Raw genomic sequence first — 115343 nt, forward strand, 5'->3', positions numbered from 1 at the left:
TGATAAAGCGCTAATTCCGTCACACCTTTTGCTTTTAACAGAGCAAAAAGATCATCGAAATGGAAACGGAAATGTCCAAGGTAATGCCCATCTGATCCAACACTAAACAAGGTATCACCACGTGAAAGATATAAATCGATGACATATTCATATAACGCTAAATTGTCATACAAGTAAGCGCTCTTAGCATTTAATTCGAATGCCAATTTATTTTTGATTACTTGATCTAGAATCGGTAAAAACTGCGCTTCATATTGTTTAAATTCAGCAACGGATAGACCAAATACCCGAAAACCATAGTCAAAATGAGCAAAGACATCTGCTTCTATAACAACTAGTGCTTCTGAAAGTTGTTCAAAATACTGAGGAATCACAATAGCAGGATCCATATCTTTGACTTCGTCATCTAAATAATCAAATTGACCATTATGATGCACACTGAGTAATTTTAAATCGTAATCTTTATCGGCTAAATAGTCGATGATCCGATCCTTTTCAGAAGCGATGTAACCGATTTCGATGCCTTTTAAAACACGATTGCCAAAACGCTTATTTAAGTTATCGATTGTTTGACTGTACATTTCATAATCGGGGATATCATCGACTTTAGTAACAGGATTGGCTAAGTCAAAATGTTCAGTTGTCACGACGTAACCATCGTAGTTTGTTAAATAGTCCTCATTTCTTGGGAGTTTTGAGACTACTATATGCGTTTTTTGTTGATTTACCAACATGTTTAGACATTTTCCTCTAGGAAAAAATTAACTAGCATCACGGGTATACTAGTAATTAGTTGAAGCGTTGAACACAGACTGGTTCGGGGCAGGCAACGTCCTTTTGCAGGAGGGTTAGCTTGCCGGTTTCGGCATCCCGACGGTAGAGAGTCAGGTTATCGGTGTTCTGGTTGGAAGCCAGCAGGTAGGATTCATCAGCATTGAGGTTGAAATCCCGGGGGAAGTCGCCCTCGGTGGAGATGGATTGGACGTGCTTGACCGTAAAGTCCGGTTGAACCGCAAAGACGGCAATGGTGTTTTCACCCCGGTTAGAGGTGTAGATGAACTTGCCGTCCTTAGACATCCGGATGGCGGCAGCCCCGTTGTGGGCGGTCCAGTCAGCCGGAATGGTCTTAATTGTTTGGAGGTGGTCAAAACTAGCGTCGGCGGCGTTATACTTCAGGACCGCAAGCTTGCTGGACAGTTCGCCGAGGACGTAGACGTACTTGCCATTCGGGTGGAAGATCAAATGGCGGGTCCCGAAGCCGGGTTCAAACTTGAAGCGGGAAACGGCCGTCAGCTTGCCGTCGGCGCTCACGTCGTAAACAACGATCAGGTCCATTCCCAAGTCGCAAACGATTAACCGCTGGTCGGGGGTCAGGTCGGCGTAGTGGACGTGCGGCGCCTCCTGTTCAGGTTCGGGGCCGGTTTCACCCTGGTGGGTTACCACGTCGGTCCGGGTCAGGGTCCCGTCAGCAGCAACTTTGAACACTTCCACGTTGGCGGTGTGGTAGTTGGCGCTGTACAGCAGGTGCCGTTGTTCGTCAAGGCCAACGTAGGCCGGCGCCGGGCCTTCTTCCATGAAGGTACTTAGAGTTTCAGCCTGGCCACCGTTAAGGTCGTAGCTTGCTACTCCGGCCTGGTCGCCATCCTGCTTAACGGCGTAGACCCGCTGGTCGGCGCCAACTTGCAGGTAGGCGGGCTTTTGTGAAGGGATGGCGAGCTTGACGTCGGTCAGCTTGCCATTGTCCAGGGTTGCCATGTAAGCACCCTTGCTATCTTTTTTAGTATACGTTCCAATCAAAAACTGTTCACTCAAAATCAGTTCCTCCTTTGAAAATGCTTACTGCTATCATAACAATTCAGATTGATTAATTCTAGTTAGTATTCGGTCACCAGCACTAATAAAGGCTGCGGGTAAGAATCATCCTGAGATTTGATATACAAAACCCGGGTCAGCAGTTATATAATGAAATAGTCAAATCTACTATAATTGGAGGAGTATAAATTTGAAAGAACATAAGAAGATGTATAAGGCGGGGAAACTCTGGCTGACGGCCACCCTGGCTACCGTGACGGGTGCAATGCTGTTGACGAGCCCAGCCTTCGCAGATGAAATAAACTCAACGCAGAGTATGCCACAGGCAACGACAAGCACCAGCAGCACGACTACCGTAGCCGGTAACGCCGCTCTAGCACCTGCCGGAACGGTAAGCAACCAGGGACAAACCAACCTGGGGGGGGGCAGAACCGGCGCCTAGTCAACCTAGTAAGCAGGGCCAGCCAAGTACTTTTGTCGCTCAGCAAAATGCCCCAGTTAAATTAGCGACGAGCACACTGGAATGGGAGTACCGCCTTAGTGCAGATTCAGGGGTGATTCAAGATTATACTGGTCATTTTTCGCTGCAGACTTTTGATGCGTCGCAGATTCACGTTGATTTAGGATGGGGTAATCAGTCTTGTGTGTTGGACCGGGACTGTTATTCATTTTTTGATATGATGACTGGCCAGGAGTTACCAATCGTAAATCCGATGAAGGCTGGTCCTTATTACATTAACCTTAATGCAAGGGGGCTTGCACGGCTAAATGCTCGCGGTGACGGCATTTACAAATTTAACAACACGAGTTATATTGCTGTGTACCTGTCGGATTTGGACCAGGCATATATCAAGACTAAATTTATCGATGGTGCCGGTAGCAAGCAGTACGCTAAGAGCGACCAACCGCTTCCGGTAGATGACCAAAATGTTCAGGTGACGGTCAGTGATTATTCTAATCAGCTGGGAACCTATGTGCCAAGACCAGGTGACCTTGAATATCTCGACAAACACGGGAAGCTGGTTGACCCCCAAGTGGTGGGAACCATCGGTGATTCGTTCGGACAGGCATATTATATTTACCTGAGCCCCCAGGGGATGCGTAATTTGCAGGCAGCACTCCCGTATGTTAAGGGCTTTGCGTCACCCTCAACGATTGATTTAGCTAAAATTACAGTCATTGGACCAGCAAAACCGGTGACCCTGGGACGGATTGTGATTAGCGATGACGAGAATCATTGGTCGAGCTTTGTGGGGGAAGACACCACGAATAACCTGGCGCACTTTAAGGTCCAACGGATGGATGAAAACCGCAATTGGTCGACGGTGGAGCTCCAACCGGGAGACTTAGTGTTTTATGACTTGCAGGGCAACCGCGTTACGCCAGACCACGTCAGCTGGTACAATGTAAACGTCAGCCCGCAGTTGCTTAACCGTTTAAACTCGACGATGCCTTATGCAAATTTTTACAGCCTCCAACGCTCATCAGGCTGCCTGTACTACGTCATGGGACGGGCGACCGCACAAGTGGTGGGGCCGCAGCGGATTAGCTGGCGTGATGCCCGCCACCTGGAAAAAATGGGCTATCAGGTAAACGTGACCTACAATGGGCGGACCATTATTTCTGACTACCATCCGATTAAATGGGACCTCGAATTAGTTGACGACGCTGGTAACGTCGTCACTGACCCACATACCAGCGGTAACTACCGGGTGCGGCTCAGTAAGCAGGGGTACCTTAGTGTGGGATTGAGTAAGAAGGACTTTGCAACGCATTACAAGGTGACCGCGGACATTCCGCAAGCCGTCCAACTCTACCAGCCATACGACCCGACCCCGGCGGACTACCAGCAAAACTATGGCAACTTGGATAGTTATTCACTGCGGCCGGTTTCAGACAGCCAGGCGGCCCTTCACGTTGCCGGCTGGCATGCCAGCGGGGCATCGGCGGTCCTTTCGAATGGCTACTTGATTGTCTTTGATAACACCTTGGGAAATGAAATCAAGCGGGTGGCAATCAAGCCGGTCAACCGGCCAGACGTCCGGGCGGCCTACCAAAACGTTTATGGCAGCCTGGAATCTGGTTTCGACCAGGATATTCTCATCCCGCTCGCTAACGCTGGCGATGACCTGACCGTGATTGCCCGCTACTCTGATGATCCCGTCGGTGGTGAAGGCCAGCGGATTGATCACTGGTTTGCGCGGATCAACGCCGACCACGGTAACCACGCCTGGATTGACAGTGTGCAGTACGTCGACGGTCACTTCCGGGTTAACGGCTGGCACGCGACAAACCAGGCCCTGGGCAAGGGCCACCACACCCTGATTGTCTGGGATGCCAGTCAGGGCAAGGAGTTAACCCGGATCACTGAGCTTCCGGCGGTTGCCCGGCCCGACCTGGTCAAGGCCTTCCCGACAATTCTGGGGGCGGACCACGCCGGCTTTAGTGTTGATATTCCTCTCCTGACGGCGATGACTACGGATAAGATTCAGTTCATTAGCCGCTACTCCAGCATGGCGGACGCCAACCGGGACTACATCGACTACTGGTTTGCCCCACAGCAGTTATTCAGCGACTTAGCTAACCGGGCGAACCTCGATAGTTGGGGTGTCCAAGGGCGGACGCTGCACGCGGCTGGCTGGCACGCTACCAGCCAGTCGGCTGGGCGGCCGTACCACTACCTAATCCTCTTCGACCAGACGACCCAGCGAGAAATCAAGCGGGTCCGGGTGACCGCCAACAGTGCCCGGCCTGACGTTGCCGGGGCCTTTCCGGGAGTCTACAATGCTGGTGATGCGGGCTTTGATGTTAGCTTCAAGTTAAATTCAAGGACCAATGGTCACCGTTTGACGATCCTGAGCCGGTGGACCAGTGATCCGGCCGGCAATGGAAACGCAATCGACTACTGGTTCGGCAGCATGCTGGCGCCGGAACTCTCACTGGTACCGACGTCAGGGAAGAATTCACCGGCTGACCACGATGTTGAAAAGGCCTTCCACATTGATAACGTTAGCGTTGTTAGGACAAAACAGGATCCTCAAATTCAAATTAGCGGGTGGGCGGCAAGCAACTACTGCGCAGACTGGAACCGACAAATGACGGGGGATCCACAAGTTGATTCCGAGATTCTACAGCAAGCTCGAACCGTGGAAGTAATCTTTGGTGGCTTTGAGGGTAATCAGGGCTGGGCGGCTGGTTACCAGTACGGTAATGGAAACGGTGACGTTAATGGAATGAGTCAAATTATACGTCCAGACGTGGCAGCGGCGTACCCAGAAATCTGGGGAAGTCGGTACAGTGGCTTTACGTTTATTGTTGACTCTAGCATAGAGCCGAGCGAGGACTGCCGATTTACCATCAGCTTTTATGCTCCCGATGGAAAACAACACGATGCCATGGTAAGCCCGGTTTACCACTTTGATGTCGAAAATCAAACCTACACGGTGGAAGCAGCGGAGTAGTTGACATCCATAAAAATAAGTGAGGTCAGCTGTGCTATTTGCAATCAAATAGCACAGCTGGCTTTTTTATTACCCAGCGAAGCAGTCGCGGCTGCTTTGTGCTAAACTGAAGGGAGCATAGACGGAGGGAAAATTAAATGAAAAAGAGTGAACGTCAACGCCAGTTTGTCCGGGAGCACCTGGAGTTATTCCGCTGTCCCAGCTGTCAGGCCCCGATGACGGCGGTGGTTGACAATAGTATCAGTTGTGCCAATGGGCATCGAATCGACTTCAACCGCCATGGCTACCTGCATTTTCTAAACGGGGCCGCGGATACTGAGTACGGTCGAGAAATGTTTCTGGCCCGGCGGCAGCTGCTCGCCGCGGGATTGTTTAAACCCATTGTTGCGGCAGTGGCTGACCGTCTGCCGGCCCAGCCGCAGAATATTTTGGACGTCGGTACCGGTGAGGGGACGCCCCTGCTCCAACTAGCGGTACAGCGCCAGCAGGCTCATGATACCTTGATCGGCTTTGACATTTCCAAGGCCGGCGTAACCCTTGCCACCCAGCTGGACTTGACCGCCTTTTTCTGCGTGGCCGATTTGCGCCAGCTGCCGTTCAACGACGAGAGTTTTGATAGCCTGATTGAGCTCTTTTCGCCGTCGGACTATGGGGAATTCAAGCGGGTATTAAAATCCGGCGGGCGGTTGATCAAGGTTGTCCCCAACAGTGACTACTTAGTTGAACTCCGCCGCCTCCTGTATGGGCGGGACCAGGTCCGCTCCCACTATGATAACCAGCAGGTGGTCGACCTCTTCCGCCGTCACTACCCGGACACCCGCGTTGACCGGGTGCGCTACCAATTTGCGATTCCGGACGGGCTCCAGGCACCGTTGGTGGAAATGACGCCACTCCATTGGGGCAGGGGAGCAAAGCGGCTGACCGCCCGGGATTTACAAACGTTGACCGCCATCACGGTCGATGTAAGTGTCCTAACCGGGACGAAGGCAAAATAATATTTGCACTTTCTTAATATTCGTGCTAAATTATTATTCAGAAATCGTTTAGCAATTGATATCGAACAGCGTCGTTAGTAATTGCTAAGGAGTACTTCACTAAAGCAGCGTTTCGCCGTGCCCACACCGAGACCCTGCTTTTTTATTTTTGTGAGGAGAATTAATCATGACTAACCACATTGTCTTATTTGAACCCCTTTTTCCGGCCAATACTGGCAACATTGCCCGAACCTGTGCGGGAACCAATACCGAATTACACCTGATTAAACCGCTGGGCTTTTCCACCGATGACAAGCATATGAAGCGGGCGGGCCTTGATTACTGGGATAAGGTCAAAATTACCTATCACGATGACCTGCCAGCCTTTTTGGCGACGATTCCAGACATGAAGAAGCTCTACATTGTGTCGAAGTTTGCCAGCCGTGACTATACCGACGTGGACTACACCGGGACGGGCGACCACTACTTCTTGTTCGGCAAGGAAACCACCGGCCTGCCGGAAGCCTTTATGCGCAAGTATCCGGAAAATGCCGTCCGGATCCCGCAAAATGATGACAACATCCGGGCCCTGAACTTGTCAAACAGTGCGGCCATTGTTATCTACGAAGCCCTGCGGCAGCAAAGTTTCCCGAACCTGGCGCGGGTTCATACCTACCAGCACGATAAGCTGAAGTAAGGGGGATTAATAATGGGGCGAAGAAAACGGTCGACGAGCCGGCGCACGGCGAAGACGAAGGGCCGGCGCAGCAGCCAGGCAAAGAAAGAAGCCCGTCTGGTGAATAACTTGGTCGGGCTGATCGTTAGTTTACTGATGCTCCTTGGCTTAACCAGCCTGGGCAGTCTGGGAACTTTTATTGCGAACTGCTTCCGGGTCCTGGTGGGCGCAAGCTACCCGCTCGCCATCATTACCGTAATGCTGTTCTCACTCTCCTATACTTTGTATGCTCAGGCGCCGCGGTTTAAACTGCGCTGGATCCTCGGCTACCTGGTAACGTATGCCGGTCTCTTGTTATGGCTCCATGTTTTGATGGTTAGCCGGCAAAACGTCCATGCTAACTTTATCCCGGTCACCTGGAGCAACCTCAGCCGGGTCCTCTTCAATGGGGACAGTACGGTTCCGATTGGCGGGGGGATGCTCGGGGCCTACCTATATAACGGGAGCGATTTCCTGGTCTCTCGGGTAGGCACGGGGATCCTCGCCTGGCTGTTAATGGTGGCGGGGCTAGTAATCTTTTTTGCCCTGCCGTGGCGGCAGTTTTTGGCGCTCACCGGCCGTGGAATTCAGCAGCTGGGCCGGGGGATCCGGGCAATGGGGCAAAAAGTGCGCGATTACGCTGACCGGCCCGCGGTTACGGCGACAACTAGCAAGTCTCCGGCTGCCGCGGTGCCACCGGAAGAAGAAAAACCGGCAGCACCGGTCGAACCAGCGCTGCCAGCCCAAACGGCGACTCCTCCGGTGGTTGAAGCAGCCCAGCCCCAGCCAGCACCGAAGATTACCGTGGCCAGCAGCAAGCAGGAGGACGAGCCGGCGCCAAGTGAGCAGGCCGATGGCGAACTGCCAATGACGGGAATTACGGCGCAGGAGGATAAGGACTACCGGTTGCCGCCATTAGACCTGCTGACGAAGGTCCCCGCGATGGACCAGCAGGGGGACCTGAAAAACATTCAGCAGAATACGAAGACCCTGCAGACGACCCTGCAGTCATTTGGGGTCGAAGCGACGGTGGAAAACGTCAACCTTGGCCCGTCCGTCACCAAGTACGAGCTGCGGCCCGCGGTTGGGGTCAAGGTGAGCCGGATTACCCACCTGGCGGACGACCTTGCCCTCGCTCTCGCCGCGAAGGATATTCGGATTGAGGCGCCGATTCCGGGTAAGTCGTTGATTGGGATCGAGGTCCCGAATAAGCAGGTGGCGACCGTCGGCTTCCGCAATATGTTTGAAGCGGCGCCCGCGGACGACCACCCCCTGAACGTGCCATTAGGGCGAACGGTGACCGGCGACGTCGAGATGGCGGACTTGACCAAGATGCCCCACCTCCTGATTGCCGGGGCGACCGGGAGTGGGAAGTCGGTGGCCATCAACGTTATTTTGACCAGCATCCTCCTCAAGGCCAAGCCCCACCAGGTCAAGTTGCTGCTGATCGACCCGAAAAAGGTGGAGCTGAGCGTTTATAACGGAATTCCCCACCTGCTCAGCCCGGTCGTTTCGGAACCGAAGAAGGCGGCCCGGGCCCTGGGCAAGGTGGTGGCCGAAATGGAACGCCGTTATGAGCTATTTGCGAAGTTCGGCGTGCGGAACCTGGCCGGTTACAACAAGCTGGTCCAGGATCACAACAGCCAGGAGGACAGTACGGACCAGCCGAGTCTGCCCCTGATCCTGGTGGTCGTCGACGAACTGGCCGACCTGATGATGACTGTTTCCAATGATGTTGAAGACGCGATTGTCCGGATTGCCCAAATGGGCCGGGCCGCTGGAATTCACATGATTCTTGCTACCCAGCGGCCGTCGGTGGATGTCATTACCGGCCTGATCAAGGCCAACGTTCCCTCCCGGATTGCCTTTGCCGTTTCTAGTGGTATCGATTCCCGGACGATCATTGACACTAACGGGGCCGAAAAACTGCTGGGGCGGGGTGATATGCTCTTTGAACCGATTGACCAAAACAAGCCGACTCGGGTCCAGGGGGCCTTCATCTCTGACCACGATGTCGAAGCGGTGGTTGACTACATCAAGCAGGAACAGCCAGCGGAATATGACGAAAGCATGGTGGTAACTGACCAGGAGATGGCAGCTGAAGAGGAGCAGGAAGATGAGGACGAACTGTTCCCAGAAGCCCTTAAATTCGTGGCGGCGGAGCAAAAAGCCTCGACTTCATTGATTCAGCGGCGTTTTCGGATTGGTTATAACCGGGCGGCCCGGATCATCGACGACTTGGAGCAGCGGGGCTACATTGGGCCCGCGAACGGCTCCAAGCCCCGGGAAGTGTTTAAGCAGCCGGATGATGAACAGCAGCCGCCAGCAGAATAGAACTAAAAAACTCGCAACCCAACTACCGGCTCAAAAGGCCGACAAGTTGATTGCGAGTTTTTAATTTGTATTGATTGCTGTTTGGACCCTAGTTTCCCATTAGCGAAACGACCGCGCTGAAAATCAGCGAGCCGAGCATGGCAATCAGCATCAGCCAAATCGCCACCATCGTTATTTTTTGAAACCGGGTTTTCTTTTTGTGTTGCATGAAATTTCCGCCTTTCGCTATCTAAACTCCTTGTAGTTTACCTCAATTCCCTGGTCAATTTCAAACGAACCGCCGGCCGTTATGGTAAACTGGAACAAAATGACATAATGGGGAAGGAATGCAGTGTGACGATTAATTACCAGCGGACCCTTTTGCAGGTCCTAATAATCCTAATTTTTATCGGGGTGAAGTACCTGAGCAGCCGGTTTGCCCAGGGGAAGAAGCACCCAACGTTCTGGTGGGCCCTCACCGCCATCCTGTTCTGGCTGCTGGCCTGGTGGAATTTTGGTCTCTATTGGAGCGCCTATCCGGTTGCGGTGTGGATGGTCCTGGCACTCGTGCTGATTGTTATCCAGTTGGTGCACAATCACGAGTTCTTGTACCGCCGCTACTGGCCGCCGTTTTGGCGCGGTTCGGCCTGGCTAGCGATTATTTCATTTGGCTTATCCTTGTTTGCCGGGATGCTGCCTCTGGTTTGATCCATTATTTGCATAAGGAACTTTGTTGACGATAATCGCGGTCCGCCCGGTTATCGTTTTTTATTTGAATTCACGTGGTGAGAAGTGGGGGAATGTGGTAGACTATTCCTATAAAGTGGTAAAAGGGGGGATCGGCCGTGCTGATGGGTGAATATAATCACGTGATTGACGCCAAGGGACGCCTGATTATCCCCGCCAAATTTCGTGACCAGCTCGGCGCCGCCTTCGTTATCACCCGTGGCCTGGATGGTTGCCTTTTTGGCTACCCGCAAGCGGAGTGGCAGCGGCTCGAAGCGAAGCTAACCAGCCTGCCGCTGACGAAGCGGGACGCCCGGGCCTTTGTCCGTTTCTTGTATTCGGCAGCAACGGAGTGCGAGCTTGACCGCCAGGGACGGGTTAACATTCCCGCAATTTTACGACAGCACGCGGCTCTGCAAAAGGACTGCGTGATTATTGGCGTTTCCAACCGTTTTGAAATTTGGAGTGCCGACCGGTGGAACGATTACTCAACGACCACCGCGGATAACTTTGATGAAATTGCCGAAGACCTGCAGATTGACTTTTAGGGAAAGGGGGCTTAAATGGCGATGGCCGAGTTTAACCACGTAACAGTGCTATTAAAAGAAGCCGTAGCCGGACTGAATATCCGGCCAACGGGAACCTACGTTGATGGGACCCTTGGTGGTGGCGGCCACACTAGCGCCATCTTGGGCCAGCTCACCACCGGTCATTTGTATTCCTTTGACCAGGATGAAACCGCGATTGATTACAACCGCGACCAGCTTAACGACGCAATTGCGGCTGGCAAGTTGACCCTGGTCGAGGATAATTTCCGGCACCTCCAGCAGGCGTTAGCCGCGCACGGGGTCCGAAGGGTCGACGGGGTCTTGTACGACTTGGGGGTTTCGTCGCCACAGTTTGATGATGCCCAGCGGGGCTTTAGCTACAAACTCGATGCCCCGCTGGATATGCGGATGAACCAGGACCAATCCCTATCGGCGATGGAAGTGGTGAACGAGTGGCCCTACGAACGGCTCGTCCGGATCCTCTATCGTTACGGTGAGGAACGGTTTGCCAAGCAGATTGCTCGCAAAATCGAGCAGCGGCGCCAACGGGAACCAATCCGGACGACCTTTGAACTGGTTGACGTCATTAAGGAGGCCATCCCGGCGGCAGCCCGCCGCCACGGCGGGCACCCGGCCAAGAAGAGTTTTCAAGCGGTTCGAATCGCGGTCAACGATGAACTGGGGGCGCTTGAAGAATCTTTGGAGCAGGCATTGGCAATGCTGACCGTCGGCGGGCGGATCAGCGTCATTACCTTTCAGTCACTGGAGGACCGCCTCGTTAAGACGCTCTTTAGGGAAAAGTCATCGCTCAGCGCGGACTTGCCCCAGGGACTTCCGGTAATTCCGGCGGGGATGAGCCCGGACTTTAAGCTAATTAACCGGAAACCAATTCTGCCCAGCGCACAGGAATTGGCGGCTAACCACCGTGCGCACAGTGCCAAGTTACGGATTATTGAAAAGATTAAATAGAGTAAGGTAGTGTTTTAATAATGGTTTCTAATGCAGCAAGGAAATACGAAGAAGAACAAGCGCAGGTGCTGCCTGCAGACCAGCCCGGGACAGTTGTTCAACCGGTTCGCTGGTCACGGTTTGAACGGTTATTAATGGTTGTCGGGAGTGCGGTAACCCTATTGTTGATTATTGCCCTGCTTTCCACTAAAATTTCAATTAATACGCGTCAGCATAACTTGCAGGACCTACAATCCAAGGTTGCCCAAGTAAAGAATAATAACGCCAGCGACCGGCAGGAGATTGCCGATTTAACCAGTCAGGGCAACTTAAAAAAGGTTGCTCACCAGTATGGCCTCTCTGACAAAAATTCAAACGTAAGGAACGTTAATAAATAATGAACAACGAGTCACAACGAGCGAAAACTAAGAAAAATAATAGCAATCGGGGGAATTTCGGTAAGTGGTTATTCTTCATCACGGTTGGATTGTTTCTCTTATTTTTCGTTCGTTTTGCTTATATTGCGATTAACCGGGATATTCAGCACGTTAACCTGCAATCACAGGCGGAACAAATCTATACCCAGCGCCGGACGATCCAGGCCAAGCGGGGGAACATTTACGATAACAAGGGTGGCGTGATAGCCACCGACACCAGCAAGTATACGGTCTATGCGGTCGTGGACAAGACGCAGCATTCGACCAGCGGGAAGCCGCTCTACGTGCAAAATAAGCAAAAGACTGCCCGAGTCCTGGCCCGCTACATCAACCTGCCGGAAGATAAAATCCTCAAGCAGCTTAAGACCAAGAGTCAGGTGTACCAAGTTGAATTTGGTCCTGCCGGGAGCAACCTCTCAGTCGCGACCATGCAGAAAATCAAAAAGGAGCACCTGCAGGGAATCGGCTTTATGGCAACGCCGGCCCGGCAATATCCGGAAGGCGAATTTGCCTCCCAGATTATTGGTTTGGCGTCACCGATTACTAACCAGCGGGGCCAGACCAACCTGAAGGGACAGGTCGGTTTGGAAAGCTACTTTGACAAGCGCTTGACCGGGACCAACGGGATGCGGCAGGACAAGCGGGACCTTTATGGCTACCGTTTAGCCAATTCCAAGGCCGTGACCAAGCCGGCCGTCAACGGGGATAATGTCTACACGACAATTGACCCCCAGACCCAGCAGCTGCTGGAAAACAAGGTCAACCACGTCTACAAGGACGGGAAGCCCAATTCGGTAACCGCGATTGTCATGGATGCCAAGACTGGCCGGATTGTTGCGGCCACCCAGCGGCCGACCCTAAATTCCAGCCAGCCCGTCTGGCGGAATATGTTTGTGCAGGATGCCTATGAACCCGGGTCAACGATGAAGATTTTGGCCCTGAGCGCGGCAATTGACACCGGCCACTTTGACCCGAAGGCAACTTTCCAGTCGGGGACCTGGTCAATGGGCGGCGGTAAGATTGTCGATTGGTCAAGTACCGGTTGGGGAACCATCAGCTATAAAGATGCCTTTGATATGTCCAGTAACGTCGGGTTCGCCCACGTGGAGCAGAATATGGGGGCCAAGACCTGGATGAAGTATATCCGGCGCTTCGGCCTGCTGAAAAAAGTCAACGTGGTCGGGATGGACAATGAGGTCTCCGGATTCACCCAGTTTAAGGGAATCCTAGAACAGGCCAATACGGCCTTTGGTCAGGGGATTACCGTCAACGAAATGCAGATGCTGCGGGCCATCGGGGCCGTGGCCAATAACGGAAAAATGATGCAGCCATACATCATTAAAAAGGTTGAAACGGCTAACGGAAAGGTGGTCAAGGCCACCCAGCCGACTGCGGTTGGCCAGCCGATTAAAGCCAGCACCGCCAAACAGGTTCGCAAGTATATGGAAGGGGTGGTTTACGACCAGAAGGGGCTCGGCCACGACTTCCAAATCAAGGGCTACCGGGTTGCCGGGAAGACCGGGACGGCCCAGATTGGTGGAGCGAATGGTTACAGCAAGGGTGATACCAACTACCTGTATTCCTTTGCTGGAATGGCGCCGGCGAAGAACCCGCGCTACGTGATGTACGTAACGCTGCGCCAGCCCCAAAATTTGAGCACTTCGGCGACTAAGCAGATGGCCTCAATCTTTAATCCGGTAATGGAGATGCTCCTAGAGAAGAACCAGCCGGCTGGCTCGAGCGTTGCCAAAATGCCCGAACTGGTCGGGCAAAACCGGGATGACGCGGCAAAACAGCTCAGCGGGCTGAAGATTCAACCGGTAGTAATTGGCAATGGCAAGACGATCCGGAGCCAATCGATTCCGGCGGGGGACCAACTCTTGAGAAACCAGCGGGTAATTCTAGACGCCGGGGGCAGCTACCAGATGCCGGATCTCAACGGTTGGAGTTCTGCAGACGTCCAAGAACTGGCAACCCTGCTCCACTTGAAGCTTAAAGAGCAGGGCAGCGGCTATGTTAACAAGCAGAGCATTAGCGCCAACAGCAAGCTTAGCAAGGGCCAGACCCTAACGGTTACCTATGCGCAACACTAAAACAGGAGGAAAACAATGCACATTGCGGCGATTATTTTAACGTTAATCAGTTCATTTCTTATTACCTTTTTGCTGATGCCGGGTTTAATTCGGTATTTTCGCGCCAAAAAGGAGGGCCAGCAGATTCGGGAAGAAGGCCCTAAGTGGCACGCTAAAAAGGCGGGGACGCCGACGATGGGCGGCCTGCTCTTCATTATCTCGGCGGTCATTACCGTTTTATGGGTCGCGGCCTGGCAGGGCTTATTAAATAATACCCTCTGGGCGTTGCTCTTTGTCCTCGTTGTGTATGGTCTGATTGGAATGTGGGACGACAGCATTAAGATTTTTCACCACCAAAACGAAGGGTTTAAGGCCTGGCAAAAAGCGCTTTGCCAGGTTATCGCGGCAATGGTCTTTACCGTAATTTACCAACACGAAGGCTATCAAATGGGCTTTGGCAGCAATCAGTACGGCTGGCTGTACGGCCTCTTTATCATTTTCTGGATTGTCGGCTTTTCTAACGCGGTCAACCTGACTGACGGTCTGGATGGTTTGGTCAGCGGGCTGGGAATTATCTCCTTTTTGGCCTACTTCATCATTGCCCTCTGGAGCGGCTACGCCGAAGTGGCCCTCTTCTGCTTGGCGATGATCGGGACCCTGGCCGGGTTCTTCCCGTATAACCACAAGCCGGCGAAGATTTTCATGGGCGATATGGGCTCGTTAGCGATCGGGGCGTCACTAGCGGCGGTGTCCCTCTTGCTGCACCACGAATGGTCGCTGCTGGTGATCGGGATTGTCTACGTTTGTGAAACGGCCAGTGTAATGCTGCAGGTGGCCTCGTTTAAGCTGACGGGGAAGCGGATTTTTAAGATGAGTCCGATCCATCACCACTTTGAGATGTGCGGCTGGAGCGAGTGGAAGATTGACATTGTCTTCTGGAGCGTCGGCCTGGTCGCAGCCATTATTGCAGTAGCAACGATTATCCTGGCATAGTCCGTTGAGGAAAGGTTCGAGCATGATGAAAAAGATTACGAAGTATCAAGGAAAAGACGTATTGGTGATTGGCTTTGGCATTAGCGGGCTGAACGCTGCCCGTCTGCTGGTCAAGCTTGGGGCGCGGGTCACCGCAAATGATCTGAAGGCCCCCAAGGACCCAGCGGTGGTCGCCGGCTTAAAGGAAGCTGGGATTGAAGTAATTACCGGCAGTAACCCCTTAAGCCTGGCCGACCGGGACTTTGCTGTTGTTGTTAAGAACCCGGGGATTCCCTACGATAACCCCCTGGTGGCGAAGTTTGTGGAAAAGGGTACCCCAATTATCACCGAGGCGGAACTGGGCTGGGAAATTTTTGCCGGGCACCTGGTCAGCGTTACCGGGAGCAACGGGAAGACCACCACGACCACTTTGACCCAGTTGATGCTGGCGAAGAGTTCGACCCATAACGTAAAGTATGCCGGCAACATCGGGGTATCGTTCAGCAAGGTGGCAGAAGACCTGGGGCCGGACGATACGCTGGTGACGGAGCTGTCTAGTTTCCAGCTGCTGGGGGCACCGACGATCCACCCGCATATTGCAATTATTACTAATATTTTTTCCAACCACCTCGACTATCACAAGACGCGGGAAAACTACATCAATGCCAAGCTCAATATTACCCGCAACCAGACGCCTGATGACTTTTTGATTATGAACTGGGACCGGGACGAGTGGCAAGAAATCGCTCGGCGGACCCGGGCCACGGTGGTCCCGTTCTCCCGGCAGAACAAGAGCCAGGCGGGCGCCTATGAAGAAGACGGTGTGATTTATTGGCGCGGGGAACGGATCATGGCGGCGAAGGATATCCGCCTGATCGGCCCGCAAAACGTGGAAAATGCCCTGGCGGCCGTTGCAGCGGCTAAGCTGAGCGGGGTCAGCAACGCGGATATTGTGAGCGTACTGACGACCTTTAGTGGGGTCCGCCACCGCTTGCAATACGTGCTGGATTACCAGGGGCGGCGCTTCTACAATGATTCAAAGTCGACCGACATCGAAGCGACAGAGGTGGCCCTGCAAGGCTTTGAGCAACCGGTAATCCTGCTGGCCGGCGGTCTGGACCGTGGCTACACCTTTGAACGGCTGGTGCCGTACTTTAAGCAGCACGTAAAGGGGATTATCGTCTTTGGCCAATGCAAGGATAAGATGAAGAATGCGGCTGAACAGGCCGGCATTCCTACCATCATTGAGAGTGAGAATGCCGTGACGGCGGTTCCGGAAGCCTGGAAGATCAGTGCACCGGGTGACGTTATCCTGCTGTCTCCAGCTAACGCCAGCTGGGACCAGTTCCCGAGCTTTGAGGTGCGGGGCGACCGGTTTATCGAAGCAGTTGAAAAGTTAACGGGTAAAAAGGAGAAGGATTAATGCGGTTATTAGTTTCTGGTGGCGGGACTGGCGGTCATATCTACCCAGCCCTGGCCTTAATTGAACGTTTGAAACAGGTTGAACCGGATACGGAGGTCCTCTACGTTGGGACCACCCGGGGCTTGGAAAATAAGATTGTCCCGGATGCCGGGATCAAGCTGGAAACGATGAAAATGCAGGGCTTTAAGCGTTCCCTTTCTTTGGAAAACGTGAAGACGGTGTACCTTTTCTTAAACTCGGTTCACCGGGCCAAGAAAATTATCCGGGACTTCAAGCCGGACGTGGTGTTGGGAACCGGGGGCTACGTCAGTGGGGCCGTCCTGTACGCGGCTGCCAAGCACCATGTTCCAACGGTCATTCATGAGCAGAACAGCGTGGTCGGGATCACCAACAAGTTTTTAAGCCGCTACGTGGACCAGATTGCGATCGCCTTTGAAGCGGCCCGGGCCCAGTTCCCCGCTGAGAAGGTGACGATGGTCGGCAACCCGCGGGCCCAGCAAGTGGCCGCCCAGGCGGACAGCGACTTTTCCTGGTCAACCTACGGCCTGAAAGATGACGTGCCAACACTGATGATTTTTGGCGGCAGCCAGGGCGCACCCAAGATCAACCAAACGGTTGTAGACGCGCTCCCGGAGTTTAACCGCCGCCATTACCAGGTACTGTTTGCAACCGGTCAGAAGCGCTATGACCACATCAAGCAGGAACTAGCGGATGTGAAGATTGGCGACAACGTCAAAGTGGTTCCCTACATCAAGGATATGCCGGCAAAGATGCCCAAGGTAGCGGCGCTGGTTTCACGGGCGGGGGCAACCACCATTGCCGAAGTAACCGCTTTGGGAGTTCCCACCATCCTGATCCCCAGCCCGTACGTGACGGCTAACCACCAGGTGAAAAATGCCCAGGCACTGGTCCGGAAGAACGCTGCGGTGATGATTACGGAAGACCACCTCGATGCCCGGACACTGCTTTTGCAGGCGGATAAGATTATGGAGAATAACGAATTACGTGGTGAAATGGCAACGGCTGCCAAGCAGCTCGGCAAGCCGGACGCAGCGGACCACCTGATTAAGGTCCTTCACCAGGCAATTGATGAGCACCGTTAAAGCGGAAAGGGGGGGCAGCCTTGGCACAAGATGATTTGTTTTCTGAACATCAGCGCTATTCACAGCGGTTGTCGGAAGTGGAAGAGCGCCGGGCCAAAAGTGCGCAGCCGGATCAGCCGCAAGAACGGATTGGGCACAAGAACCGGGGAATTAAAGTCTACCGGTACCTAACCAATGGCGAACGGGTGCTCAAGCTGATCCTCTTGTTTGGCGGCGTGCTGCTCCTGATGCTTTACGTGATTTCACCGCTGAGCAAAATTGACCGGGTGACGGTCAGGGGCAACCATGACCTCAGTGCAGCTGCGGTTGAGCAGGCGACCCGGGTCCAGCCGGGCCGGTACATCTGGGGCGTGATGCTGTCCCAACGGTCAGCCAGCCGGCAGGCCAACCGGCGGAATCCCCAGGTGGCCACGGTCAGTTATCACCTGCGCGGGCCGCGGGCGGTCCAGATTGTGGTTCGGGAGAACCCCGTCGTGGGCACGGTTGAGATTGGCCAGCGCGATTATAACGTTTTGGCGAATGGTCAGCTGAAGGCTGCTAAGGGTGACCAGAGTAAGATCCAGTATCAGGACTTTGACCACCACCGCCAGCAGCTGAAAACCACGGCCATGCAGCTTGGCCAGCTTAAGCCGGTCGTCCGGAACGGTATTTCCACGGTCTGCTACCGGCCGCAGAAGAATGCGCCGAACCGGCTGGTGATTTATATGCGCGATGGCAATACCGTTTATGCGAACCTCAACACGGTTGGCAAGAAGCTGGCTTACTACCCCGCAATTGCGGCAACGATGAAGGAGCCGGGGGTAGTAGACCTGCAGGTAGGGGCCTTTTCGTACAGCTATAAATCACGTGAACAGTGATTTTCAGAAAAAGCGTTTTTGAACGAGCAAAGATGTGGTAAAATCGATTTTAGATGTAAATAAAACACAATTTTTTTAATTAAGTATAATTGTTGCTTTTAGGAGGGTGCCGTTCAGATGGATAATTCAGAAGTATTTGTCGGGTTAGATATTGGAAGCACCTCGATTAAGGCACTGGTTTGCGAGAATGTAAAGGGCCAGTTAAAAGTCGTTGGCGTAGGGATTGCACCCTCTACCGGACTAAATCATGGCGTAATAGTTGATATTGATAAAACTGCCCACGCGATTTCACAAGCGGTTGCCCAAGCCGAGGAAAAATCAAATCTGACCATTAAAAAACTGATTGTGGGACTACCGGCGAACTACCTGCGGATGCAAAAGGTGCATGGGATGATTACGATTGCGTCGCAAGGTCAGTCACGGGAAATCGTCAACCGGGATGTGATTGACGTCGCTAAGGAAACGCTGACCCAAAACATTCCACCGGAGCGGACCGTCCTGGACCTGGTCCCGACTGAGTTTTCGGTCGATGGCTTTGGCGGGATTAAGGACCCCCGCGGGATGGTGAGTGTTCGGCTGGAGATGAAGGCAACCCTATATACCGGTCCCAAGACGATCATTCACAACACTAAGAAGGCGGTGCAGCGCGCTGGTTACGAGATTAAAGATTTTGTAATCGCCCCGATTGCGACCGATTTTAACCTCCTCAATGACGGGGAGCAGGATTTTGGGACGGTGGTAATCGACCTCGGGGGTGGCCAAACAACGACCAGTATTATCCACGACCACCAGCTCAAGTACACCTTTGTCGACCCTGAAGGTGGCCAATACGTCACCAAGGATATTTCCACGGTCCTCAACACCTCGTTTAAGAATGCCGAGCAGCTCAAACTGAACCATGGCTATGCGGACCATAGTTTAGCCGACGCGGACGCCAACATTAACGTCAACGTTGTCGGTAAAGACGAACCGGAACAGTTTACGGAAGAGTATTTGGCAGAGGTCATCGAGGCGCGGCTGCGGCAGATCTTTGAACGGGTTCACCAGCGTTTGCAGGCGATCCATGCGCCGGAGCTGCCTGGTGGGGTAACCATTATCGGTGGCGGCGCGGCAATGCCCGGTGTCAAGGAGCTGGCCCAGGAATACTTTGCCGGCAGTATCAAGGTTTACTCACCGCAACAGATGGGAATCCGGCACCCGGGCTATGCGACCGGGCTGGCTTTAGCAATGTACGAAAATCAGTTATCGGATGTTGACAAGTTAATAAAGCAAACAATTCAACAACCTGATATAATAGAAAGTCCAAGGGAAGAACCGGCAGCAAAGAACAATAGCCGCCAGTTGGTTCACCAGTGGTCTAATCAGCCACAACAGCGTTCTGGGGAGGATCGTTCCAAGAAGAAACGGTCAGCAGGACCAAAAGAAAACAAGCACTCATTTGGCAATAAACTCAAGGGTATGTTTGATAACCTATTTGACTAATTTCACGGAGGAAAGATTCTATGGACAACGAGACAAGTACAATGGAGAACGAATTTGCTGGTGCACGGATTAAGGTAATCGGTGTCGGCGGCGGTGGCGGCAACGCGGTTAACCGGATGATTACCGAAAAGGTGCAGGGGGTTGACTTTATCGTTGCCAATACTGATTTGCAGGCTTTAAACAGCTCCAAGGCATCCACCAAGATCCAACTGGGACCAAAGCTGACCAAGGGACTGGGCGCCGGCTCAAACCCCGAAGTTGGTGAAAAGGCCGCTCAGGAGAGCGAAGAAGCGATTAAAAAGGTCCTCGAAGGGGCCGACATGGTCTTTATCACTGCTGGAATGGGCGGTGGTACCGGTACTGGTGCCGCTCCAGTGGTTGCTAAACTGGCAAAGGACAGTGGGGCACTGACCGTTGGGGTTGTTACCCGGCCCTTCTCCTTTGAAGGACCACGCCGGGGCAAGTTTGCCATTGAGGGCTTAGACAAGCTCAAGGCCAACGTTGATACCCTGATTATCGTTGCCAACAACCGCCTGCTGGAAATGATTGATAAGAAGACGCCGATGATGGAAGCCTTTAAGGAGGCCGACAACGTTCTCCGTCAGGGTGTGCAGGGGATCTCTGATTTGATTGTGACCCCTGGATACATCAACCTGGACTTTGCGGACATTAAGACGCTGATGTCCAACCAGGGGGCCGCTTTGATGGGGGTTGGTTCTTCCACTGGCGAAAACCGGGCAACGGAAGCAACGAAGAAGGCGATTTCCTCGCCACTGCTGGAACTGTCCATTGACGGGGCTCAGCACGTCCTGATGGACATTACTGGTAGCGAGGATATGGCAATGTACGAAGCCCAAGAGGCGTCTGACGTCATCAAGCAGGCGGCGGGGACCAACGTCGATATCTCCTTTGGGATGTCCCTGGATAAGAACATGGGGGACGAGGTCCGGGTAACGGTAATTGCTACCGGAATCGATAAGCCGAAGAAGAGCCCGGCCCGGCCCGCTGCGCAAGCTAGTCGCCCGGCCCCGCAACAAGCGGCGGCGCCAAGCAGCAGCCAGCAGGAAACTAGTGAAAATCAGCCGGCTAATGACCCGTTTGACGGTTGGAACGACCCGACGGCAGACGTTAATAACAACACTAACGAGAACGTTGATAACCAGTTTTCACACGTTGACAAGCCCGAATTCAATGTCTTCAACGATGATACGGCTAATACAGACGACGGTGATGGTGCTAACTTATCAACCCCACCATTCTTTAAGAATCGGCGGAAATAGTTAATATGCAAAGGGGGAGTGGTTTAACGATCGGTTAGATTACAGCCCCCTTTTTGCGATTAGGAGGGAGAAAGCACAATGGCAGCAAACTTTTTGAAGAGCTTATTTGGTGACGATGACCTGGACCAGCAGGAGGAATACTACGAGAATTCCCAACCAGCGGGTCGCCAGGGGAATAATAAGGTTGTGTCCTTTAGCGAGGGCCAGGCTAGTCGTGCGGGCCAGATGACCAGTAAGATTTCTCTGTACGAACCACGGATGTATGCTGACGTGAAGCAAATTGCCTCCCAGCTGCTCGCTGACCGGGCGATTGTCGTCAACTTTACCCAGATGGATCCCAAAGCCGCGGCTCGGATGGTCGATTTCCTAAACGGGACGGTTTTTGCAATCAAGGGTGAAATGAAACGAATCGGTAAGGAAATCTTTTTATGTGCGCCGAACAACTTTGAGGTTTCCGGCAACCTCTCAAGCAATTTAAAGACCGAGAGCGACCACTTTAACGACTAAGGAGAATGCGATGCTGTTTGTACTCGGGGTGGTCAACACCCTTATCAATGCCTATATTTGGGTAATCGTAATTTGGTGCCTCTTATCATGGTTCCCGAATGCGCGGGGGACGCGCCTGGGCGAAATCATTAACCGCCTGGTGGAACCGTATATGCGCTGGTTTGACTTTATCCCACCCCTGGGTGGGATCAGTTTCTCGCCAGTTGTTGCGATTTTCGTGCTGTACCTTGTACAAAACGGAATTACTGCTCTGGGGCACCTGTTTGGTGTGTAGGATTAGCTGATGGAAGAAAATATTAAGCAACACTTCCGGCCGAATGAAGGGCCCTTCATCGACCAGGTAGCGGACTGGATTAGTACGGCCAGCAGCCAGTACCGGCCCGTGCTCACCGTATTTTTGAATCCGCGGCAGCGCTACATTGCACGGACAATGGCGAACGCAGCCGACGAGGTGAAGATGGCGAGTGCCGGGGGCTGGTCTGGTGCCGAGATGCAGCGGGTCCTGTTTTACCCGGCTTACTACCAGCCGACTGCGGCCGACTTCGAGCTGCGGGTGCTGGAGGTTAACTACCCGACTAAGTTTACGGAGCTCCACCACCGGCAGATTATGGGAACGCTGATTGGCGAAGGACTGGAGCGGTCGGCCTTTGGGGATATCCTCGGCGACCAGGGCCGCTGGCAGGTGGTCGTGACCACGGCGATGGCGAAGTATTTACAGGCGAACGTCAACCATATCGGCCGGGCCAAAATCAAGTGGCGGCCGGTAGAAACGGCGGACGTTCTCCATCCGGTTGAAGATTGGGAAGCCCTGACCACCACCGTTTCGTCCCTGCGTCTGGATGCGGTTGTGGCAGCGGGCTTTAATTATTCACGCAACCGGGCTAAGCAGCTGGTGGAACACGGTCAGGTCCGCCTAAATTGGGAAGAAGTTGACCGGCCGGATGAGCAGGTCGTAGTGCACGACCTGATTTCGGTCCGCCACGGCGGCCGGATCCGCCTGGATGAGACTCATGGCGTAACGCGCAAGGGCAAGGAAAGAGTAAGTTTATCTGTGGTTCATGCATAAAATGGAGGAATAATAATGGGGTTAACTGTCGAACAAATCAACAAGCAAGAGTTTTCAACCAAGATGCGGGGTTACAACCAAAACGAGGTTCAGCAATTTATGGCGACGGTGGCGCAGACCGTCCAAGAATTGACGGAGGAAAACCACGCCCTCAAGGAAACCGTTAAGGCAGACGAGGGCAAGCTGAAGTATTTCAGTGAACTGAAGGATTCCCTGAACAAGTCCATCCTGGTTGCCCAGGAGGCGGCGGATAAGGTCAAAAACAACGCTAAACGGGAAGCGGACATCATGATTCGTGAGGCCCAGAAGCAGGCCACCGACATTGTTTCGGAAGCCAACGAAAAGGCCAACCAGGTGATTGAACACAGCACCGAAGAAACCCGCAAGTTGACGACTGAAACTAATGATTTGAAGAAGCAGACCCGGATTTTCCGCCAGCGGCTCCAGGTAATGCTGGAATCCCAACTTGAGGTTGTCAAGAGCGAAGAATGGGACAAGCTCCTGGCCGATGAGGACATGGACCAGTACAATGAAATCCAAAAGATTTTGGGAAAGAGTCTTGACAAGGATTCCTCTGAAAGTGTAGAATCAACTGCAATTAGTTCAGACACTGATCAAGAGCAAGCGGTGATGGCCCAACAACCCGCAGTTGAACAAGCAGCTGCCGACGGTGATCCGGCTCCCGCTGCACCGGAAGCCGACCAGTCAGTACCGGCTGACGCGGGTAAAACGGTGGTTGTCTTCCCTGACAGTGACCAGAAGAAGGACTAGCAAACAACGAAATTACGCTAATAAAATGTTGAAGAGAAGTGAAGTGCCGGTACGGTACCACAGCGAGTCAGTGCTTGGTGGAAGACTGACGGATCCCCGACGCTTCTAATCATCTCAGAGTGCCAGACTGAAGTTAGTAGGCTGGCCGGCCCATGACCGTTATTCAATGATCTGAGGAGGCCCACCTGTTGGGCCTCGAAAATGGGTGGTACCACGTCAAGCTTCGTCCCTGTTTGGGGATGGAGCTTTTTTATTAGGGTCAAGATTAGTTGTGAACGAGAGAGGAGTAGATGTTATGCGGGTAAAGGATACGTTAAACTTAGGCCGGACCAAGTTTCCCATGCGCGGGAAGCTACCGGTTACTGAAGCGCAGCGTGAACAGCTGTGGGAGGAAAACAAGGTCTATCAGTTACGGCAGAAATTAAACGAGGGGAAGCCGTCGTTCGTGCTTCATGATGGCCCTCCGTACGCCAACGGGAATATTCACATTGGTCACGCGATGAACAAGATTTCCAAGGATTTTATCGTCCGCTACAAGTCAATGTCTGGCTACCGGGCACCTTACGTTCCGGGCTGGGACACCCACGGTCTGCCAATCGAACACCAGCTGACCAAGTCCGGCTATGACCGCAAGAAGATGTCCACGTCGGAATTCCGGGACCTCTGTCGGAAGTATGCCCTGGAGCAGGTTGACAAGCAGCGGACCGACTTCAAGCGGCTCGGGGTTAGCGGCGAGTGGGACCACCCGTACCTGACTCTGGACAAGGAGTTTGAAGCGGCGCAGATCCGGGTCTTTGGCGAGTTTGCCAAGAAGGGCCTGCTCTACCAAGCGAAGAAGCCGGTGTACTGGTCATGGTCTTCCGAGTCCGCCCTGGCGGAAGCCGAAGTTGAATACCATGACGTGGTTGCCAAGACGGCCTTCTTCGCGGAACAGGTTAAGGATGGCAAGGGCCGTCTGGACGACAACACCTACCTGGTAGTCTGGACGACGACCCCGTGGACTGTTCCAGCATCGGAAGCCGTAGCGGTGAACGCCAAGTTTGATTACTCCGTGGTTAAGCCAGCTAATGATGACCGTCAGTTCGTTGTCGCAACCGACCTGCTCGATGGCGTGGCTGACAAGCTGGGCTGGGAAGACTTTGAAGTGGTCGACCACTTCTCCGGGGCCGCCCTGGACGGAATGGTTACCAAGCACCCCTACCTTGACCGCGACATCCTGGTTGGGACGGCGGACTACGTTACGGCAGACGCCGGGACCGGTCTGGTCCACACGGCACCGGGTTATGGGGACGATGACTACCACTTTGGTCTTGAACACAACCTGCCGATTTTTGCACCAATCAACGACCAGGGGGTTCTGTCAAAGGAAAACGGGGCCGACTTCGCCGGCGTCTTCTACCAGGATGCCGATGACATTTCCCTAAAGAAGCTGGAGGAAACGGGTTCCCTGCTCCTGGAAGAACCGTTAAAGCACTCCTACCCATTTGACTGGCGGACCAAGAAGCCGATCATCTTCCGGGCGACCGACCAGTGGTTCGTTTCCATCGACAAGATGCGCCAGGACATCCTCGATGCCTTAGAAGACGTTAAATACCAGCCATCCTGGGGGAAGACGCGCCTGCGCAACATGATTCGGGACCGTGGCGACTGGGTAATTTCCCGGCAACGGGTCTGGGGTGTGCCGCTCCCAATCTTCTATGCCGAAGACGGGACACCAATCATGGAAGAAGAAACCATCAACCACGTGGCCGACCTCTTTGCCAAGTATGGTTCCAACGTCTGGTTTGACCGGGATGCCAAGGACCTCCTGCCAGAAGGCTACACGAATGAACACTCGCCCCACGGCAAGTTTACTAAGGAAACCGACATCATGGACGTTTGGTTCGACTCCGGTTCTTCCCACCAAGGGGTATTAGCCGAACGCGACTACCTGACCTACCCGGCCGACCTCTACCTGGAAGGTTCGGACCAGTACCGGGGCTGGTTTAACTCCAGTCTGATCACCAGTGTCGTTTGTTCCGGCAAGGCGCCGTACAAGGGGATTGTTTCCCAAGGCTTTACCCTCGATAAGAAGGGGAAGAAGATGTCGAAGTCAATGGGGAACGTCATTGATCCGAACAAGGTGGTCAAGCAGATGGGGGCCGAAATTATCCGTCTCTGGGTCATGAGTGCCGATACTTCTGCCGATGTCCGGGTTTCCATGGGAACCTTCCAACAGATTTCGGAAGCTTACCGGAAGCTGCGGAACACCTTCCGTTTCCTGCTGGCGAACACCAGTGACTTCAAGCCGACGGATGACACGGTTTCCTACGAGAAGCTGAACAGCGTTGACCAGTACATGCTGGTCAAGCTCAACCACTTCCTGAAGCAGATGCGGGCCGACTTTGACAATTACGACTTCCTGGACGCTTACAAGCTCCTGATCAACTTCGTCAATAACGACCTGTCCGCCTTCTACATGAACCTGGCCAAGGATGTCCTGTACATCGAACCAGCGGACTCCCACGCCCGCCGGTCCATGCAGACGGTCTTCTACAACATTCTGCTGACGATGGTTAAGCTGCTGACACCGATCCTGCCGCACACTGCCGAAGAGGTATGGGAGTACATGGACGAACCGGAAGACTTCGTTCAGCTGACGGAAATTCCGGATCCACAAAACTTTGCGAACGAAGCGGCCTTGCTGGAACAGTGGGACCGGTTTATGGATGTCCGTTCCCACGTTCTCAAGGGACTGGAAGAGGCCCGGAACGCTAAGCAAATCGGGAAGTCTTTGGAGGCGCAAGTAGACCTCTACCTCGATGACCAGCAGCAACAGCTGTTGACGGACCTTGATGAGGACGTTGCTCTGCTGCTCGGCGTTTCCGCGTTGCATGTTCACCCATTGGATGAAGCACCGGAAGCTGCTGACCACTACGACGATGGGGTTGCTGTCCAGGTAGCTCCGGCGGCTGGTGAGACCTGTGCCCGTTGCCGGATGGTCAAGGAAGACGTTGGCAGTGATGACGCCTACCCAATGCTTTGTGCTCGTTGTGCAAAGATCGTCCGGGAGCACTTCCCCGAAACGGTGGATGAAGGACTGGAAAAGTAAAGTTTATTTATAATCAGTGCTAGAAAGTGGTCAATCGATGACAGGGGAATTCTAGCGGTGTAAAATACCAAGTGACGTTCGTTGCTTGGTATTTTATTTAGTAGGTGAAAACATGCTTGAAGGTAAAGTAAAGAGCTTTGATGAGCAAAAGGGCTGGGGATTCATTACGGTTCCCCAGGAAGGCGAAATTTTTGTTCATTATAGCGGTATTGAGGGCCAGCACCGGCGGGTCCTCCATCCCGGCGATCGGGTTTCCCTGGTCGTGGTTCAGGGGAAGCGGGGCCCCCAGGCGGCCCACGTTCAGGTGATGAGCTAAGGAGGAACGGAAATGCAGTTTGAAGAACGACCGGTAAGCAGTGAGACCGTATTTCGCGGGCACTTAATCGAAGTAGAAGTCCAAACGGTGCTGACCCCCCAAGGCCGGCAGGCTCAGCGGGAAATCGTCCACCACGCCCCAGCGGTTGCCTTGCTAGCCCTGACCGCCGACAAGCAGATGATTTTGGAGAAGCAATGGCGGGCCCCAATTGCCAAGACCACCCTGGAAATTCCGGCCGGCAAGGTTGATTCACGCGACCAGGCGAGTGCAGATCACGCCGCCGTTCGGGAGCTGAATGAGGAAACCCGTTACCAGGCGGACCGGTTGACGAAGATTGCCGGTTTCTATACCTCGGTGGGCTGCATGGACGAATATATGACCCTTTACTTGGCGACCGGTTTGCGGCCGGTTGACCACGAGCTGCCTCAGGATGCCGATGAACAGCTCGCCCTGCAGACGGTGACACTGGACCAGGCCCTGGCGATGATTGACCGGGGCGAGATTGAGGACGCTAAGACCATCATGGCAATTTACTACTGGCGAGGGATGAAAAATGACTGAAGATAAGCAGCAATCATTTAGCGAGCGGCCCCTATCCCGCCGTGAATACCGGGAGCAGCTGGCCCGTCAGCAGCGTCAGGCGGGAAACGACCAGCCGGCAGCTGATGAAACACCGGTGGAGCCGGCGTCAAATATCGGCCGGCAACAGTTTGCAGACGAGCAAAAGCAGCTGACCGCGGAACAGAAAACGGCGGTGCTAAAACGGAAGCTCAATATTGCAATCATTATTTTGCTTGCGGCGATTATTGCCGTGTACTTGATTTTATTTTTTGTAGGCTAAAGAGGAGTGGAAAAATGCGATTTGGAATTATCTGCGCGATGCCCGAAGAAATTAAAGAACTGAAAGCGCAACTGACGAATGAACGGGTCAAGAAGATTGGCGGCAAAGAATATTACTTTGGCCAAATCAGCGGGCAGGACGTGGTACTGGTTGAATCTGGAATCGGCAAGGTCGAAGCCGGGATTACAACCGAACACCTGATTACTGACTGTGGTGCCGATGTGGTTATCAACTCCGGTTCGGCCGGCGGAATTGGCGAAGGGCTTCACGTGGGGGACGTCGTGATTTCAACGGCGACTGCCTATCACGACGTTGACGCGACGGCCTTTGACTACCAGTACGGCCAGCTGCCGGGAAAGGAAGCCCGGTTCACCGCCTCTAAGAAGTGGGGGGCGGCCCTGGCCAAGGCGGGGGAACAAACCGGCTTGACAATCAAGCAGGGCTTGATTGTTTCCGGTGACCAGTTCATCGCCAGCCAGGATGCGATCCAGCGTATTTTACGCCACTTCCCGGATGCCCTCTCCAGTGAGATGGAAGGGGCCGCTGTCGGTCAGGTAGCCACTGACCACCATGTGCCATACGTGGTGGTCCGGGCGATGTCGGATACCGGTGACGAAGGGGCCGGGGTCAGCTTTGACGAGTTTATCATTGACGCCGGAAAGCGGTCGGCGGCCATGCTGCTGCAGCTCTTTAAGGACCTCGCAGCTTAGAGAAAGGAACGGGACTGATGAAGGAAGTATACTTGGATAACGCGGCCACGACGCCGATGACGCCGGCCGTAATTGATGAGATGACCACTCAGATGAAGGAGAGCTGGGGAAACGCCTCGACCGGCTACTCCTATGGTCGGGAAGCAAAGCTAGTTTTGGAAAATAGCCGGCACGTCCTGGCCCAGAGCATCAACGCAGCTGATAACGAGATCGTGCTGACCAGCGGGGGAACGGAGGGCGACAATACCGCGATTATTCAGACGGCCATGACCCGGCAAAATCTGGGTAAGCACATCATCACCACCGCCATTGAACACGAGGCCGTCTTAAAACCACTTCATTTCCTGGAAGAACAGGGCTTTGAGGTCACTTACCTGCCCGTTGACGAGAACGGGAATATTTCATTGGCTGACTTCAAGGCGGCCCTGCGTGACGACACGATCCTGGTCACGATTATGTCCGGCAATAACGAGGTGGGCAGCCGGATGCCAATCCACGAAATCGGCGCAATCTTGCAGGACCACCAGGCCTGGTTCCATACGGACGCGGTGCAGGCGTACGGCTTGCTGCCAATTGACGTTAAGCGGGACCACATTGACCTCCTGTCGACCTCGGCCCATAAGCTTAACGGGCCCAAGATGATGGGCTTCCTCTACCGGCGGGACGGGATCAGCTTCCCGAGCTACCTCAAGGGTGGCGACCAGGAGACCAAACGTCGGGCGGGGACCGAAAACGTCCCGGCGGTCGCGGCCTTTGCCAAGGCAGTGGCTATTGATAACCCGGCAGAAAAGCGACAACGCCAAGAACGGTTCTACCATTTCAAGCAAAAGATTATCCAGGGCTTGCGGGACAACGGAATCGACTTTGCAGTCAACGGGGAAGTCAAGCCGGATAACCTCAACCAAATTTTGAATCTCTGGTTTAAGGGGATTTCCACTTACATCATGCAGACCGACCTGGATCTGGCGGGGATTGCCGTTTCCGGCGGTTCGGCATGTACGGCGGGAAGTATCGAGCCTTCCCACGTCCTGACCGCCATGTTTGGCGCGGACAGTCCGCGGATCAGCGAATCGATCCGGATCAGCTTTGGCGCCGTGAACACTGAAGAGGACATTGACAAGCTGGTTGCGGCCATCGTTAAGATTGTCAACCAGCTCAAGCAAACGAAGAAGGAGGCTGACTAGGATGGAATTTACCAAGAGTGTTCGCCTGCCGGGGGATGCGGATACCTACACCCTGAGTCCAGAAGTTAAGAAGTATACCCTGACCGACCTGGGCTTTGAGGAAACCCGGCGGGGCAACTTTGAATACAAGGGGAGCCTCGACACGGACAACCCCTTTAAGCCGGTGGCCCGCCTGCGGATTTTGGTCAATGCGGACCTGACGGGCTTTAAGATGGAGACGGTAACGGGGAACGGGGCCCGGCGGATTAACATCTTTACCCACCAGCGGGCAGCGGAGTTTGTCGAACAATATCACTTTATTTTAGACGAAATGTTGAAAAGAAACGTCTTTATTAGTAGCCGGGCAGATTAAATTGGTGCAGCTGCTGGTGGACTTTGATACAATAAGCACTACTGGATGCATGCGACCTTCAATCGTAGATTATTCCAGAATCTATTTGAAATGATGGTGATAAATAATGACTGACCACAGCCAGACGCGTGTTGTTGTCGGGATGAGCGGCGGGGTGGATTCCTCCGTGACCGCCCTGCTCTTAAAGCGTCAGGGCTACGACGTAATCGGCGTTTTTATGAAGAATTGGGACGACACTGACGAAAACGGTGTCTGTACGGCGACCGAGGATTACAAGGACGTTGCCAAGGTAGCCGCCAAGATCGGGATTCCTTACTACTCCGTCAACTTTGAAAAGGAGTATTGGGACCGGGTCTTTAAGTACTTCATTGCTGAATACAAGAAGGGCCGCACACCGAACCCGGACGTAATTTGCAACAAGGAGATTAAGTTCAAGGCCTTTATCGAATACGCCAACCAATTGGGGGCGGACTACGTGGCAACCGGCCACTATGCGGACCTCAAGCGGGATGCGGATGGCCGGATGCACCTGATGCGGGCCGCCGACCAGCACAAGGATCAGACCTACTTCCTGAGCCAGCTTGATTACCACCAGTTGGATAAGGTCCTCTTCCCACTGGCCCGCTATACCAAGCCGCAGATTCGCGAAATCGCTAAGGAAGCGGGGTTAGCGACGGCCGAAAAGAAGGACTCGGTGGGGATCTGTTTTATCGGCGAAGACGGCCATTTCCGCGAATTCTTGAGTCAGTACCTTCCTGCCCAGCCCGGCAACATGGAAACCGTCGATGGCAAAGTTGTCGGCCAGCATATGGGCCTGATGTACTACACGATTGGCCAGCGGCGGGGCCTCGGCCTGGGTGGTAATAAGGAGAGCAACGAGCCCTGGTTTGTAATTGGCAAGGACATTAAGAAGAACGTCCTCTACGTCGGTCAGGGCTACCACAACGAGCACCTGTACGCGACCCACCTAGAAGCCAGTGACATTCACTGGGTCGATGACGTAGTGAGCCGTTTTGGCCGTGAATTTCACTGTACGGCCAAGTTCCGTTACCGCCAAAAGGACGTTGGCGTGACCGTTAAAATTGCCGCTGATGACCAGATGGTAACCGTTAACTTTGATGACCCCGCTCGGGCGATTACCCCAGGCCAGGCGGTGGCCTTTTATGACGGCCAGGAGTGCCTGGGCAGTGCCATTATTGACCGGGCTTACAATGCCAGTCGGCAGCTGCAGTATGTTTAACGGCTAGCGACATATTTGATGGGGAGGTTGAAGGCCTCCCGGTTTACATATCTAAAACAAGTATGAACAATTATAATTTTTTCTGGTAAGATATTAAGTAAAAAGGTCTGCGATAAATAATGACAAAAGTGTACTTGATTCGTCACGGAAAAACTGAATGGAACCTTGAATCCCGCTACCAGGGAGCCCATGGCGATTCCCCCCTGCTGGCGGCCAGTTACCAGGAAATCGCCTTGCTTGCAGACTCGCTGCGTGGGACCCAGTTTGCCCACGCCTACGCCAGTCCGTTAAAGCGGGCACGGGTAACCGCCCAAAAGCTGCTGGACCACCTGGAACAACCGGTCCCGCTAACAATTGATAGCCGGTTAATGGAGTTTAACCTGGGGAAGATGGAAGGGATGCACTTTGCGGACGTTGCGGCTAAATGGCCGGAAGCACTGCACAACTTCCGCCACCACCCGGACCGGTACGATGAACGGGTGACCGGGAGTGAGAGCTTTAGCCAGGTGATTGACCGTGTCGGTTCCGCAATTAAGGAGTATTGCCGGCTGAACCCTGCCGCCAATATTCTGGTAGTTTCTCATGGGGCTGCCCTCAACGCCACGATTAACGCCCTCATCGGGACGCCGCTGCCGCACCTAAAGGACCGCGGCGGTCTAAGCAATACTTCCACGACCATCCTGGCGACCAGTGACGCGAACCACTTTGAACTGGAGCGGTGGAACGATACTTCCTATTTGCACAAGACAAAATTAGACCCAACCGATACCATTTAACGAGGTGATTGTGATGAATAACGAAGAATTTCAAGCAAAACAAAAACGGGAAACCGAAAAACTGGTCCACAAACTGATCCGCGCGATTGACGAGCACCCCGAGAAGGTGAATAACTATTACGACCTGGGATCGCTGCTGACCCGGCTAAACGACTACCAGCAGGCCGAAGAACTCTTTATGAAGGCCCTGGGGATTTTTGAAGCCAAGGGTGACCAGGGGGCCATTGACCTCTTGAACTATGGCCTTGGCAACCTGTACTACGAGGTTGGCAAGCCTAACGCGGCCATCAAACTCTATGACAAGATCGGGGATCCAAAGATTAAGGCGGACTCCTATTTGATGCTGGCCCAGAGCTATATGAAGAAGGGCCAGCATAAGCAGGCGGTGGCCTACGGGGTGACGGCTCATGAACTACGGCCAGCAGACCCGGAAATCAACCAGGTCCTGGGCGATTCTTTACTAGCCCTCGGTGAATTTACCGCGGCGAAGAAGTATTATGACGCAATTCTCAAACGGCACCCCGGTCGGGCAGACACCCAGTTTAACCGGGGAATTGTCGCAATGGTCTTAGGGGAGCCTTACCATGACTACCTGACCCAGGCCCAGCAACTGGACCCGGCCTATTACAAGAAGAGCGAACAACGCCTGGCGGAGATTGAAAAGACCCTGCAGGCGACCAAAAAGAAATAAAGTGGGAAGGGATGACTTCAATGGCAACTGAGCTAGACCTATTTAAGACGCCAACGGAGCCGTCTTTTTTTGTTGGTCAGGTCCAGTCGGAAATTTTCTCGAGCCCGGACTCCTTTTTTAAAGTCCTGGTGGTTTCGGTAGAAGAAGCGAACTTTGACTGGCCGGAGGGTGAAATTACGGTGACGGGCAGCTTCGGCGACCTGAGCGACGACCAGACGTACCGCTTTGAGGGAAAGCTGGTTGAGCACCCGCGTTACGGTCAGCAGTTTCAGGCGAGCTCCTACCACGTTAACCAGCCGACCAGCCGGAACGGGCTGGTGGAATTTTTGGCTGGCAAACAGTTTCCGGGCGTCGGCCAAAAAACGGCCGAAAAGGTGGTTGATGCCCTGGGCACGGCGGCAATTGATAAGATTAGCGCGGACCCCCACGTCTTGGATGGGCTAAAGTTGCGTTCTGCAGTAAAAAAGTCAATTATTGATAACCTGCAGGCTAACCAGGGGCTGGACCAGGTGATTATTGGCCTGAACGACTATGGCTTTGGCAGCAACCTGATCAGTACAATTGTTGACCGCTATGGTGAGGATGCGCTCCATATCATCAGTGAAAATCCTTACCAGCTGGCGGCGGAAATTGACGGGATCAGCTTTAAGCGCGCTGATCAGGTCGCCGCTAAACTAGGAATTGCCGGCGATGATCCCCGGCGGATCACGGCGGCGATTATCCAGTCGCTGGATGACCTCACGATGGCAACCGGTGACACTTACACGAGCGCCAAACCGTTGCTGGTAAATGCGCAGCGCCTGCTTAATGAGGGCCGCCATGGCCAGGTCGCCGCACCGGTGATTGCGGACCAGATCGTGACGATGGAAAAGCAGCACCAGATTAGTTATGATGATGAACGCCTTTACCCGACGGCGCTGTACCAGGCTGAATACCAGATTGCTGACCACCTGGACCGGCTGGTAAAGGCAAAAGCGGACCCGGTCCCCCCGGCAACGATTCAAAAGACCCTCGGCCGTGTAGAGCAGGAAACCGGGATTAAGTATGATCGGGTCCAGGTCAGTGCAATTGAAACGGCCCTTAACAATAAACTAATGCTGCTAACCGGGGGCCCGGGAACCGGGAAGACGACGATTATCCGGGGAATTGTGGAGTGTTACGCCAAGGTTCACCAGCTTTCGCTAGATATTGACGACTACCGGGATAAACCCTTTCCGGTACTGTTAGCGGCACCAACGGGACGGGCGGCGAAGCGGATGAGCGAAGCAACCGACCTGCCCGCCAGCACGATTCACCGCCTGCTCGGCTTAAATGGCCGGGAACTGCCAACGGATATTAACGTCCGGGATCTGAAGGGGGCCTTGTTAATTGTCGACGAAATGTCGATGGTCGATACCCTGCTTTTTAAGACCCTCGTTCAGGCAGTCCCGACCGCGATGCAGGTGGTGCTGGTTGGCGATAAGGACCAGCTACCGTCGGTGAGGCCGGGTCAGGTCTTTCATGACCTCCTGGCCTTTGCCGAGCTGCCAAAGGTAGAGCTGACGAATATTCACCGGCAGGCGGCCGACTCTACCATTATCCCGCTCGCCCACGCAGTTAAGGCGGGACGGGTCCCGGCCGACCTAATGGCTAAGAAAGCCGACCGGTCATTTATTCCCTGCCAGGCTTGGCAGGTGCCGGACGTGGTGGAACAAATTATCAGTTTAAGCCGGCAGCGGGGCTATACCGCCCAGGATGTCCAGATTCTCGCGCCGATGTACCGTGGTGCTGCCGGGGTCGACAATCTGAATGAATTGGCCCAGGCGGTTTATAATCCCCCGACCAAGGACAAGCAGGAGGTAGAATTCCGCGGCCAGGTCTTCCGGGTTGGCGATAAGGTGCTGCAGCTGGTTAATAGCCCCGAGAATAACGTTTTTAACGGGGACATTGGCCAAATCACCGCCATCGAAACCAAGAAGGGTGCTAAGGGGGCCACCATCACGATTGACTTTGATGGCAATGAGGTCAACTACCACCGGATGGAGTGGAGCCAAATTCAGTTGGCCTACGCCATTTCAATTCATAAGTCGCAGGGGAGCCAGTTTAAGATGGTCCTGATGCCAGTGGTGCGGCAATTCAGCCGGATGCTCCAGCGGAACTTAGTATATACCGCAATTACCCGGGCGGCCGCCAAGCTGGTCCTGCTGGGGGAGGCCCAGGCAATGGCCCAGGCGGTTCATAACGTGGGGACCAACCGGCGGACGAGCCTGTTGCAACGCTTAAAGGAAAAATGGCAACCAGCGGGAGCGGCGGCTGATACTGACCACGCGCCAGCTGCTGTTGCGGAAGCGGACCCGGCGGCCGTATCCCCAGCTGGGCCCCACGTGCTGACGGCAGCGCTGATTGCCGAGCAGGCGGTGGACCCGCTGATTGGAATGGTGGGAATTAAGCCGCAGGACTTATAAGGACTTGATTGCAGGGGAAAATGTTGCGATAATAAACGGTATACTGCTAGTTAAGATAAAGGAAGTACAATGATGACGCAGATTAAGAATGCTCAAAACGTCCGGTTATTTGCCTTAAACTCAAATCAGCCGTTAGCAAACGCCATTGCCGATAAGGTCGGCTTGCCGCTTAGCAAGGCCTCCGTTAACCACTTCGCTGATGGTGAAATTAAGATCACCATCGACGAAAGTGTCCGGGGGTGTGAAGTATACGTAATTCAGTCCGTTTGTGACCCGGTCAATACCAACCTGATGGAACTATTGATTATGGTGGATGCCCTGCGGCGGGCTAGTGCGGCGAAGATCAACGTGGTAATGCCGTACTACGGTTATGCACGGCAGGACCGCAAGGCGCGGAGCCGGGAACCGATTACCGCTAAGCTGATTGCGAACCTCTTGGAAATGGACCAGATTGATCGCTTGGTAACGATTGACTTGCACGCAGCCCAAGTCCAAGGCTTCTTTGACATTCCGGTCGACCACCTGCAGACGACCAGCTTGTTTGCGGATTACTTTGCCAAGCACAACCTGATTAACGAAGAGACCGTGGTGGTCGCGCCGGACCATGCCGGGGTCAGTTTCGCCCGCAAGTTTGCGGAACGGATCAAGGCGCCCATCGCGATTATCGATAACCGGGCGGACGAGGTCCGGGAACAGACGAACCAAAAGGTGCCTGAATACGTCATTGGGGATGTGAAGTGCAAGACCGCGCTCGTGGTCGATGATATTGTGGATACTGGTGTGCGGATGAAGCTGTCCGCACAGGCCCTGGCCAAGTTTGGTGCCAAAAAGATCTATGGGGTTGCAACTCACCCGGTCTTGTCTGCCAATGCGGTCGAAACATTGCAGAATTCCCTCCTGGAAAAACTGGTGGTCACTGATACGATTCACCTGCCGGAGGAAAAGCAATTTCCTAAGCTGGTCCAGCTCTCGGTTGCTGACCTGCTGAAGGAGGCAATTGTCCGCATCCATAACCACCAATCAATTGACACCCTGTTTAATCGTTAATCGGTACAAATCGGGCCTGCGACAATCTTTGCCGCAGGCCCGATTTGTTGTTATAAAGTTTTTAAGGATATTACGTGACTCCCCAGGTCTAGTTTACGCTTAAATTGAAGTGGGGGAGCTGGTGGACAAAGTTTTGGTAAGCTTCCTGCTCTCCGGTAGCCGTAATCTTCGCGTCATGGGCGGCCACCTTCCCCTGGTGGAGGAGTTCTTCGGCCACTTGAATGCGGTGGGTAAAGGTCGCGTTGCCGATCAATTCAATCCAGTAGTGCTGGTGGGTAAAGTGGGCAATGGTTTTAACCATCCCCCCCGGATTGTAGACAGTGATTGGTTCGTCAAAGGCGGCACTAGCGGGATGGAGCAGGGCAAAGGCCAGGCTGGTGGCTGACATCCCGGTTCCGCAAGCGTTTGTAAAGCCGACGCCCCGTTCGTAGGTTCGGACAAACAGCTTCTGGGGTCCAAGAATTTGGGCGAAGTTGATGTTAACCCCGTCACTGAAGTAGGGGTTATCACCGTTAAGGTAGGGGCCGAGTTCCCCCAGGAGCGGGCCCTCAATGGTCTGCTGACTGACAAAGCTGATCAGGTGGGGGTTGGGAACCGCCAGGGTGGTAAAGGTTAATCCCGGCGCCAGTTCCGGTACCGGGGTGCCCAGCAGACGGTCGTGGCCCAGGTTGTCAAAGGGGAGGGCCGTCTTATCAAAGCGGACCGGTGAGATTTCGACAGCAAAGGCCAGAACACCGGGGGCCAGTTCGGTAGCTTGCCGGACCTGTAAGCTGCTGTCCATGGTGTCAACTTTGAACGTCGTCTGCCCATCGCGCTCCGCTACGTAACGGGCGACGGTCCGTAAACCATTGCCACACATTGAGGCTTCGCTGCCGTCGGCGTTGATTACCCGCATTTGGGCAACGGCTCCCGGACGGGTTGGCCGGTCAACGACGAGCAGGCCGTCCGCACCGCCCAGGAGGCCGTTGTGGCTGTCAGTCAACCCTTGGGCCAGCTGCCGCAGTTCACCATCGGCTAGCGGCTGGGCTAGTTTGGTCTGGTCGAGAATGAAAAAACTGTTTTGCGAACCGTGTACTTTTAGTAGTTGTGCCATATTGATCCTCCTAGTTAGCAAAAAAACGGTGGTAAATTGCGCGGACGGCATTATCCGCATCCCGGTCATAGGTTCCAATCATAATCGAAATCCGTGACGCCCCCTGGTTGATAATCGGGACGGGAATCCCCTGGTCCGCCAGCGGGGCGAGGATGTCGTTGATTACCCCAATCCGGTTGCGCATCCCTTCGCCAACCACCATGGTGATGGCGTAATTATCAATCCACTCCAGCTGGTCGGGGTTGATTTCTTCCTGAATTTCGTTGCAGATGGTGTCCACCAGCTGGTCGTCAACTTGGTTTTTATCCAGGATGATGGTGATATCATCAATCCCCGATGGCATATGTTCGTAAGAAACGTTGTGCCGGGCCAGGATGTTTAGGATCCGCAGGGTAAAGCCGGTTTCCTTGTTGAGCAGGTACTTGTGGAGGTAGATCGCGGCAAAATGCTTGCCACTGACGACCCCGGTCACGATATCAGCGGGCTGAAAATCCTTATCGGGGACGATCAGGGTGCCGGGCTTTTCGGGGTGCTGAGTATTCTTAACGTTAATCGGGACGTTACCCTGGATTGCCGGGATGAGGGCCTCATCATGGAAAACCGAGAAGCCGGCATACGATAACTCCCGCATCTCCCGGTAGGTCATTTTGGCAATCGGCTGGGGATGGTCAACGACCGCCGGGTTGGCCGCGTAGATTGCGTCGACGTCGGTAAAGTTTTCGTAGCATTCGGCATGGAGACCCCGGGCCAGGATCGCTCCGGTAATGTCAGAACCGCCCCGGGAAAAGGTGGCCAGGTGGCCAGCAAGGGTGATGCCGTAAAAGCCGGGGAAAACCAGCAGTTCGCTGTCATTAAAAGCAAACCGGTCCAGGAGCGAATAAGCTTCTGGGGTGACGCTGGCGTTATTCGGAGTTCCGGTGACCCGGAGTCCAACCTGCTCCGGAGTGACAAAGCGCGCTTCGTAGCCCAACTGGCGCAGGATGATCGTCATCAACTGGGCGTTGAGCCGTTCGCCATGAGCCTTAAACGCCGCAAGCAGGTAGTTGTTATTGGGAAAACGCCAGCTGGGAAGCTCGTTAAGCCGCTTGGCCAGCGGCACCAGCTGGTCCTGCGGCACGTTGAAATAGTCGGCGATTGCGGTGTAGCGGTTGATAATTTGGTCAACGGTTTTTTGGAACGGCTGGCCGGCGATCACCTGCTGGGCGTATTTAATCAGGAGGTCGGTTACCTTGGTGTCATCCGCCGTCCGCTTGCCCGGCGCCGAAGTAACGATCACCCGGCGCTGCGGATCGGCGGTAATAATTTTAATCGCCTGGTCAAAGTGTTCGCCGTCCGCTAGCGAACTGCCACCAAATTTAACGACTTTCATTTTTTAAGCACTCCTTTGGGAAAATGCCATTTTCGCTCATTTCCCGTAAATAAATTTAACCGAATTCTAACATGTTTAAGAAATCTTGCAAGCACCGAAATTAAAAATTTGCTTTGGCCGGGGAAGCTAACCGACCGCCGCTCAGCGCTTGCTAGGTGCTGAATTAATTTTGCTATTGACTTTCTAATTGATTTTTTATAAACTAATTACAACAAATCGAAGAGGCGCAGCCAACACCAGTAAGCTGGGGGAGTTCCTGCCGGACGTTGATCCCTCCTGAACAGGGCGGCTGCCGAAGCGCTTAACCGGGCGGCGGTTAGGTAGCTGGGGCGTGGTTGAATAAATCACGGACTGTCGCAGGACGGATCAGAGCCTGCGTTGCGCTATCGACAGATAAAATGGGTATTGCTTCCACTATTTGTTTTTGCGCAAATAGTGGATTTTTTTATCCGGTCGTTTTCCCCTTAGTCGAATTGGAGGAATTAGTGATGAATGAACAAATTTCAGCAAGTCAGCTTAACGCGGCTGGCCACTTGATGATCGGTGGCTGTGACAGCTTAGATCTGGCTCAGCAGTACGGCACGCCCCTGGTGGTTTATGACGTCAGCCGAATCCGCCAGCAGATCCGGGCGTTTAAGCGGGTCTTTGAGGATAACCAGGTTGATTATGCGGTCAGTTACGCCAGCAAGGCCTTTGCGGCAATTGCGATGTACCAGCTTGCTGACCAGGAAGGCGCCCACGTGGACGTGGTTTCCGGCGGGGAGATGTATACAGCATTAAAAGCGGACTTCCCGCTATCACACGCCAGCTTTCATGGCAATAACAAGTCGTATGACGAGTTAGTGTTAGCAGTTAAGAATAATATCGGCGTGGTGGTCGTTGATAACTTTTATGAGATCACGTTGTTAAACCAAGTGCTGGCTGACTTGGACGCCCACGTCAAGGTCATGCTCCGAATCACGCCGGGGATTTCGGCCCACACTAATAAGTACATCCAGACCGGCCAGGTTGACAGCAAGTTTGGCTTCGACTTGGAATCCGGTCAGGCGGACCGGGCACTGGAAGCCGTCCTGGCGTCGCCACGGATGACGATGGTTGGCCTTCACGCCCACATCGGTTCCCAAATTTTTGAACTGGCGGGGTTTGAAGGGGTTGCCAATAAGCTAGTGGCGGTGGCCAGCCATTGGCAGCAGAAGTATGACTACCAGGCTCAGGTGATTAACGTTGGCGGGGGCTTTGGGATCCGTTACACGAAAGCCGACCAGCCGCTGCGCCCCGAAGAGTTTGTTGATGCCATCATCAAAGCAATCAAGGCGGCAGTTACCCCGACCGCCCTGGAGATGCCGGCCATCTGGATCGAGCCGGGACGGTCAATCGTGGGTCCCGCCGGTTTCAACCTCTACACGGTTGGTTCCCGGAAGGACTTGCCCGGCTACCGGCCGTTTGTAACCGTTGACGGGGGGATGGGGGATAACATCCGGCCCGCCCTGTACCAGGCAGAGTATGAAACGGTCCTGGCAAGGGATCCGCAAGCACCATTGACGGAACACGTTCGTCTGGCTGGTAAATATTGCGAAAGCGGCGATATTTTGAGCCAAGACCAGGCGCTGCCGGCGACGAAGCCGGGCGACGTTCTCGCGATGCTGGATACTGGAGCCTATGGTTACGCGATGGCCTCCAATTACAACCGGAACCCCCGGCCAGCGGTCGTCTTTGCCGAAAATGGGCATTCCCAGCTGGTAATCGAACGGGAAAGCTATGAAGACCTGGTTCGCTTAGACCGGCCGTACACCGCAAATAATTAACGTATATTATAGGAAGAAAGAGTGATTAGAATGGCAGAATTAGACGCGCAAGCAATCATTAACTACATTGGCAATGCACCTAAGAAGACCCCGGTGAAGGTGCTGCTAAAGGGGGCCGTTGACCAGTTGAATTTCCCAGCTGATGTCCAGGCCTTTGCGGAAGAAAAGACGGCCACCCTTTACGGTGACTGGGCGGTTATTAAGCCGTTCTTAGCCGCAAACGACGACCGGATTGAAGACTATCACGTTGAAAATGATGCCCGTAATTCGGCAGTGCCCCTGCTGAACCTTAAGGAAATCAACGCGCGGATTGAACCCGGGGCGATTATCCGGGACAAGGTGTTGATCGGCGATAATGCCGTTATCATGATGGGGGCAATTATCAATATCGGTGCGGAAATCGGTGCCGACTCCATGATTGACATGGGGGCGGTCCTCGGCGGCCGGGCGATTGTCGGCAAGCACTGCCACATTGGTGCGGGAACGGTCCTGGCCGGGGTTGTGGAGCCAGCCAGTGCCCAACCGGTGCGGATTGACGACGACGTCCTGATCGGGGCTAATGCGGTGGTTATCGAAGGGGTACACGTTGGTAAAGGGGCCGTAGTGGCGGCCGGAGCAATCGTTACCCACGACGTTGAAGCTGGGACAATGGTCGCCGGGGTTCCCGCCAAGTTTATTAAGCGGGTCGACCAGCAGACCAGTGACAAGACCGCTTTGGAAGACGACTTGAGGAAGTTATAATGGTATTAGATGAAGAACAACTCATTCAGATCCGGCGGCACCTGCACACGATCCCAGAGCTAGCCCTCCACGAAACGATGACCCACGAATACCTGCTCCAGGTGGTCAGGAGTTTTAAGCAGGACTACCTAGAAATTAGGGAAACCCCTGAATTGCCGACTGCCCTATTCGTGCGGGTAAAGGGGACGGCACCCCAGCGGACGATCGGCTACCGGACGGACATTGACGCTTTACCGATTACTGAACAGACGGGCCTGCCCTTTGCGTCGCAGCATCCTGGTGTGATGCACGCGTGCGGCCATGATATTCACATGACGGTGGCCCTGGGGGTTTTAAACTACTTTGCAGAACACCAGCCGCAGGATAACCTGCTCTTCTTCTTCCAGCCGGCTGAAGAGAGTGATTATGGCGGCAAGCGGGCCTACGAAGCCGGCTTGTTTGCTGGTAAGTGGCGGCCGGATGAATTTTATGGCCTGCATGACAACCCGGACTTGCCGGCTGGGGCGATCGGCTGCCGGATGGGGACCCTCTTTGCCGGGACTACGGAGGTCAACATTGACCTTGAGGGTCAGGGCGGCCACGCGGCCTATCCCCAGGATGCTAACGATACGGTGGTTGCGGCGGCGGCACTGATCATGCAGGTGCAGACGGTCATTTCCCGCAGTATTGACCCGATCCAAAGCGGGGTCGTTACCCTCGGCAAGATTCGCGGTGGTGAGATCCGCAACGTCATTGCTGGTCACACCCGGATCGAGGGGACGATTCGCGGCCTTACCCAGGCGATGATTGAAAGCATTGATGACCGTTTGCGGGATCTCTGTGCGGGAATTGGCCGCAGCTTTAATATGAAAGTCAACCTGGAGTTAAACCAGGGGGGCTACTGGCCGGTTGAGAATAATCCGCAATTGACCAAGTTCTTCATTAACTATATGAAGCAGGCCCCGAACGTGGACTTCGTAGAAACCGCGCCCGCAATGACGGGTGAGGACTTTGGCTTCTTACTGGCGAAATTCCCCGGTACGATGTTTTGGCTGGGGGTCGATGACGACTCGCAGCTGCACTCGGCAACGCTGACCCCCCAAGAGTCAGCAATTAAGCGAGGCGTTGACGCCATTACTGGTTTTATGGAAGCAAGGATGAATAAGGAGGAATAGTTATGCGCTTAGCAGATGCGGACCTTTTAACGGCGATTGTCACGCCCTTTGACGACCAGGGGCAAATTGACCTGGCCAGCCTTGAGAAGCTGACCAACTACCTGATTGATCAGGGAAGCAATGGCTTTGTGATCGGTGGGACGACGGGTGAAACGCCAACCCTGACCCACGATGAAAAGATTAAATTATACACGGAGTTTGGAAAGATTGTTGCAGGCCGGGTTCCGGTAATTGCCGGGACGGGGAGCAACAACACTGCCGAAACGATCCGCTTTACCAATGAGGTTGCGGCAATCCCGGGAATCGACTACGCCCTGGTAGTTGTTCCGCCGTACAACAAGCCGAACCAGCGGGGGATGAAAGCGCACTTTACCGCGGTGGCGGACCAGTCCCAGCTGCCGATTGTGATGTATAACATTCCCGGCCGGACGGGGGTCAAGATGACTGCCCAAACAATTGTTGAGCTCTCGCAGCACCCCAACATTGCAGCGGTTAAACAGTGTGCTTCGTTAGAGGAACTGGAAGCGATCGTCGAAGGACGCGCGGACGATTTTGCCGTCTTTACCGGCGAGGATGCCCAAGCCCTGACCGCCCGGGTGCTCGGGGCTAACGGGGTGATTTCGGTGGCGGCTCACAGCTATGCTCCCCAAATGCGGCGGATGTACGATGCCCTTTACCAGGGTGATTACCAGGAGGCTGGCCGGCTGCAACGCTGGCTGACCCCACGGATGGCGGCCCTCTTCATGTACCCATCACCGTCGCCGGTGAAAGCGGTCTTAAATGCCCAGGGCTTTCGGACGGGCACTTGCCGCTTGCCGATTCTGCCGCTGGACGAGGAAGAACAGCGGTCGCTGGCGGCAGCATTATCCCTGCCGGCAGACCAGTTGCTAAAGAAGCAGTTGCCACTTAACTTGGGGGAATAGATGATGAAGAAAGTATTGATTGCGGGTGCCGCTGGTGCGATGGGGCAAAAAGCGGTGGCTCTGGTAAACAGCCTGACGGACGTTGAATTAACCGCGGTCCTGGCGCCCCACGCTACGGCAGACCAGCGCGCCCAGCTCCAACTCGGGCCCCAAGTAAAGCTCTACCAAGACCGCGCTCAAATTGATCCTAAGGTGGCAGACATCTGGCTGGACTTCACCGTTCCGGCGGCCGTTTACGAAAACGTCCGCTTTGCGCTTGATCATGGCATGGCACCGGTGGTCGGCACCACGGGATTAACTGACGAGCAGGAAGCTCAGCTGGTTGCGGAAAGCAAGGAGAAGCACCTTGGCGGGGTAATTGCGCCCAACTTTGGAATGTCGGCGGTCCTGCTAATGAAGTTTGCCCGGGAGGCCGCTAAATACTTCCCGGACGTTGAAATAATTGAAATGCACCACGCTGATAAGAAGGACGCGCCATCAGGGACCGCCCTGAGTACTGCTAAACTGATCGACCAGGTGCGGCCAAAACACGAAAGCAGCCCGGACGAAGTAACCACCCTTGATCACGTGCGCGGTGGCGATTACCACGGGATTAAGGTTCACTCCGTCCGCCTGCCGGGCTACGTTGCCCATGAGCAGGTCCTCTTTGGCGGCACGGGGGAGGCGCTAACGCTTCGCCAGGATTCCTTCGACCGCCAGTCATTTATGAGTGGGGTCAAGGTGGCCCTGGAAAAGGTCCTCGACCTGGATGAATTAGTAATCGGTCTGGAAAACATCTTATAGGAGGCGACACGATGCCAACATTACCAACAGTACTGCAGGGAGTCGTCAATAAGCGGATTGCCGGCTTGCCACCTGCCCAAATTCGGGCCTTTGATGATGAAATCTCCGGGGTACCGGGGATCGTTAAGCTGACCCTTGGGGAACCGGATTTTAACGTTCCAGAGCACGTTAAGCACGCCGCGGTGGAAAGTATTCAACAGGATGATTCCCACTACTCAGCTAGTCGGGGGACAATGGAGCTGCGCCGAGCGATTAGCGACTACCTCAAGGCCAGCCGGCAGGTTAATTACGACCCGGCGACGGAGATCATTGTGACCGTAGGGGCCACAGAAGCAATTACGGCGACGACCTTTGCCCTGTTGAATCCCGGTGATAAGGTGATCGTGCCGACCCCAATTTATTCCCAGTATTTTTCCAGTATTGCCCTAACCGGGGCACAGGCGGTAATCGTTAACACGGCGCCGGATGGTTTCTTGCTGACTGCGGACCGCTTGCGAAAGGCGCTGGCACAAGCGGGTGCTGGGGTCAAGGCGGTCGTCCTTAACTACCCGAATAATCCAACCGGGCGGAGCTATTCCGCAGCTGAAATCGCGGAACTGGCGGCGGTATTGGCGGACCACCAGCTGATTGCAATTGCGGACGAAATTTATAGCGAGCTGGTCTATGACCGCCAGTTTAGCTCCCTGGCTAGTCAGCTACCTGGGCAAACGGTGCTGATTAACGGCCTCTCGAAGTCCCATGCCATGACCGGCTACCGGCTCGGCTACCTGGCTGCCCCAGCTGCCCTGGTGGAACAAATTTCCAAGATGCACTCCTTTATGGTGACGGCGGCCAACGATACCGCCCAAGCGGCGGCACTAGAAGCCTTGACCAACGGGCGGGATGACCCGGCAATCTACCGTCAGCAATATCAGCAGCGCCGGGATCGTTTAGCAGCTGCAATGCGGGCGCTGGGCTTTGAAATTGCAATTCCAGACGGGGCCTTTTACCTGTTTGCAAAGATTCCTGCTCAGTACGGGGATGATGACTTCCGGTTTGCCCGCGACCTTGCCCAGCAGGCCCGGGTAGGGGTCATCCCTGGTAGCGCGTTCGGCCCTGGTGGTGAAGGCCATATCCGCCTGTCTTACGCCGCTTCCGATCGCCAGATTGCGACGGTGATTGAACGCCTGCAGACCTTCATGGCAAAGATTAATAAGTAGTAAAATGGCTGCTCAGCCGCAAGTTTCTTCAAGAAGGTTAAATGAGAAAACTTTCATCGGAAAGTAACCGAGATGTAAAATAGAAAGGGTTAACTTTTGTTTAATTTCGTGATACCTTGGCAGTATGCAATTGATGATTGCTTTAAATATTACTGAAACGGGAGTGTTTAAAGTGAGCAATAAACACGAAATTGAAGAAGAGCTGGCGCAAGCGGAGAGCCAACTGGCGACCCTTTGTCAAAGTGAGCAGCACCCGGTTGCCGATAGTGCGGAGACGGTTACTATTCAGCCGACCTGCGGGGAGCAAATGACTTCGTTGCGGGAAGAATGCAGTCAGCTGCGAATTATCTTAGAAGCGATGGAAGCATCGGAAGACTAACGACTTAAATTTTAATAATGAATGAAAAGGGTGTGTGGCAATTGCCGCGCACCATAAGCATAAACACCCTCCAGCATTCGGCTTTGCCGAGTACTGGAGGGTGTTTGTGTACTGTCCGATTCGCTTCCTTAGTGTTGCTGGCAGAAGGGGTAGCTGGCAGAAGTGATCGTCATGTCGAGAAACCGGTTTCCCAAGTTTTCGCCGTCGACCTGGCAAAATTCCAGTGAGGTTGTGGTCAGGTGAAGTTTTTCTCCTGACTGGTGGAGGGCCCAGCGTGAACCAGCAAGGCGGCCATGATAAAACTGGCGGAGCTGCCACAGAGTGAGGGGCCAACCGTGTCGTTCAGCCACAATTAGGTCTAGGTCGGCCTTCTGAAGGCTGTTCGTAGTGGTCATTTGAATGCGGCTGTCGGTAAAGGAGTGGTTGGCGACCAGCGCAATGTAGGCGGCTGGTGCTAATGTACGGCCAGCCGGCCCGTTGACCATCAGTTTGAAGGGTTGCTGGTTGTAAAGAATGGCACTTGCCTGGCTGAGAAAGGCTAGCCGCCCCCACCGGAATTTTGACCGCTTGGGCTGCTTGCGCTGGTTCAATAGTGCGGCGTCAAAGCCAATTCCGATGCTGTTTAAAAAGTAGCCGTCGTCGCCTTTGATGGCGTCATGGTAATGACCGATGTGGACTCGTTCGACAGCGTCAGCGGCGAGAACCTGCTGCAGGGCTGTGGTGGGCTCGAGGTCAATCCCGTAGGCGCGGGCGAAGCGGCTAAGCTTGCTGACCGGAATGTAGGCTAAGGGGAGCTGCTGGGCAGTTGCTGGTGTATTCTTGATGAGACCGTTCAAGACGTCGTGCAGGGTCCCGTCACCCCCGATTACCAGGACCGTCGTATCCGCTGTGGGGTGGGCAGCAGCCAACCGGCGGGCAAAATAGGCCGCACTGCTTGCATCCTTGGTAGCTTGCATTGAAAAGGCCGTCTGATTTTGCACTAGCTGTTGTTGGATGGCCGGCCAGACCCGGGCACCGTTGCCGTTGCCAGCAGCTGGATTAAGAATAATTGAATAGTGCATAAGCAATGTTCCTCTTTAGATGATGAGCAAGACAAAAAAAGGGGCTGAGTTATTTTCCCAGCCCCTGACAATCCTAATTAAAATGTCGTGATTTTGAAGTTAGGATTTTGCTTCTCGTATTCCAGCGCTTTCGTGTCGAGTTGTTCAACGTATTCAATGTTGTAATCGGTATTGTGCTCAACCATTAATAACGCTTCCGCTTCGGAGTCCGCTTCGACGTAAATCGACCGCGTATTTTCACGAACGGGGCGTTTGGCATTATCTGGTTGGAAGTATACTTTAAAAGTCATTCTACTAAAAACTCCTTAATAGTAATGATGTTATGTTCTGTGATTTACTTAAACTATTTTAGCACATCTCCGGAGGGCTGTCTTAATAATTAGCAACATGGTATTATAATTTTAGTAAAGACAGGAGTGGGGGTCTGGTGGATGAAAGTATTTTTAATTTGTTTGATTGCGGTCGTTTTGGTCGCGGGACTCTATGTGTGGGTGCACCGGATTTTGATTAACCGGGCCACAATCATGCTGCGGAAGCGGGCCCAACAGGTCACGGACCGCGCCGTTAACCAGTGCCTGCAGGACGACCTTGCCTGGAACCGAACGCTACAATCGGAACTGGTGGCCGACGTCTGGGGCAAGGGGGTCCTGGCGTTTGAATACCACTTCCCAGCGGCGGAACTCGCGGCAATGACGAGGGAACGATTGGAGAAGGAGCTCAATGCTTACGCCAGCAGCCACCAGCTGTCCAGCGATGGAAACTGCTTTGTTGTGACCGACTGGTGGCAGTATGAACAGGTTCAGCACGTTGACGTTGCCTACCTTTTAAATGAGGCAACTAAGGAATACGTTGCCGATTTAAAGAAAATTGACCATTAATAAAGGGGATTACGCGTCGTTGTCAGCGCTCGCCCGGGAATCATTTCCGGGTGGCTGCCGCAGACGGGCAATCCCTTTTGCTTTAGCTAATCATAATCGTATCGGCTGGGGCCTCAAAAGGCTGCTGCTTATTAATGTGGTCGTAGAAGAGCATCCCATGCAGGTGGTCAATTTCGTGCTGGCAGACAATTGCTGGGTAGTTCTTCAGGCGTACCTGGTGCTGCTCGCCGTTCGTGTCCTGGTAACGGAGGGTGATCCGGTCGTGTCGGGGAACGTAGCCGGGGACGTCCTTATCTACGGATAAGCAGCCTTCACCCTCCGTTAGCGCACCGTATTGGACTGACTCGCTGACGATTACCGGGTTGATGATTACGTCCTTGAATTCTGGCTTGCCGTCCTCTTCAGTTGCGGGAACCAACACGGCCGCCATCTGCTTGGATACGCCAACCTGGGGTGCCGCTAGCCCGACGCCCGCCCGGAGCTTGTACTTTTCGCAAAGCTGGGGATCCTGGCTGACTTCCAAGTATTCCATCATTTTTTTTGCAAGCGTCTGGTCTTCATCAGAGAGTGGAAAACTGACCTTTGCTGCTCGCTTCCGAAGAACGGGGTCACCGTCACGGACAATATCCTTCATCAAAAACAAACTTTCCGCCTCCAAATAATTTATTCTCATTAGCTAGTCTACCATTAACCACCAATCCGTGCATGAATAATTTACGGCGTCAATTGGTGGTGACAACGTTTACATTTGCGCGTTTTCTAGTCATTATCTGCTCAAAAAGTCTATGAAAGCGCTTGTATTATGGTGAAAAATCGGTATACTAGAAACTGTAAGTAGGCAATCGCTTATATATGATGTTAATTGGATTTGGAAAGGGATGTTTATAATGGCCGATGCCAAAGCTGTAGACTTTGCTAAGATTAAAGCCGAAGAAGGCGCTGCGTTCGCAAAGCCCGTTCAAATTCTGGATAACGATGGAAAAGTCGTTAATAAGGAATTGATGGCTAACTTTACTGATGACCAACTTGTAGACTTGATGAAGAAGATGGTTTGGGAACGCGCTCTGCACGAACAGACCATGAGCTTTTCCCAACAGGGTCGGCTAGGCTTCTACGCACCAACCTGGGGTGAAGAGGCCTCCGAAATGGGGACCGCCGCTGCGTTCAAGAAGCAGGACTTTATGTTCCCGGCATACCGTGACCTGCCACAATTGATCCAACACGGTGCAACCGTTGCGCAGATGTACTTATGGTCCAAGGGCCATGTCAAGGGGAACCTCTTTGATGCCCGTGCACTGCGGCCGCAAATCATTATCGGTGCCCAAATGGTCGAAATGGCCGGGGGTGCTTTGGGAATCAAGAAGAACGGCGAAAAGGACACCGTCGCATATGCCTACACCGGTGAAGGTGGTTCTTCACAGGGTGACACCTACGAAGGGATGAACTTTGCCGGGGTCTTCCAGGCACCCGCTGTCTTTATTATTCAAAACAATGGTTGGGCCATTTCCTACCCACGGAAGCTCCAAACCGAAGCGGAAACCATTGCTCAGAAGGGGGTTGCAGCCGGAATTCCTGCCGTTCAGGTTGACGGGATGGATGTCCTGGCATGTTACGAAGTTGCCAAGGAAGCTCGTGAATTTGCGGCAGCCGGCAATGGCCCTGTCCTGATCGAAACGTTAACTTACCGGTTCGGTGCCCACAGTTCTGCTGGTGATGACCCTAGTCGTTACCGGACCAAGGACGAAGAAAAGCCATGGTTCGACAAAGACCCATTGATTCGGCTTCGCAAGTACTTGACTGAAAAGAAGCTCTGGTCGGAAGACGAAGAGGAAAAGTACGTTGCTGAATGCAAGGATGACTTCAAGAAGGCCATGAAGGAAGCTGATTCCGTAGAACCAGAAAAGGTTTCTGATATGCTTAAGCGGACCTTTGAAGTACCAACCCCAGATATTAAAGAACAAATTAAGAAGTACGAAGCAAAGGAGTCGAAGTAATCATGGCTAAGAAGACTTATATCAAAGCTATTACTGAAGGTATTGACATTGCTTTAGCTGAAGATCCTAAGACCCTGGTTTTTGGTGAAGATGTCGGTAAAAACGGTGGTGTGTTCCGGGCTACTAACGGCCTGCAGGAAAAGTACGGCAAGGACCGGGTCTTCAGTACCCCGCTTGCTGAATCTGGAATTTTAGGGCTGTCGATTGGGTTAGCAGTAACTGGCTGGCGGCCGGTTCCAGAAATCCAATTCAGCGGTTTTATCTTTGAAGCGCTGGACTCGATTGTTTCTCAAATGTCACGGATTCGTTTCCAATACAATGGCACTAAGAACGCGCCAATCACGATTCGGACACCATATGGTGGTGGAACTCACACCGCAGAACTTCACGGGGATAACTTTGAAAACTTTGTCATTGGTGTACCAGGCTTGCGGGTAGTTACCCCAAGTTCCGCTTATGACGCTAAGGGTCTGATTATTTCCGCGATTGAAAACAACGACCCAGTGGTCTTCCTAGAAAACCTGCGTCTATACCGTTCTGTTAAGGGTGAGGTTCCTGACGACAAGTACACGGTTCCGTTGGACAAGGCTAACGTTGTTCAAGAAGGTAGCGACGTCACGATCATCGCCTACGGTGGTGAAGTTTCAGAAGCCCAGAAGGCTGCTAAGAAGCTTGCCAAGGACAATATCTCTGCGGAAATTATCGACTTACGGTCCCTCTATCCGCTGGATACTGACACGATTTTTGAATCCATTAAGAAGACGCACCACGTGGTAATTGTGCAGGAAGCACAAAAGCAGGCGGGAGTCGGTGCTGAAGTTGCTTCGGCAATTTCCGAAGGTGCCATCATGTACCTGGACGCTCCAATTACCCGGGTAGCGGCACCAAACTCTGTTTACCCATTCCCACAAGCAGAAAACGTTTGGATTCCAGCATCTAAGGACATCGAAGATGCAGTTCGTGAAGTAGTTAATTATTAATCGTTAACCAGTTAACGGTTATGAAAGGAAGTTAATACGATATGGCATACAAATTCAAACTACCAGAGATGGGTGAAGGACTGACCGAAGGGGATGTTGCTTCATGGTTGGTTAAGGAAGGCGACCAGATCAAGGCCGACGATCCATTAATCGAAATTCAAACTGATAAGTCAACCACGCAGCTGGTTTCTCCGGTTGACGGGACGGTCAAGACCCTGAACGTTAAGGAAGACGACCACGTTGAAAAGGGTGACGACCTGCTCTTAATTGATGATGGTAAGGACGCCGTCAGCACCAACGTTGAGAGCGACGACGATGACGAGCCAGCTGCTGATGACGGTGCGGAAGAAGCTGCTGCGCCAGCAGATGGCAAAAAGGAAGAAGCCGCGCCTGCTCAAGGCGGGGTTGCTCCATTAGCTGAACCAAACAAGCTGGTTATGGCAATGCCGTCCGTTCGTCAATACGCTCGTGATAAGGGCGTTGATATTTCACTTGTTCAACCAAGTGGTAAGCATGGTCAAGTCCTCAAGGCTGACATTGATAACTTCAATGGTGCGGCCCCGGCTGCTGCCTCTAAGCCAGCCGCTGCTGCTCCAGCTGCTCCTGCCCAGGCTGCTGGCAACTCCATCAAGCCTTACAAGGGAGCTGGTGAAGACGCTGAAACCCGTGAACCATTGTCAGCAATGCGGAAGATCATTGCGAAGAACATGCGGAAGTCCGTTGACATTAGTCCGATGATCACCCTCTTCGATGACGTTGAAGTTTCTGCGCTGATGACGAACCGGAAGAAGTACAAGGCGGTTGCCGCTGACCAGGGAATTCACCTGACCTTCCTGCCGTACGTTGTCAAGGCCTTAGTTGCCACCATGAAGAAGTTCCCAGAACTGAACTGCTCAATTGACGACAGTACGATGGAACTGGTTCAAAAGCACTACTACAACATCGGGATTGCTACCAACACTGACCACGGTTTGTACGTTCCAAACATTAAGAAGGCAGATTCAAAGAGCATGTTTAACATTGCCAAGGAAATTGCCGATAATGCCCAGGCTGCTGAAGATAACAAGCTGAGTCCAGACTCCATGGCGGGGACTTCAATGACCATCAGCAACATTGGCTCAATGCGTGGCAAGTGGTTTACCCCAATTATTAACCAGCCAGAAGTTGCCATCCTTGGGGTGGGAACGATTGCCACTGAACCAATTGTTAATGACAAGGGCGAAATTGTTGTTGGCCACATGATGAAGTTATCATTGACCGTTGATCACCGGTTGATTGATGGTGGTTTGGCACAAAACGCCATGAACTACATGAAGAAGTTATTACACGATCCTGAATTGCTTGCGTTGGAGGCTTAATTAGATATGGCTGAAGTTGAACAAAAAGATACTGTTGTTGTTGGTGGCGGCCCTGGTGGCTATGTAGCTGCGATTCGGGCTTCTGAATTGGGGCAAAAGGTGACCCTGATTGAAAAGGGCGATCCTGGTCTTGGCGGCGTTTGCCTGAACGTCGGCTGTGTGCCGTCGAAAGCCCTGATCGCTGCTGGACACCGGCTCCAGGAAGCGAAGGACTCTTCCACCTACGGGGTTTCTAAGACCGACGCAACCATCGACTTTAAGAAGACCCAGGAATGGAAGAATAAGAAGGTCGTTGAACGGATGACCCGTGGGGTTGAAATGCTCTTGAAGAAGCACAAGGTTGAAATCATTAATGGTGAAGCCATTTTGGATAACGACCACCAGCTCCGGGTAATCAAGCCAGGTCCTAAGCAATTTATGGACAATGATACTGGCCGGACCATTACCTGGAAGAACCTGATTTTGGCTACCGGTTCTCGGCCAGTTGAAATTCCGCACTTTAAGTTTGAAGGTCGGGTCATTGACTCAACTGGTGGCTTGAACTTGCCAGAAATTCCAAAGGAACTGATTGTTATTGGTGGTGGGTACATCGGCTCAGAACTGGCCGGAGCCTACGCTAACCTTGGTTCCCACGTAACGATCCTGGAAGGTCTGCCTTCAATTCTGAATGGCTTTGACGACGACATGGTCAAGGTCGTTGAAAAGAACATGAAGAAGAAGGGGATTGACATCATTACCGGGGCGATGGCGAAGAACTCCGAACAGGACGACTCCAGCGTCACAGTTACCTACGAGGTTGATGGCAAGGAACAGACAATTAAAGCTGATTACTGCATGGTTTCCGTTGGCCGGAAGCCAAACACCGACAACTTTGGCCTGGACATGACCAGCGTTAAGCTGAATGATCACCATCAGGTAATTGTTGACCAGCAAGGCCGGACCAACGTTGATGGCATCTGGGCAATTGGTGACATTGTTCCCGGCCCAGCCCTGGCCCACAAGGCCTTCTTTGAAGCAAAGACGGCTGCAGGTGCCATTGCCGGTAAGAACACCGCTAATGACTGGGTTGGTGTCCCGGCAGTCTGCTTTACCGACCCAGAAATGGCCGAGGTCGGCATGAACAAGGAACAAGCTAAGGAGAAGGGAATTGAAGTGGCTACTGCCCAATTCCCATTTGCCGGGAACGCCCGGGCGGTTTCCTTAGACCAGCCGGATGGTTTTGTTCGCCTCGTTTACACAAAGGACGAGAAGAACGTCGTTGGTGCCCAAATCGTTGGTCCTGGTGCCAGTGATATGGCCGGTGAATTATCGTTAATTGTTAACTGCGGTATGAACGTTGAGGACGTTGACCTGACGATCCACCCGCACCCAACCTTGAATGAACCAATTCAAGAAGCTGCTGATATTGCTTTGGGCTTCCCAACCCATATCTAAGCGTCGGCTTCCCCGCGTCAGTTAGCGGAAAGCCAATCTTTACAATCGCAAAAGCCGTCCAAGCCGCTTGCGTATGCTTGGGCGGCTTTTTTGTGCTTGTACTGGGCGGGGCTGGCCAGACTTAGCTCGCCAATTTGTACTGAGCACGGTATAATAAAAGCAGTGTGAACGAACGGGGGATAATGATGAGAAATCAAAACTATGCTTACCCATTGGAAAGCCACTGGTCAATTTCTGAAATGGACACGGTGATTGCCTTCTGGCGCGCAGTTGAGGATGCGTACGAGACTGGAGTCAGCCGCCAAACAGTGCTGAGCCGCTATCAAGCTTTTAAGGCGGTCGTTCCCAGCAAAATGGAAGAAAAGCAGCTGGGGCGGCAATTTGCCCGGGTATCCGGTTATGAACCATACCCCGTCCTTCAGCAAGCGCGGGAGTCACAAGCAAAATTTATTAAGATGGTTGGCGATGAAAAGTGATTGATGAATTAGATAAACAGGTAATCGAAATGCTCTGGCGGCTTAACCAGCAGACCCTGCACCGGATGCAGGAGCCTTTCCAAGTTGCTACAAAGACCAATTACAACGACCTGGTGACGTCCGTTGACAAGCAGAATGAGCGGGAGATTGACGGCTACTTGCGGCAGATCGACCCTGGCTGCCAGATCCTTAGTGAAGAGGGCTTTGGCAGTCAAGGGATTACTGATCCAGCTGGGCACCTGTGGATTGTTGACCCGATTGATGGCACGCTGAATTTTGTTAAGCAGCGGGACCATTTTGGCATTATGCTGGCCCTTTATGTTGATGGCCAGCCAACATTAGGCTACATTATGGACTGTATGAATAAGCGTTTGTACCATGGCGGTCCTGGCCGGGGCGTTTTTGTTAACGACCAGCGGCTGAGTGCGCCCGCCGACCTTTCACTGCGGGAAGGGCTGGTTTCGATTAGCAGCCCGCTGATCTTGGGAAACGTCAACCAGTTGCCGACGGTTGCCAAGGCGGCCAGCGGCTTGCGGATGTACGGCAGTGCTGCCATGGAAATGATTGGGATGCTGACTGGGGAACTGGTCGGCTACGTTTCTCACCTGCACCCCTGGGACCTAGCGGCGGGCCGGGTGATGGCAGAAGAATTAGGCTTAGTGGTTAAATCGATTGACGGGACGACACCAGATGTGCTATCATCTAACCTTGTATTGATAGCTACAAAACAAGTTAGCCGGGAGATTGCTGAGCTTACTGACTAATTGTTAAAGCTGTGACGAAATGGTCACAGTTTTTTTATGAAATCAACCCGAAATGAGTGTATACTAATTCAGGAGAATGGATTGTAGAAAGGAAGAATCGAACTTTGAAAACACGTGACGACATTCGTAACATTGCGATTATTGCCCACGTTGACCACGGTAAGACGACCCTGGTTAATGAAATGTTAAAGCAGTCTGACACTTTGCCGGAGCACTTCTCAATCGAAGACCGGGCGATGGATACCAACGCGATCGAACGTGAACGGGGAATTACTATTCTCTCCAAGAACACGGCCGTTAAGTATGGCAAGTACCAGATCAATATCCTGGATACTCCAGGACACGCGGACTTCGGTGGTGAAGTTGAGCGGGTGATGAAGATGGTCGATGGGGTCCTCCTGGTTGTGGATGCCTTTGAAGGAACGATGCCGCAGACCCGGTTTGTTTTACAAAAGGCCCTTGAACAACACCTTACCCCCATCGTTGTGATTAACAAGGTTGACCGGAAGGGTGCCCGTCCGGAAGAAGTTGTCGACGAAGTCCTGGACCTCTTTATCGAATTAGGGGCGGACGAAGATCAGCTGGACTTCCCAGTTGTCTACACTTCGGCAATGAACGGGACTTCTAGTTATGATTCTGATATTTCTACGCAGGAACACACGATGAAGCCGCTCTTTGACACCATCGTCAAGACGATTCCGGCACCGGTTGACAACTCCGATGAACCACTGCAATTCCAAGTGGCCATTTTGGATTACAACGACTTTGTTGGCCGGATCGGGATTGGTCGGGTTGTTCGTGGTAAGATCAAGGTCGGCGATAACGTCACCCTGCTCAAGCTGGACGGCTCGAAGAAGAACTTCCGGGTTACCAAGCTGTTTGGTTTCTTCGGACTAAAGCGGTTGGAAATTCAGGAAGCCAAGGCTGGAGACCTAATTGCGGTTTCTGGAATGGAAGACATCAACGTCGGTGAAACGGTTGCTGATTCTGACCACCCTGAAGCCCTGACACCATTGCGGATCGATCCGCCGACGTTGCAAATGACTTTCCGGACTAATGACTCACCGTTCGCGGGCCGGGAAGGAAAATTTGTCACGGCGCGGCAGTTGGAAGACCGGCTGAAGCGGGAAATGCAGACTGACGTTTCCCTGAAAGTTGAAGATACCGACGATCCGGGTGCCTGGACCGTTTCCGGTCGTGGTGAATTGCACCTGTCAATCCTGATTGAAACCTTGCGGCGGGAAGGCTACGAACTGTCCGTTTCCCGGCCACAGGTTATTTACCGGGAAATTGACGGGGTCATGAGCGAACCATTTGAAGAAGTGCAGATTGACACTCCTGATGAATACACTGGTTCCGTCATTGACAGTCTTTCCAAGCGGAAGGGTGAAATGCAAAACATGGAACCAAGTGAAAACGGCCAGACCCGGCTGATTTTCTTGGCACCATCACGGGGCTTGATTGGTTACTCAACCGAGTTTATGACCCTGACCCGGGGATACGGAATCATGAACCATACCTTTGAAAAGTACGCTCCAGTGATTAAGAACTGGAACCCAGGGCGGCAAAAGGGTACGCTTGTATCGATGAACGCCGGCAAGGCAACCACTTACGCTATGATGGGGATTGAAAGTCGTGGCCAGCTCCTGATTGACCCTGGTACGGAAGTTTACGAGGGCATGATCGTTGGTGAAAACAGCCGGGAAAATGATATTACGGTTAACATCACCAAGGGGAAGAACCTGACGAACGTGCGGGCGGCCGGTTCCGATGAAATGGCCCACATTAAGACGCCAACCCACTTCTCCCTGGAAGAGTCACTTGAATTCTTAAACGAAGATGAATACTGTGAAGTTACACCGGAAAACATTCGTTTGCGGAAGCAGATCTTGAACACCAACGCGCGGGAAAAGGCTGCTAAGCGGCGCAAGGCAGCTTCGCGGAAGTAATTGAACAGTTTACTAAAGGCCGCGGTGCGGGATGCTTGCTCTCGTGCGGGCCTTTTTTATTGTCTTTTAAAGCAATGATTAAGTCGATAATGGTATAATGGGCCTTGTATTTTACTGATAGAGTTAGGTGGCAATTATCAACATGAAAAAAATATCGATTCGACCAGTGCCGTTCCGGGCCGCCTGGCACAATCTGCGCTATTGGGACTATTACTTGCTGATCCCCTACCTGTTATTGTGCCTGACCGGGATTGTAATGGTATATTCCGCCAGTGCGGGGATTGAAATGCAAAACGGCGGTAGTCCGCGTGGCTATTTAATCAAACAGACCCTTTATGCGGTCCTGGGCTGTGGCTGTGTCTTCTTTTTTGCCAATTTGGCAATGCGGTATTTGCGAACGCGGCGTTTTCTCAAGTACTCCACCTTCATAATGTTTGGCCTGTTGGCAATTGTGCTGGTAGTCGGTCGTGCGGTTAACGGGGCTAAGGGCTGGTTATCGTTAGGGCCAATCAACATCCAGCCGGCGGAATTTTGCAAGCTTTACTTTATCCTGTACTTAGCCGACCGAATGGCCCGGGCCCGGCAGCGGGGAACCCACTTCCTCGATTCAAGTGCGGCGGTTGGCCCCCTGATGTTTGCGGCCATCTTCCTAATTTTAATCTTGCTGCAGCCAGATACCGGAGGGTTTGCAATCAACCTGGCGATTATTATTGTGATGCTGCTGGCCTGTGATTTTAAATGGGGGTACGGGATTGCCATTATCGTTGGGGGACCAACGATCCTCTACTTCCTGCTGGAAAAGGCAGTCGAGAGCGGCCTCTTCCACGGCGGCTACCGTGCCCAGCGGTTTATTGCCTTCATGAACCCGTTTGGCAACGCCAGCGGGTCGGGGAGCCAGCTGGTCAACTCCTACTACGCGATTAGTAATGGGGGAATCTTTGGCGTGGGCCTCGGCAACAGTATTCAAAAAATGGGCTACCTGCCCGAACCGAATACGGACTTTATCATGTCAATTGCCAGCGAGGAACTGGGCCTCGTCGGGGTCAGCCTCATTTTAGGACTATTGCTATGCCTGATTTGCCGGATTATCTTGGTTGGAGTGCGGAGCCGGTTACTCTACCAGACCCTGATTTGCTACGGAACGGCCACCTTTATGATGGTGGAAACCTTCTTTAACATTGGCGGGGTTCTCGGCCTGCTGCCGATCACCGGGGTGACCTTTCCCTTCATTAGTTACGGGGGCTCCAGTATGCTGGTCCTCTCCAGTGCGGTTGGAATCGTGATGAACATCAGCATTCAGCAAAACAAAGAACAGTTGCAGATGGGTCAGCCGTTCCTCTCAGCCGAAGGGAGTGGTAATTAATGTTTGAGCTAGTTTCCCGGCGGGCACTGATTGTTCGGATCAATAGCAACCGGGTGATTCGGAGCTTGCGGCGCTACGGGCTGGTGCGCTATGTTTCCCGCCATATGCACTATGTGGTGCTGTACGTCAACCAGGACGAGGTAGAAACGGTGACGGGCCAGCTAGAAAAGCTCCGGGCGGTCCGCTACGTCAAACCGTCTTATCGTCCGGACCTGGATCCGACGCTGACGGACCTTGAAATGAGCGGAGTCTACAAATTACATGATGAGGATGATAAGAAATGAGAATTGTCGCGGGTAAATTCGGTGGCCGGCGGTTGAGCGCAGTCCCCGGCATGGCAACCCGGCCCACCACGGATAAGGTTAAGGAGGCCCTATTTAATATTATCGGCCCGTACTTTGATGGTGGCACGAGCCTAGACCTTTTTGCGGGCAGTGGCGGGCTGAGCATCGAGGCCGTATCGCGGGGGATGGCCAATGCTGTCCTGATTGACCGCCAGTACCAAGCAGTCAAGACGATCAAGAAAAACATTGCGGTGACTAAGCACCCGGAGCAGTTTACGGTTTATAAAATGGACGCCCATAAGGCCCTGGGAATACTTGCCAAAAAAGGGTGCCGTTTCCAGCTGGTCTTTTTGGATCCTCCCTATGCCAAGCAGCAAATCGTCAAGGATATGGCGGCAATGGCGGAGCGGGAGTTGCTAGCGGACGGCGCCATCGTGGTTGCCGAAACTGACCAGGCGGCTCAGCTGCCGACTAGTGATTGGGAGCAGTTTAACTTTATCAAACAGCAGACCTACGGGATTACCGTATTGACTATTTATCGTTATCAAAAGGAGTTGTAACTTATGAAAGTGGCATTGTTTCCCGGGACGTTTGATCCCCTGACATTAGGACACCTGGACTTGATTAAGCGGGGGAGCGCCCTGTTTGATCAACTGGCGGTTGCGGTGATGACGAACGAAAACAAAAATCCGCTCTTTACGGTTGACGAACGGGTGGCACAAGTTAAGGAAGCGGTAAGCGGCCTCAGTAATGTTTCGGTGATCACCGCTGAGGGGTTAACCGTCAACTTGATGAATCAAATTGGTGCCGATTACCTGATGCGGGGCTTGCGGAATACGGCTGATTTTCGTTATGAACGTGATATCTCAGCGATGAACAACTTCTTAGATGACCAGTGCGAGACAATCTTCTTCCTCGCCAAGCCAGAGTACCAGCACCTTTCCAGCAGCCTCCTCAAGGAAGTAACGTCGGCTGGCGGAGATATTTCTGCCTATTTGCCGGCGAACATCAATAACGCCTTGAAGAAACGGTTGGAAGAACGTCAGCTAATGCAGGTGAAGAAAGATAATGAAAAGACAAGATAGAAAAGTAGCGCGGTGGATTGGGATTGCCCTGGCGGCAGTCCTTTTTATCGCTTGGGCCTTGCTCTGGCCGCTCAATTCATATGTTGAGGCCCCGGGAAGTGCAAGCAATCTGCGCTCCTTTGTTCAGGTCAAGGGACACCCGGATAAGGGGAAGGGGAGCTTCATGATTACCTCGGTTGCCCTTCAGCAGGCCCGGCCGGCAACCTACGTAATGGCCAAACTGGTGCCCTATATGTCGATCGAGAGCGCAGACGATGTCACCGGTGGGCAAAATAGCGCCACCTTTGACCGGGTCCAAAAGTTCTATATGCAGAGTTCAATTAACGAAGCGATTGCGGTTGCCTACCAGGCGGCCCACCAGCCGGTCAGCAAAAAGTACTTGGGCATCTACGTTTTACAGGTACAGCCCAATTCCCAGTTTAAACGGGCCCTTCAAGTCGGGGATACCATTACGAAGGTTAACGGCCGCCACTTCAACACCGCACAGGGCTACCAGAAGTATATTGGCCGCCAAAAGGTGGGGTCGCCGTTGACCGTCACTTACCAGCGCGATGGCAAGACCCGCACGACGACCCATAAGCTGGTCAAATTGACCGGAAGCCGTGCCGGAATCGGCATCATGCTGACTAATAATATGAAGGTGACGACCGAGACGCCGGTTAAGGTTAACCCCGGCCAGCTGGGGGGACCATCTGGCGGGTTGATGTTTACCCTGCAGATTTACCAGCAAATCAGCGGTCACGACCTGCAGAAGGGGCGGAAGATTGCCGGGACAGGAACGATCGATGCTGATGGGCAGGTAGGCGAGATCGGCGGAATTGACAAGAAGGTAATTGCTGCCCACCGTGCTGGGGCGACGATCTTCTTTGCGCCCTACGTCAAGCCGACAAAACTGCTTCTCAAATATGAAGAGGGGCACCAGACCAACTACCAGCTGGCTAAGAAGACGGCCAAAAAGTACGCGCCGGGAATGAAAGTTGTCCCGGTGACGAGCTTTGACCAGGCCGTGCATTACCTTGAAACAAGTAAATAGGTTCGCTAAAGTCACGATTGCCCAAAAACAATCGTGGCTTTTTTTGCGTATTTAAATAACAGGAGGGGAATTGGATGGAAAAGTTTAAGGAACTCTGGTTAATGTATCGCTATCAGATTATCGTCGGGGCGACGGTCCTTTTCGGTGGACTGCTGCTTGGCTACCATGCCATTAAACCCGCCTCCGCCCCGGAAACACCAAGCTTTTCGTCTGCTGCTGGCTCGTCGCTTGCAACCAGCGTGAGCACGGCGGGTAGTAGTCAGTCAGCGCGGGTCTGTGTCGACGTCAAGGGGGCGGTTCAAAAGCCGGGAGTATATACTTTCAAGCGTGGCGCCCGTGTCCAAGAGGCAATTCGTGCAGCGGGCGGGATCCTGCCCAATGCCGCGATGAAGGATGTAAGCCTCGCCAAGGAGCTGGCTGACCAACAGATAATCTACATCCCGACAGTGGGTGAACAAGTTGCAACGCCGGAAACGGGCAGCCCGGCGAACAGCGACGCCACAGCAGGGAAAGCGCCGGTTAACCTTAACACGGCCACCAAAGAGCAGCTGTGTCAGATTACCGGAATTGGCGATAAAAAGGCCGACTTAATATTAGAGTACCGGCAGCAGCATGGTCAGTTTAAGACCGTCGATGAGTTAATGCAGGTTTCCGGTTTTGGCGAAAAGACCGTTGCCAAGATCAAAGAGCAAGTTGCCGTCTAAATATTTGGCAGTTCATCATTATTTGCTATACTAAAGCTAACGTAAGGGAGTGATTAGATGAAAAAACGAATTGATTGGGACCAGTATTTCATGATTCAGGCGGCCCTGCTAGCATCGCGGAGCACCTGCAAGCGTCTCTCGGTCGGGGCAGTTCTGGTCCGCGATAAGCGAATTATTGCGGGCGGCTATAACGGGTCCGTTTCCGGTGACGACCACTGCATTGATGAAGGCTGCTACCTGCGCGACGGACACTGCGTTCGGACCATCCATGCCGAAATGAACGCCATCCTGCAATGCGCCCGCTTTGGAATATCGACGGATGGCGCGAGTCTTTACGTGACCGACTTTCCCTGTTTGCAATGCACAAAGAGCTTGCTCCAGGCAGGGATTAAGGAAATCAATTATATTCGCAACTACCATAATGATGACTACGCAATGAAGCTGATTAAGCTGAAGCATGTCCGCTTATGCCAAATTAATTTAGACCAAGATATTTTAGGCCAAGTCCACCTGGACCAGTACATTGATCCCCAGGTGGCCCCAGACTAAATTCGTCATTACTGGGTGTTCCCGGCGCTATTTGCCGGGCTCTTGGCAACGGTTATTACCTTTCCGCGTCCGCTCCTGTTACTGCTAACGCTGTGGATGCTGGTGCGGATTATCAGCCTTGCCCAGCCGCGAATATTGCTGGCAACGCTCCTGGTCGCCAGTATGATTGCGGGGGTGGCTGCATTTAACCACCAGTGGGCAGTTCGCCAACGGCTAACACAGGCAGCAGAAGTCCGGCAAACCTTGCTGGTAATGCCGGATGAGGTTCACGTTAATGGCAACCTGGTAACGATGACGGCGGTAGACCAACAGTCGCGGGCAAGGGAAACCGTGATGGTCAGGGCCCGGCAGCCAGCTGAATTGCAGAGGATTGAAGCGGTTGACCGGCCAGCGCTTTGGCAGGTCGCGGGGACCTTGCAGCCGCTGTTGCCAGCAACCAATGACCAGCAGTTTGATCGCCGCTTTTACTACCAGCAGCATCATATTTATAATGAGTTGCGGGTCAAGGAGGTGCAGGACCTTCGACCGCAACCCGTGCGAGGCTGGCGGGCAGGATGTCACGTGCTTCGTTACCGGCTGATTGCGTATTTTAAAACAATGCCCCAGCCACTGGGTGGTTACTGCCAGCAGCTGCTGGTTGGCGATCATGGGAGTGACAATCTAGACTTGACCCAGGCGGTCAAGCGGTTAGGAATTATTCACCTCTTCTGTATCTCGGGGATGCACATCATTTTGCTGACCAGTTTGACCCGTTTGCTGGGCGGCTACTTGTGGCTGGAACGTGAACAGCTTGATTGGATTCTGATTATTGGGTTGCCGCTTTACCTCATTATCGGCGGTGGTTCGGCTAGCTTGATCCGGGCGGTAATTATGGCTGAGGTAACACTAGGCCACCGGCTATTGAAGATGGATGCGCTTGACGGGTGGGCCATTAGTCTAATCGTCGGTTTACTGTGGAACCCCTACCTGCTATTCACCCTTGGCGGCCAGCTGAGCTACCTCCTGTCGCTACTCCTGCAGGTGATGACGGAGCGGGAAGGGGAGCTAAAACGGTGCTGGTTGCTGGGCCTGCTCAGCCTCCCCGCAATCCTCAACCGGACTTTTGAATTTCACCTCTTGAGCCTGGTGGCCAGCTATGTCATGATCCCCTTGTTTTCAGTGGTGATTTTCCCCCTGGTGATTATCAGTGCCGCGTCTTATTGGCTGCTTCCGTTACCGGGGGAGCTGGTAAATACTTTCCTATGTATTTTTCAGCGGATTCTCCACTGGCTGGCTGCCCTTCCGGGGGAGATCCACTTTGGCAAACCGCCGGGCTACTTTGCACTGCTGCTCTTTTTGGCAACCCTGTGGCTGGTTCAACGGCCCCGACCGGCACGTTACGTAGTCTTATTCTCACTGTACGCGTGCTGCTTTTTTCAAATTCACTTTCCACCATTTGGTGAAGTTGTTTTTACTGATATCGGGCAGGGGGACAGTATTATTATCCGCACCCCCTTTAACCGGCAAGTCTTGCTAATTGACACTGGTGGAAAGGTACAATTTGAGCAGCCGCGCTGGGCCCAGGTAGCGAATCACGAGGATCTTGCCCAAAAGACCAGCATTAACTACCTTAAGAGCTGTGGGCTTTCCCGCATCGATACGGTTTACTTGAGCCACCATGATGCCGACCATATCGGCTATTTGCCATCCGTGTTGGAAGCGATGACCGTAAAGCAAATTGTGGTCCCGGCCGGAATGGAAAACCAGCCGGCATTACAGAAACGGCTGGCAGCACAACAATATCAGGGGAAACTGCAAGGGGTCACTGACCGCGCGCAGCCGCCGAGCCAGCAATTGCGGGTTGTGCACCCCTTTGCTCCGGGAGCGGCGAAGAACGAAGATTCGCTGGTCCTGGCGGGGCGGTTCGGAGGGCAGGACTTCCTCTTTACCGGCGACCTTGACCGGGCTGGCGAGCTGGCGGTTGTGGCGCGGTATCCGGGACTGCGTGCAACGGTGTTAAAGCTAGGCCACCACGGTAGCAAGACCGCTAGCGATCCGCGCTTTTTGCGCCAGTTAGGTGTCAAAACAGCGATTATTTCCGCGGGCCGGTTCAACCGCTACCACCACCCGAGCGATGAGGTCGTGGCCGCGTTGAAGCAGGCCCGCATTTCGTCCCTTTCCACTCAGCAGTACGGGATGATAAAATATCATTATTATGGTAGCCATGGCTACTGGCAGACGACATTAAAGGGGGATGAACTTCGGTGGACGTTACCGAACTCGCTAAACAACTAAAAACAAAGGCGCCAGCAATGGTGTACCTGGTCCTTGGTACCCAGCAGGTGTTACAGGAGGCTGCGTTGACCGCTTTTATGTCGCTGATTCCTGAAGACCAGCGGGTCATGAACGTTGGCCGCTACGATATGGAAGTTACCCCGCTAGCAAGTGCACTTGCCGATGCGGTCTCGGCACCGTTCTTTGGCGAGCGGCGGCTGGTGGTGGTTAATAAGCCGTATTTTTTGACGAACGAAAAACGGGGCGGAAAAATCGAGCATGATTTAGCAGCGCTGACTAAGTACCTCCAACACCCAGAACCCACGACGACCCTCGTTTTCTCGGCCCCGTACGAAAAGCTTGACGGACGTAAAAAGCTCGTCAAGGAACTGAAAAAGGTTGCCGTAAATGTTAGTGCAGCCCCGCTGGATGAGCGGAGTGCTCGTCAGCAGGTTGAAAGCGGGCTGCATCAGGACGGTTTTACGATTGATGATGCCGCCTTAGAAACGCTGGTTCAGCGGACGAACGCTGATTATGGACTGATGGTCGCAAACGTTGCCAAGCTTAAGATTCTGGCTTATCAGAATAAGCAAATTACGGCCCGGATGGTTGAAGAATTGGTACCGCAGTCCTTGGATGATAATGTTTTTGATTTGGTGACGGCGGTTCTGCGCCGGGACCAGCCACGTTCACTGGCACTTTACCAGCAACTGCTTGCCAGCCAAAAGCAGCCATTACAGATTAACGCGGTGCTGGTAAGCCAGTTCCGGCTGCTGATTCAGCTAAAGGTCCTGGTTAAACACGGCTTAAGTCAGGGAAGCATTGCCAGCAAGCTAAACGTTCACCCTTACCGGGTCAAACTCGGTTTGCGGACGGTTCGCCAGTTTTCCCTTGAACGGCTCGCCAACGCCTACTTGGGACTGGTAAAAATTGAGCGCACCCTAAAGACTACCCAACGGGACCCTGAACTGCTTTTTCAGCTGTTTATGCTTCAATATACCCGGCAGAACTAATTTAAGTGATAAAAAAGTGGGAGCGTGAAAATAAAGTCATTGATGACTTCGTTTTCACGCTCCCTTTGTATGTTTGTAAGAAAGAAAAGAGGCAACTAGGATCAGTTGCCTCCTTGAACCTCATTACTTGTGGTAACGAGCTGACAGACGAGACTTATCCCGTGCTGCTTTGTTAGCCTTGATAAGGCCCTTTGAGTGGGCACGGTCAATTGCTGAAATAGCACCCTTGTATAATTCTTCAAGGTTGTCTTCACCAGCAAGCTTGGCCTTGTCGAACTTCTTGATCGCAGTCCGCATATGGCTTAATTGGGAAGCGTTCCGTGCTTCGGCCTTTGCACTAGTCTTAACACGTTCGATCGCTGATTTGATGATTGGCATGAGTTTCACCTCCGTTATCCGGTATTCAGTTGACCAGAATTTTCAACATTTGTCATTATACAAAAGACTGGCCAGCATTGCAATAGTTTCGCGATAATAGGATCTTCAGGACGGGAAAGAATTGCAAACTGAGCCAAAATACCGTATATTATTAAAGGTCACAGCTGTGGCAATGCCTCTTCCCAGTTTGACGATCCTCACCGACGTCATACTTAGAACTAGGCAGATTGAATTAATTGAAAGGTGGGAAATTGATCATGGCTCTTTCTAAAGAACGTAAGGATCAAATTATTAAGCAATTCGCAACTCATGAGGGTGACACTGGTTCTACTCAGGTTCAAGTGGCTGTATTAACTGCTGACATTAACGAACTGAACGAACACCTTCGGACGCACAAGCACGACTACCACTCACAACGTGGTTTGATGAAGAAGATTGGTCACCGGCGGAACCTCTTGGCTTACCTGCGTCGGACTGACCTTCCTGCTTATCGTGAGTTGATTAAGGAATTAGGATTACGGCGGTAATCTTATTTTTCCAAACCGGTGCCGTTTGCTTGCAACCGGCACCAAGGCTGAGAATGTTCTCAGTCTTTTTTGTTTTAAAAAATGTTTGGTTTCCATTGTGAATAGTGAATGTGGTAAGATATTAATAGCTATTTATGAACGAATAAATTCTCTGAGCGAATTAATAGCAATCCAGAGAAATCAACTTAATAAAGGAGCCAATCTAATGAGCAAAATCAAAATTATCCCATTTGGTGGGGTTCGCGAAAATGGCAAAAATATGTACGCGGTGGAAGTCGATGACCAGATTTTTATCTTGGACACCGGATTGAAGTACCCAGAAAATGAATTGATGGGGATCGACGTTGTGATTCCAGACTGGGAATACCTGCGTGAGCGCAAGGACAAAATCGTCGGGGTATTTCTGACCCATGGCCATGCCGATTCGATTGGGGCGTTGCCGTACTTCTTAATGGACTTTAACGTTCCCGTCTTCGGTAGTGAGATGACGATTGCCCTGGCAAAATTAGCGGTCAAGAAGCATAAGGAAGTTAAAAAATTCAACGACTTCCACGTGGTTGACGCAAGTACGGCGATTGATTTTAACGACGTCACCGTTTCCTTTTTCCAGACGACCCACACGATTCCAGAAACGCTGGGGGTTGTTTTGGAAACTGCAGAAGGCAACATTGTCTACACCGGTGATTTTAAGTTTGACCAAACGGCCACTAAGGGCTACCAGACTGACCTGGCACGGCTTGCTGAAATCGGTTCGCAGGGGGTACTAGCACTGCTGAGTGATTCCGCTGGTGCGGGCATCACCGGGGCCTCTTCGCGGGAAAAGGACATTGGTGAGTACATCAAGGAAACGTTTAAGTACCAAGATGGCCGGATTATTGTGGCGAGTGTTGCTTCAAACATTATGCGGGTCCAGCAAATTATTGATGCCGCCGTGGCGGTTGACCGGAAGATTGTTCTTTCCGGCAGCGATATTGAGCAAATCATCAATACGGCGATGGACCTGGGCAAGCTGAAGATGCCTAAGGATATCCTAATTAGTCTGAAGGAGGCCGACAAGCTGGACCCCCAGCAGGTGGTAATCCTGGAAACAGGGAAGATGGGGGAACCGATCAAGTCCCTTCAGCAGATTGCCAGCGGTGATAACCCAAAGATCAAACTCAGTGACCAAGACTTGGTATTCGTTACCACCACGCCTTCATACGCCCAGGAAACCGAAGTCCAAAAGACGAAGGACATCATCTACCGGACCGGGGCGGAGGTTAAGTTTATTTCCGATGACCTCAACCCGTCGGGCCACGCTAACCAAAACGACCAGCAATTAATGCTGAACTTCATGAAGCCGAAGAACTTTATCCCGATTCAGGGAGAATACCGGCTTTTGGATCGGCACGCTGAATTAGCGGAGGAGGTTGGGATTGCGCCTGACCGGATTTTCCTGACTAACAAGGGTGACGTCTTGACCTACGACCAGGGTGAGTTCCACGTTGGCGAGCACCTGGATGTCGGCAACACGATGATTGATGGCACCGGGATTGGTGACATTGGAAACATCGTTCTTCGCGACCGGCGGGTCCTGTCCGAAGACGGGATTTTCGTTGTCGTTGCCACAATTGACCGGAAAAAGAAGAAGATTGTTGCCCGTCCGCAAATCACCTCCCGGGGCTTTGTCTTTGTTAAGACCAACCACCAGCTAATGAAGCAGAGTGCTGACCTGGTGGAAAGGGTTGTTCAGGACAACCTGGACCAAAAGGAATTTGACTGGGGCCACCTGAAACAAGACGTTCGGGAAAAACTAAACCGCTTCCTCTTTGATCAAACTAAACGGCACCCGGTAATTTTACCGGTGATTATGGAAATCAACTAGCACGCCAAGAAGAAGTCAAAGGGCAAGGGCGAAGTAAAGAAGACCGATGCCGGCCATAAAAAAGAGGCTCGTCACGGCCGTGGACGGGGCCGTAAGCACCAAGCAGAAAAGAGCAAACAAAGTAACTAGTTAGTAGTGGGGCTGCTGGCAGGAATGCCGCAACCCCTTTATGTATTTAAGGAAAGTTAACATGAACAATGAACAAGAAGAACGCTACCAAAAAGCGTTGCAATTAATGACCGATGAGAAGTGGCTAGCAGCAAGCAGCCTGCTTGAAGACTTGATTAACGAGTCGCCCAGCGACGATGTGACAAAGACGCTGGTCCTGGCCCTTTACCGGGCGAAGCAGTATGCCCGGGCCTTCGTTTACTTTACGGAGCAGCCGGAGGTTTTTACGAGTGATAAGGGACATGCCCGACTAGCGGTCCACCTCCTCTTGCATAACCAATCCTATATTACGGCCCGGCTCTTCATTACGGACCTGCCGCTGGACTGGCAGGCTGAGTTTGAGGGCCTGATTGCGGAAGCTGAGCGAACTGCCGAAGAAAAATTTCAGACGACGATCCAAACCGCGCTCCGTTCCTTTTACCATTTGGGCGACTGTCCGCTCAGCGAGCAGCAGGAACGCCTCGGGGCGGCCCGCCAGTTACCGCTAACGGAGTACCTGACCGGTGCACAGTTCCTGTTGCGGGACCCGTACGCCCACCAATTAATTAAAGCCGCACTGGTGGATACGCTTCGCCAGCTGGGCATTGACCGGTTGATGGCGCTCCGCTGGCTTGACGGCCGGGAATACTCGATTAATCCGGCTAAGCTGCCGGCAATCGAAGAACTGCCGGTCGTTCAGGACTTACACCAAGCCCTGGCGGCCCGGCTGGCTAACCAGAACCCCAGCGAATACCAGCTGGCCAGCCAGGAGCTGCAGCTTCAATTAATGCTGCTGTACCCATTGATTGAAGATAAGGTGATCGACGCCGACGGCTGGATCGATTGCCTGGTTGGTCAGATTCAGGGGGAGCAGGTGAGTGGGCAGCCGGCAATTTTAGCCACCCAGCGTCAATTAAATCGGGTAATTGATGATTTAGGCGAAAAACCTTAGTATTATTATTTACAAATGCGGTCAGAGTTGATATGATATTTAAGAATTCTTCTTCAAGCCTTTGATATAAAAGCTTTCAATTGGCGAAAAGAAGTAGTACAATAACTATTAGAGTGTGTCAGTCATTTCTATGAAAGGACTGGCATTATACTTGTAAATTATCAGGAGGTTTTCATTAATGGCTGAAAAAGAACATTATGAACGTACAAAGCCCCATGTAAACATTGGTACTATTGGCCACGTTGACCATGGGAAGACTACTCTGACCGCTGCTATCACCAAGGTATTGGCAGCTAAGGGTCTTGCAAAGGCAGAAGATTACGCTGATATCGATGCTGCGCCAGAAGAAAAGGAACGTGGTATCACTATCAACACTGCCCACGTTGAATACGAAACTGAAAAGCGTCACTACGCTCACATCGATGCGCCAGGTCACGCCGACTACGTTAAGAACATGATCACTGGTGCCGCACAAATGGATGGTGCGATCCTGGTTGTTGCCGCAACTGATGGTCCAATGCCACAAACCCGTGAACACATTCTGCTTGCTCGCCAGGTTGGTGTTCAATACATCGTTGTCTTCTTGAACAAGACCGACTTGGTTGACGATGACGAATTGGTTGACTTGGTTGAAATGGAAGTACGTGACCTTCTTAGCGAATACGATTTCCCTGGTGACGATATTCCGGTTGTTCGTGGTTCCGCCCTCAAGGCTCTTGAAGGGGACCCAGAACAAGAAAAGGTTATCCTTCACCTGATGGATGTTGTTGACGACTACATCCCAACTCCAAAGCGTCCTACTGACAAGCCATTCATGATGCCTGTCGAAGACGTCTTCACCATCACTGGTCGTGGTACTGTTGCTTCTGGTCGTATCGACCGTGGTACTGTTAAGGTCGGTGACGAAGTTGAAATCGTTGGTTTGACTGAAGATGTTCTGAAGTCAACCGTTACTGGTTTGGAAATGTTCCACAAGACGCTTGACCTTGGTGAAGCCGGGGATAACGTCGGTGTTCTTCTTCGTGGTATCGCCCACGACCAGATCCAACGTGGTCAAGTTCTTGCTGAACCAGGTTCGATCCAAACTCACAAGAACTTCAAGGGTGAAGTTTATGTTATGACCAAGGAAGAAGGGGGCCGTCACACGCCATTCTTCTCCAACTACCGTCCACAATTCTACTTCCACACTACTGATGTTACTGGGACGATCGAATTGCCAGATGGTGTAGAAATGGTTATGCCTGGTGATAACGTAACGTTCACTGTTAACTTACAAAAGCCAGTTGCCCTTGAAAAGGGTCTGAAGTTTACTATCCGTGAAGGTGGACACACTGTTGGTGCCGGTGTGGTATCAGAAGTCTTAGACTAATTTTCAATTAGGCACAATCAAGAGGTTGGGGCTCTGCCCTAACCTCTTTTTTCTTTTAATTTGGGCGGGGAGAAAACCGCCAATTGGTTGCAATTGCCTGGTCCGTAAGGTAAACTAATAAGGTATGTAAAGATCCGCCTGATTAGGCACGGGTCAAATTGATTGTTATTGGAGGAAATAAAATGTCAGCAAAATGGGAACGCGATAGCGATGCCAGCAAAGGGACATTAACGTTTGATATTGATGTCGACACGATTAAAAAGGGGATTGACGAAGCCTTTGTCGAAACCCGGAAGAAGATTACGGTTCCTGGTTTCCGGAAGGGCCGGGTTCCCCGTCAAATCTTCAACCAAATGTACGGTGAAGAATCCCTGTACCAAGATGCGTTAAACAAGGTCTTACCAGATGCTTACAGTGCTGCTGTTAAGGAAACTGGGATTAAGCCGGTAGACCAACCAAGCATCGACATTAAGAGCATGGAAAAGGGCCAACCGTGGACGCTGACTGCTGAAGTGGCGGTTGAACCAGAAGTTAAGCTTGGCGACTACAAGGGAATGGAAGTTCCTGAACAGGACACGACCGTTAGTGATGCTGACGTTGACTCCGAAATCGAAAAGAAGCGTCAACAGCAAGCTGAATTGGTCCTGAAGGATGATGACCAGGCAGCAGCCAACGGCGACACCGTCGTGATTGATTACGAAGGTAGCGTTGATGGTGAGAAGTTTGATGGCGGCTCCGCTAACAACTACTCATTAGAATTAGGCTCCGGCTCATTTATTCCGGGCTTTGAAGATCAACTGGTTGGCCACAAGTCTGGTGATGACGTTGAGGTTAAGGTAACCTTCCCAGAGGACTACCACGCAAAGAACTTGGCGGGTAAGGACGCAATCTTTAAGGTTAAGGTTCACGAAATCAAGGAAAAGCAACTGCCAGAACTTGATGATGACTTTGCTAAGGACGTCGATGAAGATGTTGACACCCTTGACGAGTTAAAGGACAAGACCCGCAAGCAGCTTCAAGAACAAAAGGATAACCAGGCAAAGGGCGCAATTGAAGATGCCGCAATTGAAAAGGCTGTTGCTAACGCTGAAATCGAGGATATCCCACAAGCAATGCTGGACGAAGACACCAACCGGCAAATGCAGCAATACTTAGCCGGAATGCAACAACAGGGGATTAGTCCACAGATGTACTTCCAAATCACTGGGACTAAGGAAGACGACTTGAAGAAGCAATTCGCTAACGACGCTGCTCAACGGGTAAAGACCAACTTAGTACTGGAAGCGATTGTTGACGACGCCAAGCTGGAAGCCAGTGAAGATGAGATCAAGGATGAGATCAAGGACCTGGCTAAGCAATACGGCATGGAAGAAGATGCGGTGGAAAAGGCCCTGTCTAAGGATATGCTGAGCCACGACATCAAGATCAAGAAGGCCGTTGACTTAGTTGCGGACTCCGCAAAGCAGGTTAAGGCCGACGACAAAAAGGCGGACAAGTAATTAGGCGGTCTTTGTAGTGAGAAAAGCTCAATCACGTGGTTGGGCTTTTTTTATTGGGGAACAGAATATTCGAATTCATCCTAAAATTCTGGTATGATTATTCCATAAGTTTAGAGGAGGTTCATGAATGTTGGAAGACACCACGAGAACAGATACCATCCACTGTTCATTTTGCGGCAAGTCGCAAGATGAGGTGAAAAAGATTGTTGCTGGTCCCGGGGTCTACATTTGTAACGAATGTGTTGACCTCTGCCAGGAGATTATCAAGCAGGAATTAGCCGAAGACAGCGCTAAGCAAACTTTCCGTGTGCCAACGCCAGCGGAAATTGTTGGTGAGCTGGACGACTACGTGATTGGTCAGGCGGACGCCAAGAAGACGCTGGCGGTCGCAGTTTACAACCACTATAAGCGGGTTAACGCCATGATGACAGGTGAAAACAACGATACGGAATTGCAGAAGAGCAACATTGCCGTCATTGGTCCAACTGGTTCGGGGAAAACCTACCTGGCCCAATCGCTGGCCCGGATTCTCAACGTGCCCTTTGCCATTGCCGACGCCACGACACTGACTGAAGCCGGGTACGTCGGTGAAGATGTGGAAAACATTATCCTTAAGCTGTTGCAGGCCGCGGACTTCGATGTGGAGCGCGCGGAAAAGGGCATTATCTACATTGATGAAATTGACAAGATTGCTAAGAAGAGTGAGAACGTTTCAATCACCCGTGATGTTTCTGGGGAAGGGGTCCAACAGGCGCTCTTAAAGATCCTTGAGGGGACGGTTGCCAATGTTCCGCCGCAGGGGGGCCGGAAGCACCCGCAACAGGAGTTTATCCAGGTGGACACCAGCAACATCCTCTTTATCGTCGGCGGGGCCTTTGATGGGATTGAGAACATCGTCAAGGAACGAATCGGCGAAAAGACGATCGGTTTTGGTACCAGTAGTTCCGCCCGGGATAACATTACCGAAAAGAACATTTTACAGCACGTCATCCCTGAAGACCTGCTCAAGTTTGGCCTGATTCCTGAATTCATTGGTCGGCTCCCCGTCATGACGGCCTTGCAGAAGCTGGATGAACAGGACCTGATCCGGATCTTGACGGAGCCGAAGAACGCGTTGGTAAAGCAGTACCAAGAGCTGATTAAGCTGGATGGCAGCGAGTTAAGCTTTACTGACGGCGCCCTGCGTGCGATGGCCGAGCTGGCGATTAAACGCAATACCGGTGCCCGGGGCCTGCGTTCGATTATCGAAGAGGTCATGCAGGACGTAATGTTTGACCTGCCGAGCCGTGCCGACGTTGCTAAGGTCGTAATTGGCAAGCGCTGTGTTACCGACCACGCGGAGCCGAAGTATGTCTTAAAGGACCAGCAGGCTTCATAGCCGGGGAGTTGCTTAATGGAAGTACAGAATGTTGATTTAACGATTAGTGCGGTGCGGCTGGACCAGTACCCGAAGACTAACTACCCAGAAATTGCGCTGGTGGGGCGGTCAAATGTTGGGAAGTCGTCGCTGACGAACGTCTTGATTAACCGGCGCAACTTTGCCCATACCTCCAGCCAGCCGGGAAAAACCCAGACCTTGAACTTCTACGTGGTGGAAGACCAGCTGTACTTCGTCGATGTGCCGGGCTACGGCTATGCCAAGGTTTCCAAGAAGGAACGCGAACGGTTTGGGCAAATGATTGAACAATATTTGACCCAACGGGACCAGCTGCGGGGAACCATTTTACTGGTCGATGGCCGGCACGCACCAACGGCGGATGACGTTAGTATGTACCAGTGGCTGCAATACTACCATATTCCGACCTTGGTGGTAGCCACCAAGATCGATAAGGTTAAGGGAAACGCCTGGAACCGCCAGGAAAGTCTGATTAAAAAGACCCTGGGCTTGCCGTCAGCCAATCAGCTGATTCTTTTTTCGGCGGTCAAGAAAACGGGAAAGGATGCCGTTTGGCAATGGATTGATGAACGAACGGGGATGAAGTAACGGTGGATTTTAATGAATACCAAAATGCGGCCAAGCGAACCTTATACGGGAATGAACAGGTTTTAACCAATTGCGCCCTCGGACTGGCCGGGGAGTCCGGTCAGGTGGTTGACCTGGTAAAGAATTACGCTTTCCGGGGACAGAAGCTGAGCCGGCAGGAACTGGTCCACGAGATGGGCGATGTTTTGTGGTACCTGTCGCAAATTGCGGAATGGGCGGACATCCCATTTGAGGAGGTTGCCAAGGCAAACATTGCCGAGTTAAACCGCCGCTACCCAACCGGGTTTAAGAAATAGGAAAAACAGGGGGAACCGTGCCTAGTGGTTCCCCTCTTTTGCGATTCGCAAGTGGGCGCCCAGCGTTAACTGATTTTCCAGCCGTACACGTTGTTGTGCGCCGGCTGACGGTTGAATTGCTGCAGGGCGGTAGTAAAGCCGGCGCTTGCATTGACAAATCAAGACATTCAGATAAAATTATATTTGTTGCACCGGTAGCATAATGGCTGCTAACAAGTTACTAAAGGAGAATCAAAATAATGGATCAAAAGGTCAGAGTTCGGTATGCACCAAGTCCAACCGGCTTCCTGCATATTGGAAATGCCCAATCAGCATTATTTAACTATTTATTTGCACGTCACTTTAACGGAACGATGGTTCTGCGGATTGAGGACACGGATACTAAGCGGAACGTCCAGACCGGCGAAGACAGCCAGCGGGAAAACCTGCACTGGCTGGGCATCGACTGGGACGAAGGACCGAATAAGCCGAACCCGAAGTATGCGCCGTACCGGCAAAGCGAACGGAACGCCCAGGGAATTTACCACAAGTATGTCCAAGAATTACTGGACAAGGGGATTGCCTACAAGGATTACACGACTGAAGAGGAACTTCAGGAAATGCGTGAACGCCAGCGGGCCAACAAGGAAGCGCCGCACTACGATGGCCGTTGGTACGGCAAGAGTGAGGAAGAACAGAAGGCGGCCGAAGCCAAGGGACTGAAGCCAACGATTCGCTTCCACTTCCCAAAGGACCACGAATACCAATGGGACGACATCGCTCGGGGGCACGTTTCCTTTAACTCTGACAACCTCGGTGGGGACTTCATCATTGAAAAGAGTGATGGGATGCCAACCTACAACTTTGCCGTCGTTGTTGACGATCACACGATGGACATCACCCACGTTTTGCGGGGGGCTGACCACATCTCCAATACGCCAAAGCAGATGGCAATTTACGAAGCGTTGGGCTGGGAACACCCGGTCTTCTGCCACATTCCGTTAATCTTTAACCCGAAGACGCGGAAGAAGCTCAGCAAGCGGGACAAGGATACCCTGCAGTTCATCAACGAATACAAGAAGCACGGTTACCTGCCAGAAGCCATCTTTAACTTCATCGCCTTCTTAGGCTGGTCACCAAAGGGCGAACGGGAAATCTACTCCAAGGACGAGCTGATTAAGGTTTACGATCCGGAACGGATGTCCAAGGCGCCGGCGTACTTTGACCAAAAGAAGCTGGACTGGATGAACGCTCAATACATCAAGCAGATGGATATTGATGAACTAGCTGACCGGACGATGGAATTAGTTAAGGAAGGCGAAACTGAAGAAGCACAACGTCTGCAGTCAATTCCTGAAGACGAACTCCGGGAATTGCTCAAGAAGACCATCCATGTTCACCAGCGCGACGTTAACAAGCTGCTGGAAGTCATTGAATACGCCTGGAGCTACTACACGGTCCTGGACGAACACTTCAACTACGACCAGCTCATTGATAATGAGGACTTTACCAAGGAAGACCTGCTGGCCGTGCTGAATGGTTTGAAGGACAAGCTGGTTAACGGCGGTGCTGACCTCGATTACAGCCAGGCAATTAAGGAAGTCGGCAAGGAAACCGGCGTTAAGGGACGGAACCTGTACTTCCCATTAAACTTGGCCTTTACTGGTTCGACGTCTGCTCCCCAGATTTATGAAATTATGGACATCTACTCCCGCAAGACCGATCTTGAATTACTCGACCGAATGATTGCGGCGGTAGAAGCCTAAGCACTAATGAAGAGGCTGGAATTTTTCGGCCTTTTTTGTTTTTAAACTAAAAAAAGCGGCTGACAAATTGAACACTTGTCGGTCGCTTTACTTTGGATTGCTTCAAAAAGCTTAGTCACTCAGTTTCTTGGCTTCTTCGTCAAGCTTTGCAAAACCAGAGCCATTAGGCTTCTTGCTGCCACGCTTTTCCATGGCTTTCCGTGCCATTTCCTTACGTTCTTGCTTACTTAATGCCATAGTTAACTTCGCCTCTTTTCGAAACGCTCCATCAAAGCAGGTATTAGGCCTGCTTACCTCATTATAGTGCAGTTCTTAATAAAAGCAAATTGGGCAGCAAACGGGGAAGGGCGGTTCGGCCAAAGGCGTGTCGTGAGGATTTCCCCGCCGCCTATTGAAAAACGGGCAAAATATGTGAAAATAGTTTTAGGTTTACGATTGCTTAACTAATTATAAAGTTTTTGACAAAAATGACGGAAATTTAATCGTTCGGGATTAATTTCGGCTACTATATAAATTAGTGATGTAGACAAGGAGTTAGTGCTTTATGGCGAATGAAGAACACGAAAACAGAGCAGTGGAAATCGGTCGCTTGATTGAACAGCAAGTGGCCACGAAGATTAAATATTTGCAGGAATTAAACGAAGCCCTCGCTGCCCACCAGGACCGGCGAGTTTACCAATTGCTGGATAACCAACGGTACGCGAAGGAAATTGAACACCGGGAGCAGCAGCCCAACGACCAGGGAGTCATGAGTTTAGTCGATGACCTGGCTGACCAGTTAAGCAACTACCTGAGCGTTAAGCTGATCAAGTACCTGGGCCAGGCATACCCGTTCTTTTACTATGAGGAGTACCAGACCGGCCATTACCGGATTTACTTTGGTAACTGGTGGGACCGGCGGCAGTTTGGTGAACTGGACGTTTTAAACGTGCGCTTCTCCTTTGACCCGACTGAGTACCAAAAGTTGCAAAAATCCTTTGAATTATCACGGGAAAACAAACGCTTTAACAGCGACCGGATTGCGGAAATTTCGCGGCACAATGACCACCTGCAGGACTTGATTGACCACCAGCGGGAACGCGAGGAGCGCCGGCAGCAGGTTGAAACGCAATTGGAAGATATTAACTCGCGTTCGGGGCTGTTTGAGTCCAGTAAAAACAAGGAAAATCGTCAAGAGCTCGTCGATCAGTTGCAAAAGATCGAGGATGAAGAACAGGAAGCCCGGACTGCCAATAAGACAATTAAGGAAAATGACCAGCTGGTGCTTTCCCTGTCGAAGGAAAACACAATCTTAAGCTACGAACAAAAGAGTATTGTGGATACGTTTGGCAGCTTCGAGGACTTTGAGCTGGCGAACCGCAACCTCTATGCCAACTACTTGGCTAACCTTGCCGGCGACCGTCATGAAGAAAAGCAGGTGAGCGAAGATGAACAATAATAAGCTGATTAACTCACCGCAGGGCCGGTTGACGACCCTCTCCGCCTCCTTTAAGGACGTCCTCAAAATGGGGCAGCGCTACGTTCAACTGCTGGACCAGTTGGCAGAAACTACTGACGCTAAGGAGATGCTGGCAGCAACGACCCAGCTGGCTGAGCTGGACTTGCAAAATGACTTGGTCGATTTTCCCCGGCACTACCAGGCGGCAGACTACTACCTGATCTTTATGGGGCGGTTGCTGGAGAAGCACGGAATTGATGCCGTGCAGATTACCGAAAATTCGCAGCGGCAGTTCATCGCCCGAATTGAACCAATTGCTGACAGTGATTCCTTTAAGTTTCAGATTAACGAGGATGGCGAAGCGGCCTTTACGGAACAGGGCGAACAAGAGCCGCTCTTTTACCTGGATTTGGCAAACCGCTTTTTCCAGTTTAATAACCAGGCCCTAGTCAATTACTTTATTGTCCGGGCCCTCAAGAAGCATACCGACCTGGAACTGCGCGACGCGGTAAAGCCGCTGATTGCTTTCGCGCAGGAACTGGCGGCGGACCTCGACTTTACGATCAACCTGGGGATTCTCAATACTGATAATGCCGAACGGTTTGCCCTCGCCCGGCCAGACCTTGATTTGACCGTGATTGACCGTTTATTTGTGGCCACCGCGGAAAACGATTATATGCTGATGAACCTGCCGCATAACAATGGGGCGGAACTGGTGTTGGACCAGGGCATCAAGCTGGACATTGCTTTTGACCCGGATGATTACAGCCAGCAGTGGTTCTTTGCGGTCCAGGATCCGGAGTCCCGGGTATCCTTCTTCGATACCCTGCTGCATTATAACTTGATTCGGCAGTGGTACTTGAATAACCGGGATGAACTGGCGGTCCGTTCTGATAAGCTGGTGGTTGCGACAGCCGCTGCGGCGGAATCCTTTGACCAGCCGACCGAAGTGTTCCAGCCAAACGGCGAGCAGGCAGTGGAGGAGGATGGTGACCCCGATGACCACGAATGAACAGTTAGACATTACCAAGCTGCTGCACGAGGCAATTGACCTTGAGCTGGCGGCCGACGATGCCTATGAGTTGCTGATCGGCCCAGAAACGCGTCAGCAGACGGTGTACCTCCAGCTTGACTTGCAGCTGAGCCGGTTTGCGGATCTTGCCGGGTGGGCGGACGTCTTGCAAACGGGCCAGCCAGCGAGTCACCGCCAGCTGACGGCGCAATATGTAAAGGTGCTGGCGCTGTTCCTCCTGTTTAGCGCTAAGCGGCAGTGGACGCACCTGGTGGTTCTCAGTGCGGAGCAGTGGCAGCGGATTGTGGACGCTAAGAAGCAGGACCAGTTGGCGGAGCTTAATCGTGAGTATTTGGCGATTAAGAACCTGCTAAACGGTGCGTACGTTAGCCGCCACCAGGAAGACCTCCGCCATGCCTGGCACCTGTTACTCAAGCTGGGGATCGTCGACTTCGGGATCAGCCCGGCAGAAATTACCAGTGCTTATCAGCAACTGGTCACCACGGCTAACCAACAATTTAATCAGCACTAAAAGAAGTCCCCCACGATTCATGGCTAAGATGAATCGTGGGGGACTTTTGTTGAACGAAAAAGATTAAGCTTTTCGCTTGGCACTGTGTTTACCAACCGGTTCTTCACTGCGGTTGCTTGTAAGGATTTGACCAACCAAAGCGCCGGCTAGGATTAATACAATGATAAAGAATGGTAACATATGCAATCACCTCAAAGCTAATCTTGAGTTCAGTTTAGTATAGGCTGATCATCATTTGCAATAATGGTGGCGCAATCTTGGTTAATTCTTTACTTTTGCTGGGGAACTAGCCGCCAGTTGCTGTTTTCAAATAGCAAAGCGACTGGGAATTAACTCAGTCGCTCCATTGATAATTTACTTTTCCTGGTCGTCCTGTTCTTTAGTCGGCGTTTTTGCGTCCTGATCCGCCTTTTTCGGTTGCTTCTTCTTTGGATCGATCGCAAATTGGTCGAACAGGCGGTCCAACTGTTCACTTCTTCTGGTTACTAAGCCCATTTTAATCGCTCCCTTGTTAATGTTCAGAATATGATAGCATAGCACACCAGCGGTTTGCAAGAAAAAGCCCGGGGAAGGCGATCGGATTCTTTGCGTTGCCGTCGCGTTTTCCGCTATAATACTATACTAGCATTTATTACGGAGGGTTACGATGGCAAGCGAATACCTTGAACATAAGTTAGCATTATTGCCGGATAAGCCCGGCTGTTATTTGATGAAGAACATTAACGGGCAGATTATTTATGTCGGCAAGGCCAAGAGCCTCAAAAACCGGGTCCGTTCTTACTTTAAAAGCACGCATACCGGCAAGGTAGCAAAGATGGTGTCAGAGGTGGCGGATTTTGAAACGATTGTGACTTCGACCAATAAGGAGTCGTTTTTGCTTGAAATCACCCTGATCCAAAAGCACCAGCCCTACTTCAACATCAAGTTAAAACGGGGGACTGGCTATCCCTACATTAAGATCACCAATGAACGGGATCCCCAGATCAAAATCACGGGGAAAATCAAGAAGGATGGTGCCTATTACTTTGGCCCCTATCCGAACGTCTATGCCGCAGAAGAGACTGTGCACTTCATTCAAAAGGTATACCCCTTGCGGCGGTGCAATGGCTTCCAGGGGCGGCCCTGCCTGTATTACCATATGGGCCAGTGCCTGGGCGCCTGCTTCAAGGAGGTCCCGCCAGCGGAGTACACAGCCCAGATTAAGCGGATCAAGTCATTTTTAAATGGCAATACTGCCAACGTTAAGAAGCACCTGCGCGCCAAAATGAACCAGGCCGCTAGCGAACTGGAATACGAACGGGCGGCGGAAATTCGCGACCAGCTCCACTATATTGAAGTAACGGTGGAGAAACAGAAGATTATTTCCAACGATAAAACCCCACGGGACCTCTTTAACTTTTATATGGACAAGGGCTGGCTGTCAATCCAGGTGTTCTTTATCCGTCAAGCCCGCCTGATGAAGCGGGAAAAACGGCTGTTCCCAATTGTGGATACGGCGGTCGAAGAGATGACCAGCTTCATCCTTCAGTTTTATAACCGGCGCAACAACATCCTCCCCCGGGAACTCCTGCTGCCCGCGGGTCTCCCCAATAAGGAAATCAGTGAGATCTTAGGGATCCCGGTCCGGACGCCGGAGCGGGGCGAAAAGCGGGACTTGCTGGCGATGGCGGCCGAAAATGCCCGGCTGACCCTGGACGAGAAGTTCCGGCTACTGGAGATGGATAAGGGCAAGACCACGGGCGCAATGAAGGAGATCACTGACGCCCTGGGTCTGCCAGTGGGCCACAAGATCGAGGCCTTTGACCATTCCCACATCCAAGGTGCCGACCCGGTCAGTGCGATGGTCGTCTTCGTTGACGGGGAACCGGCCAAAAAACTGTACCGGAAGTATAAGCTCAAGACGGTGGTTGACCACGCTGATGAAGCCGCCAGCACTCGGGAAGTCATTCGCCGGCGGTATGGACGCCTTTTGAAGGAGAACAAGCCGATGCCGGACATGATTTTTATGGACGGGGGCGACATCCAGATGAACGCGGTCAAGGACGTTTTGGAAAACGAACTGGGGCTGGATATTCCAGTCGTCGGGATGGTCAAGAATGATAAGCATAAGACGGCAGACCTCTTATTTGGCAATGATGACGCCCACGTGAACCTTGATCCCCGTAGCCAGGGCTTTTACCTTGTCCAACGGATTCAAGACGAGGTGCACCGCTTTGCGATTACCTATCACCGGAGCGTGCATACCAAACACTCCCTCAGTTCCCGTCTGGACGAGATCAAGGGGGTCGGGCCACGGACGCGGACAAAGCTGCTCAAAAAGTATGGTTCGGTGACCAAGATCGCCCAGGCGCCGGTTGAGGAAATTCATGCTCTGGGGATCAACCGGCCGACTGCCCAGCTGATTAAGGTTTCCCTCCAAAAGAACGCCGAACTCGCCAAGGGGAGCAGTCATGATTGATTTTGACGCCCCTCCGGTTTTCCAATATACTAGAGATAAGCTAACAGAACGGAGAAAGCAACATGAATACCTTTGTTGATCAAATTAAAATTGAAGCACATGCTGGAAAGGGCGGCGACGGGATGGTCGCTTTTCGGCGGGAAAAGTACGTCCCGAACGGCGGCCCAGCTGGCGGTGACGGTGGCCGCGGCGGCAGCATTATTTTGAAAGTTGATGAGGGCTTGCGAACACTAATGGACTTCCGCTACCACCGGATTTTCAAGGCGAAAAACGGCGGCAACGGGATGAATAAGCAGATGACCGGTCCGAGTGCACCGGATACGGTGATTGCGGTTCCCCAGGGGACGACGGTTCGCGACCTCGATACCGGCGCTATTATCGGTGACCTGGTTGAAAACGGCCAGGAGCTGGTCGTGGCCCAGGGTGGTCGTGGTGGCCGCGGCAACATCCACTTTGCAAGTGCCAAAAACCCGGCCCCTGAAATCGCCGAAAATGGCGAGCCGGGGGCGGACCGCTACCTGGAATTAGAACTGAAAATGCTGGCTGACGTGGGCCTCATCGGTTTCCCTTCCGTCGGCAAGTCGACCTTGCTGTCGGTGGTCACGGGGGCTAAACCTAAAATCGCGGCCTACGAGTTTACGACTTTGGTACCCAACCTGGGGATGGTGATGCTCCCCGACGGGCGGGACTTCGCAATGGCTGATATGCCCGGCCTGATTGAGGGGGCTTCTAAAGGGATTGGCCTCGGCCTTAAATTCCTCCGGCACATCGAGCGGACCCGGGTGCTGCTCCACCTGGTCGACATGAGCAGTGAAGATGAAAATCAGGCTATTGAGCGCTACCGGCAAATTAATCAGGAACTGGCCAACTATGATCCAGAGCTCCTGAAACGGCCGCAAATTATTGTCGCAACCAAGATGGACCTGCCGAATGCCGAAAAGAACCTGGCAGCGTTTAAAAAGCAGCTGGCGGCGGATTCCAGCCTGGCGGAGCAGCCGACGATTTTTCCGATTTCTGCGGTTACCCACCAGGGGGTTCAGCAATTGATGCAGCTGACGGCGAACCTGCTTGACCAGACGCCCGTGTTTGACAGTGAAAGTCATGATGAGCAATTAACGCCCGAATATGAAGAAGCGGGGAAGCAGTTCCACGATGAGCAGGGCCCTGACTTTACCATCAACCGGGACGAAGACGGCACGTGGGTCTTGGGCGGCGCAAAGCTGTTGCGCCTCTTTGACATGACCGACCTGACCCATGAACAGAGCCAGCTGCGCTTTGCCCGCCAGCTGCGCCAGATGGGGGTCGATGATGCCTTGCGCAAACAGGGGGTTCAGGATGGCGACATGGTCCGGATCCGGAAGTTCGTCTTTGAATTCATCCAGTAATTGAAGGAAAAAGGTAGGGAATTTTAATAATGCAACTTGAATTTTTAGGAACCGGTGCCGGTTCGCCGAGCAAGCAGCGGAATGTTTCCAGCATTGCCCTGCGCTTGCTGGAGGAACGGAATGCCATCTGGCTGTTTGACGTTGGTGAGGCCACCCAGCACCAAATTTTAAATACCACCATTCGGCCCCGGAAGATTGAAAAAATCTTCATTACCCACCTCCATGGCGACCATATTTTCGGTCTGCCAGGACTACTGAGTTCGCGGTCTTTTCAGGGGGGCAATGAACCCCTAACGATTTACGGCCCGGTGGGGATTAAACGTTTTGTTACCACGGCCCTCCAGGTTAGTGAATCCCGGTTGAGCTACCCGCTTCACTTTGTGGAAATTGACCATGAGGGGGAAGTTTTTCATGACCAGGGGTTCACGGTTACCGCGAAAAAACTGGATCATAAAATTGCCTGCTACGGTTACCGGGTAGTTGAAGCTGACCATCCTGGCGAGTTGCAGGTAGATAAGCTGCGGGCGCTCAACATTCCGTCGGGCCCGGTCTATGGCCAGTTAAAGGCCGGCAAAGAGGTTACTTTAGCCGATGGCCGGACGGTTAACGGCCGGGACTTTATCGGGGCACCACAAAAGGGCCGCATTGTGACAATCTGCGGTGACACCCGCAAAACGGCAAATGCGGTTGAATTGGCAAGGGATGCGGATATCTTAGTCCATGAAAGCACCTTTGCTAAGGACGAGGCCAAGCTGGCCCGCAGCTATTACCATTCGACCAGTTTGCAGGCGGCTGAGATTGCCAAGCGGGCCGGAGCGAAGCGGTTGCTATTGAACCATATTTCCGCCCGCTATGCCGGCCGTGCAGCTTACCAGCTGGCCTACCAGGTTCGCGACGTTTTTCCTGCAACCCGGGTAGTCAATGATTTTGATGTAGTTGAGATTCCGTTTAAAAAATAAGGAGTGGTCATAATGATGAGGCGAGTAAAAACGTTGCGCTTCTTACGCAATGAGGTAGTGCTGATTACGGGCGGCTCTAGTGGGATTGGCAAGGCGTTAGCACTAGAGGCCGCACGCCGGGGGGCAATTGTGGTCGTGACCGCCCGGAATGAGGAAAAGCTGGAGCGGGTAGCCAAGCAGTGTCTCCTGTTATCCGGCCGGCCCGCCTTTGCTTACCGCATGGACGCCACTTCACCGGATGAAATTGACCTGGTACTGGACAAGATCCAGCACCAGGTTGGTGGAATTGACGTACTGGTTAATTCCGCTGGGTTAGGGGAGTTTACACCAGCAGCTAGCCAGTCTTACAAGACGATGAAGCAGATGACCGATGTGAACCTCCTGGCGTTGATGTACATTAGTCGTTGCGTAGCCCGGCAGATGATGGATCAGGGTTACGGAGCAATTATTAACCTGGGTTCGGCAGACGGTAAGATCCCGACCCCAAATAGCGCGGCCTATTCAGCCAGCAAGGCCGGGGTCATCCAGTTCGACAATGTTTTGCGGATGGAAGTCGCCGATTATGGCGTTCAGGTCCTGACGGTTAACCCGGGTCCGGTCAGCACCCCGTTCTTTGATAAGGCTGACGGGGATGGCAGCTACCGGTCGCACTTGCCAAAGTGGATGTTTATCTCAGCTGATGAGCTCGCGCGCCGGGTGTGGAATAACGTTGGCTATAAGACGCGGGAAATCAACGTACCGGGCTACGTGGCCTACTTAGGCTGGGCCTACCAGGTCTTTCCTGGATTGGGAGACTGGGCGATCAAGAAGTTCTTTGATTTCCAGCAGAATAAAAAGGAATTGTAGACGAGCAGGGGTGGCTTTGTGGTCACGCCTTTCTTATTTTAGAAGAATGTGGGGAAGAAAATGATCGAAGCACATTACAATTGGCAGGACCAGAGTGCCAAGGTTGATCAGCAGGTGGTTCAAGCCCTCCAGAAGGAATTGTCCATCTCAGAAACGTTGGCGACCCTGTTGGCAGAGCGGGGGATTACCGATGCGCAGGCGGCCGAGGACTTCCTGAAGCCCAGCTTGGCAGCCATCCACGATCCGCGGCTGCTTCACGATATGGATAAGGCGGTTGAACGGATTCAAACTGCGGTTGCCAATGGTGAGAAAATTACGGTTTACGGGGACTACGACGCGGACGGCATTACCAGTACCGCGGTGATGTACGAAGCCCTAAACGGGATCGGTGCCGACGTTGATTACTACGTTCCCGACCGCTTCAAAGACGGCTACGGGCCCAACCAGGACGCTTACGAGCGGATCATCGCCAGCGGGACCAAGCTGATCGTCACGGTGGATAATGGGGTGAGCGGAAAGCAGGTAGTAGAGTCAGCAATTGCACAGGGGGTCGACGTTATAATCACGGACCACCACGAGCTGCCTGCCGAACTACCGCAAGCAACGGCAATTGTTCACCCCCGCTACCCCGGGAGTGACTACCCATTTCCCGACCTTTCGGGGGTGGGGGTCGCATTTAAGCTTGTCTGGGCCCTCCAGGAAGAATTTCCCGAAGAGATGTTAGACCTGCTGGCGATCGGTGAAATTGCCGATGTAGTCAGTGTTACCGATGAAAACCGGGCCTTGATCTCGCTGGGAATTCAAGAGCTAAGGCAGGGAATGCGGCCAGGCTTGCACGCGCTGGTTAACCTAGCGGGGGTAAACGAAGGCCAGCTGACGGACCAGGAGATTGGCTTTACCATTGCTCCCCGGTTGAACGCCCTTGGCCGCGTGACCAATGCTAACGCCGGCGTAGAATTATTAACGACCCTTGACGAAAGTCGGGGGAGAAAACTAGCTGAACAGGTGGAAGCTGCTAACCAGGAACGGCGCCAGCTGGTTGACCAGATAATGGAAGCTGCCAGCAAGCAGGCGGTGAGCCCGGCCAACCAGAAGCGGCCCGTGCTTGTTTTGGCGGGACACAACTGGCACCAGGGAGTTCTGGGGATTGTAGCGAGCCGGATCATGGACGAAACTGGCAAACCGACGATTGTTGCCGGAATTAATGACGGGGAGGAAGTTGCCAAGGCCTCGGGGCGGAGCGTGCCGGGCTTTGACCTCTTTCGCGCCTTGGATGGGCATCGGGACTTATTTACCGCATTTGGTGGGCACCCGGCAGCCTGTGGCCTGTCCCTGCCGGAGGATCAGTTGGGGCCCTTGCAAGAAGCACTAGTGGCGGAAGCGGCTGACCAGGGCTTTACGGGCAAGCAAAAGCAACCGTTGGCGATTGCCGCCAAGTTAGCAGCTGGCGACGTAACGGAGCAGCTTTATCAGCAGCTCCAGCAACTGGGGCCGTTTGGGCCGGGGAACCCGCAGCCGGTCTTTTTGCTCCGTGACGTTCAACCGACGAATGTGAAAACGATGGGGAAGGATAACAGCCACCTTAAATTTAACCTCAGCCCCCAATTGGCAGTAGTGGCCTTTAACCAGGGAAAACTTGCGCCATTGCTGAGCGGGCAGGGGATGACGGTGGATATCGTGGCGAAAATCAGTATTAATGAGTGGCAGGGGAAGCGGCAGGTCCAATTGCTGCTGGAGGATCTTCAAATTGCGGGCACGGTGATCTTGGACCGCCGGACAAACCATTTGACCCCGCACCACTTTGAAATGCCAGGCTATTACCTGGTTTACAGTGACCGGTTGCGGCAGAATATCGCCCCGCACCTGCCGGCCGGGACCGCAATTTCACCAGCAGAGGCTGGGCAGATTGACTTTGCCGGCCGCCAATTGACGGTGGTTGACTGTCCGGCTGACCTGGCCGCTTTCAAGACGGTCTTTGACAATGACAGTGCGGCGCCGGCACTGGTCCGTCTCCTGCTCTATGAGGCCAACAGTATTTACCTGGCGGGACTGCCGACCCGGACGGACTTTGCTAGCCTCTACCGCTTCCTGGCCCGGCAGCCCAACGTCCGGTGGCCTCAGCAGCGTGCCGCGGTTAGCCGCCATCTGCGGATTAATGAAGTCCGCTTAAATTTAATGATAAGTGTGTTTTCTGAGGCAGGATTTGTTACAATAAAAGATGGTGTTTTAAACCTCGTTGCGGATGTCCAAAAGACGGATTTAAAACAAACGGATCACTATCGAGCCCGCTTAGCCCAATATCAGGCTGAACAGACGCTCCTGTTTAGTGATGCGGGGACGATGGCTGCATGGGTCAGCCAGTGCCTGAAGAAGAATTAAAGGAGAAAATTTCTGGTATGACTTTAGACCTTTACAAATACGTTGCCAGTATTCCTGACTATCCCGAAAAGGGCATTATTTTTCGGGACATTTTGCCACTGATGGCGAATGGTGAAGCTTATAAGCAGGCAACTGATGAGTTGGTTGATTACGCTAAAAATAAGAATGTCGACATGGTAGTGGGCCCTGAAGCCCGGGGCTTTATCGTGGGCTGTCCGATTGCCCGTGAATTAGGCGTGGGCTTTGCGCCAGCACGGAAGAAGGGAAAGCTCCCCCGCAAGGCAATCAGTGCCAGCTACACGCTAGAATACAGTACCGCAACCCTGCAGATGGAGGAAGATTCCATTAAGCCGGGGCAACGGGTATTGGTCGTGGATGATCTGCTGGCAACTGGCGGTACGATCTCCGCGACGATTGAAATGGTCGAAAAGATGGGCGGCGTCGTGGTCGGCTGTGCATTCTTAATTGAGCTGAAAGACTTAAACGGTCGTGAAAAGATTAAGGATTACGACGTCAAAGCGTTGATGGAGTTTTAGTGATGAGGGCCGGGAAAACTCGGCCCTTTTCTGTTATAGCGAAGCGCAAATTGTAGCCTGGATTAAAGGAGTTTTGTGATGTTAATTTTAGTAATCTTTGCTGGTCTGACGCTAATTTTAGGGGCGTTTTACCTGACTAATTCCTGGCAACGGTACCGTGAGTGGAAGTCGGGAACGATCATCGTGGTTTTAAGCTTGATCGCGGTTATTTATGGGGCCATCAACCTGCCCTATTGGAATAAAAATTCGCAATCAAATAGCACGAGCACTAGGTCGTCACGGCAGGTTCAGAGCAGTTCCTTCTCCAATACGCTTAGCGGCATCAACGGGGCGGCTAATAGCCAAAATCAGCAGATGTCCGTCCTGCGGCAGTTGCAGAAGGGCTATGCAAAGCTCGGAACGGTTGAATTCCGTGAGCAGGATAATACCTACGTGGTCAAACCCACTGATGATAATACGGTTAAGGCAATCCAAGCGTTGGTTCAGGATCCCAGCCAGGCTGGTCAAATCGGCTGGTCTAATTTAACTGATTCAATTAAAAAGAATTCCGCCCAGGTTTCTAAGGCACTGAACGGGGATTACTCAATTAGCATTGTTAACCCGGATAAACCTAGTCAAGCGGTTTACACTGCCAAGAACGGGCAAACGACTTACAATATTGCTGACCAGAAGTGAGTAGGTAAAAAGGAGCGTGGGACAGCCCACGGTTAGGGACTGTAAGGCTAGCCTACCAGGGGTCACGTGATATTTTTAAAATCTAAAAGAGGCTGAGTTAATTCCCAGCCTCTTTTACGTATCTAAAGGAGAGTACAGGATTTGAACCTGCGCGCCCGCTCAACACGGGTTCGCCGGATTTCGAGTCCGGTGCATTACCACTCTGCCAACTCTCCATTAATTTTCAACTCTTTTACTATACCAAAGTTTTCCCTAATAGTAAACTTAAAAAGTTAACTCCGCTTAGTTTGAATAGTATAATATTAGGGATAACTACCGATCAGCAAAGGAATTAATTAGTATGACAAAAAAATATTATGCAGTTAAGAAGGGGCGGCAGCCGGGCATTTACACCAGCTGGCCGGCGTGTCAACAGATGGTTAGCGGGTTCCCGGGAGCGGTTTACCGTTCGTTTGCCAATCGCGCTGAAGCCATAAGCTGGCTACGCTCTAACCAGCTGCCGCAGCACAATAACGAGCAGCTACAGTTAAACCTGGCTGAGCAGCCGTTTATCCAGCAGCCGGCTGGTGCTGCCGATCATGCGGCGATTCTGCTCTATACTGATGGGGGTTCCCGCAACCACGGCAACCGACGTGGCCAGCACGTGAAAAGTAACGATAAGGCGGCCTGGGCATACCTGATTGAACGCCGGGGGCAACAGTACACCGGGACCGATGGTGAATTTGGGGCAACCAATAATAAGATGGAGCTGACGGCCCTGCTGACGGCCCTGCAGACCATTAGTGCACATGGCTGGCAAGACGAAGCAATCAGTGCAACCTTGGACTCGCATTACGTCCTCGATCCCATTACTAAGGGCTGGCTCTACGGCTGGCAGCGCCGCGGCTGGAAGACTGCCGCTGGGAAACCCGTTGCTAACAAGGAGCTGTGGCAGGAGCTGCTTAAAATACTCCCGCAGTTTCCGCATCTCCATTTTGCGTGGACCAAGGGCCACGCCGCCAACCTTGGCAACAACACGGTCGATGAGCTGTTAAATACCACAATGGACACCATGGGGGAATAGAGAATGAAAATTGGAATTGATAAAATGGCCTTTGCCACTACGGACAAGTACCTGGACCTGCGAGAATTGGCCCGGGCCCGCAACGTTGATCCAGACAAGTATACAATTGGAATTGGCCAGGACCAGCAGGCGGTTGTGCCGCCGACTCAAGACATCGTCACCCTTGCGGCCGCGGCTGCCCAGAAGCTGCTCACGCCTGCAGCTGCCCGGCGAATTTCAACGGTAATTGTCGCGACGGAATCAGGAATTGATAATTCCAAGGCGGCCGCGATTTACGTTAAGCGTTTGTTAGGCCTAAGCGACTTCGTGCGGACGGTGGAGCTAAAGGAGGCCTGCTACTCAGCTACCGCCGGGCTCCAGTTTGCCCGGGGGATTGTGGCGCTGAATCCGCAAGAAGAGGTGCTGGTAATTGCGACTGACATTGCACGTTATGGTCTCAACACCCCCGGGGAGGTAACGCAGGGGGCTGGCGCGGTGGCAATGCTGGTGAGCCGGGATCCCCGGGTCCTGGCAATTGAAGAGACCAGCGTTAGCCTGACCAAGGACATCATGGACTTCTGGCGGCCGCTATACGCTACCGAAGCCCTGGTGGATGGCAAGTATTCGACCAGTGTCTACATCGACTGCTTTAAGGAAGTCTTGACCAGGTACCAGCAGCTAACGGGGCGGCCACTGGCTGATTTTGGGGCGCTGCTGTTTCACCTGCCATTTACCAAAATGGGCAAGAAAGCCCTGGCGGCGGTTTTGGGTGACCGCACTGATGGGACGGCCGAACGTCTCCGCCAGGCACTGACTGCCAGCCAGTGGGCCTGCCGGCAGGTTGGCAACCTCTATACCGGTTCACTATACTTAGCCTTGATGTCGTACCTCCAAAACGGGGATGCGCATCGTGGCAGCCGGCTAGGCCTCTTTAGCTATGGTTCCGGTGCTGAGGGGGAGTTTTTTACCGGCATTTTGCAACCCCAGTTTGCTGAGAATATCCTGCCGCTAACGCCGGCTTTGCGGCAACGGCAACGAGTTTCAGTGACTGAGTATGAGCGCCTCTTTGACGAACAGCTCGGGATGAACCCTGCCGACGTCGCTTTTACTACGGAAAATGACGCTTGTCCCTTTGTCCTGACTGGGCAACAGGACCACCAGCGTCAGTATCGGGCAAACTAAAAGGACGAGCCTGCAAGAGCAATGGTGTGCTCTGCCGGGTTCGTCCTTTGGCAGTTTTGCTTAAAAAATGTTATCACGGAAAAGACCGACGACCCGCCCCAGAATCTTGACGTTCTTTAGGTAAATCGGGTCCATCGTATCATTTTCTGGCTGGAGGCGGAAGCGGTCCTTTTCCTTAAAGAACCGCTTGCAAGTGGCCTCGTTATCTTCGTTCATTGCAATGACAATGTCACCATTCTTGGCGGTCGACTGCTTCCGGACGATCACCTGGTCGCCGTTGAGGATTCCCGCCTTAATCATGCTGGTTCCCCGGATGGTCAGCATATAGAGGTCATTATGATCTTGAATCGACGGCGGAATCGGGAAGTAGTCAGTGGCGTCTTCAACCGCGAGGATTGGTTGTCCCGCGGTGACCACCCCGAGTAATGGAATCTTGGTTTGCAGGGGCTTAATCCCCAGGAGGTCGAATCCCTTGGGGGTAATTTCCAGGGCCCGGGGCTTAGAGGGATCTTTTTGGAGGAATCCCCCCTCAATCAAACGGTTGATATGACCATGAACCGTCGACGTGGAAGAAAGGCCCACCGCACTACAAATCTCCCGAACCGTTGGCGGGTAGCCGTGTTCATTCACTGCTTTGTGAATATAATTGAGGACCGCTAACTGCTTGTTCTTTACTGGCTTCATGTGCCAACACCTCATTAAAATTAGTATTATAATTAAGAATATCATAGTTGGGGGCGGAGTTCAAACACACGTTCGCAATTGACAAACTTTGCTATTAACTTAAAATATTAATTATAGAGAATTATTATGGTTAGGCTGACCAGGATCCTGGTTAATTTTCATTAATTACCGTTGCGATTGGAGGGTAAATCTTATGGCTGAATCCGAAGAACAAGAAAAGTTATTAAAACGAATTAACGAATTGGCCCACAAGAATAAAAAAGAGGGGCTGACCGAGGCGGAAACTCGTGAACGGGAACGCCTGCGCCGGGAATACATTAAAAACTTCCGGGAAACGATGCGGAGCAATATTGAAATGATGCGGATCTATGATAAAGACGGCAACGAGGTAACCCCAGAAAAGGTGCGTGAAGTTCAGCGCAAAAAGGGCTTGCGGGATGACTAACCGAGATTAGCTCTTTTCAAGTCAATAACATTCGTGTAAGATGGACAAGTAACTATGCAAAGGGGGAAATACTCGTGGCGACAACAATTGTACTGGTTATCTTAGCCTTATTAGTCGGCCTGCTGGTCGGCTTCTTTGGCGCGCGTAAGTACATGGAAAACTACCTCCGCAACAACCCACCGATTTCTGAGGAAATGCTGCGGACGATGATGCTCCAAATGGGTCAGAAGCCATCAAGCCGGAAGCTGCACCAGATGATGCAGTCAATGAAGGCCCAGGCTAAAAAGGCCAACACTAAGTAGGGCATCCCAAGTTTCTTCATGATATCAAAACAGCTCCTAGCTTCACTAATTTAGAAGCTGGGAGCTGTTTACTTAGAAGTCATCGTTTTTAGGCTTGGGTGGCATCACGTATTTAAAATTAGGGTTGATTTGCTGGTCAAGCTGGTCGAAAGCGGCCTGCATCTGTGCTTCCAGCTGGGCTTGATAGTGTTCGTCCAGCTTGGTTTTGCGGTCAACGACGATCGGTTTGCCAAAGGCAATTTGCCGGGGTTGCCGGCTAAAGAGTTTGCCAAACGAGAGCGGACCCTGGTAGACCGCTGGTACCAAGGGGACGTTCGCCAGCTTGGCAATTAAGGTCGCCCCACCCTTGAGTTTGGCCGAATAGCGGGACCCGCTAGGGAAAATAATTGTTGAGAGGTCAGACTGGCGTAAGAGCTTAACCGGCTGCTTAATGGCTGAAGGACCGGGATGCTTGCGGTCGACCGGGTAGGCGTTCAGGGCCCGCAGGAACTTGGCTGCCAGCGGGTTTTTGAATAATTCTTTTTTGGCCATGAAGCTAAATTTCTTTGGCCAGACCGCGATGGCGATTAGCACCGGATCCATCCAAGTTCGGTGCGGAGCGACGATGATGTAGTTTCCTTGCGGGAGGTTTTCCCGGTTATAGATTTTGGCCCGGCCGTTGATAAGGGTTAAAAACGGGCTGACAATTTTCACTAAGAGGGTGTAGAGCATAGCGACTTCTTCCAATCTTTTTAATTTCTTTGTAAAGTATGACGAAAAATAACGCAACATGCAAGTGGAGGACAAAAAGTGTGATGAAAAACCAGGCCGATTTATTGAAAGCTGACGAGCGGATCGATCAGTTATACAGCAATGATGTGCGGTTAATCCAAAGTCCGAGCTGCTTTGCCTTTTCCCTGGATGCGGTGCTGCTCGCGGACTTTGTTCGCCCTAACCGGCGGCGCCAGCTTCGGATTGTTGACCTTTGCGCGGGGAATGCAGCAGTTGGCTTGTTTTTACATAATAAACTGGGCGGTCAGTTTACCGAGGTCGAGCTCCAAACGCGAATTGCGGATATGGCCAGGCGGAGTATTGCATTGAACGGTTTGACCGACCGCTACCGGGTCCTTAATCTGGATATTGCGGACGTCTTTTCCGCGATTCCGAAAGACTCCGCCGATATTGTGCTGTGCAACCCGCCTTATTTTCCGGTAACCGAAAAGAGTCAGAAGAACCCGAACCAGTACCTGGCAATTGCCCGTCACGAGCTGAAAACGAACTTAGCGATGGTTGCGCAGCAGATGAGCGGCCTGCTGAAAATGAATGGCCATGGCTACCTGGTGCACCGCCCGGACCGGTTAACGGAAATTTTAACGGTTTTACAGCAACAGCGACTGGTGCCGAAACGGCTCCGGTTCATCTACCCTAAGCCGGGACGGGATGCTAACATGGTGTTGATTGAAGCAATTAAGGATGGCAAACCGGGTGGGCTCAAGGTCGTGCCACCGCTAATTGTCAATGACGAGGCGGGAAATTACCGCCCGGAAGTAAGGAAGCTATTGTATGGTAAAGACTAAGTATTATTATATCTACGTCCTCTATTGTGCTGATGGCAGCCTTTACTGCGGCTTTACCGATAACGTTGCCCGCCGCTTTGCTGCCCACCAGGAGTTTCGGGGGGCCAAGTATACGAAAGTCAAGTCCCGCCACCCCTTGCGGCTGGTTTATAGCAAGCAATTTGCCAGCAAGCATGAGGCCCTGAGTGCGGAATACCATTTCAAACACCAGTCCCGTCAGCAGAAGCTGGTATATTTAGCCGAACACGGCGTTAACCTCCGTGCTGATCAGGGATAACGGAAATTCAACTGATTAGTAGGCGAAAGGCTTGTCAAGCACGGGGCTTTTTTGTATACTAATATCTGGTGTTTAATAACATATAACACACCCGTGCCGATAAGCGGGGACGTGCCTAGGTCAATTAGGTGCTCCGCTTAGCTGACGCCCGGGGAGGAAAAACATTTTGGAGGTATAACACTAATGTCTGTTGTTACTATGAAGCAATTGCTTGAAGCCGGTGTCCACTTCGGTCACCAAACTCGTCGTTGGAACCCAAAGATGGAAGAATACATCTTCACTGAACGGAATGGGATCTACATCATCGACCTGCAAAAGACTGTCAAGCTGATCGATACTGCTTACGACTACATGAAGAGCGTTGCTGCTGATGGTGGCGTAGTCCTCTTTGTTGGTACCAAGAAGCAGGCGCAGGACTCAATCGAAGAAGAAGCAACCCGGGCGGGTCAATACTACGTTAACCACCGTTGGTTAGGTGGTACCCTGACCAACTGGAAGACGATTCAATCCCGGATCGCACGGTTGAAGGAACTGAAGAAGATGGCAGAAGACGGCACCTTCGATGTCCTGCCAAAGAAGGAAGTTGCTGTTTTGACTAAGCAACGGGAAAAGCTGGAACGGTTCCTGGGCGGGATCGAAGATATGCCACGGATCCCCGACGTACTGTTCATTGTGGACCCACACAAGGAACAAATTGCGGTTAAGGAAGCACAAAAGCTGCACATTCCGATCGTTGCGATGGTTGACACCAACACTGATCCAGACGACATCGATTACGTTATCCCTTCAAACGATGACGCAATCCGGGCCGTTCGCCTGATCACTTCCAAGATGGCTGACGCAATTGTTGAAGGTAAGCAGGGTCAAGATGACGCTCAGCAAGCAGACGCTGCTGCCGACGATAACGCCGAAGAAGAAACTGTTAGCGAAGATTCATTAAAGAACCTGAAGAACAGTGTTGAAGGCAAGTAATATAAGCAATTAATACTTGGGCTGTTTTGTGTTATGGACCATTGTGGCCCTAAGTACAAACAGCCCTTTTTTTACATTAAATCAAAGGAGAGAGTTAGTAATGGCTGAAATCAAAGCTGCTCAAGTTATGCAATTACGTAAGAAGTCCGGTGCCGGAATTATGGACGCCAAGAAGGCCTTAGTTGCCAGTGATGGTGACATGGACAAGGCGATGGACTACCTTCGTGAAAAGGGAATCGCCAAGGCCGCTAAGAAGAGTGACCGGGTAGCTGCTGAAGGGTTGGCAGAAATCGCCGTTAATGGCAACACTGCTGCCATTGTTGAGCTGAATTCCGAAACGGACTTCGTTGCTGCCAGTGATCCCTTCAAGGATCTCCTGAAGAAGGTTACTGAATTAATCAGTGAAAACAAGCCAGCTAACGTTGAAGAAGCCTTGGCTATCAAGACCGCTAACGGTACTTTAAACGATGACATCATCGCTACTACCCAAAAGACTGGTGAAAAGGTCAGCCTGCGCCGCTTTGCCGTTGTTGAAAAGGATGACGGCGACAGCTTCGGTGCCTACCTGCACCAGGGTGGCCAAATTGCTGCCTTAGTTGTTCTGGAAGGTGCTGACGAAGCTACCGCTAAGGACGTTGCAATGCACGTTGCCGCAATTAACCCAGAATTTATGACCCGCGAAGACGTTTCTCAGGACCGTCTGGACCACGAACGGGCAATCTTCAAGGAAGAAACGCTGAACGAAGGCAAGCCTGCTCAGATCGTTGACAAGATTGTGGAAGGCCGGTTGAACAAGTTCTTGTCCCAAATCTGCCTTGCCGACCAAGAATTCGTTAAGGATTCCGACAAGACCGTTGCGCAATACGTTAAGGATAACGGCGGTAAGCTGAAGTCCTTCATTCGTTACGAAGTCGGTGAAGGAATCGAAAAGAAGCAAGACGACTTTGCACAAGAAGTTAAGGACCAAATGAACTAAGCGTTCGGTTGGCGACGAAGGGGACGTACTGGTGAGTGCGTCCCTTTTTACAAGGTCTGTTAAGGAGGATCACGATGGCAGAGATTAAGTATCAACGAGTTATCTTAAAGCTGAGCGGCGAGGCCCTGGCCGGGGAAAAGGGTTTTGGCATTAATCCGCCAGTTTTGCAGGATGTTGCTAAAGAACTAAAGGCTGTCCATGATAAGGGCGTGCAAATTGCAATCGTTGTCGGTGGTGGCAATATGTGGCGGGGCGTTACCGGTGAACAGTTGGGAATGGAACGTGCCCAGGCCGACTATATCGGGATGCTGGCGACGATCATGAATGCTCTATCCTTGCAGGATGCCCTGGAATCAATTGGGGTCCCGACACGGGTCCAAACTTCAATTGAGATGCGGCAAATCGCTGAACCGTACATCCGCCGGAAAGCAATTCGCCACCTGGAAAAGGATCGGATTGTCATCTTTGCCGGGGGAACGGGTAGCCCGTACTTCTCCACCGATACTACGGCTGCATTGCGGGCCGCAGAAATCAATGCCGACGCAATCCTGATGGGTAAGAACGGGGTTGATGGTGTTTACTCCGCGGATCCAAACCAGGATCACAGTGCCGTGAAGTTTGATGAGCTGACCCACATGGACCTGATTGAAAAGGGCCTTCACGTCATGGATACTACGGCCAGCTCACTGTCGATGGATAACCACATTCCAATCGTGGTCTTTAATTTGAATACCGCTGGTAACATCATGAAGGTGGTTACCGGCGAACAAGTCGGAACAACAATTGAGGGGGACTAACCAATGGCATCAAGCAAAGAGATTTTAAATGACGCAAAGCAAAAAATGAAGAAGTCGGGTGAGGCACTCCAGCGGAGTTTAGCAGACATCCGGGCAGGCCAGGCCAACGCCAGTCTGCTGAACTCGGTGAAGGTTGAATACTACGGCGCACCGACACCGTTAAACCAGGTGGCGTCGATTACGATTCCAGAAGCCCGGCAGTTACTGGTTACGCCATACGACGAAAGCATTTTGGAAGAAATTGAAAAGGCAATCTACGCTTCTAACCTGGGATTGACCCCCCAGAATGACGGGAGCGCAATTCGCCTGATTATTCCACAACTGACCGAAGACCGGCGCAAGGAACTGGTTAAGGACGTCAAGGCCGAACTGGAAAAGGCCAAGGTGGCGGTCCGCAATGTCCGCCGGGAAGCGATGGACGACCTGAAGAAGGGGAACAAGAACGGCGACTTTAACGACGACGAATTCCATGATCTGGAAAAGCAGGTTCAAAACGAAACCGATGCCGGGATTAAGAACCTGGAAGAAATCGCTGGGGCCAAGGAAAAGGAACTGCTGCAATAACTTAGCTGTGGGGTTGGGAATTGGCTCAACCCCCTTTTTTAACATAGGAATGCCGCAAGGCAGGAGCTGATAGCTGGCAAGTCATGATAAGCTCAACCTGGCTATCCGGGGGCTGACTGTGCGGTGACAAACGCCTGGAAGCGGCCGCTCGACCAACTCCAGGCGTTTTGTCTGCTACTTTTCAAATTGTATTTTATTAGCAGGAGCTTTATAATGAATTAGCGTTTTATTTTTGAACGGTGGAGATACGCTAATAGATGGAGGAAAAAAGATTGTTCGCAAAAAAGGATACCGCTAGTCAAACCGCGGCGATTGACCTGGAACGAATTCCTCGTCATATCGCGATCATTATGGATGGTAACGGCCGATGGGCTCAGAAACGTCATTTGCCACGGGTGGCCGGCCATAAGCAGGGGATGCAGACCGTGAAGACGATCACGATTGCCGCCAGCAAGTTGGGAGTGAAGGTCCTGACCCTCTATGCCTTTTCGACCGAAAATTGGAAACGGCCCTCGAGTGAGGTTAATTACCTGATGCAGCTGCCCATTCGCTTTTTCTCAACCTTTGTTCCTGACCTGGTGAAAAATAACGTGCGGGTGATGGTAATGGGCGACATTCAACGACTGCCCGCAAAGACCCAAGAGGCGGTTAATGACGCGATTGCGGATACCGCTGATTGTGACGGGATGGTGCTAAACTTCGCCTTAAATTACGGGAGTCGCGACGAGATTACCCGTGCGGTGCAGGATGTTGCCTGCGCGGTACAGGCGGGAACGCTCTCGCCAGACGCAATTGACGAGCAGCTGGTTAGCGAACACCTGATGACGGCCCCCCTCGGCGAACTGGCCGATCCGGATTTATTAATCCGGACGAGTGGCGAAGAACGGATCAGCAACTTTCTTTTGTGGCAACTAGCGTATAGTGAACTGGAATTTGTCCCCGAGCACTGGCCGGATTTTGATGCCGAATCCTTAAAACGGGCCATTGTAGAATTTCAGGGACGGCACCGTCGTTTTGGCGGGTTAAAAAATAAATAGGAGCGGGTGGTAACGTGAAAACGAGAATTATTACTGCGGTGATTGCCCTGGCAATTTTTATTCCACTGATTATCTACGGTGGCTGGCCATTGACGATTGCTGCCCTGGCTTTGGGGATTGTTGCAATTTCCGAAGTCCTGGTGATGAAGAAGATGTTTGTGATTTCCTTTGAGGCCATTATCAGTTATCTGGGGGTGGCCTTGCTGATTCTGCCGGACAGCTGGCTGGACTTTCTTCCCAGTGTGGCGACGCGCTGGTTCGGCTTCTATGTCTTGGTGGCCCTCCTGCTGCTGCACACGGTAATTCGTAAGCAACGCTTTACCTTCGATGATGCCGGGGTGCTGACCCTGGCGATGCTATATATCGGGATGGGCTTCCACTACTTTGTGGTGGCCCGGGCCGTCAACTTCCAGACCTTATTGTACGGGATGCTGATTGTCTGGCTGACCGATAGCGGGGCCTACCTGATTGGCCGTAAGATTGGCAAGAACAAGCTGGCGCCACGGATCAGCCCGAATAAGACCTGGGAAGGGTCAATCGGCGGGACCATCGCCGCAACGATTATTCTAGCGGTGTACCTGTACTTCTTCCCGGTTGGCGATGGTTACCTGACGATGATTATTCTGACCCTGATTCTTTCGGTGATGGGCCAACTGGGTGACCTGATCGAGTCCTCCCTCAAGCGTTACTACGGTGTGAAGGATTCGGGCAAGATTCTCCCGGGGCACGGTGGAATCCTGGACCGCTTTGATAGTATGCTGATTGTGATGCCAATGTTGCACTTAGTCGGAATTATTTAATAGCCAAGGAAGGGATTCAGTGATAGTCACAATTATTACCTTTATTCTGGTATTTGGGATTCTGGTCCTGGTACATGAATATGGACACTACTACTTTGCTAAACGCGCGGGAATCTTAGTCCGCGAATTCTCGATTGGGATGGGACCCAAAATCTGGTGGACCCGGAAAAAGGGAACCACTTATACCGTCCGGCTGTTACCCGTAGGCGGTTATGTTCGTCTGGCCGGCAATGATGACGAAGATGCGGATGAACTGCGGCCGGGAACCCCGGTCACCCTACAATTAAACCAGGATAACCAGGTCGTTACGATTAACGCGAGTTCTAAGTCCACGCTTTTTCAGGGAATCCCGTTGCAGCTCGTTGACAGCGACCTGGTCGATGGCCTGTGGATTAAGGGTTACGTAAACGGGGACGAAAGCGAACTAAAGACCTACCCGGTGAACCACGACGCAACGGTGGTGGAGCATGATGGGACCGCCGTGCAGATTGCACCACGGGATGTTCAATTTCGGTCCGCCAGCCTGCCCGCGCGGATGATGACAAACTTTGCGGGGCCGCTGAACAACTTTATCCTGTCCCTCCTCGTGTTCATCATCCTGGGCTTTACCCTTGCCGGCGTCCCGACCAACAGCAACCAGATTGGCAAGGTTAACCCGGGCTCGGTTGCAGCGAAGGCCGGCTTGGTTGCCGGTGACCGGATTACTAAGGTTAACACGACGAAAATTGATAACTGGGCCGAGCTGTCAACCAACCTTTCCAGCAAACCCAATCAACGGGTAGAACTGACCTACCGCCACGACGGGAAGACAAGGACAACCACGGTTCGCCCAAAGGCAGTTAAACAGGGGAAAGAAACGGTGGGTCAAATTGGCATCCTGGAACAGGTGGCGACGGGGGCCAAGACCCGCCTCCTGTTCGGCTGGCAGCAATTTGTCCAGGCCGGAACCCTGATCTTTACGGTGCTTGGTCACATGTTTACCCATGGCTTTAGCCTGAATGATTTAGGTGGGCCGGTTGCCATTTATGCGGGGACTTCCCAGGCAACCGCGCTGGGAGTTAACGGTGTCTTGAACTTCCTTGCGTTGCTGTCAATTAACCTGGGAATCGTTAATCTCCTGCCGATTCCGGCGCTCGATGGGGGGAAGTTGCTCTTAAACATCATTGAGGCCGTCATCCGCCGACCGATTCCGGAGAAAGCTGAAGGAATTGTGACAATGATTGGTTTTATGATACTATTAGTACTAATGATTTTAGTTACATGGAATGATATTCAACGGTACTTTATTCGGTAGCTAGTAAAGGAGAAGAATAATGAAGCAGTCAAAGCTATTGATCCCAACCAAAAAGGAAAATCCAAGCGACGCAGAAGCCCTGAGCCACATTATGATGGAGCGGGCGGGGTATATTTACCAGATTTCAGCGGGAGTTTGGGCCTACCTGCCACTAGCCTACCGGGTGATTCGGAAAGTTAAGGGGATCATCCAGGAAGAAATGGAAAAGGCCGGTGCCTATGAAATGGAAACCCCGTCAATGCTGCCGGCGGACCTGTGGCGGCAAACCGGCCGTTACGAGGCCTACGGTGACACCTTGTACAAGTTCAAGGATCATAACGACCGGGAGTACATTTTAGGGCCGACCGATGAAGAGGCGATGACCGAAATCCTGCGGGACAGTGTCAAGTCCTACAAGAAGTTGCCACTGGTTGTTTACCAAATTACTGATAAGTTCCGGAACGAACCGCGACCACGGTATGGGGTTCTGCGGGGGAAGGAATTCTCCATGCTGGATGCTTATTCCTTTGCGGCCGATGAGGAGGGCTTGGACGAAGCCTACCAAGCGCAAGCCAAGGCCTACCACAACATCTTTGACCGGGCGGGACTGCACTACAAGGTAATTTTGGCTGATTCTGGAACAATTGGTGGGGATAACTCCCAGGAATTCTCGGCCCCGGCTGAAATCGGCGAAGACGTGATTGTTTATACTGACGGTGGCTATGCGGCCAACCTGGAAAAGGCGACGGCCAAGTTTGATGCTGTTCAGCAGACGGCTGAACCGGGCAAGTTGGAAAAGAAGGCGACCCCGGGTGCGCACACCGTGGATGAAGCCTGCGCAAGCCTCGGCGTTGACCAGGGCCAGATGATCAAGTCGATGCTGTACATGGCCAAGATGGGCGAGGATGACTACCAGCCGGTGATGGTCCTGATGCGGGGCAACGATGAGGTTAACGAAACCAAGGTTGAAAATGCCCTTGACTGTGAGGAATTGGAATTAGCGAGTGAAGAAGATACCGTCAAGTACCTCGGCGCGCACCCGGGTTCCCTTGGCCCAGTTGGTGTCGGTGAAGACGTCAAGATTCTTGCCGATAACTACGTCAAGGTCCTGGTCAACATGGCCTGCGGCGCGAACGACGATGGCCACCACTACGTTAACGCCAACATTGACCGTGACTTCCGGGTTGACCAGTTTGGTGACTTCCGGAACGTCCAGGAAGGCGAGATTGCCCCTGACGGCTACCCAATCAAGTTTACCAATGGAATTGAGATCGGCCACATTTTCAAGCTGGGGACTGGCTATTCTAAGAAGCTTGGCGCTCAAGTGCTGGATAAGAATGGCCGCCTTGTCGACATGATTATGGGCTGTTACGGAATTGGGGTCACGCGGATGCTTTCCGCGGTGGCCGAGCAAAACGCCGACGAAAACGGCTTGGTTTGGCCGGATAGCATTGCACCGTTTGACGTGCACGTCATCCCGGTAAACGCGAAGAAAGACGAACAGATGGCCATGGCAAATGAGCTGGAGCAGCAACTGACTGCGGCGGGTTACGAAGTCCTGGTTGATGACCGTAAAGAACGGGCCGGGGTTAAGTTTGCCGATTCTGACCTGATTGGGATCCCGTTGCGGGTCACGGTTGGGAAGAAGGCAGCTGACGGCATTGTCGAAGTTAAAATCCGCAAGACCGGCGAAACCCTTGAAGTCAAGCAGGAGGAACTGGTAAACACGGTGGGCATCTTGCTGAAGCAGTTAGATAAGCAAACGAGCAACGATTAATAAAAAATGTGGTGCGAACACTAGCAATCGAACGCACCACATTTTTTAAGTAGGAGGAGCGAAGAGTAGTGGCGCTAAATCGACAAGAGTTATTTGAAAAATTACTGGAGCAGGTGCACTTTCCGGAAAAGGACAACCCGGCCTTTAACGGGGCGGCGGTTCAATCGGTGGTTGTGCACAAGAGCAGCCGGCGCTGGGAGTTCCACCTTATCCTGCGGCGACCGTTGCCCCTCAACCTGTTTAAGGAACTCTATCAGGCAGTCCAGGTGGGCTTTAAAGACATTGCTGAGGTGGACCTGCAGATCAGCAGCCCCGCGACCGAAGCGGATCCCAAATTAGTGGCTGATTATTGGGAATACATTATCCAAGGGGGGGCGGTCGATTCACCGATGCTGCGACAGGCCTGCCTAGAAACGGTACCGGAGGTTCGCGATGGCCGGGTGACCATCGTGGTCGAGAACGAGATCATTAAGGACCGGTTAACCCAGCAGTCCTTATCTGCAATTGAGGCGGCTTATCAGCAGCTGGGCTTCCCCCGCTTTAAGATCCACCCCTTTGTGGACCAATCGGCGTCGCAGGCGAAGATTAAGGAGCTGCGGGAGAAGCACGAGGCAGCCGATGCAGCGCTTGCGGCCAAGGCGATGGCCCAGATTAAGAAAAAGAACGCGAGCCATAAGCAGAAGGCCGCTGTCCAGCCTGCCGAAGGTCCGGCACAGCTGGGCCGGGTGATCAATGATAAACTCGACGTCGTTCAAATGAAGGACATCCAGGGTGAGGAACGGTCAGTCGTCGTTGAGGGCTACGTTTTTAACACCGAAGTACGGGAGCTCCGTTCAGGTCGCCAGCTGTTGACCTTTGAATTTACTGACTACACATCATCCTTTGCCGTGAAGAAATTCTCCCGGAATAGCGATGAAGAAGCCCAGTTTGCAAACATTAAACCGGGGATGTGGCTTAAAGTCCGGGGGCCGGTCCAGGAAGATACCTGGATGCACGACCTGGTGATCAATGCCTATGATATCAACCAGGTGAGTCACCAGGAACGTCAGGACCAGGCACCAGCTGATGAGAAGCGGATTGAACTGCACACCCACACAGAGATGAGTCAGATGGATGCTACCAATTCCATCACGGAAATTGCTAAGCAGGCCAGCAAGTGGGGCCAACCGGCAATCGCGGTAACGGATCATGGGAACGTCCAGGCCTTTCCGGAAGCCTATAAGGCGGGGAAGAAGTTCAAGCTCAAAATGATTTACGGGATGGAAGCTAACGTGGTTGATGACGGGGTCCCACTGGTTTACAACGAAAACCATGCCCAGCTCAAGGATAATACTTACGTCATCTTTGACGTGGAAACGACCGGTCTATCCGCAATTTACGACAAGGTCATCGAGCTGTCCGCGGTCAAGATGAAGAACGGTGAAGTCCTGGCACGCTTTGATGAGTTTATTGATCCCGGTTTCCCGCTGTCGGAGCAAACGACCAACCTAACCAGCATTACCGACGAGATGGTGCGCGGCTCCAAGAGCGAAGAGGAAGTCTTCAAGATGTTCAAGGACTTCTGTGCGGGAACCATTATTGCCGGGCATAACGTGTCCTTTGATATGGGCTTTATGAACACCGGTTACCGGCGTCACCAGATGGAGGAGATTACCGAGCCCGTGATTGATACCCTGCCGTTGGCCCGCTTCCTCTACCCGAATATGCGGGGCTACCGGCTGAACACCCTGAGCAAGAAATTCAAGGTCGCGCTGGAACACCACCACCGGGCCAATTTCGATGCCGAAGCGACCGGCCACTTGCTGTATAAGTTCCTTAAGGATGCCGAAAAGCGGTATGAAATCCGCTACGTCGATGAGCTGAACCAGCACATGGCGGAGAATGACGCCTACAAACATGCCCGGCCCTTCCACGTCACCCTGCTGGCACAAAACCAGGCTGGGCTGAAGAACCTCTTCAAGCTGGTGTCCCTTTCCAACGTGCGCTACTTCCACCGGGTTCCGCGGATCCCCCGGACGGTGCTGACCAAGTACCGGGAAGGACTGCTGCTGGGGACCGCCTGCTCGTCGGGAGAAGTTTTCACCGCGATGATGGAAAAGGGCTATGCCGAGGCGCTGCGCCGGGCCCGCTACTACGACTATATTGAAATTCAGCCACGGCCGAATTATGCGCCGCTGCTGGAAACCCACGTAATCGCGGACCGGGACCAGCTCGATGACATTTTGCAAAACATGGTCAAGCTGGGGGCAGAGCTGAAAAAAAAGGTGGTTGCGACGGGTGATGTCCACTACATCAACCCGCACGACGGGATTTACCGGCGGATCCTGATTAACTCGCAGGGTGGTGCCAACCCGCTGAACCGGACCAAGCGGCCGGACGTGCACTTCCGGACGACTGATGAGATGCTGGAAGAGTTTAGCTTCCTGGGCGCGGATACCGCTAAGCGGGTCGTCGTCGAGAACAGCCATGCGATTGCCGACATGATTGATGCCGACATTCGGCCGGTCAAGGATAAGCTGTACACGCCGCACATGAAGGGGGCGGAGCAGGAAATTCAGGACCGGACCTGGAATACCGCCAAGGCCTGGTACGGGAACCCGCTGCCAAAGATTGTTAAGGATCGGGTGGAGCTGGAACTAAACAGTATCGTCAAAAACGGCTTCTCCGTTATTTACCTGATTGCCCAGCGGCTGGTAGCCAAGTCCAATAAGGACGGTTACCTGGTTGGTTCCCGGGGGTCGGTTGGTTCAAGTGTGGTGGCGACCCTTTCCGGGATTACCGAGGTTAACCCCTTGCCACCGCACTACCGTTGCCCGCAGTGCCGGTTTGCCCACTTCTACACGAAGGGGGAATACAGCTCGGGCTTTGACTTGCCGGAGAGAAAGTGCCCGAAGTGCGGGGCCCTCCTGGTCAAGGATGGTCATGACATTCCCTTCCAAACCTTCCTCGGCTTTAAAGGGAACAAGGTCCCGGATATTGATTTGAACTTCTCTGGAGACTACCAGTCAATTGCGCATAACTACATGAAGGTCCTCTTCGGGGAGGAGAACGTCTTCCGGGCCGGAACGATTGGTACGGTTGCCGATAAGACCGCCTATGGTTATGTCAAGGCCTTTGAGCGGGATAACGATGTCCAATTCCGTGGGGCAGAGGAGGACCGGCTTGCCCAGGGGGCAACCGGGGTTAAACGGACGACCGGCCAGCACCCGGCCGGGATCATCATCGTGCCCGATGATATGGACATTTATGACTTTACCCCGGTTCAATACCCGGCCGATGACCAAAATGCGGCCTGGGAAACGACCCACTTCGATTTCCACTCGATTCACGATAACATCTTGAAGATGGATATCCTGGGCCACGATGACCCGACGATGATTCGGGCCCTGCAAGACCTTTCAGGGATTGATCCGAAGACGATTCCAATGAATGATCCGGGCGTGATGGCCCTCTTCTCGAGTCCAAAGATTTTGGGGGTAACCGAGGAGCAGATTCAGAGTAAGACTGGGACCCTTGGCTTGCCTGAATTCGGGACCCGCTTTGTCCGGGGGATGTTGGATGACACCCACCCGAAGAACTACTCCCAACTGTTGCAGATTTCCGGTCTTTCCCACGGGACCGGGGTGTGGCTGGATAACGCCCAGGAGCTGATTAAGGAGGGGACCGCGACGATTGCCAACGTGATCGGTTGTCGTGATAACATTATGACCGACTTGATCCACTACGGCCTGGACTCGGAAACTTCTTTCCAGGTGATGGAACACGTTCGAAAGGGCCGGGGGATCCCTGATGAATGGCAAAGCAAGATGCTAAAGGTCGGGGTGCCGCAGTGGTACCTGGATTCATGTTTGAAGATTAAGTACATGTTCCCGCGGGCGCACGCGGCCGCTTATGTTTTAATGGCCCTGCGGATTGCCTACTTTAAGGTTTATTTCCCGCTGGTTTACTACTGCGCCTTCTTTTCTGTCCGGGCTGACGACTTTGATATTGTTGCCATGGCTCACGGGAAAGAAGCGGTTAAAGCGCGGATGGCGGAAATTAGCAATAAGGGCAACGATGCCAGTGCTAAGGAGAAAAGTCTGTTAACGATCCTTGAACTGGCGAACGAGATGCTGGAGCGGGGCTTTAAGTTTAAGATGGTCGACCTGGAACGGTCAGACGCGTCGAACTGGCTGATTGACGGTGATTCGTTAATTGCCCCGTTCCGGGCGATCCCGGGTTTAGGTTTGAGCGTGGCCAAGCAGATTGTGGCGGCTCGTGAAGAGCGGCCGTTCTTGTCGAAAGAAGAACTGGCCGACCGGGGGAAGGTTTCCCAAACCCTGATCGACTTTATGACCGAAAATCACGTTATCGATCAATTGCCGGACAGCAACCAGCTGGACCTGTTCTCAGACCTTGGCTAGCTTGGTGCCAATAACCACGACTGCTTTTTTCATTGCCTGACATAGCCAAAGTTAGCGATCCAATTTGGGTCGCTTTTTTGCTGGGAGGGATTGAGTTCGGAAATTTGTTATAGTATCATTTATACGAACGTATGTTTTGAAGTGAGTAGTGCGAAGCAAAAAGGGGAGAAGACAATGCGCTTTTTACACACGGCTGATTGGCATATTGGAAAAACCTTGAATGACTTTAGCCTGCTGGAAGACCAGCAAGCAGCTTTTACACAGATTGAGCGAATTGCCCAGCAAGCGCAGGTCGACGCAATTGTGGTGGCGGGGGATCTCTACGACCGCAGTGTCCCTAGCGAGGCGGCGGTAACGGAGCTGAACGGGATGTTGCGGCAGCTCAACCTAAACGACCATTTCCCGGTGCTGGCAATTAGCGGCAACCATGATTCGGCCGTGCGGCTCAGTACGGGTACCGACTGGTTTGCGCGCAGCTCCCTTTACCTCAACACTACTTTGGCAGCCGCATTTACCCCGGTTACCATCAAGGATACCCAGTTCTTCTTGCTGCCGTTTTTCGGTATTCAGGCTGTGCGGAATTATTTTCATGATGACCATATTAAAAACGTTAATGACGCGATGGAAAGAATCGTTGCGGAGATGAAGAAGTCCTTTGCGGCTGGGAAACATCAGGTTTTGGTAGCCCACTTCTTTGCCGCGGGCAGCCAGCGGACGGCAGATTCCGAAACCTTGATCGAGGTGGGGGGCCTTAGTGCCGTGTCCACCGCGGTGCTGGCCCCGTTTGATTACGTAGCGCTAGGACACCTCCATAACCGGAAGGCGCTGAACGAAGAACGGGTTAAATACAGCGGGTCGCCGCTGAAGTTTTCGGTTTCGGAAGCACACCAGGAAAAGGGAGTATGGCTAGTCGATACGGAGCCGTTTGCAGTCCAGTGGGTCCCCCTGCAGCCGGTTCATGATATTACCTTGTTAAAAGGCAGTTTTCGGGAGCTGGTGACGAGTGCTAAGGATAAGCCCGCTACGGACTTTTACGACATTGAACTGACGGACCGGGAACGGATTCCAGATGTGTTAAATAAACTCCGCACGGTATACCCCAAAATCGTGAGTCTCCACCGTACCCACCAAGCACGCCAGCTGGCGTTAAACCGGCAAAAGCAGCGCTTGGCGGCGTCACCATTAGACCTCTTAAGTGACTTTTATTCCCAAACCACGGGAAGCAAGCTAAGTTCAGAACAGCGCCGGTGGGCGGAAGAGGCCCTTATTAAGACGACTAAGGAGGAACAGTGATGCGTCCGTTAAAGTTAGAGCTGCAATATTTTGGCCCCTACGAACATGAAACCGTGGACTTTACCCAGTTTGCTGACCAGTCGCTTTTTTTGGTGGCAGGAAACACCGGTGCCGGGAAAACGACCATTTTTGACGCCATGTGCTATGCCCTGTTTGGTCAAACGACTAGTGATCGGGACCGGTCTGCAACCGCGCTGCGGTCGGACTTTGCGCCTGCTGATCGGGAGACCTGGGTCACGTTCAGCTTTAGCCACCAGGGGACCGAATATGAAATCATGCGCCGTCCTAAGCAAATTCTGCAGGGACGGCGCGGCAACCCTGTTGAGCATTACCAGGCGGTTAGCTTGCGTTTTGCGGCTCGGGATGGGCAAACCCAGGAAATCACCAAGATTAAGGAAGCGGACAGTTTCATCAGCAAGTTATTGAACCTAACCCGGGATCAGTTCAAGCAGATTGTCCTGCTGCCGCAGGGAAAATTTCGGCAATTTCTGGATTCAGATAGCAATACTAAGGAACGGCTCCTGCGGGATTTATTTAATACCAGCCGTTATGAGCAGTGGACGCAGACCCTCAAAGAGGAATTAAACGACCGCAAACGGGGCGTAGAAGTGCAGCAAACCAAGCTGCAGTCGCTCAAGGAAACCGTCCCGGATATTGAGGCCATCCCGGACACGGCCGAATGGCTCCGCCGGGTGGATGAGCAAGCAGTAGAATTAGAAACGACCCTAGCGGCCAATCACACTCAGGAACGTCAGCAACAGGAACTTGTCAAAGGCCTGACCAATCGTTTGCACACGGAACAGGAACTGACGGCTAACCTGGCTACCCTGCGTGAACTGGAGCAAACGGCTGTCCAGCTGACTAGTCGGCAGGGCGAAGTCCAGGCGGTGGAAAAGCAGATCGCTGATTTGGAATGGTTCCAAGAACACCGGACGGATTACCAGAGGTGGCGGGACGACCAGCAACGGTTAACTAAACTTAATGCTGACTATCAACAATCCACCGCTCAACTCAGCCGGCTGACCGCCCAGCAGGCGCAGCTGCAGGCTGCCGTTGAGCAGGCTCAGACGCGCCAAGCCGAGATCGATGCCCTGCGCCGGCACTGCCTGACTTTACAAGGCCAGCTGCCGTTATTCGCTGAATATGACCGGTTAGCCGCTCGCCTTGCCAAGACGACGGCTGACCATGATCGGCAGCGTCGCGAACAAGAAAGTCGTCAGCAGGCGTTAACCGATAAACAGGACCAACTTGAGCATATGAATAAGCAGCTCGCTGCCCACCAGGATCTGGCGCAGCGGCGCCTGGAGCTGACCAAACAACAAGGGCAGCAGGAACGACTGGACGCTGAGGGCGAACGGCTTGACCAGCTGCTGGTGGAGTACGATGAGCAACGCAGCCATCAGAAAGAGCTGCGTACCAGTGTCGTTCAGGGTAAAGAAGCGGCCCAAAAGGCAGCAGCGACGGCGACCGACCTGAATGATCGTTACGCGCGCCAGCAGATTGCGCGCCTGGCAAAACGGCTTAAACCCGGCAGCCCTTGTCCACTTTGCGGGTCATTAGACCACCCGCACTTGGCAACGACCGCCGCTCAGGGAGCATTGGTGACGGAAGAGGCTGTTCGGACAGCCAGCAAGGCTGCTCAGCAATGGCAGCAGGCAGCAGCACGGTCCCAAGAGCAGCTTGCGGCAACGACACGTCAATTAACAAAGTTGGAGCACCAGCTGGCAACTAATCGGAGTACAGTTGCAAAGCTCCTGTCCGAAAACTGCCTTCCCGCTGACTGGCAGCAGCTCATTGCCGACCGCCAGCAGAGGCTGTGCCAGCGCGACCATGAACTGGCCGAGTTGGAAGCCATGGCGCAAGATTGGCAACAGCAGGCCACCAAACTTCACCAGGAGATCCTTGCTGAGCAGGCAACTATTCAGCAGGCTGACGCTGCACTTCAAAAGACCCATCAGGAGTTAATCAAGGAACAGACGCTGCTGCAAGAAAAGCGGGCTCAATTGCCAGCGGACCTGCCGACACAAGCGGCGGCCCAGGAGCGGTTAGCTGAGTGGCAGGAGCAGGTTGCCGAGTATGACCAGCAGCAGGGAAAGCTTCAGGACCAGCTCCAAAAGATTGGGCAGGAGTTAGCAGTTACTGAGGGCCGTACAGCGCAGTTTAAGCATGCTGCTGCTGAATTAAAGCACAGCCAGGCCCGCCGGCATACCAACCTGGAAAAACTATTGGCGGAGCATGGGGACCAGCTTGACTGGTCATTTTGGCAACGGGCTGCGGACCAGTTGACCCAACTGGCGGAACTACGGCAGCAGGTCAAGGACTTCCAAGCGCAGCTTCGTGACAACCAAGGCCAGCAACACCGCCTTCGGGAAAAAATCGCCGACCGGCCGGCACCCGACTTGGCCGCTTGTCGTGAGCAGCTCGCGGCATCGGAGCACCGCCTTGCTCAGAACCAGCAGGCACTTGGCCAGCTGAACAGTCGGTTAGCAGACCTGCGTGTCAGCCGGCAGAAGGTGGTTAAACTACTGGCCCAGACTGGGAAAGCCGCCGAGCAGGTGAACCAGTTGCAGACGCTGACCGACGTAATTGCTGGCAACACGGAAAACCACCTCAGTTTAGAGCGGTACGTTCTCCAAGCCTATTTCCAGGACGTCTTGCTGGCTGCCAATGTTCAGCTGGCGCGGCTGACCAATGGCCGCTACCAGTTTGAACTAGCGACGGAAAGCCACAGCGCAGGGGCGAAGTGGAGCGGGCTGGAGGTCAACGTTTACGATGATAATGCAGGCAAGACCCGGAGCGCCCGGACCCTCTCCGGTGGCGAAAGCTTCATGGCCTCGTTAGCGCTCGCCCTAGCCCTCTGTCAAATTATCCAGGAGCAGAGTGGCGGTATTAAGATTGACGCCCTTTTCATCGACGAAGGCTTCGGCTCATTGGATCAGCAGGCGCTGGCGGACGCTTTACGGGCGTTGGAGGAGCTGGAGGGGCACCGGATGATCGGCATTATCAGCCACGTTACGGAGCTTGAGGAACGGATTCCGGCCCAGTTATTGGTCCGGTCGGTTAATGGCCGCAGTACGGTTAGCTACCAGCATGAACTATGAGGTCCTGCGTACTGGTGCAGAAAATAACGCGTTCGTTGACGGTAAGAGTGCTACAATGAAAATAATTATAGATTAGGGGGCATTATTATTTCTAATAATCCAAAGCCCAAAAAGCTCTCGTTTATCTCAATTTATTTTCTGGGCATCAATGGGGTAATTGGTTCAGGAACTTTCCTTTTACCTTCCGTTATCTATCGTTACATGAACCTGTCGGCCGTACTGGTCCTGCTGTGTACCGCACTGACGGTGTCGCTAATTGCACTGTGTTATGCGGACCTGGCGAGCCGCTTTACCGGTTCTGGCGCTGCTTGGCTGTATGCTTATCACGCCTTTGGCCGCTTTACCGGTTACGAGTTGGGGATCTTTACCTGGTTCTTGGGCTGTTGTACCCTTTCCGCTGAAATCGTCGCCTTACTGACCACCATGAAGAGTTTTCTGCCGGTGTTTGACAATCGCTTAGTGTACTACGCGGCAGCCTTTGGTCTGATTGTCCTGTTTGCGGTCATTAATTTCTTTGGCCGCAGCTTAGTTAAGGCGGTCAACAACCTATCGGCGGCAGTGAAGATTCTGACCCTGCTGGTCTTTATTATCGTGGGGGTTTTCTTCGTTCATGGTGCTAACTACTCGCCAGTAATTCCCGCCGCTGCCTTAACCGGTGCCGGCCCGTTTCTAAAACACTTTGGCGCGGCCTTTACGCCGATCTTCTACCTGTTTACCGGCTTTTCGTTTTTACCGATTGCTGCGAAGCAAATGAACAATCCGGAGAAAAACATTCCCCGGGTTCTCATTGCGGTAATGGTCAGCGTCACCATCTTGGACGCCCTGATGATGCTGGTGGCGATTGGTATTTCTGGCCGCCACTTGGCCGGCTACTCAACTCCGCTGGCGAACGCGTTTGGTACCGCAATCGGTAAGTGGGGCTACTCGCTCATTATTGTCGGAATGCTGGTCAGCATCTTTGGGGTTGCTTTCAGTGCTTCCTTTAACACGCCCTCACTGGTGGCCTCGCTGGCCAATGAGCACGGAATGCTGCCCAAGTCCCTGGGCAAAAAGAATAAGCACGATGCGCCCTGGGTGGGAATCTTATTGACGGCCGTACTGTCGATTGCTTTCTCGACCCAAAGCTACCTCTTTTTGGTGTCATGCACGGTGCTGGCTTCGTTTATCCAGTACGTCCCATCGATTTTGGCGGTGGTTAAATTCACCCACAGTAATGAATATCCGACCCACGGCTTTAAGCTGCCAGGCCGGTACCTGATTCCCGCCTTTGCGCTCCTGGTATCCTGCTATATGGTAACCAACTTTACCGCTAAGACCCTGTTGCTGGGCACGGTGGTTGCCGTTCTGGCTGCGGCCGCCTACTTCTTCATTCAGAGAGATGAGGAAGCCGAAAGACGGCATACACAATTTCTAGCGGCCCTCAAGCGGGAGCAGGGGAAGGAAAACTAGCTTGTGTTTTTCGGCCTGGCGTGCTACAATAACTATGGTAAATAACTCGTTGGAGTGAGCAGTAATGCTCGCTCTTTTTATTGCAAATAATATGGAGGTGAAAAGGATGAGCACAGTTACTGAAGTCGTTACGGATTTGGTAACGCCGATTCTTGATGAGCACCACTTTTACTTATACGACATTGAATTCGTCAAGGAGGGAAAAAGCTGGTACCTCCGGGTATACATCGATAAGGACGGCGGGATCACGCTGAATGATTGTGCGGCCGTTAGCGACCAGCTGAGCGAAGCGTTGGACAATGTTGAACCCGACCCAATTCCCCAGGCCTACTTCCTGGAAGTTTCGTCGCCTGGCGCTGAACGGCCGTTAAAAAACGAGGATGACTACCAGCGGGCGGTCAACCACTATATCCACGTTTCCCTGTACCAGCAGCTTGCTGGCAAGAAGGTCTACGAAGGAACCCTGGTGGAATTATCGGCCAAGGAAATGACCCTGAATTTTATGGACAAGACGCGTCACCGGCAAGTAGTAATTGACCGGAGCAAGGTTGCCCAGGCGCGCTTAGCAATCAAGTTTTAATCAAAAGGAGTGTCCAAAGTGAGCAAGTCAAAAGTCAATAGTGAAATGATTGGCGCCCTAGACTACTTAGAAAAGGAAAAGGGTATTAAAAAGGAAATTGTCATTGAGGCGTTGGAACAAGCCTTGGAATCGGCTTATAAGCAAAATTACGGCGACAAGAACGTCGAGGTCGAGTTCAACGCGACGACTGGGAACATCAAGGTCTACGCCGTCAAGACGATTACCGATGATGAGGAAAAGGTTGCCGCTGACAGCAACCAGTACATGAGCCTTGCCGAAGCGCGCAAGCTCCCTCACGGTCAGGGGTATGACGTTGATGACCAGATCCGGGAAGAAGTGACGCCGCGTAATTTTGGACGGATTGCTGCACAAACTGCTAAGCAGGTCGTGATGCAGCGGTTGCGTGAAGAAGAGCGGAGAATCGTCTACGATAAGTACAAGACTTACGAAAATGAAATCATTACCGGTGAGGTGTCCCGTGAAGACAAGCGCTTTACCTATGTTGACCTCGGCGACGGGGTCGAAGGGGCGATGGGCTTCCGTGATAAGATGCCGAACGAGCACTACCGCGTTCATGACCGGATTCAGGTATACGTTTCTAAAGTCAATGATGACCGGCGGGGACCCCAGATCTACGTTAGTCGGACAGCTCCGGAACTGCTCAAGCGTCTCTTTGAACGGGAAGTTCCTGAAATCAAAGATGGCACCGTGCTGATTGAAAACATCGCGCGGGAAGCCGGTGACCGGGCTAAGGTAGCGGTTTACTCTAACGATGATAACGTTGACCCGGTCGGCACCTGTGTTGGTCCCCGGGGATCCCGGGTCCAGGCGATCGTGAACGAACTGGACGGCGAAAACATGGATATCGTAGAATACGTGAAGGATCCGGCTAAGTTTATTGCTAACGCCCTTAATCCGGCTGAAGTGTTGGATGTGATCTTTAATGATCCGGTAACGATCGAACGTGAGGATGGCGAAGAAGAGCAAGAACGCTCCTGCACGGTGGTCGTTCCTGACGACCAGCTGTCCCTGGCAATCGGGAAGCGGGGGCAAAATGCCCGGCTCGCAGCACGGCTGACCAAGTACAAGATCGATATCAAGTCCGCTTCAGAAATGGAAGAGATTCAGGCCCAGGAGGCACTTGACGAGGACCAACCAGTTGCTGACGACCAGCCATCGGTTGATGAAAATGATCAGTCGGCAGATGAAGACTAATTGAGCAATGGGGTGAAAAAATGAAAAAGAGAAAAATACCAATGCGCAAAGATATCGTCACCGGGGAAATGATGCCCAAGCGCCAGCTGATTCGGGTGGTCAAAAATAAGGAAGGCCAAGTCTCCCTCGACCCGACCGGCAAGAAAGCGGGCCGCGGCGCCTACATTGCCGTAGATGTGGCGATCGCCAAGCGGGCGAAGGCGGAAAAAACCTTTGAAAAGGCCTTCCGTGTTAAACTAGATGACGAGTTCTACGATGAGCTGATCAGGTACACCGACCACTTGCAGGCTCGTCAAGAGTTGTTTGGCAACGATGGCAAGAAGTAACGATCAGCAAGTTCTCAGCTTGCTCGGTTTGGCGCGGCGTGCGCGCCAGCTGGTAAGCGGAGAAGCAATTGTATTAAAAAATATTCAAACTAATCAGGCAAAGTTTGTGTTTTTAGCAAAAGACGCGGGTTCAGCGACGGGGAAAAAGTTCACCGATAAGTGCCGAACTTACCACGTTCCCTGTTCCCGGCGCTTTACTAAAGACCAGCTCAGTCAGGCAACGGGCCAATCACGGACCGTTATTGGTGTTGTCCAACCAGGTTTTGCAAGAAAGTTTGAGGAATTACTGAGAATGGAATAAGGAGAGTGAGCGTATGGCCAAGGAACGGATTTATGAACTAGCTAAAGAGCTCAAAATGCCAAGTAAGGGTCTCGTCAAGGTAGCAAACCAGCAGGGGATGAACATTAAAAGCCACATGTCATCTGTAACGCCGGCTCAGGCCCAAAAGCTGCGTGAGGTAGTAAAAAATGGTGGTCAGAAGCCAGCTGCAAAAGCAACCCCTAAGCAACGGCCAGCCAAGCAGGCAATCGCAAAAAAGGAGAGCCATAAGAAGCGGGAACATGATAATTCCCGCCAGGGGGCGAAGGGCAACCAGCAGTCGCAGCCCAAGCACCGGCAGGAAGAGGAACGACCACGGGAGGAGCACCAAAACCGCCGCAATGAAAAGAAGCATGGTGAAAACCACCGCAGTCAAAATAATGGCGGCCGGTTTGGCGGCAGCCTGAATAATAATGACCGCCGGGTCAAACGGTTTAATAAGAAAAATAAGAAGCGCAACAAGCATAACAAGAATAGCCGCTTGCGGGAGGTTGCACATAAGCAGCCGACCCAGCGCAAGGACAAGCCGTTGCCGGACGTACTGGAATATACCGAAGGAATGAATGCCCAAGACCTGGCTAAACTGCTTCACCGGCCATCCGCAGAAATCATCAAGAAGCTCTTCATGCTTGGGGTCATGATCAACCAGAACCAGTCGCTGGATAAGGACACGATCGAGCTGCTGGCAACTGATTACGGGATTGAGGCCAAGGAGAAGGTCGAAGTGGACGTTTCAGATATCGACAAGATGTTTGAGGAAGAACAGCACAACACCGCCCACCTGGTTAAGCGGCCCCCAGTAGTCACTGTTATGGGTCACGTAGACCACGGGAAGACCACCCTGCTGGATAAGCTGCGTCACTCCCACGTTACGGAACATGAAGCAGGGGGGATTACCCAGGAAATTGGTGCCTACCAAGTGCACTATAACGACAACCTGATTACCTTCCTGGATACCCCAGGCCACGCCGCCTTTACGGAAATGCGGGCCCGAGGTGCCAACATCACCGACATTACCGTTCTGGTGGTGGCTGCCGATGATGGGGTAATGCCGCAGACGGTCGAAGCTATCCACCACGCCCAGGCTGCCAAGACGCCAATCATTGTTGCGGTTAACAAGATCGACAAGCCGGGGGCCAACCCGGACCGGGTAACGGAAGAACTGGCCAAGTACAACCTGATTCCGGAAGACTGGGGTGGCGACACCAT

111 protein-coding genes, 1 tRNA gene and 1 riboswitch (1 of these 113 running past the window's edge) are annotated in these 115343 nt (G+C 52.7%); of the genes, 98 read left to right on the forward strand and 14 right to left on the reverse strand.

What is annotated here, in order from left to right:
* A partial coding sequence (locus HMPREF0494_RS00155; RefSeq protein WP_050759639.1) for a PHP domain-containing protein occupies nt 1-647 on the reverse strand: 647 nt, incomplete at its 3' end.
* Between the two features lie 142 nt (nt 648-789).
* A complete protein-coding gene (locus HMPREF0494_RS00160; RefSeq protein ID WP_007122865.1) occupies nt 790-1812 on the reverse strand; it encodes a lactonase family protein in 1023 nt (340 codons plus the stop codon).
* Nucleotides 1813-2002: 190 nt separating this feature from the next.
* On the opposite strand from HMPREF0494_RS00160, the gene HMPREF0494_RS00165 reads away from it, so the two are divergent.
* From HMPREF0494_RS00165 to HMPREF0494_RS00185, 5 genes are all read left to right on the forward strand, one after another.
* Complete coding sequence (locus HMPREF0494_RS00165) at nt 2003-2254, forward strand: KxYKxGKxW signal peptide domain-containing protein (RefSeq protein WP_040458595.1); 252 nt, start codon at nt 2003-2005, stop codon at nt 2252-2254.
* A 376-nt stretch (nt 2255-2630) separates the two neighbouring features.
* Nucleotides 2631-5273 carry a hypothetical protein gene (locus HMPREF0494_RS10710; RefSeq protein ID WP_155802454.1) on the forward strand — a complete coding sequence of 881 codons (2643 nt, stop codon included), beginning with the start codon at nt 2631-2633 and terminating at the stop codon, nt 5271-5273.
* A 137-nt stretch (nt 5274-5410) separates the two neighbouring features.
* Entirely contained in the window at nt 5411-6268 is an 858-nt protein-coding gene (locus HMPREF0494_RS00175; protein ID WP_007122868.1) for a methyltransferase domain-containing protein, read from the forward strand.
* A gap of 166 nt (nt 6269-6434) precedes the next feature.
* Nucleotides 6435-6944: a tRNA (uridine(34)/cytosine(34)/5-carboxymethylaminomethyluridine(34)-2'-O)-methyltransferase TrmL gene (trmL, locus tag HMPREF0494_RS00180; protein WP_007122869.1), complete on the forward strand. Its 510-nt coding sequence runs from the start codon at nt 6435-6437 to the stop codon at nt 6942-6944.
* A 12-nt stretch (nt 6945-6956) separates the two neighbouring features.
* On the forward strand, nt 6957-9296 hold the full coding sequence (locus HMPREF0494_RS00185) for an FtsK/SpoIIIE family DNA translocase (protein ID WP_007122870.1): 2340 nt from the start codon (nt 6957-6959) through the stop codon (nt 9294-9296).
* Nucleotides 9297-9384: 88 nt separating this feature from the next.
* Here HMPREF0494_RS00185 and HMPREF0494_RS10860 read toward each other — a convergent pair whose 3' ends face one another.
* Complete coding sequence (locus HMPREF0494_RS10860; RefSeq protein WP_003712693.1) at nt 9385-9504, reverse strand: DUF4044 domain-containing protein; 120 nt, start codon at nt 9502-9504, stop codon at nt 9385-9387.
* A gap of 107 nt (nt 9505-9611) precedes the next feature.
* Here HMPREF0494_RS10860 and HMPREF0494_RS00190 point away from each other — a divergent pair, with 107 nt between their 5' ends.
* The 27 genes from HMPREF0494_RS00190 to HMPREF0494_RS00320 all read left to right on the forward strand — a co-directional run bounded on the left by HMPREF0494_RS00190 (nt 9612) and on the right by HMPREF0494_RS00320 (nt 36159).
* Nucleotides 9612-9983: a hypothetical protein gene (locus HMPREF0494_RS00190; RefSeq protein ID WP_007122871.1), complete on the forward strand. Its 372-nt coding sequence runs from the start codon at nt 9612-9614 to the stop codon at nt 9981-9983.
* 137 nt (nt 9984-10120) lie between these two features.
* Entirely contained in the window at nt 10121-10549 is a 429-nt protein-coding gene (gene mraZ, locus HMPREF0494_RS00195; RefSeq protein ID WP_040458597.1) for a division/cell wall cluster transcriptional repressor MraZ, read from the forward strand.
* Nucleotides 10550-10570: 21 nt separating this feature from the next.
* A complete protein-coding gene (gene rsmH / locus HMPREF0494_RS00200) occupies nt 10571-11518 on the forward strand; it encodes a 16S rRNA (cytosine(1402)-N(4))-methyltransferase RsmH (protein WP_040458732.1) in 948 nt (315 codons plus the stop codon).
* 20 nt (nt 11519-11538) lie between these two features.
* Nucleotides 11539-11895: a cell division protein FtsL gene (gene ftsL2, locus HMPREF0494_RS00205; protein WP_007122874.1), complete on the forward strand. Its 357-nt coding sequence runs from the start codon at nt 11539-11541 to the stop codon at nt 11893-11895.
* The gene (locus tag HMPREF0494_RS00210) at nt 11895-14027 is read left to right on the forward strand and encodes a penicillin-binding transpeptidase domain-containing protein (RefSeq protein ID WP_007122875.1); all 2133 of its coding nucleotides are present in this window, start codon (nt 11895-11897) and stop codon (nt 14025-14027) included. The genes ftsL2 and HMPREF0494_RS00210 overlap by 1 nt, the downstream gene beginning before the upstream one ends.
* A gap of 15 nt (nt 14028-14042) precedes the next feature.
* Nucleotides 14043-14999: a phospho-N-acetylmuramoyl-pentapeptide-transferase gene (mraY, locus tag HMPREF0494_RS00215; protein WP_007122876.1), complete on the forward strand. Its 957-nt coding sequence runs from the start codon at nt 14043-14045 to the stop codon at nt 14997-14999.
* A gap of 25 nt (nt 15000-15024) precedes the next feature.
* A complete protein-coding gene (gene murD, locus HMPREF0494_RS00220; RefSeq protein WP_040458733.1) occupies nt 15025-16401 on the forward strand; it encodes a UDP-N-acetylmuramoyl-L-alanine--D-glutamate ligase in 1377 nt (458 codons plus the stop codon).
* The gene (gene murG, locus HMPREF0494_RS00225; RefSeq protein WP_007122878.1) at nt 16401-17504 is read left to right on the forward strand and encodes an undecaprenyldiphospho-muramoylpentapeptide beta-N-acetylglucosaminyltransferase; all 1104 of its coding nucleotides are present in this window, start codon (nt 16401-16403) and stop codon (nt 17502-17504) included. Before murD ends, murG begins: the two co-directional genes overlap by 1 nt.
* Nucleotides 17505-17524: 20 nt before the next feature.
* A complete protein-coding gene (locus HMPREF0494_RS00230) occupies nt 17525-18361 on the forward strand; it encodes a cell division protein FtsQ/DivIB (RefSeq protein WP_040458598.1) in 837 nt (278 codons plus the stop codon).
* A 117-nt stretch (nt 18362-18478) separates the two neighbouring features.
* Complete coding sequence (gene ftsA / locus HMPREF0494_RS00235; protein WP_007122880.1) at nt 18479-19843, forward strand: cell division protein FtsA; 1365 nt, start codon at nt 18479-18481, stop codon at nt 19841-19843.
* A 20-nt stretch (nt 19844-19863) separates the two neighbouring features.
* A complete protein-coding gene (gene ftsZ, locus HMPREF0494_RS00240; protein WP_007122881.1) occupies nt 19864-21123 on the forward strand; it encodes a cell division protein FtsZ in 1260 nt (419 codons plus the stop codon).
* A 78-nt stretch (nt 21124-21201) separates the two neighbouring features.
* Nucleotides 21202-21630: a cell division protein SepF gene (locus HMPREF0494_RS00245; protein ID WP_007122882.1), complete on the forward strand. Its 429-nt coding sequence runs from the start codon at nt 21202-21204 to the stop codon at nt 21628-21630.
* A gap of 10 nt (nt 21631-21640) precedes the next feature.
* Nucleotides 21641-21904 carry a YggT family protein gene (locus HMPREF0494_RS00250; protein ID WP_007122883.1) on the forward strand — a complete coding sequence of 88 codons (264 nt, stop codon included), beginning with the start codon at nt 21641-21643 and terminating at the stop codon, nt 21902-21904.
* 9 nt (nt 21905-21913) lie between these two features.
* Complete coding sequence (locus tag HMPREF0494_RS00255; RefSeq protein ID WP_007122884.1) at nt 21914-22696, forward strand: YlmH family RNA-binding protein; 783 nt, start codon at nt 21914-21916, stop codon at nt 22694-22696.
* A gap of 15 nt (nt 22697-22711) precedes the next feature.
* On the forward strand, nt 22712-23467 hold the full coding sequence (locus tag HMPREF0494_RS00260; protein WP_007122885.1) for a DivIVA domain-containing protein: 756 nt from the start codon (nt 22712-22714) through the stop codon (nt 23465-23467).
* Between the two features lie 295 nt (nt 23468-23762).
* Nucleotides 23763-26558 (forward strand): isoleucine--tRNA ligase, encoded by a 2796-nt coding sequence (gene ileS / locus HMPREF0494_RS00265; RefSeq protein ID WP_007122886.1) that lies wholly within the window; start codon nt 23763-23765, stop codon nt 26556-26558.
* Nucleotides 26559-26670: 112 nt separating this feature from the next.
* Nucleotides 26671-26874, forward strand: a complete 204-nt coding sequence (locus HMPREF0494_RS00270) for a cold-shock protein (RefSeq protein WP_007122887.1) — start codon at nt 26671-26673, stop codon at nt 26872-26874.
* Nucleotides 26875-26886: 12 nt separating this feature from the next.
* Nucleotides 26887-27435: an NUDIX hydrolase gene (locus tag HMPREF0494_RS00275; RefSeq protein WP_007122888.1), complete on the forward strand. Its 549-nt coding sequence runs from the start codon at nt 26887-26889 to the stop codon at nt 27433-27435.
* Nucleotides 27428-27715, forward strand: coding sequence for a hypothetical protein (locus HMPREF0494_RS00280; RefSeq protein WP_007122889.1), 288 nt, complete (start codon nt 27428-27430; stop codon nt 27713-27715). The genes HMPREF0494_RS00275 and HMPREF0494_RS00280 overlap by 8 nt, the downstream gene beginning before the upstream one ends.
* Before the next feature lie 14 nt (nt 27716-27729).
* Entirely contained in the window at nt 27730-28425 is a 696-nt protein-coding gene (locus HMPREF0494_RS00285) for a 5'-methylthioadenosine/adenosylhomocysteine nucleosidase (protein WP_007122890.1), read from the forward strand.
* Between the two features lie 17 nt (nt 28426-28442).
* Nucleotides 28443-29609: a cysteine desulfurase family protein gene (locus tag HMPREF0494_RS00290; RefSeq protein WP_007122891.1), complete on the forward strand. Its 1167-nt coding sequence runs from the start codon at nt 28443-28445 to the stop codon at nt 29607-29609.
* Between the two features lies 1 nt (nt 29610).
* Nucleotides 29611-29961: a DUF1831 domain-containing protein gene (locus tag HMPREF0494_RS00295; RefSeq protein WP_007122892.1), complete on the forward strand. Its 351-nt coding sequence runs from the start codon at nt 29611-29613 to the stop codon at nt 29959-29961.
* Nucleotides 29962-30067: 106 nt separating this feature from the next.
* Nucleotides 30068-31201 (forward strand): tRNA 2-thiouridine(34) synthase MnmA, encoded by a 1134-nt coding sequence (gene mnmA, locus HMPREF0494_RS00300; RefSeq protein ID WP_007122893.1) that lies wholly within the window; start codon nt 30068-30070, stop codon nt 31199-31201.
* A 119-nt stretch (nt 31202-31320) separates the two neighbouring features.
* A complete protein-coding gene (locus HMPREF0494_RS00305) occupies nt 31321-31977 on the forward strand; it encodes a histidine phosphatase family protein (protein ID WP_007122894.1) in 657 nt (218 codons plus the stop codon).
* 13 nt (nt 31978-31990) lie between these two features.
* Nucleotides 31991-32668, forward strand: coding sequence for a tetratricopeptide repeat protein (locus tag HMPREF0494_RS00310; RefSeq protein ID WP_007122895.1), 678 nt, complete (start codon nt 31991-31993; stop codon nt 32666-32668).
* Nucleotides 32669-32688: 20 nt separating this feature from the next.
* The gene (gene recD2 / locus HMPREF0494_RS00315; RefSeq protein WP_007122896.1) at nt 32689-35112 is read left to right on the forward strand and encodes an SF1B family DNA helicase RecD2; all 2424 of its coding nucleotides are present in this window, start codon (nt 32689-32691) and stop codon (nt 35110-35112) included.
* 72 nt (nt 35113-35184) lie between these two features.
* On the forward strand, nt 35185-36159 hold the full coding sequence (locus tag HMPREF0494_RS00320; protein ID WP_040458599.1) for a ribose-phosphate diphosphokinase: 975 nt from the start codon (nt 35185-35187) through the stop codon (nt 36157-36159).
* An 88-nt stretch (nt 36160-36247) separates the two neighbouring features.
* Here the strand turns inward: HMPREF0494_RS00320 and dapF are convergent, their stop codons facing one another.
* Nucleotides 36248-37252, reverse strand: a complete 1005-nt coding sequence (gene dapF / locus HMPREF0494_RS00325; RefSeq protein ID WP_007122898.1) for a diaminopimelate epimerase — start codon at nt 37250-37252, stop codon at nt 36248-36250.
* 10 nt (nt 37253-37262) lie between these two features.
* Nucleotides 37263-38621: an aspartate kinase gene (locus tag HMPREF0494_RS00330; protein ID WP_007122899.1), complete on the reverse strand. Its 1359-nt coding sequence runs from the start codon at nt 38619-38621 to the stop codon at nt 37263-37265.
* 211 nt (nt 38622-38832) lie between these two features.
* Nucleotides 38833-39016: riboswitch (Lysine riboswitch) on the forward strand.
* A gap of 93 nt (nt 39017-39109) precedes the next feature.
* On the opposite strand from HMPREF0494_RS00330, the gene lysA reads away from it, so the two are divergent.
* The 7 genes from lysA to HMPREF0494_RS00365 all read left to right on the forward strand — a co-directional run bounded on the left by lysA (nt 39110) and on the right by HMPREF0494_RS00365 (nt 45605).
* Complete coding sequence (lysA, locus tag HMPREF0494_RS00335) at nt 39110-40426, forward strand: diaminopimelate decarboxylase (protein WP_040458600.1); 1317 nt, start codon at nt 39110-39112, stop codon at nt 40424-40426.
* Nucleotides 40427-40456: 30 nt separating this feature from the next.
* Nucleotides 40457-41167 carry a 2,3,4,5-tetrahydropyridine-2,6-dicarboxylate N-acetyltransferase gene (dapD, locus tag HMPREF0494_RS00340; RefSeq protein ID WP_007122901.1) on the forward strand — a complete coding sequence of 237 codons (711 nt, stop codon included), beginning with the start codon at nt 40457-40459 and terminating at the stop codon, nt 41165-41167.
* Nucleotides 41167-42321: an N-acetyldiaminopimelate deacetylase gene (locus tag HMPREF0494_RS00345; RefSeq protein WP_007122902.1), complete on the forward strand. Its 1155-nt coding sequence runs from the start codon at nt 41167-41169 to the stop codon at nt 42319-42321. The genes dapD and HMPREF0494_RS00345 overlap by 1 nt, the downstream gene beginning before the upstream one ends.
* Nucleotides 42322-42323: 2 nt before the next feature.
* Nucleotides 42324-43244 carry a 4-hydroxy-tetrahydrodipicolinate synthase gene (dapA, locus tag HMPREF0494_RS00350; RefSeq protein ID WP_007122903.1) on the forward strand — a complete coding sequence of 307 codons (921 nt, stop codon included), beginning with the start codon at nt 42324-42326 and terminating at the stop codon, nt 43242-43244.
* Nucleotides 43245-43247: 3 nt separating this feature from the next.
* Nucleotides 43248-44027 carry a 4-hydroxy-tetrahydrodipicolinate reductase gene (gene dapB / locus HMPREF0494_RS00355; protein ID WP_081445938.1) on the forward strand — a complete coding sequence of 260 codons (780 nt, stop codon included), beginning with the start codon at nt 43248-43250 and terminating at the stop codon, nt 44025-44027.
* Nucleotides 44028-44038: 11 nt separating this feature from the next.
* Nucleotides 44039-45226 carry an aminotransferase class I/II-fold pyridoxal phosphate-dependent enzyme gene (locus tag HMPREF0494_RS00360; protein WP_007122905.1) on the forward strand — a complete coding sequence of 396 codons (1188 nt, stop codon included), beginning with the start codon at nt 44039-44041 and terminating at the stop codon, nt 45224-45226.
* 172 nt (nt 45227-45398) lie between these two features.
* Nucleotides 45399-45605 carry a hypothetical protein gene (locus HMPREF0494_RS00365; protein ID WP_040458734.1) on the forward strand — a complete coding sequence of 69 codons (207 nt, stop codon included), beginning with the start codon at nt 45399-45401 and terminating at the stop codon, nt 45603-45605.
* 128 nt (nt 45606-45733) lie between these two features.
* Here the strand turns inward: HMPREF0494_RS00365 and HMPREF0494_RS00370 are convergent, their stop codons facing one another.
* Nucleotides 45734-46666, reverse strand: coding sequence for a diacylglycerol/lipid kinase family protein (locus HMPREF0494_RS00370; RefSeq protein WP_007122907.1), 933 nt, complete (start codon nt 46664-46666; stop codon nt 45734-45736).
* Nucleotides 46667-46743: 77 nt separating this feature from the next.
* On the reverse strand, nt 46744-46956 hold the full coding sequence (locus HMPREF0494_RS00375; RefSeq protein ID WP_007122908.1) for a DNA-directed RNA polymerase subunit epsilon: 213 nt from the start codon (nt 46954-46956) through the stop codon (nt 46744-46746).
* 141 nt (nt 46957-47097) lie between these two features.
* Between HMPREF0494_RS00375 and HMPREF0494_RS00380 the strand changes: the two genes are divergently transcribed.
* On the forward strand, nt 47098-47544 hold the full coding sequence (locus HMPREF0494_RS00380; protein WP_007122909.1) for a hypothetical protein: 447 nt from the start codon (nt 47098-47100) through the stop codon (nt 47542-47544).
* An 82-nt stretch (nt 47545-47626) separates the two neighbouring features.
* Here HMPREF0494_RS00380 and def read toward each other — a convergent pair whose 3' ends face one another.
* On the reverse strand, nt 47627-48187 hold the full coding sequence (def, locus tag HMPREF0494_RS00385) for a peptide deformylase (RefSeq protein WP_040458601.1): 561 nt from the start codon (nt 48185-48187) through the stop codon (nt 47627-47629).
* Nucleotides 48188-48431: 244 nt separating this feature from the next.
* Between def and pdhA the strand changes: the two genes are divergently transcribed.
* The 16 genes from pdhA to holA all read left to right on the forward strand — a co-directional run bounded on the left by pdhA (nt 48432) and on the right by holA (nt 64783).
* On the forward strand, nt 48432-49538 hold the full coding sequence (gene pdhA, locus HMPREF0494_RS00390) for a pyruvate dehydrogenase (acetyl-transferring) E1 component subunit alpha (RefSeq protein ID WP_040458602.1): 1107 nt from the start codon (nt 48432-48434) through the stop codon (nt 49536-49538).
* Nucleotides 49539-49540: 2 nt separating this feature from the next.
* The gene (locus tag HMPREF0494_RS00395; RefSeq protein WP_007122912.1) at nt 49541-50518 is read left to right on the forward strand and encodes an alpha-ketoacid dehydrogenase subunit beta; all 978 of its coding nucleotides are present in this window, start codon (nt 49541-49543) and stop codon (nt 50516-50518) included.
* Nucleotides 50519-50559: 41 nt separating this feature from the next.
* Entirely contained in the window at nt 50560-51876 is a 1317-nt protein-coding gene (locus HMPREF0494_RS00400) for a 2-oxo acid dehydrogenase subunit E2 (RefSeq protein WP_007122913.1), read from the forward strand.
* Between the two features lie 6 nt (nt 51877-51882).
* Nucleotides 51883-53310 (forward strand): dihydrolipoyl dehydrogenase, encoded by a 1428-nt coding sequence (gene lpdA, locus HMPREF0494_RS00405; protein WP_007122914.1) that lies wholly within the window; start codon nt 51883-51885, stop codon nt 53308-53310.
* Nucleotides 53311-53495: 185 nt separating this feature from the next.
* Nucleotides 53496-53786 (forward strand): UPF0223 family protein, encoded by a 291-nt coding sequence (locus tag HMPREF0494_RS00410; protein WP_040458603.1) that lies wholly within the window; start codon nt 53496-53498, stop codon nt 53784-53786.
* Nucleotides 53783-54550, forward strand: a complete 768-nt coding sequence (locus tag HMPREF0494_RS00415) for an inositol monophosphatase family protein (protein WP_007122916.1) — start codon at nt 53783-53785, stop codon at nt 54548-54550. The genes HMPREF0494_RS00410 and HMPREF0494_RS00415 overlap by 4 nt, the downstream gene beginning before the upstream one ends.
* 104 nt (nt 54551-54654) lie before the next feature.
* A complete protein-coding gene (gene typA, locus HMPREF0494_RS00420) occupies nt 54655-56499 on the forward strand; it encodes a translational GTPase TypA (RefSeq protein ID WP_040458604.1) in 1845 nt (614 codons plus the stop codon).
* Nucleotides 56500-56641: 142 nt separating this feature from the next.
* On the forward strand, nt 56642-57862 hold the full coding sequence (locus HMPREF0494_RS00425) for an FtsW/RodA/SpoVE family cell cycle protein (protein ID WP_007122918.1): 1221 nt from the start codon (nt 56642-56644) through the stop codon (nt 57860-57862).
* Complete coding sequence (locus HMPREF0494_RS00430) at nt 57862-58146, forward strand: YlbG family protein (protein WP_007122919.1); 285 nt, start codon at nt 57862-57864, stop codon at nt 58144-58146. Before HMPREF0494_RS00425 ends, HMPREF0494_RS00430 begins: the two co-directional genes overlap by 1 nt.
* Nucleotides 58143-58706, forward strand: a complete 564-nt coding sequence (gene rsmD / locus HMPREF0494_RS00435; protein ID WP_007122920.1) for a 16S rRNA (guanine(966)-N(2))-methyltransferase RsmD — start codon at nt 58143-58145, stop codon at nt 58704-58706. The genes HMPREF0494_RS00430 and rsmD overlap by 4 nt, the downstream gene beginning before the upstream one ends.
* Before the next feature lie 3 nt (nt 58707-58709).
* Nucleotides 58710-59231, forward strand: coding sequence for a pantetheine-phosphate adenylyltransferase (coaD, locus tag HMPREF0494_RS00440; RefSeq protein ID WP_007122921.1), 522 nt, complete (start codon nt 58710-58712; stop codon nt 59229-59231).
* Nucleotides 59215-60264 (forward strand): SepM family pheromone-processing serine protease, encoded by a 1050-nt coding sequence (locus HMPREF0494_RS00445; protein WP_007122922.1) that lies wholly within the window; start codon nt 59215-59217, stop codon nt 60262-60264. Before coaD ends, HMPREF0494_RS00445 begins: the two co-directional genes overlap by 17 nt.
* Nucleotides 60265-60338: 74 nt before the next feature.
* Nucleotides 60339-60968, forward strand: a complete 630-nt coding sequence (locus HMPREF0494_RS00450; RefSeq protein ID WP_007122923.1) for a helix-hairpin-helix domain-containing protein — start codon at nt 60339-60341, stop codon at nt 60966-60968.
* A gap of 57 nt (nt 60969-61025) precedes the next feature.
* On the forward strand, nt 61026-61517 hold the full coding sequence (locus tag HMPREF0494_RS00455; protein ID WP_007122924.1) for a ComE operon protein 2: 492 nt from the start codon (nt 61026-61028) through the stop codon (nt 61515-61517).
* A gap of 42 nt (nt 61518-61559) precedes the next feature.
* Nucleotides 61560-63791 carry a DNA internalization-related competence protein ComEC/Rec2 gene (locus tag HMPREF0494_RS00460; protein WP_148466451.1) on the forward strand — a complete coding sequence of 744 codons (2232 nt, stop codon included), beginning with the start codon at nt 61560-61562 and terminating at the stop codon, nt 63789-63791.
* Nucleotides 63761-64783 (forward strand): DNA polymerase III subunit delta, encoded by a 1023-nt coding sequence (gene holA, locus HMPREF0494_RS00465; protein ID WP_007122926.1) that lies wholly within the window; start codon nt 63761-63763, stop codon nt 64781-64783. The genes HMPREF0494_RS00460 and holA overlap by 31 nt, the downstream gene beginning before the upstream one ends.
* A 123-nt stretch (nt 64784-64906) precedes the next feature.
* Here the strand turns inward: holA and rpsT are convergent, their stop codons facing one another.
* Nucleotides 64907-65161 carry a 30S ribosomal protein S20 gene (rpsT, locus tag HMPREF0494_RS00470; RefSeq protein WP_007122927.1) on the reverse strand — a complete coding sequence of 85 codons (255 nt, stop codon included), beginning with the start codon at nt 65159-65161 and terminating at the stop codon, nt 64907-64909.
* A gap of 257 nt (nt 65162-65418) precedes the next feature.
* On the opposite strand from rpsT, the gene rpsO reads away from it, so the two are divergent.
* The 9 genes from rpsO (at nt 65419) to gltX (ending at nt 75544) form a co-directional block, all read left to right on the forward strand.
* Nucleotides 65419-65688, forward strand: coding sequence for a 30S ribosomal protein S15 (gene rpsO, locus HMPREF0494_RS00475; RefSeq protein ID WP_003711721.1), 270 nt, complete (start codon nt 65419-65421; stop codon nt 65686-65688).
* 205 nt (nt 65689-65893) lie between these two features.
* Complete coding sequence (locus HMPREF0494_RS00480; RefSeq protein ID WP_220093935.1) at nt 65894-67552, forward strand: ribonuclease J; 1659 nt, start codon at nt 65894-65896, stop codon at nt 67550-67552.
* A gap of 190 nt (nt 67553-67742) precedes the next feature.
* The gene (locus HMPREF0494_RS00485) at nt 67743-68651 is read left to right on the forward strand and encodes a hypothetical protein (RefSeq protein WP_040458605.1); all 909 of its coding nucleotides are present in this window, start codon (nt 67743-67745) and stop codon (nt 68649-68651) included.
* 178 nt (nt 68652-68829) lie between these two features.
* Nucleotides 68830-70020, forward strand: a complete 1191-nt coding sequence (tuf, locus tag HMPREF0494_RS00490) for an elongation factor Tu (RefSeq protein ID WP_007122930.1) — start codon at nt 68830-68832, stop codon at nt 70018-70020.
* 182 nt (nt 70021-70202) lie between these two features.
* The gene (gene tig, locus HMPREF0494_RS00495; RefSeq protein WP_007122931.1) at nt 70203-71519 is read left to right on the forward strand and encodes a trigger factor; all 1317 of its coding nucleotides are present in this window, start codon (nt 70203-70205) and stop codon (nt 71517-71519) included.
* A 127-nt stretch (nt 71520-71646) separates the two neighbouring features.
* The gene (gene clpX, locus HMPREF0494_RS00500) at nt 71647-72897 is read left to right on the forward strand and encodes an ATP-dependent Clp protease ATP-binding subunit ClpX (RefSeq protein WP_007122932.1); all 1251 of its coding nucleotides are present in this window, start codon (nt 71647-71649) and stop codon (nt 72895-72897) included.
* Nucleotides 72898-72912: 15 nt separating this feature from the next.
* A complete protein-coding gene (gene yihA / locus HMPREF0494_RS00505; protein ID WP_007122933.1) occupies nt 72913-73503 on the forward strand; it encodes a ribosome biogenesis GTP-binding protein YihA/YsxC in 591 nt (196 codons plus the stop codon).
* Nucleotides 73504-73505: 2 nt separating this feature from the next.
* Nucleotides 73506-73799 carry a nucleoside triphosphate pyrophosphohydrolase family protein gene (locus tag HMPREF0494_RS00510; protein ID WP_007122934.1) on the forward strand — a complete coding sequence of 98 codons (294 nt, stop codon included), beginning with the start codon at nt 73506-73508 and terminating at the stop codon, nt 73797-73799.
* A gap of 239 nt (nt 73800-74038) precedes the next feature.
* Complete coding sequence (gene gltX / locus HMPREF0494_RS00515; protein WP_007122935.1) at nt 74039-75544, forward strand: glutamate--tRNA ligase; 1506 nt, start codon at nt 74039-74041, stop codon at nt 75542-75544.
* Between the two features lie 111 nt (nt 75545-75655).
* Here gltX and HMPREF0494_RS11705 read toward each other — a convergent pair whose 3' ends face one another.
* Complete coding sequence (locus tag HMPREF0494_RS11705) at nt 75656-75781, reverse strand: hypothetical protein (RefSeq protein WP_007122936.1); 126 nt, start codon at nt 75779-75781, stop codon at nt 75656-75658.
* A 307-nt stretch (nt 75782-76088) separates the two neighbouring features.
* On the opposite strand from HMPREF0494_RS11705, the gene HMPREF0494_RS00520 reads away from it, so the two are divergent.
* Genes HMPREF0494_RS00520 through HMPREF0494_RS00530 form a run of 3 tightly spaced genes read left to right on the forward strand, consistent with a single transcriptional unit; the run spans nt 76089 to nt 78526 of the window.
* A complete protein-coding gene (locus HMPREF0494_RS00520) occupies nt 76089-76982 on the forward strand; it encodes a hypothetical protein (protein ID WP_007122937.1) in 894 nt (297 codons plus the stop codon).
* Nucleotides 76972-77994, forward strand: a complete 1023-nt coding sequence (locus HMPREF0494_RS00525; RefSeq protein WP_007122938.1) for a hypothetical protein — start codon at nt 76972-76974, stop codon at nt 77992-77994. The genes HMPREF0494_RS00520 and HMPREF0494_RS00525 overlap by 11 nt, the downstream gene beginning before the upstream one ends.
* Nucleotides 77981-78526, forward strand: coding sequence for a hypothetical protein (locus HMPREF0494_RS00530; RefSeq protein WP_007122939.1), 546 nt, complete (start codon nt 77981-77983; stop codon nt 78524-78526). Before HMPREF0494_RS00525 ends, HMPREF0494_RS00530 begins: the two co-directional genes overlap by 14 nt.
* A gap of 354 nt (nt 78527-78880) precedes the next feature.
* Here HMPREF0494_RS00530 and HMPREF0494_RS11345 read toward each other — a convergent pair whose 3' ends face one another.
* The gene (locus HMPREF0494_RS11345) at nt 78881-79021 is read right to left on the reverse strand and encodes an SPJ_0845 family protein (protein WP_169304276.1); all 141 of its coding nucleotides are present in this window, start codon (nt 79019-79021) and stop codon (nt 78881-78883) included.
* A gap of 151 nt (nt 79022-79172) precedes the next feature.
* Here HMPREF0494_RS11345 and uvrC point away from each other — a divergent pair, with 151 nt between their 5' ends.
* The 7 genes from uvrC to HMPREF0494_RS00565 all read left to right on the forward strand — a co-directional run bounded on the left by uvrC (nt 79173) and on the right by HMPREF0494_RS00565 (nt 87764).
* Entirely contained in the window at nt 79173-80984 is a 1812-nt protein-coding gene (gene uvrC / locus HMPREF0494_RS00535) for an excinuclease ABC subunit UvrC (RefSeq protein WP_007122941.1), read from the forward strand.
* 62 nt (nt 80985-81046) lie between these two features.
* Nucleotides 81047-82369 (forward strand): GTPase ObgE, encoded by a 1323-nt coding sequence (gene obgE / locus HMPREF0494_RS00540; RefSeq protein ID WP_007122942.1) that lies wholly within the window; start codon nt 81047-81049, stop codon nt 82367-82369.
* A gap of 29 nt (nt 82370-82398) precedes the next feature.
* The gene (rnz, locus tag HMPREF0494_RS00545) at nt 82399-83328 is read left to right on the forward strand and encodes a ribonuclease Z (protein ID WP_007122943.1); all 930 of its coding nucleotides are present in this window, start codon (nt 82399-82401) and stop codon (nt 83326-83328) included.
* 12 nt (nt 83329-83340) lie between these two features.
* Nucleotides 83341-84174, forward strand: a complete 834-nt coding sequence (locus HMPREF0494_RS00550) for an SDR family NAD(P)-dependent oxidoreductase (RefSeq protein ID WP_007122944.1) — start codon at nt 83341-83343, stop codon at nt 84172-84174.
* Nucleotides 84175-84234: 60 nt separating this feature from the next.
* Nucleotides 84235-86553, forward strand: a complete 2319-nt coding sequence (gene recJ, locus HMPREF0494_RS00555; protein ID WP_007122945.1) for a single-stranded-DNA-specific exonuclease RecJ — start codon at nt 84235-84237, stop codon at nt 86551-86553.
* A gap of 17 nt (nt 86554-86570) precedes the next feature.
* Nucleotides 86571-87089 (forward strand): adenine phosphoribosyltransferase, encoded by a 519-nt coding sequence (locus tag HMPREF0494_RS00560; protein WP_007122946.1) that lies wholly within the window; start codon nt 86571-86573, stop codon nt 87087-87089.
* Between the two features lie 78 nt (nt 87090-87167).
* Entirely contained in the window at nt 87168-87764 is a 597-nt protein-coding gene (locus HMPREF0494_RS00565; protein ID WP_007122947.1) for a hypothetical protein, read from the forward strand.
* A gap of 126 nt (nt 87765-87890) precedes the next feature.
* Here HMPREF0494_RS00565 and HMPREF0494_RS00570 read toward each other — a convergent pair.
* Nucleotides 87891-87979, reverse strand: a tRNA-Ser gene (locus tag HMPREF0494_RS00570).
* Between the two features lie 125 nt (nt 87980-88104).
* Between HMPREF0494_RS00570 and HMPREF0494_RS00575 the strand changes: the two genes are divergently transcribed.
* Nucleotides 88105-88827, forward strand: a complete 723-nt coding sequence (locus HMPREF0494_RS00575) for a ribonuclease H family protein (protein ID WP_007122948.1) — start codon at nt 88105-88107, stop codon at nt 88825-88827.
* 3 nt (nt 88828-88830) lie between these two features.
* A complete protein-coding gene (locus tag HMPREF0494_RS00580) occupies nt 88831-89988 on the forward strand; it encodes a hydroxymethylglutaryl-CoA synthase (protein WP_007122949.1) in 1158 nt (385 codons plus the stop codon).
* A 60-nt stretch (nt 89989-90048) separates the two neighbouring features.
* On the opposite strand, the gene lexA is transcribed toward HMPREF0494_RS00580, so the two are convergent.
* The gene (gene lexA, locus HMPREF0494_RS00585) at nt 90049-90672 is read right to left on the reverse strand and encodes a transcriptional repressor LexA (RefSeq protein ID WP_040458606.1); all 624 of its coding nucleotides are present in this window, start codon (nt 90670-90672) and stop codon (nt 90049-90051) included.
* A gap of 193 nt (nt 90673-90865) precedes the next feature.
* Here lexA and HMPREF0494_RS00590 point away from each other — a divergent pair, with 193 nt between their 5' ends.
* The gene (locus tag HMPREF0494_RS00590; RefSeq protein ID WP_007122951.1) at nt 90866-91117 is read left to right on the forward strand and encodes a DUF896 domain-containing protein; all 252 of its coding nucleotides are present in this window, start codon (nt 90866-90868) and stop codon (nt 91115-91117) included.
* Between the two features lie 74 nt (nt 91118-91191).
* Nucleotides 91192-91419, forward strand: coding sequence for a YneF family protein (locus HMPREF0494_RS00595; protein WP_007122952.1), 228 nt, complete (start codon nt 91192-91194; stop codon nt 91417-91419).
* A gap of 72 nt (nt 91420-91491) precedes the next feature.
* Here HMPREF0494_RS00595 and HMPREF0494_RS00600 read toward each other — a convergent pair whose 3' ends face one another.
* A complete protein-coding gene (locus HMPREF0494_RS00600; RefSeq protein WP_040458607.1) occupies nt 91492-92130 on the reverse strand; it encodes a lysophospholipid acyltransferase family protein in 639 nt (212 codons plus the stop codon).
* An 83-nt stretch (nt 92131-92213) separates the two neighbouring features.
* Here HMPREF0494_RS00600 and HMPREF0494_RS00605 point away from each other — a divergent pair, with 83 nt between their 5' ends.
* From HMPREF0494_RS00605 to infB, 19 genes are all read left to right on the forward strand, one after another.
* The gene (locus tag HMPREF0494_RS00605) at nt 92214-92975 is read left to right on the forward strand and encodes a tRNA1(Val) (adenine(37)-N6)-methyltransferase (protein WP_007122954.1); all 762 of its coding nucleotides are present in this window, start codon (nt 92214-92216) and stop codon (nt 92973-92975) included.
* Entirely contained in the window at nt 92962-93252 is a 291-nt protein-coding gene (locus HMPREF0494_RS00610) for a GIY-YIG nuclease family protein (protein ID WP_007122955.1), read from the forward strand. Before HMPREF0494_RS00605 ends, HMPREF0494_RS00610 begins: the two co-directional genes overlap by 14 nt.
* A 183-nt stretch (nt 93253-93435) precedes the next feature.
* Entirely contained in the window at nt 93436-94224 is a 789-nt protein-coding gene (gene rpsB / locus HMPREF0494_RS00615) for a 30S ribosomal protein S2 (RefSeq protein ID WP_007122956.1), read from the forward strand.
* Nucleotides 94225-94324: 100 nt separating this feature from the next.
* Complete coding sequence (gene tsf / locus HMPREF0494_RS00620; RefSeq protein WP_007122957.1) at nt 94325-95200, forward strand: translation elongation factor Ts; 876 nt, start codon at nt 94325-94327, stop codon at nt 95198-95200.
* 74 nt (nt 95201-95274) lie between these two features.
* The gene (gene pyrH / locus HMPREF0494_RS00625; protein ID WP_007122958.1) at nt 95275-95997 is read left to right on the forward strand and encodes a UMP kinase; all 723 of its coding nucleotides are present in this window, start codon (nt 95275-95277) and stop codon (nt 95995-95997) included.
* Nucleotides 95998-96000: 3 nt separating this feature from the next.
* A complete protein-coding gene (gene frr / locus HMPREF0494_RS00630; protein WP_007122959.1) occupies nt 96001-96561 on the forward strand; it encodes a ribosome recycling factor in 561 nt (186 codons plus the stop codon).
* A gap of 257 nt (nt 96562-96818) precedes the next feature.
* Nucleotides 96819-97598: an isoprenyl transferase gene (locus HMPREF0494_RS00635; RefSeq protein WP_007122960.1), complete on the forward strand. Its 780-nt coding sequence runs from the start codon at nt 96819-96821 to the stop codon at nt 97596-97598.
* 14 nt (nt 97599-97612) lie between these two features.
* Complete coding sequence (locus tag HMPREF0494_RS00640) at nt 97613-98398, forward strand: phosphatidate cytidylyltransferase (RefSeq protein ID WP_007122961.1); 786 nt, start codon at nt 97613-97615, stop codon at nt 98396-98398.
* Between the two features lie 19 nt (nt 98399-98417).
* On the forward strand, nt 98418-99692 hold the full coding sequence (gene rseP, locus HMPREF0494_RS00645) for an RIP metalloprotease RseP (protein WP_007122962.1): 1275 nt from the start codon (nt 98418-98420) through the stop codon (nt 99690-99692).
* A 19-nt stretch (nt 99693-99711) separates the two neighbouring features.
* Nucleotides 99712-101448 carry a proline--tRNA ligase gene (locus HMPREF0494_RS00650; protein WP_007122963.1) on the forward strand — a complete coding sequence of 579 codons (1737 nt, stop codon included), beginning with the start codon at nt 99712-99714 and terminating at the stop codon, nt 101446-101448.
* A 68-nt stretch (nt 101449-101516) separates the two neighbouring features.
* Entirely contained in the window at nt 101517-105851 is a 4335-nt protein-coding gene (locus tag HMPREF0494_RS00655) for a PolC-type DNA polymerase III (RefSeq protein ID WP_007122964.1), read from the forward strand.
* Nucleotides 105852-106025: 174 nt separating this feature from the next.
* Nucleotides 106026-107144, forward strand: coding sequence for an exonuclease SbcCD subunit D (locus tag HMPREF0494_RS00660; RefSeq protein ID WP_040458609.1), 1119 nt, complete (start codon nt 106026-106028; stop codon nt 107142-107144).
* A complete protein-coding gene (locus HMPREF0494_RS00665; protein ID WP_007122966.1) occupies nt 107144-110245 on the forward strand; it encodes an AAA family ATPase in 3102 nt (1033 codons plus the stop codon). Before HMPREF0494_RS00660 ends, HMPREF0494_RS00665 begins: the two co-directional genes overlap by 1 nt.
* Before the next feature lie 81 nt (nt 110246-110326).
* The gene (locus HMPREF0494_RS00670) at nt 110327-111694 is read left to right on the forward strand and encodes an APC family permease (RefSeq protein WP_404803176.1); all 1368 of its coding nucleotides are present in this window, start codon (nt 110327-110329) and stop codon (nt 111692-111694) included.
* A 106-nt stretch (nt 111695-111800) separates the two neighbouring features.
* Nucleotides 111801-112274 (forward strand): ribosome maturation factor RimP, encoded by a 474-nt coding sequence (rimP, locus tag HMPREF0494_RS00675; RefSeq protein WP_040458611.1) that lies wholly within the window; start codon nt 111801-111803, stop codon nt 112272-112274.
* Nucleotides 112275-112292: 18 nt separating this feature from the next.
* Nucleotides 112293-113489, forward strand: a complete 1197-nt coding sequence (gene nusA, locus HMPREF0494_RS00680; protein WP_040458612.1) for a transcription termination factor NusA — start codon at nt 112293-112295, stop codon at nt 113487-113489.
* Nucleotides 113490-113509: 20 nt separating this feature from the next.
* Nucleotides 113510-113815, forward strand: a complete 306-nt coding sequence (rnpM, locus tag HMPREF0494_RS00685) for an RNase P modulator RnpM (RefSeq protein ID WP_007122970.1) — start codon at nt 113510-113512, stop codon at nt 113813-113815.
* Nucleotides 113802-114116, forward strand: coding sequence for a L7Ae/L30e/S12e/Gadd45 family ribosomal protein (locus tag HMPREF0494_RS00690; RefSeq protein WP_007122971.1), 315 nt, complete (start codon nt 113802-113804; stop codon nt 114114-114116). The genes rnpM and HMPREF0494_RS00690 overlap by 14 nt, the downstream gene beginning before the upstream one ends.
* Before the next feature lie 13 nt (nt 114117-114129).
* Nucleotides 114130-115343: the 5' portion of a translation initiation factor IF-2 gene (gene infB / locus HMPREF0494_RS00695; RefSeq protein ID WP_007122972.1), read on the forward strand. 1081 nt of this gene lie beyond the right edge of the window; the window shows 1214 of its 2295 coding nt (coding positions 1-1214); the start codon lies at nt 114130-114132; its stop codon lies off the right edge, out of view.

The organism is Limosilactobacillus antri DSM 16041 (genome assembly GCF_000160835.1).
Lineage (GTDB): Bacteria > Bacillota > Bacilli > Lactobacillales > Lactobacillaceae > Limosilactobacillus > Limosilactobacillus antri.

Coding starts and splice junctions, on each gene's coding strand:
- HMPREF0494_RS00175 (WP_007122868.1), top strand. CDS start 5,411: ATGAAAAAGAGTGAACGTCAACGCCAGTTTGTCCGGGAGCACCTGGAG.
- trmL (WP_007122869.1), top strand. CDS start 6,435: ATGACTAACCACATTGTCTTATTTGAACCCCTTTTTCCGGCCAATACT.
- HMPREF0494_RS00185 (WP_007122870.1), top strand. CDS start 6,957: ATGGGGCGAAGAAAACGGTCGACGAGCCGGCGCACGGCGAAGACGAAG.
- HMPREF0494_RS10860 (WP_003712693.1), bottom strand. CDS start 9,504: ATGCAACACAAAAAGAAAACCCGGTTTCAAAAAATAACGATGGTGGCG.
- HMPREF0494_RS00190 (WP_007122871.1), top strand. CDS start 9,612: ATGGGGAAGGAATGCAGTGTGACGATTAATTACCAGCGGACCCTTTTG.
- rsmH (WP_040458732.1), top strand. CDS start 10,571: ATGGCCGAGTTTAACCACGTAACAGTGCTATTAAAAGAAGCCGTAGCC.
- ftsL2 (WP_007122874.1), top strand. CDS start 11,539: ATGGTTTCTAATGCAGCAAGGAAATACGAAGAAGAACAAGCGCAGGTG.
- HMPREF0494_RS00210 (WP_007122875.1), top strand. CDS start 11,895: ATGAACAACGAGTCACAACGAGCGAAAACTAAGAAAAATAATAGCAAT.
- mraY (WP_007122876.1), top strand. CDS start 14,043: ATGCACATTGCGGCGATTATTTTAACGTTAATCAGTTCATTTCTTATT.
- murD (WP_040458733.1), top strand. CDS start 15,025: ATGAAAAAGATTACGAAGTATCAAGGAAAAGACGTATTGGTGATTGGC.
- murG (WP_007122878.1), top strand. CDS start 16,401: ATGCGGTTATTAGTTTCTGGTGGCGGGACTGGCGGTCATATCTACCCA.
- ftsA (WP_007122880.1), top strand. CDS start 18,479: ATGGATAATTCAGAAGTATTTGTCGGGTTAGATATTGGAAGCACCTCG.
- ftsZ (WP_007122881.1), top strand. CDS start 19,864: ATGGACAACGAGACAAGTACAATGGAGAACGAATTTGCTGGTGCACGG.
- HMPREF0494_RS00245 (WP_007122882.1), top strand. CDS start 21,202: ATGGCAGCAAACTTTTTGAAGAGCTTATTTGGTGACGATGACCTGGAC.
- HMPREF0494_RS00250 (WP_007122883.1), top strand. CDS start 21,641: ATGCTGTTTGTACTCGGGGTGGTCAACACCCTTATCAATGCCTATATT.
- HMPREF0494_RS00255 (WP_007122884.1), top strand. CDS start 21,914: ATGGAAGAAAATATTAAGCAACACTTCCGGCCGAATGAAGGGCCCTTC.
- HMPREF0494_RS00260 (WP_007122885.1), top strand. CDS start 22,712: ATGGGGTTAACTGTCGAACAAATCAACAAGCAAGAGTTTTCAACCAAG.
- ileS (WP_007122886.1), top strand. CDS start 23,763: ATGCGGGTAAAGGATACGTTAAACTTAGGCCGGACCAAGTTTCCCATG.
- HMPREF0494_RS00270 (WP_007122887.1), top strand. CDS start 26,671: ATGCTTGAAGGTAAAGTAAAGAGCTTTGATGAGCAAAAGGGCTGGGGA.
- HMPREF0494_RS00275 (WP_007122888.1), top strand. CDS start 26,887: ATGCAGTTTGAAGAACGACCGGTAAGCAGTGAGACCGTATTTCGCGGG.
- HMPREF0494_RS00280 (WP_007122889.1), top strand. CDS start 27,428: ATGACTGAAGATAAGCAGCAATCATTTAGCGAGCGGCCCCTATCCCGC.
- HMPREF0494_RS00285 (WP_007122890.1), top strand. CDS start 27,730: ATGCGATTTGGAATTATCTGCGCGATGCCCGAAGAAATTAAAGAACTG.
- HMPREF0494_RS00290 (WP_007122891.1), top strand. CDS start 28,443: ATGAAGGAAGTATACTTGGATAACGCGGCCACGACGCCGATGACGCCG.
- HMPREF0494_RS00295 (WP_007122892.1), top strand. CDS start 29,611: ATGGAATTTACCAAGAGTGTTCGCCTGCCGGGGGATGCGGATACCTAC.
- mnmA (WP_007122893.1), top strand. CDS start 30,068: ATGACTGACCACAGCCAGACGCGTGTTGTTGTCGGGATGAGCGGCGGG.
- HMPREF0494_RS00305 (WP_007122894.1), top strand. CDS start 31,321: ATGACAAAAGTGTACTTGATTCGTCACGGAAAAACTGAATGGAACCTT.
- HMPREF0494_RS00310 (WP_007122895.1), top strand. CDS start 31,991: ATGAATAACGAAGAATTTCAAGCAAAACAAAAACGGGAAACCGAAAAA.
- recD2 (WP_007122896.1), top strand. CDS start 32,689: ATGGCAACTGAGCTAGACCTATTTAAGACGCCAACGGAGCCGTCTTTT.
- HMPREF0494_RS00320 (WP_040458599.1), top strand. CDS start 35,185: ATGACGCAGATTAAGAATGCTCAAAACGTCCGGTTATTTGCCTTAAAC.
- dapF (WP_007122898.1), bottom strand. CDS start 37,252: ATGGCACAACTACTAAAAGTACACGGTTCGCAAAACAGTTTTTTCATT.
- HMPREF0494_RS00330 (WP_007122899.1), bottom strand. CDS start 38,621: ATGAAAGTCGTTAAATTTGGTGGCAGTTCGCTAGCGGACGGCGAACAC.
- lysA (WP_040458600.1), top strand. CDS start 39,110: ATGAATGAACAAATTTCAGCAAGTCAGCTTAACGCGGCTGGCCACTTG.
- dapD (WP_007122901.1), top strand. CDS start 40,457: ATGGCAGAATTAGACGCGCAAGCAATCATTAACTACATTGGCAATGCA.
- HMPREF0494_RS00345 (WP_007122902.1), top strand. CDS start 41,167: ATGGTATTAGATGAAGAACAACTCATTCAGATCCGGCGGCACCTGCAC.
- dapA (WP_007122903.1), top strand. CDS start 42,324: ATGCGCTTAGCAGATGCGGACCTTTTAACGGCGATTGTCACGCCCTTT.
- dapB (WP_081445938.1), top strand. CDS start 43,248: ATGAAGAAAGTATTGATTGCGGGTGCCGCTGGTGCGATGGGGCAAAAA.
- HMPREF0494_RS00360 (WP_007122905.1), top strand. CDS start 44,039: ATGCCAACATTACCAACAGTACTGCAGGGAGTCGTCAATAAGCGGATT.
- HMPREF0494_RS00370 (WP_007122907.1), bottom strand. CDS start 46,666: ATGCACTATTCAATTATTCTTAATCCAGCTGCTGGCAACGGCAACGGT.
- HMPREF0494_RS00375 (WP_007122908.1), bottom strand. CDS start 46,956: ATGACTTTTAAAGTATACTTCCAACCAGATAATGCCAAACGCCCCGTT.
- HMPREF0494_RS00380 (WP_007122909.1), top strand. CDS start 47,098: ATGAAAGTATTTTTAATTTGTTTGATTGCGGTCGTTTTGGTCGCGGGA.
- pdhA (WP_040458602.1), top strand. CDS start 48,432: ATGGCCGATGCCAAAGCTGTAGACTTTGCTAAGATTAAAGCCGAAGAA.
- HMPREF0494_RS00395 (WP_007122912.1), top strand. CDS start 49,541: ATGGCTAAGAAGACTTATATCAAAGCTATTACTGAAGGTATTGACATT.
- HMPREF0494_RS00400 (WP_007122913.1), top strand. CDS start 50,560: ATGGCATACAAATTCAAACTACCAGAGATGGGTGAAGGACTGACCGAA.
- lpdA (WP_007122914.1), top strand. CDS start 51,883: ATGGCTGAAGTTGAACAAAAAGATACTGTTGTTGTTGGTGGCGGCCCT.
- HMPREF0494_RS00410 (WP_040458603.1), top strand. CDS start 53,496: ATGAGAAATCAAAACTATGCTTACCCATTGGAAAGCCACTGGTCAATT.
- HMPREF0494_RS00425 (WP_007122918.1), top strand. CDS start 56,642: ATGAAAAAAATATCGATTCGACCAGTGCCGTTCCGGGCCGCCTGGCAC.
- HMPREF0494_RS00430 (WP_007122919.1), top strand. CDS start 57,862: ATGTTTGAGCTAGTTTCCCGGCGGGCACTGATTGTTCGGATCAATAGC.
- rsmD (WP_007122920.1), top strand. CDS start 58,143: ATGAGAATTGTCGCGGGTAAATTCGGTGGCCGGCGGTTGAGCGCAGTC.
- coaD (WP_007122921.1), top strand. CDS start 58,710: ATGAAAGTGGCATTGTTTCCCGGGACGTTTGATCCCCTGACATTAGGA.
- HMPREF0494_RS00445 (WP_007122922.1), top strand. CDS start 59,215: ATGAAAAGACAAGATAGAAAAGTAGCGCGGTGGATTGGGATTGCCCTG.
- HMPREF0494_RS00450 (WP_007122923.1), top strand. CDS start 60,339: ATGGAAAAGTTTAAGGAACTCTGGTTAATGTATCGCTATCAGATTATC.
- HMPREF0494_RS00455 (WP_007122924.1), top strand. CDS start 61,026: ATGAAAAAACGAATTGATTGGGACCAGTATTTCATGATTCAGGCGGCC.
- rpsT (WP_007122927.1), bottom strand. CDS start 65,161: ATGCCAATCATCAAATCAGCGATCGAACGTGTTAAGACTAGTGCAAAG.
- rpsO (WP_003711721.1), top strand. CDS start 65,419: ATGGCTCTTTCTAAAGAACGTAAGGATCAAATTATTAAGCAATTCGCA.
- HMPREF0494_RS00480 (WP_220093935.1), top strand. CDS start 65,894: ATGAGCAAAATCAAAATTATCCCATTTGGTGGGGTTCGCGAAAATGGC.
- HMPREF0494_RS00485 (WP_040458605.1), top strand. CDS start 67,743: ATGAACAATGAACAAGAAGAACGCTACCAAAAAGCGTTGCAATTAATG.
- tuf (WP_007122930.1), top strand. CDS start 68,830: ATGGCTGAAAAAGAACATTATGAACGTACAAAGCCCCATGTAAACATT.
- tig (WP_007122931.1), top strand. CDS start 70,203: ATGTCAGCAAAATGGGAACGCGATAGCGATGCCAGCAAAGGGACATTA.
- clpX (WP_007122932.1), top strand. CDS start 71,647: ATGTTGGAAGACACCACGAGAACAGATACCATCCACTGTTCATTTTGC.
- yihA (WP_007122933.1), top strand. CDS start 72,913: ATGGAAGTACAGAATGTTGATTTAACGATTAGTGCGGTGCGGCTGGAC.
- gltX (WP_007122935.1), top strand. CDS start 74,039: ATGGATCAAAAGGTCAGAGTTCGGTATGCACCAAGTCCAACCGGCTTC.
- HMPREF0494_RS11705 (WP_007122936.1), bottom strand. CDS start 75,781: ATGGCATTAAGTAAGCAAGAACGTAAGGAAATGGCACGGAAAGCCATG.
- HMPREF0494_RS00520 (WP_007122937.1), top strand. CDS start 76,089: ATGGCGAATGAAGAACACGAAAACAGAGCAGTGGAAATCGGTCGCTTG.
- HMPREF0494_RS00525 (WP_007122938.1), top strand. CDS start 76,972: ATGAACAATAATAAGCTGATTAACTCACCGCAGGGCCGGTTGACGACC.
- HMPREF0494_RS00530 (WP_007122939.1), top strand. CDS start 77,981: ATGACCACGAATGAACAGTTAGACATTACCAAGCTGCTGCACGAGGCA.
- HMPREF0494_RS11345 (WP_169304276.1), bottom strand. CDS start 79,021: ATGGGCTTAGTAACCAGAAGAAGTGAACAGTTGGACCGCCTGTTCGAC.
- uvrC (WP_007122941.1), top strand. CDS start 79,173: ATGGCAAGCGAATACCTTGAACATAAGTTAGCATTATTGCCGGATAAG.
- obgE (WP_007122942.1), top strand. CDS start 81,047: ATGAATACCTTTGTTGATCAAATTAAAATTGAAGCACATGCTGGAAAG.
- rnz (WP_007122943.1), top strand. CDS start 82,399: ATGCAACTTGAATTTTTAGGAACCGGTGCCGGTTCGCCGAGCAAGCAG.
- HMPREF0494_RS00550 (WP_007122944.1), top strand. CDS start 83,341: ATGATGAGGCGAGTAAAAACGTTGCGCTTCTTACGCAATGAGGTAGTG.
- recJ (WP_007122945.1), top strand. CDS start 84,235: ATGATCGAAGCACATTACAATTGGCAGGACCAGAGTGCCAAGGTTGAT.
- HMPREF0494_RS00560 (WP_007122946.1), top strand. CDS start 86,571: ATGACTTTAGACCTTTACAAATACGTTGCCAGTATTCCTGACTATCCC.
- HMPREF0494_RS00565 (WP_007122947.1), top strand. CDS start 87,168: ATGTTAATTTTAGTAATCTTTGCTGGTCTGACGCTAATTTTAGGGGCG.
- HMPREF0494_RS00575 (WP_007122948.1), top strand. CDS start 88,105: ATGACAAAAAAATATTATGCAGTTAAGAAGGGGCGGCAGCCGGGCATT.
- HMPREF0494_RS00580 (WP_007122949.1), top strand. CDS start 88,831: ATGAAAATTGGAATTGATAAAATGGCCTTTGCCACTACGGACAAGTAC.
- lexA (WP_040458606.1), bottom strand. CDS start 90,672: ATGAAGCCAGTAAAGAACAAGCAGTTAGCGGTCCTCAATTATATTCAC.
- HMPREF0494_RS00590 (WP_007122951.1), top strand. CDS start 90,866: ATGGCTGAATCCGAAGAACAAGAAAAGTTATTAAAACGAATTAACGAA.
- HMPREF0494_RS00600 (WP_040458607.1), bottom strand. CDS start 92,130: ATGCTCTACACCCTCTTAGTGAAAATTGTCAGCCCGTTTTTAACCCTT.
- HMPREF0494_RS00605 (WP_007122954.1), top strand. CDS start 92,214: ATGAAAAACCAGGCCGATTTATTGAAAGCTGACGAGCGGATCGATCAG.
- HMPREF0494_RS00610 (WP_007122955.1), top strand. CDS start 92,962: ATGGTAAAGACTAAGTATTATTATATCTACGTCCTCTATTGTGCTGAT.
- rpsB (WP_007122956.1), top strand. CDS start 93,436: ATGTCTGTTGTTACTATGAAGCAATTGCTTGAAGCCGGTGTCCACTTC.
- tsf (WP_007122957.1), top strand. CDS start 94,325: ATGGCTGAAATCAAAGCTGCTCAAGTTATGCAATTACGTAAGAAGTCC.
- pyrH (WP_007122958.1), top strand. CDS start 95,275: ATGGCAGAGATTAAGTATCAACGAGTTATCTTAAAGCTGAGCGGCGAG.
- frr (WP_007122959.1), top strand. CDS start 96,001: ATGGCATCAAGCAAAGAGATTTTAAATGACGCAAAGCAAAAAATGAAG.
- HMPREF0494_RS00635 (WP_007122960.1), top strand. CDS start 96,819: ATGGAGGAAAAAAGATTGTTCGCAAAAAAGGATACCGCTAGTCAAACC.
- HMPREF0494_RS00650 (WP_007122963.1), top strand. CDS start 99,712: ATGAAGCAGTCAAAGCTATTGATCCCAACCAAAAAGGAAAATCCAAGC.
- HMPREF0494_RS00660 (WP_040458609.1), top strand. CDS start 106,026: ATGCGCTTTTTACACACGGCTGATTGGCATATTGGAAAAACCTTGAAT.
- HMPREF0494_RS00665 (WP_007122966.1), top strand. CDS start 107,144: ATGCGTCCGTTAAAGTTAGAGCTGCAATATTTTGGCCCCTACGAACAT.
- rimP (WP_040458611.1), top strand. CDS start 111,801: ATGAGCACAGTTACTGAAGTCGTTACGGATTTGGTAACGCCGATTCTT.
- rnpM (WP_007122970.1), top strand. CDS start 113,510: ATGAAAAAGAGAAAAATACCAATGCGCAAAGATATCGTCACCGGGGAA.
- HMPREF0494_RS00690 (WP_007122971.1), top strand. CDS start 113,802: ATGGCAAGAAGTAACGATCAGCAAGTTCTCAGCTTGCTCGGTTTGGCG.